At 34.9% G+C, this 115,343-nt stretch carries 112 protein-coding genes and 1 other RNA gene (1 of these 113 running past the window's edge); 54 read left to right on the top strand and 59 right to left on the bottom strand.

From position 1 onward, the window contains the following. Positions 1 to 1,426: 1,426 nt before the first annotated feature. Together ES765_RS04195 and ES765_RS04200 are read left to right on the top strand one after the other, a co-directional pair. Entirely contained in the window at positions 1,427 to 1,960 is a 534-nt protein-coding gene (locus ES765_RS04195) for an SRPBCC family protein (protein WP_138111408.1), read from the top strand. Then, positions 1,957 to 2,298 carry a VOC family protein gene (locus ES765_RS04200; RefSeq protein ID WP_249356227.1) on the top strand — a complete coding sequence of 114 codons (342 nt, stop codon included), beginning with the start codon at positions 1,957 to 1,959 and terminating at the stop codon, positions 2,296 to 2,298. The genes ES765_RS04195 and ES765_RS04200 overlap by 4 nt, the downstream gene beginning before the upstream one ends. 653 nt (positions 2,299 to 2,951) lie before the next feature. Here the strand turns inward: ES765_RS04200 and ES765_RS04205 are convergent. The 3 genes from ES765_RS04205 to ES765_RS04215 are packed head-to-tail and all read right to left on the bottom strand — an operon-like array spanning position 2,952 to position 6,320. Then, a complete protein-coding gene (locus ES765_RS04205; protein WP_138111410.1) occupies positions 2,952 to 3,779 on the bottom strand; it encodes a metallophosphoesterase in 828 nt (275 codons plus the stop codon). A gap of 51 nt (positions 3,780 to 3,830) precedes the next feature. Next, a complete protein-coding gene (locus tag ES765_RS04210) occupies positions 3,831 to 5,525 on the bottom strand; it encodes an alpha-amylase family glycosyl hydrolase (RefSeq protein WP_138111412.1) in 1,695 nt (564 codons plus the stop codon). Positions 5,526 to 5,576: 51 nt separating this feature from the next. Continuing rightward, positions 5,577 to 6,320, bottom strand: a complete 744-nt coding sequence (locus ES765_RS04215) for a carboxypeptidase-like regulatory domain-containing protein (RefSeq protein WP_138111414.1) — start codon at positions 6,318 to 6,320, stop codon at positions 5,577 to 5,579. Between the two features lie 115 nt (positions 6,321 to 6,435). Here ES765_RS04215 and ES765_RS04220 point away from each other — a divergent pair, with 115 nt between their 5' ends. Then, positions 6,436 to 7,443 (top strand): IS30 family transposase, encoded by a 1,008-nt coding sequence (locus tag ES765_RS04220; protein WP_138111416.1) that lies wholly within the window; start codon positions 6,436 to 6,438, stop codon positions 7,441 to 7,443. An 87-nt stretch (positions 7,444 to 7,530) separates the two neighbouring features. Here the strand turns inward: ES765_RS04220 and ES765_RS04225 are convergent, their stop codons facing one another. The 3 genes from ES765_RS04225 to ES765_RS04235 all read right to left on the bottom strand — a co-directional run bounded on the left by ES765_RS04225 (position 7,531) and on the right by ES765_RS04235 (position 10,746). Then, entirely contained in the window at positions 7,531 to 9,369 is a 1,839-nt protein-coding gene (locus ES765_RS04225; protein WP_138111418.1) for a DEAD/DEAH box helicase, read from the bottom strand. 157 nt (positions 9,370 to 9,526) lie between these two features. After that, positions 9,527 to 10,171 (bottom strand): DUF4337 domain-containing protein, encoded by a 645-nt coding sequence (locus ES765_RS04230; RefSeq protein WP_138111420.1) that lies wholly within the window; start codon positions 10,169 to 10,171, stop codon positions 9,527 to 9,529. Next, positions 10,171 to 10,746, bottom strand: coding sequence for a non-canonical purine NTP diphosphatase (locus ES765_RS04235; protein WP_138111422.1), 576 nt, complete (start codon positions 10,744 to 10,746; stop codon positions 10,171 to 10,173). The genes ES765_RS04230 and ES765_RS04235 overlap by 1 nt, the downstream gene beginning before the upstream one ends. Positions 10,747 to 10,806: 60 nt before the next feature. Here ES765_RS04235 and ES765_RS04240 point away from each other — a divergent pair, with 60 nt between their 5' ends. From ES765_RS04240 to serA, 5 genes are all read left to right on the top strand, one after another. Further along, complete coding sequence (locus ES765_RS04240) at positions 10,807 to 11,259, top strand: methyltransferase family protein (RefSeq protein ID WP_138111424.1); 453 nt, start codon at positions 10,807 to 10,809, stop codon at positions 11,257 to 11,259. Positions 11,260 to 11,358: 99 nt separating this feature from the next. Next, positions 11,359 to 11,964 (top strand): SatD family protein, encoded by a 606-nt coding sequence (locus ES765_RS04245; RefSeq protein ID WP_138111426.1) that lies wholly within the window; start codon positions 11,359 to 11,361, stop codon positions 11,962 to 11,964. 1 nt (position 11,965) lies between these two features. Then, positions 11,966 to 12,661 (top strand): DUF3307 domain-containing protein, encoded by a 696-nt coding sequence (locus tag ES765_RS04250; RefSeq protein WP_138111428.1) that lies wholly within the window; start codon positions 11,966 to 11,968, stop codon positions 12,659 to 12,661. A 397-nt stretch (positions 12,662 to 13,058) separates the two neighbouring features. Beyond that, the gene (locus ES765_RS04255; protein WP_138111430.1) at positions 13,059 to 13,310 is read left to right on the top strand and encodes a hypothetical protein; all 252 of its coding nucleotides are present in this window, start codon (positions 13,059 to 13,061) and stop codon (positions 13,308 to 13,310) included. 272 nt (positions 13,311 to 13,582) lie between these two features. Continuing rightward, positions 13,583 to 15,475 (top strand): phosphoglycerate dehydrogenase, encoded by a 1,893-nt coding sequence (serA, locus tag ES765_RS04260; protein WP_138111432.1) that lies wholly within the window; start codon positions 13,583 to 13,585, stop codon positions 15,473 to 15,475. Positions 15,476 to 15,532: 57 nt separating this feature from the next. On the opposite strand, the gene rlmH is transcribed toward serA, so the two are convergent. Next, a complete protein-coding gene (gene rlmH, locus ES765_RS04265) occupies positions 15,533 to 16,006 on the bottom strand; it encodes a 23S rRNA (pseudouridine(1915)-N(3))-methyltransferase RlmH (protein ID WP_138111434.1) in 474 nt (157 codons plus the stop codon). A 65-nt stretch (positions 16,007 to 16,071) separates the two neighbouring features. On the opposite strand from rlmH, the gene nadC reads away from it, so the two are divergent. The 4 genes from nadC to priA are packed head-to-tail and all read left to right on the top strand — an operon-like array spanning position 16,072 to position 20,797. Beyond that, a complete protein-coding gene (gene nadC / locus ES765_RS04270) occupies positions 16,072 to 16,929 on the top strand; it encodes a carboxylating nicotinate-nucleotide diphosphorylase (RefSeq protein WP_138111435.1) in 858 nt (285 codons plus the stop codon). After that, entirely contained in the window at positions 16,930 to 17,898 is a 969-nt protein-coding gene (locus ES765_RS04275) for a YihY/virulence factor BrkB family protein (protein ID WP_138111437.1), read from the top strand. It begins immediately after the preceding gene. Then, a complete protein-coding gene (locus ES765_RS04280) occupies positions 17,895 to 18,335 on the top strand; it encodes a DUF2147 domain-containing protein (RefSeq protein WP_138111439.1) in 441 nt (146 codons plus the stop codon). The genes ES765_RS04275 and ES765_RS04280 overlap by 4 nt, the downstream gene beginning before the upstream one ends. A 5-nt stretch (positions 18,336 to 18,340) precedes the next feature. Further along, a complete protein-coding gene (gene priA, locus ES765_RS04285) occupies positions 18,341 to 20,797 on the top strand; it encodes a primosomal protein N' (RefSeq protein WP_138111441.1) in 2,457 nt (818 codons plus the stop codon). A 52-nt stretch (positions 20,798 to 20,849) separates the two neighbouring features. On the opposite strand, the gene ES765_RS04290 is transcribed toward priA, so the two are convergent. Then, complete coding sequence (locus tag ES765_RS04290) at positions 20,850 to 21,542, bottom strand: LytR/AlgR family response regulator transcription factor (protein WP_138111443.1); 693 nt, start codon at positions 21,540 to 21,542, stop codon at positions 20,850 to 20,852. Between the two features lie 228 nt (positions 21,543 to 21,770). Here ES765_RS04290 and rpsF point away from each other — a divergent pair, with 228 nt between their 5' ends. From rpsF to hisS, 5 genes are all read left to right on the top strand, one after another. Beyond that, a complete protein-coding gene (gene rpsF, locus ES765_RS04295; RefSeq protein ID WP_138111445.1) occupies positions 21,771 to 22,112 on the top strand; it encodes a 30S ribosomal protein S6 in 342 nt (113 codons plus the stop codon). 5 nt (positions 22,113 to 22,117) lie between these two features. Next, on the top strand, positions 22,118 to 22,414 hold the full coding sequence (gene rpsR / locus ES765_RS04300; RefSeq protein WP_027067300.1) for a 30S ribosomal protein S18: 297 nt from the start codon (positions 22,118 to 22,120) through the stop codon (positions 22,412 to 22,414). Between the two features lie 13 nt (positions 22,415 to 22,427). Next, complete coding sequence (rplI, locus tag ES765_RS04305; protein WP_138111447.1) at positions 22,428 to 22,880, top strand: 50S ribosomal protein L9; 453 nt, start codon at positions 22,428 to 22,430, stop codon at positions 22,878 to 22,880. 152 nt (positions 22,881 to 23,032) lie between these two features. Further along, a complete protein-coding gene (locus ES765_RS04310) occupies positions 23,033 to 23,509 on the top strand; it encodes a DUF6495 family protein (RefSeq protein WP_138111449.1) in 477 nt (158 codons plus the stop codon). A 142-nt stretch (positions 23,510 to 23,651) separates the two neighbouring features. Continuing rightward, positions 23,652 to 25,031: a histidine--tRNA ligase gene (gene hisS, locus ES765_RS04315; RefSeq protein ID WP_138111451.1), complete on the top strand. Its 1,380-nt coding sequence runs from the start codon at positions 23,652 to 23,654 to the stop codon at positions 25,029 to 25,031. On the opposite strand, the gene ES765_RS04320 is transcribed toward hisS, so the two are convergent. Next, the gene (locus ES765_RS04320) at positions 25,023 to 25,571 is read right to left on the bottom strand and encodes an NUDIX hydrolase (protein WP_138111453.1); all 549 of its coding nucleotides are present in this window, start codon (positions 25,569 to 25,571) and stop codon (positions 25,023 to 25,025) included. The two genes, hisS and ES765_RS04320, sit on opposite strands and share 9 nt — an antisense overlap. Before the next feature lie 44 nt (positions 25,572 to 25,615). Next, a complete protein-coding gene (locus ES765_RS04325; protein WP_138111455.1) occupies positions 25,616 to 26,707 on the bottom strand; it encodes a M42 family metallopeptidase in 1,092 nt (363 codons plus the stop codon). A gap of 104 nt (positions 26,708 to 26,811) precedes the next feature. Between ES765_RS04325 and ES765_RS04330 the strand changes: the two genes are divergently transcribed. After that, positions 26,812 to 27,504, top strand: a complete 693-nt coding sequence (locus ES765_RS04330; RefSeq protein ID WP_138111457.1) for a DUF4294 domain-containing protein — start codon at positions 26,812 to 26,814, stop codon at positions 27,502 to 27,504. On the opposite strand, the gene ES765_RS04335 is transcribed toward ES765_RS04330, so the two are convergent. The 10 genes from ES765_RS04335 to ES765_RS04380 form a co-directional block, all read right to left on the bottom strand. Then, on the bottom strand, positions 27,501 to 27,740 hold the full coding sequence (locus ES765_RS04335; protein WP_138111460.1) for a DUF6095 family protein: 240 nt from the start codon (positions 27,738 to 27,740) through the stop codon (positions 27,501 to 27,503). The two genes, ES765_RS04330 and ES765_RS04335, sit on opposite strands and share 4 nt — an antisense overlap. Next, positions 27,727 to 28,602: a DUF4249 family protein gene (locus ES765_RS04340; RefSeq protein WP_138111462.1), complete on the bottom strand. Its 876-nt coding sequence runs from the start codon at positions 28,600 to 28,602 to the stop codon at positions 27,727 to 27,729. The genes ES765_RS04335 and ES765_RS04340 overlap by 14 nt, the downstream gene beginning before the upstream one ends. A 3-nt stretch (positions 28,603 to 28,605) precedes the next feature. Further along, positions 28,606 to 31,005, bottom strand: coding sequence for a TonB-dependent receptor (locus ES765_RS04345; RefSeq protein ID WP_138111464.1), 2,400 nt, complete (start codon positions 31,003 to 31,005; stop codon positions 28,606 to 28,608). Between the two features lie 114 nt (positions 31,006 to 31,119). Continuing rightward, positions 31,120 to 33,336, bottom strand: a complete 2,217-nt coding sequence (locus ES765_RS04350) for an NADP-dependent isocitrate dehydrogenase (RefSeq protein ID WP_138111466.1) — start codon at positions 33,334 to 33,336, stop codon at positions 31,120 to 31,122. A 657-nt stretch (positions 33,337 to 33,993) separates the two neighbouring features. After that, the gene (gene rplS / locus ES765_RS04355; RefSeq protein ID WP_138111468.1) at positions 33,994 to 34,344 is read right to left on the bottom strand and encodes a 50S ribosomal protein L19; all 351 of its coding nucleotides are present in this window, start codon (positions 34,342 to 34,344) and stop codon (positions 33,994 to 33,996) included. A gap of 139 nt (positions 34,345 to 34,483) precedes the next feature. Then, positions 34,484 to 35,158, bottom strand: coding sequence for a tRNA (guanosine(37)-N1)-methyltransferase TrmD (gene trmD / locus ES765_RS04360; protein ID WP_138111470.1), 675 nt, complete (start codon positions 35,156 to 35,158; stop codon positions 34,484 to 34,486). Positions 35,159 to 35,175: 17 nt separating this feature from the next. Continuing rightward, a complete protein-coding gene (locus ES765_RS04365; protein WP_138111472.1) occupies positions 35,176 to 35,619 on the bottom strand; it encodes a GNAT family N-acetyltransferase in 444 nt (147 codons plus the stop codon). Positions 35,620 to 35,649: 30 nt separating this feature from the next. Further along, on the bottom strand, positions 35,650 to 36,273 hold the full coding sequence (locus ES765_RS04370) for a tRNA (guanine-N1)-methyltransferase (protein WP_138111474.1): 624 nt from the start codon (positions 36,271 to 36,273) through the stop codon (positions 35,650 to 35,652). Positions 36,274 to 36,417: 144 nt separating this feature from the next. Continuing rightward, positions 36,418 to 37,866: a glyceraldehyde-3-phosphate dehydrogenase gene (locus ES765_RS04375; protein WP_138111476.1), complete on the bottom strand. Its 1,449-nt coding sequence runs from the start codon at positions 37,864 to 37,866 to the stop codon at positions 36,418 to 36,420. A 117-nt stretch (positions 37,867 to 37,983) separates the two neighbouring features. Next, positions 37,984 to 39,375: a S1C family serine protease gene (locus ES765_RS04380; protein WP_138111479.1), complete on the bottom strand. Its 1,392-nt coding sequence runs from the start codon at positions 39,373 to 39,375 to the stop codon at positions 37,984 to 37,986. Between the two features lie 127 nt (positions 39,376 to 39,502). Between ES765_RS04380 and dapF the strand changes: the two genes are divergently transcribed. The 4 genes from dapF to ES765_RS04400 all read left to right on the top strand — a co-directional run bounded on the left by dapF (position 39,503) and on the right by ES765_RS04400 (position 42,618). After that, positions 39,503 to 40,279, top strand: coding sequence for a diaminopimelate epimerase (gene dapF / locus ES765_RS04385; RefSeq protein ID WP_138111481.1), 777 nt, complete (start codon positions 39,503 to 39,505; stop codon positions 40,277 to 40,279). Beyond that, positions 40,273 to 40,797 carry a GNAT family N-acetyltransferase gene (locus tag ES765_RS04390; protein WP_138111483.1) on the top strand — a complete coding sequence of 175 codons (525 nt, stop codon included), beginning with the start codon at positions 40,273 to 40,275 and terminating at the stop codon, positions 40,795 to 40,797. Before dapF ends, ES765_RS04390 begins: the two co-directional genes overlap by 7 nt. Then, positions 40,797 to 41,840, top strand: a complete 1,044-nt coding sequence (gene mltG / locus ES765_RS04395) for an endolytic transglycosylase MltG (protein ID WP_138111486.1) — start codon at positions 40,797 to 40,799, stop codon at positions 41,838 to 41,840. The genes ES765_RS04390 and mltG overlap by 1 nt, the downstream gene beginning before the upstream one ends. Before the next feature lie 148 nt (positions 41,841 to 41,988). Further along, the gene (locus tag ES765_RS04400; RefSeq protein WP_138111488.1) at positions 41,989 to 42,618 is read left to right on the top strand and encodes a hypothetical protein; all 630 of its coding nucleotides are present in this window, start codon (positions 41,989 to 41,991) and stop codon (positions 42,616 to 42,618) included. 55 nt (positions 42,619 to 42,673) lie between these two features. Here ES765_RS04400 and ES765_RS04405 read toward each other — a convergent pair whose 3' ends face one another. From ES765_RS04405 to dnaA, 3 genes are read right to left on the bottom strand one after another with little or no spacing between them, the layout of a single operon-like run. Beyond that, positions 42,674 to 43,396, bottom strand: coding sequence for an SAM-dependent methyltransferase (locus tag ES765_RS04405; RefSeq protein ID WP_138111490.1), 723 nt, complete (start codon positions 43,394 to 43,396; stop codon positions 42,674 to 42,676). A 7-nt stretch (positions 43,397 to 43,403) separates the two neighbouring features. Further along, positions 43,404 to 43,847 (bottom strand): low molecular weight protein-tyrosine-phosphatase, encoded by a 444-nt coding sequence (locus ES765_RS04410; RefSeq protein WP_138111492.1) that lies wholly within the window; start codon positions 43,845 to 43,847, stop codon positions 43,404 to 43,406. Between the two features lie 13 nt (positions 43,848 to 43,860). Continuing rightward, the gene (dnaA, locus tag ES765_RS04415; RefSeq protein WP_138111494.1) at positions 43,861 to 45,285 is read right to left on the bottom strand and encodes a chromosomal replication initiator protein DnaA; all 1,425 of its coding nucleotides are present in this window, start codon (positions 45,283 to 45,285) and stop codon (positions 43,861 to 43,863) included. Positions 45,286 to 45,487: 202 nt separating this feature from the next. On the opposite strand from dnaA, the gene ES765_RS04420 reads away from it, so the two are divergent. Next, entirely contained in the window at positions 45,488 to 45,886 is a 399-nt protein-coding gene (locus ES765_RS04420; protein ID WP_138111496.1) for an acyl-CoA thioesterase, read from the top strand. A gap of 18 nt (positions 45,887 to 45,904) precedes the next feature. Here the strand turns inward: ES765_RS04420 and ES765_RS04425 are convergent, their stop codons facing one another. From ES765_RS04425 to ribD, 4 genes are read right to left on the bottom strand one after another with little or no spacing between them, the layout of a single operon-like run. Continuing rightward, positions 45,905 to 46,507, bottom strand: coding sequence for an IMPACT family protein (locus ES765_RS04425; protein ID WP_138111498.1), 603 nt, complete (start codon positions 46,505 to 46,507; stop codon positions 45,905 to 45,907). Positions 46,508 to 46,527: 20 nt separating this feature from the next. Continuing rightward, a complete protein-coding gene (locus ES765_RS04430; RefSeq protein ID WP_138111500.1) occupies positions 46,528 to 47,412 on the bottom strand; it encodes a DMT family transporter in 885 nt (294 codons plus the stop codon). Next, positions 47,413 to 48,015, bottom strand: a complete 603-nt coding sequence (locus ES765_RS04435) for an HAD-IA family hydrolase (protein WP_138111502.1) — start codon at positions 48,013 to 48,015, stop codon at positions 47,413 to 47,415. Beyond that, positions 48,008 to 49,114: a bifunctional diaminohydroxyphosphoribosylaminopyrimidine deaminase/5-amino-6-(5-phosphoribosylamino)uracil reductase RibD gene (gene ribD, locus ES765_RS04440; RefSeq protein ID WP_249356229.1), complete on the bottom strand. Its 1,107-nt coding sequence runs from the start codon at positions 49,112 to 49,114 to the stop codon at positions 48,008 to 48,010. Before ribD ends, ES765_RS04435 begins: the two co-directional genes overlap by 8 nt. A gap of 77 nt (positions 49,115 to 49,191) precedes the next feature. Here ribD and ES765_RS04445 point away from each other — a divergent pair, with 77 nt between their 5' ends. The 6 genes from ES765_RS04445 to ES765_RS04465 are packed head-to-tail and all read left to right on the top strand — an operon-like array spanning position 49,192 to position 54,647. Beyond that, positions 49,192 to 49,677: a GNAT family N-acetyltransferase gene (locus ES765_RS04445; protein WP_138111504.1), complete on the top strand. Its 486-nt coding sequence runs from the start codon at positions 49,192 to 49,194 to the stop codon at positions 49,675 to 49,677. Then, positions 49,647 to 50,528, top strand: a complete 882-nt coding sequence (prmC, locus tag ES765_RS21640; RefSeq protein ID WP_249356231.1) for a peptide chain release factor N(5)-glutamine methyltransferase — start codon at positions 49,647 to 49,649, stop codon at positions 50,526 to 50,528. The genes ES765_RS04445 and prmC overlap by 31 nt, the downstream gene beginning before the upstream one ends. Then, positions 50,525 to 51,106, top strand: a complete 582-nt coding sequence (locus tag ES765_RS21645; protein WP_171017223.1) for a TIGR00730 family Rossman fold protein — start codon at positions 50,525 to 50,527, stop codon at positions 51,104 to 51,106. Before prmC ends, ES765_RS21645 begins: the two co-directional genes overlap by 4 nt. A 5-nt stretch (positions 51,107 to 51,111) precedes the next feature. Then, complete coding sequence (gene ligA, locus ES765_RS04455; protein ID WP_410504332.1) at positions 51,112 to 53,103, top strand: NAD-dependent DNA ligase LigA; 1,992 nt, start codon at positions 51,112 to 51,114, stop codon at positions 53,101 to 53,103. Positions 53,104 to 53,109: 6 nt separating this feature from the next. After that, on the top strand, positions 53,110 to 54,348 hold the full coding sequence (locus tag ES765_RS04460) for a cation:proton antiporter (RefSeq protein ID WP_138111508.1): 1,239 nt from the start codon (positions 53,110 to 53,112) through the stop codon (positions 54,346 to 54,348). After that, positions 54,345 to 54,647 carry a hypothetical protein gene (locus ES765_RS04465; protein WP_138111510.1) on the top strand — a complete coding sequence of 101 codons (303 nt, stop codon included), beginning with the start codon at positions 54,345 to 54,347 and terminating at the stop codon, positions 54,645 to 54,647. The genes ES765_RS04460 and ES765_RS04465 overlap by 4 nt, the downstream gene beginning before the upstream one ends. 525 nt (positions 54,648 to 55,172) lie before the next feature. Here ES765_RS04465 and ES765_RS04470 read toward each other — a convergent pair. From ES765_RS04470 to ES765_RS04485, 4 genes are all read right to left on the bottom strand, one after another. After that, complete coding sequence (locus ES765_RS04470) at positions 55,173 to 55,688, bottom strand: hypothetical protein (RefSeq protein ID WP_138111512.1); 516 nt, start codon at positions 55,686 to 55,688, stop codon at positions 55,173 to 55,175. After that, positions 55,663 to 55,854 (bottom strand): hypothetical protein, encoded by a 192-nt coding sequence (locus tag ES765_RS04475; RefSeq protein WP_171017224.1) that lies wholly within the window; start codon positions 55,852 to 55,854, stop codon positions 55,663 to 55,665. Before ES765_RS04475 ends, ES765_RS04470 begins: the two co-directional genes overlap by 26 nt. Before the next feature lie 308 nt (positions 55,855 to 56,162). After that, positions 56,163 to 56,342 carry a helix-turn-helix domain-containing protein gene (locus ES765_RS04480; protein WP_138111517.1) on the bottom strand — a complete coding sequence of 60 codons (180 nt, stop codon included), beginning with the start codon at positions 56,340 to 56,342 and terminating at the stop codon, positions 56,163 to 56,165. Positions 56,343 to 56,440: 98 nt separating this feature from the next. Next, complete coding sequence (locus ES765_RS04485) at positions 56,441 to 57,544, bottom strand: aminotransferase class V-fold PLP-dependent enzyme (protein ID WP_138111519.1); 1,104 nt, start codon at positions 57,542 to 57,544, stop codon at positions 56,441 to 56,443. Between the two features lie 300 nt (positions 57,545 to 57,844). Between ES765_RS04485 and ES765_RS04490 the strand changes: the two genes are divergently transcribed. Next, positions 57,845 to 59,647, top strand: coding sequence for a hypothetical protein (locus ES765_RS04490; protein WP_138111521.1), 1,803 nt, complete (start codon positions 57,845 to 57,847; stop codon positions 59,645 to 59,647). A 495-nt stretch (positions 59,648 to 60,142) separates the two neighbouring features. Here ES765_RS04490 and ES765_RS04495 read toward each other — a convergent pair whose 3' ends face one another. The 3 genes from ES765_RS04495 to ES765_RS04505 all read right to left on the bottom strand — a co-directional run bounded on the left by ES765_RS04495 (position 60,143) and on the right by ES765_RS04505 (position 63,695). Next, entirely contained in the window at positions 60,143 to 61,705 is a 1,563-nt protein-coding gene (locus ES765_RS04495; RefSeq protein ID WP_138111523.1) for a sulfatase family protein, read from the bottom strand. 294 nt (positions 61,706 to 61,999) lie between these two features. Then, the gene (locus tag ES765_RS04500; RefSeq protein ID WP_138111525.1) at positions 62,000 to 62,908 is read right to left on the bottom strand and encodes a bifunctional metallophosphatase/5'-nucleotidase; all 909 of its coding nucleotides are present in this window, start codon (positions 62,906 to 62,908) and stop codon (positions 62,000 to 62,002) included. A 1-nt stretch (position 62,909) separates the two neighbouring features. Next, positions 62,910 to 63,695 (bottom strand): 5'-nucleotidase C-terminal domain-containing protein, encoded by a 786-nt coding sequence (locus ES765_RS04505; RefSeq protein ID WP_138111527.1) that lies wholly within the window; start codon positions 63,693 to 63,695, stop codon positions 62,910 to 62,912. A 45-nt stretch (positions 63,696 to 63,740) separates the two neighbouring features. Here ES765_RS04505 and ES765_RS04510 point away from each other — a divergent pair, with 45 nt between their 5' ends. The 13 genes from ES765_RS04510 to ES765_RS04570 all read left to right on the top strand — a co-directional run bounded on the left by ES765_RS04510 (position 63,741) and on the right by ES765_RS04570 (position 76,232). After that, positions 63,741 to 64,274 (top strand): DUF6913 domain-containing protein, encoded by a 534-nt coding sequence (locus ES765_RS04510; RefSeq protein WP_138111529.1) that lies wholly within the window; start codon positions 63,741 to 63,743, stop codon positions 64,272 to 64,274. Between the two features lie 2 nt (positions 64,275 to 64,276). Next, a complete protein-coding gene (gene dapA, locus ES765_RS04515; protein WP_138111531.1) occupies positions 64,277 to 65,167 on the top strand; it encodes a 4-hydroxy-tetrahydrodipicolinate synthase in 891 nt (296 codons plus the stop codon). 106 nt (positions 65,168 to 65,273) lie between these two features. Then, positions 65,274 to 66,107, top strand: coding sequence for an outer membrane protein assembly factor BamD (locus ES765_RS04520; protein ID WP_138111533.1), 834 nt, complete (start codon positions 65,274 to 65,276; stop codon positions 66,105 to 66,107). Between the two features lie 12 nt (positions 66,108 to 66,119). Next, positions 66,120 to 66,452 carry a DNA-directed RNA polymerase subunit omega gene (locus tag ES765_RS04525; RefSeq protein ID WP_171017225.1) on the top strand — a complete coding sequence of 111 codons (333 nt, stop codon included), beginning with the start codon at positions 66,120 to 66,122 and terminating at the stop codon, positions 66,450 to 66,452. A gap of 5 nt (positions 66,453 to 66,457) precedes the next feature. After that, positions 66,458 to 67,663, top strand: a complete 1,206-nt coding sequence (gene coaBC, locus ES765_RS04530) for a bifunctional phosphopantothenoylcysteine decarboxylase/phosphopantothenate--cysteine ligase CoaBC (RefSeq protein WP_138111535.1) — start codon at positions 66,458 to 66,460, stop codon at positions 67,661 to 67,663. 43 nt (positions 67,664 to 67,706) lie between these two features. After that, positions 67,707 to 68,549: a DUF4835 family protein gene (locus ES765_RS04535; protein WP_410504336.1), complete on the top strand. Its 843-nt coding sequence runs from the start codon at positions 67,707 to 67,709 to the stop codon at positions 68,547 to 68,549. Positions 68,550 to 68,603: 54 nt separating this feature from the next. Next, positions 68,604 to 70,271, top strand: coding sequence for a DNA repair protein RecN (gene recN, locus ES765_RS04540; RefSeq protein WP_138111537.1), 1,668 nt, complete (start codon positions 68,604 to 68,606; stop codon positions 70,269 to 70,271). 162 nt (positions 70,272 to 70,433) lie between these two features. After that, positions 70,434 to 71,240, top strand: coding sequence for an enoyl-ACP reductase (locus ES765_RS04545; protein WP_138111539.1), 807 nt, complete (start codon positions 70,434 to 70,436; stop codon positions 71,238 to 71,240). A gap of 55 nt (positions 71,241 to 71,295) precedes the next feature. Continuing rightward, a complete protein-coding gene (locus ES765_RS04550) occupies positions 71,296 to 72,303 on the top strand; it encodes a glycosyltransferase (protein ID WP_138111541.1) in 1,008 nt (335 codons plus the stop codon). After that, positions 72,303 to 73,268 (top strand): hypothetical protein, encoded by a 966-nt coding sequence (locus tag ES765_RS04555; protein WP_138111543.1) that lies wholly within the window; start codon positions 72,303 to 72,305, stop codon positions 73,266 to 73,268. The genes ES765_RS04550 and ES765_RS04555 overlap by 1 nt, the downstream gene beginning before the upstream one ends. Next, the gene (gene coaE / locus ES765_RS04560; RefSeq protein ID WP_138111545.1) at positions 73,265 to 73,849 is read left to right on the top strand and encodes a dephospho-CoA kinase; all 585 of its coding nucleotides are present in this window, start codon (positions 73,265 to 73,267) and stop codon (positions 73,847 to 73,849) included. Before ES765_RS04555 ends, coaE begins: the two co-directional genes overlap by 4 nt. 83 nt (positions 73,850 to 73,932) lie before the next feature. Beyond that, positions 73,933 to 75,513, top strand: coding sequence for a sensor histidine kinase (locus ES765_RS04565; protein WP_138111547.1), 1,581 nt, complete (start codon positions 73,933 to 73,935; stop codon positions 75,511 to 75,513). 5 nt (positions 75,514 to 75,518) lie between these two features. Next, a complete protein-coding gene (locus tag ES765_RS04570; RefSeq protein WP_138111549.1) occupies positions 75,519 to 76,232 on the top strand; it encodes a response regulator transcription factor in 714 nt (237 codons plus the stop codon). Between the two features lie 47 nt (positions 76,233 to 76,279). On the opposite strand, the gene ES765_RS04575 is transcribed toward ES765_RS04570, so the two are convergent. From ES765_RS04575 to ES765_RS04605, 7 genes are read right to left on the bottom strand one after another with little or no spacing between them, the layout of a single operon-like run. After that, the gene (locus ES765_RS04575) at positions 76,280 to 76,774 is read right to left on the bottom strand and encodes a gluconokinase (RefSeq protein ID WP_138111551.1); all 495 of its coding nucleotides are present in this window, start codon (positions 76,772 to 76,774) and stop codon (positions 76,280 to 76,282) included. Then, positions 76,767 to 77,687 (bottom strand): tRNA (adenosine(37)-N6)-dimethylallyltransferase MiaA, encoded by a 921-nt coding sequence (miaA, locus tag ES765_RS04580; protein ID WP_138111553.1) that lies wholly within the window; start codon positions 77,685 to 77,687, stop codon positions 76,767 to 76,769. Before miaA ends, ES765_RS04575 begins: the two co-directional genes overlap by 8 nt. Next, on the bottom strand, positions 77,680 to 78,537 hold the full coding sequence (locus ES765_RS04585; protein WP_249356236.1) for an ion transporter: 858 nt from the start codon (positions 78,535 to 78,537) through the stop codon (positions 77,680 to 77,682). The genes miaA and ES765_RS04585 overlap by 8 nt, the downstream gene beginning before the upstream one ends. A gap of 4 nt (positions 78,538 to 78,541) precedes the next feature. Continuing rightward, on the bottom strand, positions 78,542 to 79,906 hold the full coding sequence (locus ES765_RS04590; protein ID WP_138111555.1) for an exonuclease domain-containing protein: 1,365 nt from the start codon (positions 79,904 to 79,906) through the stop codon (positions 78,542 to 78,544). Between the two features lie 41 nt (positions 79,907 to 79,947). Continuing rightward, positions 79,948 to 80,601: a YggS family pyridoxal phosphate-dependent enzyme gene (locus ES765_RS04595; protein ID WP_138111557.1), complete on the bottom strand. Its 654-nt coding sequence runs from the start codon at positions 80,599 to 80,601 to the stop codon at positions 79,948 to 79,950. 24 nt (positions 80,602 to 80,625) lie between these two features. Next, positions 80,626 to 81,516, bottom strand: coding sequence for a 3-hydroxybutyryl-CoA dehydrogenase (locus ES765_RS04600; RefSeq protein WP_138111559.1), 891 nt, complete (start codon positions 81,514 to 81,516; stop codon positions 80,626 to 80,628). Beyond that, complete coding sequence (locus ES765_RS04605; RefSeq protein WP_138111561.1) at positions 81,513 to 82,487, bottom strand: Gfo/Idh/MocA family protein; 975 nt, start codon at positions 82,485 to 82,487, stop codon at positions 81,513 to 81,515. Before ES765_RS04605 ends, ES765_RS04600 begins: the two co-directional genes overlap by 4 nt. A 146-nt stretch (positions 82,488 to 82,633) precedes the next feature. Between ES765_RS04605 and ES765_RS04610 the strand changes: the two genes are divergently transcribed. Next, the gene (locus tag ES765_RS04610; protein ID WP_138111563.1) at positions 82,634 to 83,275 is read left to right on the top strand and encodes a protein-L-isoaspartate(D-aspartate) O-methyltransferase; all 642 of its coding nucleotides are present in this window, start codon (positions 82,634 to 82,636) and stop codon (positions 83,273 to 83,275) included. Here ES765_RS04610 and smpB read toward each other — a convergent pair. After that, positions 83,272 to 83,733: an SsrA-binding protein SmpB gene (smpB, locus tag ES765_RS04615; protein WP_138111565.1), complete on the bottom strand. Its 462-nt coding sequence runs from the start codon at positions 83,731 to 83,733 to the stop codon at positions 83,272 to 83,274. The genes ES765_RS04610 and smpB overlap by 4 nt on opposite strands. A gap of 94 nt (positions 83,734 to 83,827) precedes the next feature. Then, positions 83,828 to 84,370: a histidine phosphatase family protein gene (locus tag ES765_RS04620; protein WP_138111567.1), complete on the bottom strand. Its 543-nt coding sequence runs from the start codon at positions 84,368 to 84,370 to the stop codon at positions 83,828 to 83,830. 84 nt (positions 84,371 to 84,454) lie between these two features. On the opposite strand from ES765_RS04620, the gene ES765_RS04625 reads away from it, so the two are divergent. After that, entirely contained in the window at positions 84,455 to 86,083 is a 1,629-nt protein-coding gene (locus ES765_RS04625) for a PorP/SprF family type IX secretion system membrane protein (protein ID WP_138111569.1), read from the top strand. Between the two features lie 70 nt (positions 86,084 to 86,153). Here the strand turns inward: ES765_RS04625 and ES765_RS04630 are convergent, their stop codons facing one another. Both ES765_RS04630 and clpB read right to left on the bottom strand, forming a co-directional pair. Further along, a complete protein-coding gene (locus tag ES765_RS04630) occupies positions 86,154 to 86,747 on the bottom strand; it encodes a TetR/AcrR family transcriptional regulator (RefSeq protein WP_138111571.1) in 594 nt (197 codons plus the stop codon). Positions 86,748 to 86,857: 110 nt separating this feature from the next. Continuing rightward, positions 86,858 to 89,458, bottom strand: coding sequence for an ATP-dependent chaperone ClpB (gene clpB / locus ES765_RS04635; protein ID WP_138111573.1), 2,601 nt, complete (start codon positions 89,456 to 89,458; stop codon positions 86,858 to 86,860). A 154-nt stretch (positions 89,459 to 89,612) separates the two neighbouring features. On the opposite strand from clpB, the gene ytxJ reads away from it, so the two are divergent. After that, complete coding sequence (ytxJ, locus tag ES765_RS04640; RefSeq protein ID WP_138111575.1) at positions 89,613 to 90,008, top strand: bacillithiol system redox-active protein YtxJ; 396 nt, start codon at positions 89,613 to 89,615, stop codon at positions 90,006 to 90,008. A gap of 29 nt (positions 90,009 to 90,037) precedes the next feature. Here ytxJ and ES765_RS04645 read toward each other — a convergent pair whose 3' ends face one another. Further along, positions 90,038 to 91,222, bottom strand: coding sequence for a hypothetical protein (locus ES765_RS04645; protein WP_138111577.1), 1,185 nt, complete (start codon positions 91,220 to 91,222; stop codon positions 90,038 to 90,040). Positions 91,223 to 91,471: 249 nt separating this feature from the next. Between ES765_RS04645 and glyA the strand changes: the two genes are divergently transcribed. Further along, positions 91,472 to 92,746 (top strand): serine hydroxymethyltransferase, encoded by a 1,275-nt coding sequence (gene glyA, locus ES765_RS04650; RefSeq protein ID WP_138111579.1) that lies wholly within the window; start codon positions 91,472 to 91,474, stop codon positions 92,744 to 92,746. Between the two features lie 17 nt (positions 92,747 to 92,763). Here glyA and ES765_RS04655 read toward each other — a convergent pair whose 3' ends face one another. The 8 genes from ES765_RS04655 to ES765_RS04685 all read right to left on the bottom strand — a co-directional run bounded on the left by ES765_RS04655 (position 92,764) and on the right by ES765_RS04685 (position 100,681). Further along, positions 92,764 to 93,399: a hypothetical protein gene (locus ES765_RS04655; RefSeq protein ID WP_138111581.1), complete on the bottom strand. Its 636-nt coding sequence runs from the start codon at positions 93,397 to 93,399 to the stop codon at positions 92,764 to 92,766. Between the two features lie 158 nt (positions 93,400 to 93,557). Further along, positions 93,558 to 94,226, bottom strand: a complete 669-nt coding sequence (locus tag ES765_RS04660) for a response regulator transcription factor (RefSeq protein ID WP_138111583.1) — start codon at positions 94,224 to 94,226, stop codon at positions 93,558 to 93,560. Between the two features lie 27 nt (positions 94,227 to 94,253). Beyond that, positions 94,254 to 96,350 (bottom strand): tetratricopeptide repeat-containing sensor histidine kinase, encoded by a 2,097-nt coding sequence (locus ES765_RS04665; protein ID WP_138111585.1) that lies wholly within the window; start codon positions 96,348 to 96,350, stop codon positions 94,254 to 94,256. Positions 96,351 to 96,439: 89 nt separating this feature from the next. Continuing rightward, the gene (locus ES765_RS21650; RefSeq protein WP_171017226.1) at positions 96,440 to 96,613 is read right to left on the bottom strand and encodes a hypothetical protein; all 174 of its coding nucleotides are present in this window, start codon (positions 96,611 to 96,613) and stop codon (positions 96,440 to 96,442) included. A 176-nt stretch (positions 96,614 to 96,789) separates the two neighbouring features. Continuing rightward, the gene (locus tag ES765_RS04670) at positions 96,790 to 97,521 is read right to left on the bottom strand and encodes a LytR/AlgR family response regulator transcription factor (RefSeq protein WP_138111587.1); all 732 of its coding nucleotides are present in this window, start codon (positions 97,519 to 97,521) and stop codon (positions 96,790 to 96,792) included. Between the two features lie 148 nt (positions 97,522 to 97,669). Continuing rightward, complete coding sequence (locus tag ES765_RS04675) at positions 97,670 to 99,208, bottom strand: right-handed parallel beta-helix repeat-containing protein (protein ID WP_138111589.1); 1,539 nt, start codon at positions 99,206 to 99,208, stop codon at positions 97,670 to 97,672. Between the two features lie 26 nt (positions 99,209 to 99,234). Then, a complete protein-coding gene (locus ES765_RS04680) occupies positions 99,235 to 99,624 on the bottom strand; it encodes an acyl-CoA thioesterase (protein ID WP_138111591.1) in 390 nt (129 codons plus the stop codon). A 1-nt stretch (position 99,625) separates the two neighbouring features. Beyond that, positions 99,626 to 100,681: a glutaminyl-peptide cyclotransferase gene (locus tag ES765_RS04685; RefSeq protein ID WP_138111593.1), complete on the bottom strand. Its 1,056-nt coding sequence runs from the start codon at positions 100,679 to 100,681 to the stop codon at positions 99,626 to 99,628. Between the two features lie 134 nt (positions 100,682 to 100,815). Here ES765_RS04685 and ffs point away from each other — a divergent pair. Then, positions 100,816 to 100,914: signal recognition particle sRNA small type (ffs, locus tag ES765_RS04690), an RNA gene on the top strand. A 91-nt stretch (positions 100,915 to 101,005) separates the two neighbouring features. Further along, on the top strand, positions 101,006 to 101,815 hold the full coding sequence (locus ES765_RS04695) for an SDR family oxidoreductase (RefSeq protein ID WP_138111595.1): 810 nt from the start codon (positions 101,006 to 101,008) through the stop codon (positions 101,813 to 101,815). A 35-nt stretch (positions 101,816 to 101,850) separates the two neighbouring features. Here the strand turns inward: ES765_RS04695 and ES765_RS04700 are convergent, their stop codons facing one another. After that, entirely contained in the window at positions 101,851 to 103,233 is a 1,383-nt protein-coding gene (locus ES765_RS04700) for a transaldolase (protein WP_138111597.1), read from the bottom strand. Between the two features lie 179 nt (positions 103,234 to 103,412). Between ES765_RS04700 and ES765_RS04705 the strand changes: the two genes are divergently transcribed. Together ES765_RS04705 and ES765_RS04710 are read left to right on the top strand one after the other, a co-directional pair. Beyond that, complete coding sequence (locus ES765_RS04705) at positions 103,413 to 105,041, top strand: ABC-F family ATP-binding cassette domain-containing protein (RefSeq protein ID WP_138111599.1); 1,629 nt, start codon at positions 103,413 to 103,415, stop codon at positions 105,039 to 105,041. A gap of 26 nt (positions 105,042 to 105,067) precedes the next feature. Beyond that, positions 105,068 to 106,192, top strand: a complete 1,125-nt coding sequence (locus ES765_RS04710) for a hypothetical protein (protein ID WP_138111601.1) — start codon at positions 105,068 to 105,070, stop codon at positions 106,190 to 106,192. A 15-nt stretch (positions 106,193 to 106,207) separates the two neighbouring features. Here the strand turns inward: ES765_RS04710 and ES765_RS04715 are convergent, their stop codons facing one another. Further along, complete coding sequence (locus tag ES765_RS04715) at positions 106,208 to 106,927, bottom strand: hypothetical protein (protein WP_138111603.1); 720 nt, start codon at positions 106,925 to 106,927, stop codon at positions 106,208 to 106,210. 207 nt (positions 106,928 to 107,134) lie between these two features. Here ES765_RS04715 and ES765_RS04720 point away from each other — a divergent pair, with 207 nt between their 5' ends. Further along, positions 107,135 to 107,710: a fasciclin domain-containing protein gene (locus ES765_RS04720; protein ID WP_138111605.1), complete on the top strand. Its 576-nt coding sequence runs from the start codon at positions 107,135 to 107,137 to the stop codon at positions 107,708 to 107,710. Here the strand turns inward: ES765_RS04720 and pheT are convergent, their stop codons facing one another. Beyond that, entirely contained in the window at positions 107,711 to 110,140 is a 2,430-nt protein-coding gene (pheT, locus tag ES765_RS04725; RefSeq protein ID WP_138111607.1) for a phenylalanine--tRNA ligase subunit beta, read from the bottom strand. Between the two features lie 126 nt (positions 110,141 to 110,266). On the opposite strand from pheT, the gene ES765_RS04730 reads away from it, so the two are divergent. Further along, positions 110,267 to 111,493 (top strand): peroxiredoxin family protein, encoded by a 1,227-nt coding sequence (locus ES765_RS04730; protein ID WP_138111609.1) that lies wholly within the window; start codon positions 110,267 to 110,269, stop codon positions 111,491 to 111,493. Between the two features lie 8 nt (positions 111,494 to 111,501). On the opposite strand, the gene leuB is transcribed toward ES765_RS04730, so the two are convergent. Together leuB and ES765_RS04740 are read right to left on the bottom strand one after the other, a co-directional pair. Beyond that, a complete protein-coding gene (leuB, locus tag ES765_RS04735; RefSeq protein ID WP_138111611.1) occupies positions 111,502 to 112,620 on the bottom strand; it encodes a 3-isopropylmalate dehydrogenase in 1,119 nt (372 codons plus the stop codon). A gap of 2 nt (positions 112,621 to 112,622) precedes the next feature. Continuing rightward, positions 112,623 to 113,795: a 2-isopropylmalate synthase gene (locus ES765_RS04740; protein WP_138111613.1), complete on the bottom strand. Its 1,173-nt coding sequence runs from the start codon at positions 113,793 to 113,795 to the stop codon at positions 112,623 to 112,625. 145 nt (positions 113,796 to 113,940) lie between these two features. On the opposite strand from ES765_RS04740, the gene ES765_RS04745 reads away from it, so the two are divergent. Then, positions 113,941 to 115,343, top strand: the 5' portion of a protein-coding gene (locus ES765_RS04745; protein WP_138111615.1) for a hypothetical protein. 142 nt of this gene lie beyond the right edge of the window; the window shows 1,403 of its 1,545 coding nt (coding positions 1-1,403); its start codon is at positions 113,941 to 113,943; its stop codon lies beyond the right edge, outside the window.

A 115,343-nucleotide genomic window follows, 5' to 3' on the forward strand; every position in this document is an offset into this window, starting at 1 on the left:
CTTTGGTAATTTCTTGGTGAATATTATCTCAGGCCTTATTGCATATAGCTTCTTGCCCAAGAAACCTAGCATCAAATATCAAACCGTTAAAACAAATCAACTAGTTATGTTTTAATCGAACTCAGGTTAATAGTTATTTCAATTTAGGCAAATACTAATTTCAGCTAGCATTTCTTAACTAGATAGTTTAAGTATACTTCATGAAATTTAATGTGCCGTGTAAAAGGGTATACGCTTTTCTTTTAGGAGCTTATTTCTTCCATATTTAGGATGAAAAAGTGGACTTGGAAACGAATAAATAAGTAATCAGAAACAAGTTGTGCCGCTACGTTTTCATTAACTGTTAGAATATTAGTTTTACAGTCACTTTAAAACCTGAACTAATGTAATTATTTGTGCGGTTTCTTCATGAGAACCAAGTTCATTCGAGATATTTATCCAACTTTATACTAGTTGTTTTTCGCATTCATGGAATACATAAGCTTCATACGTTTGCGCTATAGCCTAATCATTAGAAATATTGTTTCAGACTCAAAGCCAAATACTGAACAGAAGCTTACCATATAAAGTTAGCTGTTTCCATGTCGCTTTTTGTTAATGTTCTAAGTGCCTAAACTTTTATCGAATTAAGTATCAAAAGCATATTCATCGATACATGATAATACGAGTATTAGTTCAAAACATAATACTCTAAAAGGAATTTTGATTGTATCAAGGTGCAATTCATTTCTGAGTCTTAGATGAACTGAGAAATAAAAGATTGCTTGTTTATGATTGTATAAACTTAATTATTTTTAGAATACTTTATTTTGACTGATTTTCAATATTGGAGTTATAAATTAAATATATAAAATGGACGCTTCTGCTTGTGTAAAAAAATGTCTCGGGAGTATGGTAGTTCCGCTACTTTTTGAGGTATGCATTCTTGAATATGTATTGTTGTACCAACCTTTAAATAGTCACCACTTCCTCCTTAAGTCTAAATTTTTAATTCCGATAAAGACAATTTGTATGAACTAAAGGGAGGGGGAGCATGATAAAATAATGTGATGTACCTGAAATTTTAAATGTGCCTGAAAGTATTTGATAATAAGGACCTCAATTGGATTAGAAATAAAAGATAATTTTTAATATAAACCAAGATATACGCATTCGAGGGTATCACTGTTGCTTTCGGAAGGTGTTTTTCAAATGTAGCTTACAGAAAGTCTGAACATTTCTGTTTCTGTCACTATTTTACTCCAAGATCTGAGAACGAAACTTAAAATAGCTGATTTTGAATGGAGGTTGCACCAGCAAAAGAGTTAAAAAAACGGATGAATTAAATAAGAAAACCCATAAAAAGCAGTGATGCTATTCTAATTCAATAGCATGCTAGTAATTATTTTATTCTTATTTTAGTGAGTAACAACTATTTAAAAAACAGATGTATACGTTATTAATTATTGTCGGAGCACTTGTCGTTATACTAATGTTACTTTCCATAATTGCACCGAAAAGCTATCATGTATTTAGAACTATAGAAATTGATGCTGCTGCAGATAAGGTATGGAAACACCTTAACTGTTTAGAAAAACAACATGAATGGTCGCCGTGGGCTAGAAAAGACCCAAACATGGAACAAAAAATTAGTGGTACCGACGGTGAAGTAGGCGCAGTCAGTTATTGGAATGGGAATAAGGAAGTAGGAGAGGGGGAGCAGGAGATTACAAAAATAGTTGACGGGAAACGAATGGAGCAAAATTTACGGTTTTTAAAACCGTTTAAATCTCAGTCCGATTGTTATATAGATCTTGAAGTGCTACATACAAATAAGAGTAAAGTTACTTGGGGCTTCAAAGGAATTAATAAGTACCCTATGCGTATAATGATGCTTTTTATGAGCATGGATAAAATGGTTGGGAAAGATTTTGAACAAGGATTACAAAATTTAAAGTTCACCATAAAAAACAAGATATGATCGGATGGTTTGAGGTGCCTGTAATTAAAATGGAAAGAGCAAAAAAGTTCTATGAAACTATCTTGGATATTTCTATAACACGCAATGAATTTAGAGGATTTAAAATGGGAAGGTTTCCAGATAACAACAATCCTAAAGAAACCTCTGGTTGTTTGGTGCAGCATGAAGACTACAAACCAAGTTTAACCGAGGGTACACTTATTTACTTTTCATGCGAGAATGTTGCTGATGTTTTAACTAAGGTAGCCAAAGCAGGAGGCCAAATTTTACAGCAAAAAACCGAAATAGGCGAAGGTCATGGTTTCATGGGTTTGTTGAAAGGATACGGAAGGCAATAGAATAGCCCTACATTCCAATGCATGATTTTCAATCGACCCAAACGATTGAACTAAATAGTAAAACCGATACTACAGTCATCTTGACAATTTTTAGGGAAATAGGAACAGGTACTCACTACACCGTCGTTTTCAGTTAGGAAGGTGATGTAATTATCATCTTCACTTACTGTTAAAATATCCGAATTACAAGTATTGTATATTTGATCTAGGGTTTATACTGCTGCACCTTCCTCATGAATACCACGTTCGTTTTGGCCTTCTGCCCAGCTTTCGGGAATTTCTTTATCCAAATTATTAAATGTATAAGCTTCATGTGTTCGAGAAACCAGTTTACCGCTGTTGACAGTTATTGTTGTATTTGACCCAAAACCAAAACCAAAAACAGAACCTAAGCTTACCGTGTAGCGGTAGCTATTTCCATTAATTTTTTTACTACTTTTTCATGTATCTAAACTTTTATCGAATTCAGAATTAAAAGCAACTTCATTTGTACATAAAAATAGGAGTAGTGATACAAAAGATAATATTCTAAAAGGAAGTTTTAATTTAATCATGGTGCGGTTCATTTCTTATTGAGAGATGAGTTAAGAAATGAAAGGTTGCGTGCTTAAAAGATTATATGAATACTTTTTTTTTGGTTATGAGATTATAGCTTAGATATAAAAAATCGATGCTTCTGCTCGTGCAAAAAAACGGATGGGAAGTATGGTAGTTCCAATACCTTTTGAGACATACATTTTTGAATGTGTATTGTTGTACCATCCTCTTAAATAGTCACCACTTCCTGCAGGAGTATAAATTTTCTTTCCGAAAAAGGTGATTTGTCCACCATGAGTGTGTCCAGATAGTATCGCTGTAATATTTACGTTTTCCTTTTGATTTAGTAAATCAATTTGATCTTTATAGGCTGGACAGTGATTTAATATTATTGTGCTGAAATCTCTATTTTTTATAGTCTTTATGGAAGCCGTAAAATCAGCATTGCCCTCTATCAAATCATCAATACCAAGAATGTTTATAGTCCTATCGCCTTTTGTATAAACAAGATTCTCGTTGACAAGAACTTGACCATTGTGTTTTTTAAATATTCTTTCAAATTCTAATAACGATATTTTACTAGTATATTCTTTATTGCCTAAAATCGCAATTTTTAATATAGTGTCACTAAAAAGGCTTAAAAGAGGCTCTAATTGATTAAAAAACCGACTTCTAGCTATAGTATCACCTGTAAACAGCAATACATCAGGATGTAGCTTATTGACTTTTTCAGCGATACTTTTAAGGGAGAAATTAATCTCCTTCAGATGAATGTCTGAAAGTTGTATTATTGATATTGGGTCAGGGTTGTTCTCTGACATATCAAATTCTTTCCAATCAATAATGTATTTTTCAAACCAAAAAGCATCTAGTGCAGTTAATGCTATAATACTTGTTAACCCTACCATAAATCTCTTTACGAAGGCCCTTCTTCCTATTGCCATAAAATTTAGTTCACATTAAGAAGTATTCTATTTTTCATACGTGTATTCCATTTAGTATTCTTGCGGTTCTAATAGAGCAATATCAAAATCATTCTCTAAAATAACTTTTCCGTTGGTAACCACTACTTCAGTTTCAGAATAGCTATCATATAATTTTGTACCATCACCAAAAATTCCTTTTACCCTAATTGATTTCTTTCCTTTCGGTAAGTCCAAGCCGATGACCACTTTATCTGTAAAATCATTTCTGTTTAAATACCTGCTAAAAACATAAGGTACCTTGGTCAGTCTTTTGTGTATTCCAGCTCCAATACTTGGATGGTCATTTCTGAACCTTCCAACTTTTTGCCAATGCTTTAAAATTTCCTTTTTCTGTGGAATGCTATCGAGTTCTTCCCAGTTCATAAAAGAGCGTAAGGTAGCATCACCTTCGGTGCCTTCAATCGTAAGATCTCTAGCCGTCTCATCGCCATAATAGATTTGAGAAGCTCCAGGGGTCAATAATAGTACGTTTGCCGCTCGTTTAGGATCAGTGCGTTCTTTATCAAAAGGTTGATCATCATCGTGTGATGTGAGGTAGTTTAAGACACTTTTATCCTTAAAGTTTGCGTACAGTAATTTACTGTATTTAGAAAAAATGGTTTCATACGCCTTTACCGCATCGGTCTTTAATTCAAAATTGATTAGGCTTTTAAAACCGTTAGCGAAATAATCGACCTTCTTATCTCCAAAATCAAATTTTCGCCCATATGAAATACCATAATTATAAACTTCACCAACCATATAGAAGGGGTTCGTATCTAAAACCTTAGCGGTATTTTTCTTTTTCCAAAGCTCGAATGCTGCCGATGATTCCTTGTATAATTCTGCCCAAACATTCTCATTTACATGTTTTACGGTGTCTACCCTAAAGCCATCTATACCATAGGTATGAATATAATCGGTTAACCATTTGATTACATAAAAACGTGGAGATCTAGGGTACCCTGTACGATCAAAGAATAAGTCTAACTCATCTAACTCTTCGCTCAATCTACCCTCAGTTTTCCATTTAGCCAATAATGTATCTGGTAATTTTACAGGGGTGTCAGATTCAGTTATTATATCTGGCAGGTTTGCTACTAAGGTGCAACTGGTGGTATTCTCATAGGTAGTAAATTCACAGGTAGGAGCGGTGCGAACCCATTCTTCTGGCCAAACGGGGTCTTCTTCTGTAATCGGACCTGTATGGTTCAATACAACATCTAACAATACACGAATACCATTTTTATGAGCTGTATTCACTAGCGTTTCCAACTCCTTTTCTGTTCCAAAATTAGGGTCTAAGGCGGTCCAGTCCTTTGCCCAATACCCATGGTATGCGTACGTATTTCCCGTGCCTTCATCAGTAGCTCCATGAACTTGTTCTATAACTGGTGTGAACCAAAGTGCGTTTACGCCGAGTTTTGTGAAATATCCGTCGTTTATCTTTTGGGTAATTCCTTGAATATCACCACCCATAAAACCTCTAAGTTTTCCTGTAGCTTTATCTCGATTGAAGTTCAGGTCGTTAGCTGGATTGCCATTTTTAAAACGATCTGTAAGTAGAAAATATACCGTAGCAGCTTCCCACTGAAAATTTGGATTTATTCTGGAAGTTTCAACCGTATCGGTAATGGAAGCCGTATGCTTAGGTTTCTCTTTTGTACCTGGTTGACACGAACCCAGTATGAGCGTCATAAGTACGATGAAGAATGAGTATTTCATTTCTCTGTTATTTCGTATAAAGCTATACTTTGGAACTGAAACTAAAAAATATTATTTCTTCCTATTTAGAACTTTGTACTCTTCATAACAACTGCTAATTGCATCCAATATTTGAAGATCATTGGCTATAGTTATAAAGGATTTAGAGTAGTTACAGTTATTTAGAATATCTTGAATATCCACTTTTTCTAACTGAAGAAATTCTGTCAAGGTTTCACGGTCAAATTTAGAAGCCAATAGATTGCGAATGTCATCATCTTCTCGCATCTGTCTCAACTTGCGTAACTGTGCCGGTTTTTTTCCAAATAGGTTTCGTAAAAGGTCTGCCGGATTTAAAATGGCCCCTAATACTTTGGTAACCGCGCTAGGGTTTTTGTTTCCGCCTTCATAGCTAACCGATAAACCTGATATGCTATATTGGTATGCGTTGTTTATAGGTAGGTTCTTAACATCTATTTCTAAATAACCGGTAAGTTGATAGGGCCTGACAATTACTTCCTCTAAGGCATAAGCCAGCTCCGTCAGTGCAATTTGAGTATCCTCAAATTTGAACATATCATTGGTAATCCTAATTTTTTGGGACTTGAAACCAAGGAAAGAAATATAAAGGGTGTCATTTACTGTTGCAGTAATCGTGAATTCACCTTTTTCATTAGTAATGGTACCAAAAACCTGGTTAAGGTTGACCACGTGAACACTTTCTAAGGGGGATTCTGTCTGAGCATTAATGACTACCGCCTTTATACGTTGACCATCCTCCGAATCTTGTGAAAAACTAATAAATGATATGAAAATAAATAAGACTGATAAATAATACTTTGTAAGTTCAAGTAATAAGTGCGAAACTAATATTTAAAACTCTTGGGGCTAGCCCCAAGAGTTTTAGGGTCAATTATTATATTAGTCTTGCATGAATAAATACAAACAGTTGACCCCTGACCAAAGGTATCAAATACAAGCTTTATTAAGAGCAGAAATCGGTAAAACTGCAATTGCCGGTATTATAGGAGTGCATCCTGCCACTATATACAGAGAGCTCAAGAGGAACACGGCCAAGCGTGGAAGGACAGCTGGTGATTATGTTGCAGAAAATGCACAGAGGCGTACGGTCTCACGTCATAAATGCAAGTTTAAGCGGGTCTTATTGACCGAAGTGATGAAAGAGCGAATTGCAGGATTGCTCCGTTTTGAGAAGTGGAGTCCGGAACTCATTAGCAAACGTTTAGAACTTGAGGGTGAGAGTTGTGTCAGCCATGAAACAATTTACCAATGGATATGGGATGTCAAGAAAAGCAAGAAGAAGATGGACGCTAAATATTCTAAGATATTCAAGAGTCTCAGGCACGGGAGCAGAAGGCGGAAAAGGGGTAATATAAAAGATAGAAGAGGAGCTATTAAAGGGCGTGTCGGTATAGATGAGCGCCCAGATATCGTAAACCATCGCGAACGCATCGGGGATATCGAGGTCGATCTAATGATGGGAAGTGAGCATAAATCGGCACTTTTGGTAATGACGGATAGAGCTACCTTAATAACAATGATAGAAAAGTTGAAAGGTAAAGAAGCTAGTGAGGTCTATGATAAAATGGAGCGAAGACTTACTAATTTCAATTCTTCCTGGATCAAGACATTGACCTTTGACAACGGAAAAGAATTTGCGCAGCATCAGAAAATAGGCAAACTGTTAAATGCCAGGACATATTTTACAAGACCTTATACTTCACAGGATAAAGGAACGGTAGAAAACAGAATAGGTGTGATAAGAAGATTTTTTCCAAAGAAAACAGACTTAAGAAAAGTAACGGATAAAAGAATAAAAGAAGTTGAAAGATTACTAAATTACAGACCGATCAGAAAATTTAATTATCATAATCCAATTGAAACTCTAAAGAATAAATGTTTCGCACTTATGGGTTGAACTCAGCCTTCATATTGCTAACACCACGTTTAGGATACAAACAAAACAAAAAAATACGCCGAAGCGTATTTTTTAATATACAATTAACTAAAAGAAATCTCCTTTTCTTTTAGTACTGCGTCTTTTTCCAGAATTAGGACTGCTAGACTCACTACGGTCGCGCCCTTTTCCTTTCGATTCACGAGCACCATCTCTTTTTCCTTTAAATCCGCCGCCACTACTGCCGCCGCTTCTTTTTCCTTTGAATCCGCCGCCACTACCGCCGCTTCTTCGGTTACCGCCTCCGCCACCACCTGGGCTTTTGGAAACCTCTACGTTTACGAATCGCCCGTCAACCTTAAACTCGGTAAACTTGTCAAGAATTTGTTGGGTAGATTCAGCTTCAGTATTAAAGAAAGAAAAACTTTCCTTTACATCAACTTTAAAGACATCTTCTTGACCTAGGCCAACCGTATCCCTAATAAAATCTTTTAAGGACATCCAATCATAACCATCCTTTTCACCAACGTTTACAAAGTACCGTACAGCACCACTAGTGGGTGTTTCACCACCTCTTCTGCCATCACTTCTATCTCTATCGCCATCTCTATCCCTACCACCATCAGAAGAATTTAAATCTTTAGACTTGTTGTAGTACGTTGAGAATCTTGTAAATTCTGCGGAGATAAGTTTATTTATAAGTTCTTCACGATCAATACCTTCTAAAATTTCATTGATTGCAGGTAAATAGCTTTCAACGTCTGAATTGGTTTTGGTATCTTTTATTTTATTGGCTAAATGGTGTAACTGAATCTCACAGATTTCCATTCCCGAAGGAACTTTTTTCAATTCAAATTTTTGATTGATTTTGTTCTCAATAGCTCTAATCTTGCGTTGTTCGCTACGGGTGACAAGAACCATTGAAATACCTGACTTTCCAGCCCTACCTGTTCTACCACTACGGTGCGTATAGGTCTCTATTTCATCAGGTAATTGGTAATTGATTACGTGAGTAATATCATCAACATCAATACCACGTGCAGCTACATCTGTAGCAACGAGCATTTGAATTTGTCTCTTACGAAAAGAATTCATTACTAAATCACGTTGATTTTGACTTAAATCACCATGTAAGGCTCCGGCGTTGTAGCCATCTTCAATCAAATTTTCGGCAACTTTTTGTGTATCCCTTTTAGTTCTACAGAAAATAACTGAAAATATATCAGGGTTGGTATCTGCCAATCTCTTTAAAGCGGGATAACGATCTCTACCACCAACCACATAATACTCATGTTGTACAGTTGAAGCACCAGAATTTTTTGCTCCCACCGTAATCTCTTGTGGAGAGTGCATGAATTTCTTTGCAATTACAGAAACTTCTTTAGGCATAGTTGCAGAGAACAACCATGTAGATTTTTCATTAGGCGTGTTAGAAAGAATATCTTTAATATCCTCCATAAAGCCCATATTCAGCATTTCATCTGCTTCATCAAGAACACAATAGTCGAGCTTGGAAATATCCACAAGACGTCTACTGATCATATCTTTCATTCTACCAGGTGTAGCAACAATAATTTGTGCACCCTTTTTAATCTGTCTTGCTTGGTCTGTAATACTAGCACCACCATAAATGGCAACGACATTGATGTTGCGTTCGTATTTTGCATACGCCTGCATTTCTTTGGTAATCTGTAAACATAGTTCACGCGTTGGAGAAAGAATTAATCCCTGCGTGGTTCTACTATTACTGTCTATTTTTTGTATTAACGGAAAACCAAATGCTGCGGTTTTTCCTGTACCGGTCTGCGCTAAGGCGACCAAATCTGTTTCGCTTTCCAATAAGATTGGAATAGCTTTTTCCTGTACTTCAGATGGGGTTTCAAAACCTAAATCAGCAACAGCATCTAATAAGGACTTCTGGAGTCCCAGTGCTTCAAACTTTATCATAATATGTTATTCTAAATCGCAAATATGAATGTTACATAGAGCGATTATCGAACATAACCTATTAGACTCAGCGTAACACACGCTATACCAGCGGCGTTAATTAATTTGCAAAGGTACTGCTAATTATTGGACTGGTGTAATTAATAGGCAATTAATACTATGGGGCCAATAAATAGCCATAAATGGAGAAGATAGTGCCGGTAATACCGAAAACCACCATAAGTACGATTAGGCTTTTTTGAAGTAGGGGATTATCATGGATAATAATGCAGACGGCACCTAGTACAATACATATTTGAAAGAAAAGCATACCGTAATCGAACTTTTTTGTAGCATAGTCATATGTTGCTGCCAATTGCTTCCATTCCTTTACGCCCGTAATTTTACCCATTTCCCCTTCTAGATCTTGCACCCAGTTTTCTTTACCTACATGAGTTGAACCTCTGAGAATTTCAATTTTTTCCGAATTATATTTTTCAATTTTTTTTAGAACCAAAGTCATTTTCTCCTGTATAAGTGGCGTCTTATCTTCTGTAACTATTCCGCTGTTAATAAGTGCGCTTAAATAATCCAGTTCGCTTTCCTTTAAACTTTCTTTGATGCTTTTAGATTGGTACCAATTGGAATAACTGACAACATTATTGTGGGCAATCATCATCTCTTCCTCCAGTTCTCCGTTCACCAATTGTGATATAGCCATTAGGGCAGCAAATAACGCAATGAGAACACCTCCAATGGCTTCTGCTCTTTCTGAGGCAACAGATACTTCTACGGTTTCTCTGTTATTTTTATCCTGTACCATTAAATGTTCTTTAAGTATGCTATCAATTGTTTAAATGCTCTTCCGCGATGGCTTATCTCGTTTTTCACGGATAATGGTAGTTGGGCAAAAGTTTGATCATACCCATTTGGCTTGAAAATGGGATCGTATCCAAAACCATGTTCACCTTTTTGATTCGTTGTAATTACACCCTCAACCTTACCTTCAAATAGATGTGTTTCGTCGTTTATATTTAATGCGATTACAGTTTTAAAATGGGCAGCTCTATCTTCTTTGTCCTTTAAGTTATGCAATAACTTTGTCATGTTGGCTTGCGAATTGTTCTCTATACCAGCATAGCGTGCGGAATATACACCAGGCTCACCATTAAGGGAATGTACTAGAAGGCCTGTGTCATCAGCAAAACAGGGAAGTTGATAGGTCCTTGTTATGAAATCGGCTTTTAATCTAGCATTTCCTTCTAATGTGTTAGCAGTCTCTGGTATGTCTGCTGTACAGCCAAGAGTATCCAAACTAACAAGTTCGATAAATGAGGGGATTAATTGTTGAATTTCTTTTAATTTATTGGCGTTATGAGTGGCGAATACAAGCTGCATACTTATAATTTGGAAACTGATTTAGTTAGTTTTGAATTTCAAATGTAGTAATTTTATAAAATGGAATTAAAGTTACCGCCTGCTTTGGTGTTTTTGTTTTTTGGATTTTTCATGTATGTAGTGGCTACATTTTTACCTTTTGGTTTCTTTGACTTTTTCGGTCGTTTACTGCTTTTTAAAATTTTAGCGGTACTAGCAATCTTAATTGCGATTATCGCTCTTTTTCAATTTTATAAGGCGAAAACTACTGTGGATCCGACCAAACCTGATAAAGTTTCTAATTTGGTAATAGGTGGAGTTTTTAAATTTTCTCGTAACCCGATGTATTTAGCTATGTTACTTATTTTATTGGCGCTAGGGGTTATTTTAGGGAATGCGTTTAATACATTGATTGCCGCTGCTTTTGTGGGGTATATGAATCGGTTTCAAATAATCCCCGAAGAACGCATACTCTTAGATAAATTTGGTCGCTGCTATAAAGAGTATTGCGCACTAACTAGGCGATGGTTTTGAGGTAGTTAGCTATTTTTAATTATTACTTAAATGACTAATATTTGAATATATTATCTAATTAGCTTATTATTTAATATATTAGCGTTTTAATTAATAACCATGATAGCAATAATTACAGGGGATATTATAAATTCTGAAAATCATCCTAGTTCTGAATGGATAGATTTATTAAAGAAATATTTTAATCAATTTGGTGCATCGCCAATGAATTGGGAGATTTATCGTGGTGATGAATTCCAATTAAAGGTTACAAAGAAGAACGCCTTATTTACCGCTATACGAATCAAGGCAATGTTGAAAGCTATAAAGGGGTTAGATGTAAGAATGGGTATCGGTATAGGTTTGGAGACCTATGTTGGTAAAGGGGTAACAGAATCAAATGGACCAGCATACCAAAGATCAGGGCGTAATTTTGAATTACTCAAGGAAAGTAAGGTCAATCTGAGTATAGCAACGGGAATAGAAGAACAAGACCGTACATTGAATTTGATGTTGCAGTTAGCATTAGATTTTATGGATGACTGGAGTGTAGTGTCTGCTGAAATAGTAACCCTAGTCTTGGATTACCCTATAGATTCACAAAAACAAATCGCTCAAAAATTAGGTATAAAGCAGTCGGCTGTAAGTCAACGATTAAAACGGGCCAGATTGGATCTCGTTTTAGATGTATTGTCCTATTATGAAAAGGTGATAACAGAAATTTAATATGTTGATATTCATAAAATTGATTTTGGCTCATTTAATTGGTGATTTTATTCTTCAGCCAAGTAAATGGGTGCTTCACAAGCAGTCTAATAAAATTACATCAAGGTATTTGTACCTGCATGTATTGCTGCATTTGCTGCTGTACTTGCTTTTGTTGTGGGATTTGTCGTTATGGAAAATAGCAGTAGCGATTTCAGTTGGTCATTTCTGTATAGACCTACTCAAATTATATGCAGATTCTATATTTAAAAATAAAAGCATCCCGTTTTTTATAGACCAGGGCTTACATATAGTACTCATTTATTGCTGTGTTTTTTATACCGATTTATATGAATATACGCTCGCTCTTTTTCAGAATTTAGATTGGTATCTTATAACGGCAGTTGTTTTTGTTACCTATCCTGCGGCTATAATCATGGGGAAAATCCTTGAAAGAATGTCTAGCCAAATAGAAACGGATCACAAATCGCTACCCAATGCAGGTAAGTATATAGGGATAATAGAAAGATTATTTGTGTTGATTTTTATAGTAATTGGTAGGTGGGAAGTAATAGGGCTGTTGATAGCTGCAAAATCAGTTTTTAGGTTTAATGATCTTAAAGAACGAAACAATAGGAAGCTTACCGAATATATTTTAATAGGTACCTTGGTCAGTTTTGGATTGGCAATTTTGGCCGGTCTTCTATATATCTCCTAAATTAAGGGTAAAATAAAAAAAAAGAATCTTTTAGTATATATACTAATTTTCATTTTCACCAATGTAGGTTTCTCTCAAACCAAAACATTTAAATTCTTTGATGATGTGAAAATTGTTTTCTCAGATGAAGGAGAAGGGGAACCTATATTGTGACTTCATGGTTTTATGAATTCTCGGAAATCATGGGATAACACGCAATTAAAAAAAGATTTATTAGATAAGGGGTAGAAGGTAATTGTGCCATATTTAAAGGGGGAATGGAGATTCTGATAAACCCCAAAATGATCAGAAGTTCGAGATTTTAAATTATTGATGAATCACTTACGCATCAAAAATATAGTGCAATTGGTTATTCTCGAGGAAGCATCGTTTTGGCAAAATTACTAATGAAAGATAAATGAATAAGAATGGTTGTAGGGGTATGGGAATAGACTTTTCCAATATACAGTGGGATAGAAGAATCATGTTTGCCAAAGCATCTGATGGGGAAGTGAACGAAATAACGAAAGGGGCTGTGGAGTATGCGAAATCGATTGATGCAAATTTACGTTCGCTTCACTTGCAGCAGAAGTATCAGCTCGTAACCGCTATAAAAGAGTTGGCAAAGGTTAAGGTTGATATCTTGGTAAAATGTGGTGATGAAGATTAAGATAATGGGAACGCAAAAGCGTTAAGTGATACTTTCAAAAGTAGAATATTGAAAACGGTTTCGGGTGCTCATAATGAAACTTATAAAACAGAAGCATTTTCTAAAGCGATTCTTCAATTCATGAATCGGTAAATGTAGTTTTGAATCATTTTCATCATAACGAATCCTTTTTGTTTTATTTACAGGATATCATTTATTGGGATGAATTAAATTTTTACTTTTGCCACTTATTTTAGTAGCAAGAATTCTTAATCTAAAAACAGAAGTTGGTAATGACCAAAGTGAGCAGAAAATACGTTTTTGATTTTGATAGTACCTTGACAAGGGTTGAGGCTTTAGATGTGCTTGCAGAAATGACCTTAGAAGGAAATTCAAACAAGGATGAGATTATTAAAGAAATACAAAAGATTACCAACCTTGGTATAGATGGAGATATATCATTTACAGAGTCTTTAGAGCGACGTATAAAACTTTTGAATGCTAAAAAGGAAGATTTAGACATTCTAGTCAAGGAGCTTCGGAACAAAATATCAAAATCAATAGCCTCAAACAAAGAATTCTTTGAAAAATACGCAGATGATATCTATGTCATATCTTGTGGTTTTAAAGAATTTATTGATCCCATAGTTAAAGAATATAATATACCTTCAGAGCGGGTGTATGCGAATACATTTAAATTTGACCAAGAAGGAAACATCATCGGTTTTGATGAGAAAAATGTACTATCCCAGCATAATGGAAAAATAGATTGCTTAAAGCAAATGAATCTGGATGGAGAAGTTCAGGTAATAGGGGATGGTTACAGTGATTATGTAATGCGCGAAGCAGGTATAGCAGACAAGTTTTTTGCTTATACTGAAAACGTGCATAGAGAGAAGGCCGCTAATAATGCGGATTATGTTACACCAAGTTTAGATGAATTTTTATTTGTGAACAAGTTGCCAAGAAATATCTCGTACCCGAAAAATAGGATCAAGGTCCTTTTATTAGAAAATGTGCATACCGCTGCATTTGAAAATCTTTCTGAAGATGGGTTTTCAGTTGAACTTATTAAACATAGCTTGTCGGAAGAAGAGCTTATAGAAAAAATTAAGGGCGTTCATGTTCTTGGTATACGTTCCAAAACCCAAGTAACACAGACGGTTTTAGACGCTGCCGATAAACTTTTGGTCGTAGGTGCCTTTTGTATAGGAACGACTCAAATTGATTTGGAAAATGCCAAGAAAAAAGGAGTTGTAGTTTTTAATGCGCCTTACAGCAATACACGATCTGTTGTAGAATTGGCCATTGGTGAAATAATTATGCTCATGCGAAGTGTTTTTGATCGTAGCAGAGAGATTCATGAAGGACAATGGCAAAAAACAGCTGCAGGTTCACGAGAGGTGCGTGGTAAGAACTTGGGTATTATAGGGTATGGTAACATAGGTAAACAATTATCTGTTTTGGCAGAAGCCATGGGTATGCGTGTGTACTATTATGATGTAGATGATAAATTGGCGTTGGGTAATGCTGTTAAATGCAATACCTTAGAAAATTTATTGAATGTTTCAGATGTAGTAACCTTACATATCGATGATAATAAAGTTAATAAGAATTTCATAGGGGAGCGTGAGATAAAGCAAATGAAAAAAGGGGCTATGCTCATCAACCTGTCAAGAGGATTTGTGGTGGATATTGATGCACTTGCAGATGGTTTGAAAGAAGGTTATATAGGTGGTGCGGCAATTGATGTGTATCCAGATGAGCCTGCTAGCAACGGTGATTTCCATACTAAATTACAAGGGTTCCCTAATGTAATATTGACACCACATGTAGGTGGTAGCACAGAAGAAGCTCAACGCGATATTGCAGATTTTGTGCCTAATAAAATTATGGATTACATCAACTCAGGTAATACCGTTGATGCCGTTAATTTCCCTAATATTCGTTTGCCGAAGCAAAACAAATCACATCGTTTTCTTCATATTCATAAAAATGTTCCGGGTATCATGGCAAAAATCAATAAAGTATTGGCCCAGTACGAATTAAACATTTCAAGTCAATATCTTTCTACAGATAATGAAGTAGGGTATGTGATTACCGATTTGGATAAGGAGTATAACAAAGATGTAATTAAGGCATTAAAAAAGGTAGAGAATACGATTAAGTTCAGAGTGCTTTACTAGTTAATTAATACGATATATGTGAAGCTTGAGTTTAATAGTAAACTTGAGCTTCAATTATTATTGATGATGATATGGCTCATTCTTTAAAATGGTAAACGCCCGATAAATCTGTTCGGTGATAAATAAGCGTACCATTTGGTGGGAAAAGGTCATTTTTGAAAGGCTTATTTTTCCTGATGCCCTCGAATAAACTTCATTACTAAACCCGTAAGGGCCTCCAATAAGGAACACCAATTGCTTTATTCCTGCATTCATTTTTTTCTGTAAAAAGGTCGAAAATTCAACAGAAGTATAATGTTTTCCATTTTCATCAAAAAGTATCAGCACATCTGTAGTAGCTAATCTTTTGAGGATAAACTCACCTTCTTTTTCTTTTTGTTGGTTTTCCGATATATTTTTAGTTTTCTTTAAATCAGGAATTAGCTCTATTTCAAAATTGATATAGCGCTGTAATCTTTTTTGATAAACATCAACAAGCTCTTGTAGTTGAGAACTATCGGTTTTGCCAATGGCTAAAAGTTTTATAGTCATATTTCAAAAGTAAATCAATTTCGCAAATGGATTTGTAATTTAGCAAAGCAATAGATTTTAAATATATGATTTCAGAAGAACAATTTAAGGAAGAGATTACATTAATCATAGCAAATGCTATTCGTGAAGATGTTGGTGATGGTGATCATAGTTCATTAGCGTGTATAACAGATACAGCGGTTGGCAAGGCTAAACTATTGGTGAAGGATGAAGGTATCATTGCTGGAGTAGATTTCGCAAAATTGGTATTTTATTTTGTTGACCCCAATCTAACTATAGATATACATATTTCAGATGGTTCTCCTGTAAATCATGGTGATATTGTTTTTTATGTGGAAGGAAGTTCACAAAGTATTTTAAAGGCAGAACGTTTAGTGCTCAACGCAATGCAGCGCATGAGTGCAATTGCTACCAAGACCAATATGTTCGTGAATTTATTGAATGGCACCGAAACAAAAATATTGGATACCCGAAAAACAACACCAGGAATTCGTGCGCTTGAAAAATGGGCTGTAAAAATTGGTGGTGGTGAAAACCATAGGTTTGCGCTTTATGACATGATAATGCTAAAGGATAATCATATTGATTTTGCTGGTGGGATTACTAAAGCCATAGATAAGACCAAGAAATATTTAAAAGAGACAGATAGAGATTTAAAAATCATTGTTGAAGCCAGAAATTTAGATGAGATAAAGGAAATATTAGAATCTGCTGGCGTGTATCGAATTTTAATAGATAACTTTAATTATGAGGATACCCGAAAGGCGGTCAAATTAATAGGCGATACCTGTTTAACGGAATCTTCTGGTGGAATTAATGAGAAAACAATTCGGGAATATGCAGAATGTGGTGTTGATTATATTTCATCAGGTGCTTTGACACATTCGGTCTACAATATGGATTTAAGTTTAAAAGCGGTTTAAATGTCTTTAGAGGTCGAGGAAAAACTAGAAAAGATTCCTATAATAAACTGGGCTGTCCGTCTTTTAAAAAAGGTTAGATTACCTGGTTTTGAGGGACTTTCGGTTTATGACCTTTTAGAAATGTACGTGTTTGGTATTTTAAAAGGAACCTTGTCTACAAGAGCTAGTGCTATTGCGTTTAGCCTATTTATGGCCCTTTTTCCCTTGCTGATATTCATGGTGACCTTGGTGCCCTTTTTGGTATCTTACATCAGTATAGAACATGGCGATTTTGATGTGCAATTTCAATTGTTTCTAGAATCTTTTTTACCTAGTGCTACGGGTGAATATTTTGGTGAAGTATTTCAACAAATCAAAGATCAAAAAAGTGGGGGATTACTTTCATCTGCCTTTATACTTTCGATTTTTTTAATGGCTAATGGCGTGCATTCTATTTTTGGGGGTTTTGAAACGTCCTATCATATTGAATTGACACGTAATTTTTTTAGGCAGTATGTTTATGCTTTGATGGTAGGTCTCATCTTGGCTGTATTAATAATTTTAGGTTTTGTAGCTTTTATATATTTTGAGTTTTATGTGCTAGGCTACCTTTCGGAATTTGCAGCAAGACAAGGCGGATATGTGCTGGGGGAAGAAGAAATGGTTGGTGTTCAGATCGCCAAGGTGCTTTTTTTTATAATTCTTAGCTACTTTACGACTGCAATTTTATACTATTCTGGAACCAAGGAAGGTAAACAGGCCCATTTCTTTTCAATAGGGGCTTTAATGACCACTATTTTATTTTTGGTTACATCGTACCTATTCGGAATTTACGTTGAAAAATTTGCCCGCTATAATGAATTATATGGTGCTCTTGGAGGATTATTGATTTTAATGGTTTACATCTGGCTAAATTCTAATATATTGCTGCTTGGGTTTGAACTAAACGCATCCCTTAATACGTTGCGAAAAATCACCAGGAAAGAATGAGAAACCAAATTATACAGTTATGCCTTTTAGGCTTCTTTTGTTGTACAGTGAGTACTTTTGGTCAGTCCGTTTTCGGAAAATGGAAAACCATTGATGACCGTACTGGTTTGCCTAAAGGAGTTATTGAAATTTATAAAAAAGACGGGTTGATGTATGGTAAGGTTGTTGAAATTTTGGAAGATGGAAAAGAAGGTGTGAAATGCACCAAATGTGATGGTGAAATGAAAGATAAGCCGGTAGAAGGTATGGAAATTATTACGGCAGGCGAGAAACATGATGATGGGGAATGGAAAGGAAAACGACTTTTTGATCCTGAGCAAGCAATGACCTTCCGGTTTAAAATATGGTTGAACCCAGATAATTCCGATGAATTAAAAGTAAGGGGATATTTGGCTTTTATTTACAGAACACAGACTTGGTTACGGCTGGAAGGATAAACTTTATGGCTAATTTTATCAATGTTATATTACCTATACCCTTAGAACGGCTCTTTACCTACAGCATCACCGAAGAAGAGTCTGTATTGCTTCAGCCGGGCATGCGTGTTGCGGTTCCTTTTGGAAAATCAAAAATATATACAGGATTAGTTCATAGTATTCATCAAACTCCACCACAGGCCTATGAAGCTAAGGAAATTCATCAGCTTTTAGATGATTATCCTATCGTTAAAGCAGTTCAGCTTAAGCATTGGGAATGGATTTCTTCATACTACATGTGCACTTTAGGAGAAGTAGTACGTAGCGCATTACCTGGAGCATTTTTGTTGGAAAGCGAAACATTGGTTTTGCGAAATCTGGAATATGAGGTTGAGGAAAAAGAGCTCCTTGATGATGAGTTTTTAGTGTATGAAGCACTTCAGCATCAATCTATACTTAAAGTTCAAGAAGTCTCTGCTATAGTTGAGCGTAAAAATGTTCTACCAATACTCGAGCGGTTATTGAAAAAAAAAGTGATCGTACTTAAAGAGGAAGTTTATTATCAATATAAACCAAAATTAGTTCGCTATGTAAAATTAGGGGTAGCCTATACTTCAGATGAAAAATTAGAAGAACTTTTAAATTCTCTTAGTAGAGCTCCAAAGCAAAGCCAAGTTGTCTTAACGCTATTTCAATTACAGGGAAGCACACGAAAACCCATAAAAGTTACAGATTTAGAGAAATCTAGTAATAGCTCAAAGGCCATTATTAAGTCATTGGTGGATAAGGAAATTTTAGAAGAGTATTTTATTAAGACAGATAGGGTTGTTTATGATGGAACTTCTGATACTTCTGAAAGTAAAGACCTAAATGAGTATCAAGAATCTGCCTTAGTAGATATTAAAGCTGCTTTCGCAAAAAAAAAGGTGACTTTATTAAAAGGAATAACCTCTTCTGGTAAGACAGAAGTGTATGTAAAGTTGATTGAGGAATGTTTGGAAAAAGGGTTGCAAGCCCTGTATTTATTACCCGAAATAGCACTTACTACACAGTTAATCAGTAGATTACAAGAGTACTTTGGGGATAAAATTGCTATTTACCATTCAAAATATAATGTTCAAGAGCGTGTAGAGGTGTGGCAAAATGTATTACTAGCCAAACCAAAAGCTCAGTTGGTGATTGGAGCTCGGTCCGCATTATATCTGCCTTTTAGTAAACTAGGTTTGGTTATTATTGATGAAGAACATGAAAGTTCCTTTAAGCAATTTGATCCAGCACCAAGATATCATGCTAGAGATGCCGCCATAGTTTTAGGTAATTTACATAATGCTGGTGTCCTCTTAGGTTCAGCTACCCCAAGTGTTGAGAGTTATCATAATGCTCAAACTGGTAAATATGGTTATGCCGAGATTACTAGGCGTTATGGTAATGTTATGTTACCTGAGATGGAATTGGTGGACATTAAGGAAGCTGCCCGTAAAAAACGAATGAAAGGGCATTTTTCAGAAAGATTATTATTGGAAATGGAAGAAACCTTATCTGAAGGTGATCAAATTATATTGTTTCAAAACCGAAGAGGCTTTGCGCCTTTATTGGAGTGCTTAACGTGCGGACATACACCGCAATGTCCTAATTGTGATGTAAGTCTTACCTATCATCAATTTCGAAATCAACTACGTTGTCATTACTGTAGTCATCATACGGCATTGCCTAAAATTTGCTTTGCCTGTGGAAGTCCCGATTTGGATACAAAGGGATTCGGCACCGAACAAATAGAAAAAGAAGTTGTAGGATTGTTTCCAGACGCAAAGGTTGGCCGTATGGATTTGGATACAACCCGTGGTAAGCATGGCTATGAAAAGATTATTACAGCCTTTGAGCAACAGGAGCTGGATATTTTAGTTGGAACCCAAATGCTCACAAAAGGACTCGATTTTAGAAATGTAAATTTAGTAGGGGTAATGAATGCAGATTCTTTATTGAATTTTCCTGATTATCGCGCACATGAAAGAACCTATCAATTATTGACTCAAGTATCAGGTAGGGCAGGGCGTACTAAAAAAAGAGGTAAGGTTATTATTCAGACTTATAACCCATTTCATCAGATTTTAAAACAAGTTACGAACAGCGACTATGAAGGTATGTATGCAGAACAGCTATATGAGCGTGAGCAGTTTAAATATCCACCAGTAAGCCGAATTATTAAAGTGACGTTCAAACACAAAAATTATAATGTGCTCAATGAAGCTGCAGATTGGTTTGCGGGAGCATTACGCGCTAATTTTGGTGGTACAGTCTTAGGTCCAGAATATCCTCCAGTGGCAAGAATACGAAACCAGTACTTGAAACATATTATGGTAAAGGTTCAAAAAGTACAATCTCTTGCGCAGACAAAGGCTAATATAAAACGTATCGAGACCTCCTTTAAGGCAATCTCAATGTATAGAAGTGTTAGGGTAATATATAATGTAGATCATGTGTAAAATAAAAAGACCGCACTAAAGCGGTCTTTTTAAATATATATATATCATACTACTATACGTTACTCAGCGCTTCGGCTAATTCTGCTTTTTTGTTTCTGCTTAACGGAATCGATCTACCGCTAACTTCTACATTTTTGCTATTGAATTTTTCAACCTTCTCAAGGTTAATAATATAAGATTTATGAATTCTTAAAAACTTGTCTGCTGGCAATTGCTTTTCAAAAGATTTCATTGTTGATAAGATTACGATATTTGCTTCATCGGTTACCAATTTAATGTAGTCACCAAGTGCTTCAATCCACTTAATATCATTCAAAATAACCTTTCTTTTCTTAAGGTTGCTCTTTACAAAAATATGCTCTTCATCTTCATTAACCCGATGCAATTGCTCGTAATTTGCAACTGCTCTTTTAACCGACGCATCAAAACGTGCCATGGTAATCGGTTTATGTAAATAATCCGTTACATCATAGTCAAATGCTTTAAGGGCGTAATCTGGTTTACCAGTAATTAAAACTACCTGAGGACTGTTTTCTAGGGACTCGAGTAGGTCGAACCCGGTGATAATTGGCATTTCAACATCAAGAAATATAAGGTCTATCTCATGGTTCTTAATTCCGTTTTTGGCTTCGATAGCATTACTGTATTCTGCCACCATAGTTAAATTTGGATGATTGTTCACCAACTTTGCAACGGCCATCCTTTGCATGGATGAATCGTCAACGATGATACTTCGTAATTTCATAAGGGCTGATTTGAGGGGTTAAATCATCGACAAATTACCGAAAAAAGCTGCTTAACTACAACAAAAGATGTAAACAATGCAGTGGTGATCGTGTATTTGGTAATGATCATATTATTAAGATTGGGTTTATTTTTCATGTTGTTACCATTCAATAACGAAGAATATTCGCATTTCTTATAATTATTTTAAAATATTATCTATTTTTGCACTCTTTAAAACAAAATAAATATGAACCATTACGAAACTGTTTTCATTATGAATCCCGTTCTATCAGATGTACAGATAGAGGAAACAGTTAAGAAATTCGAGGATTTCTTAATTAAAAATGGCGCCAAAATGGTTGCCAAAGAAAATTGGGGCCTAAAGAAATTGGCCTATCCTATCCAAAACAAGAAAAGTGGCTTTTACCACTTGTTCGAATTCACGAACACTGGTGAGGTGATTACACCTTACGAACAGGAGTTTAGAAGAGATGAACGTGTTATGCGATTCTTGACCGTTAAGTTGGACAAGCACGCTATTTCATGGGCAGAAAGAAGAAGAACAAGAAACAAAACCGCTAAAGCTTAAGTATTATGGCAACATTACAACAACAGGCAAAAGGAAAGAAGGATGGGGAGATTAGGTATCTAACTCCATTAAATATTGAGACCAACACTAAAAAGAAGTATTGTCGTTTTAAAAAATCCGGTATTAAATACGTGGATTATAAGGATGCAGATTTTTTATTGAAGTTGGTAAACGAGCAAGGTAAATTATTACCAAGAAGGCTTACAGGAACTTCATTGAAGTATCAAAGAAAAGTAGCCCAAGCGGTAAAAAGAGCTCGTCATTTGGCATTAATGCCATATGTTGCTGATTTATTAAAATAATAAGAAAAGAATCATGGAGCTTATATTAAAAGAAGACGTACAGAATTTAGGTTTTAAAGACGATGTGGTTAATGTTAAGAACGGATACGGAAGAAATTTCCTTATTCCTCAAGGCTTGGCTGCAATGGCTACTACATCTGCTAAAAAAGTTTTAGCCGAAAACCTAAAGCAAAGAGCACATAAAGAGAAGAAAGTTGTTGATGCCGCTAAGAAAACCGAAGAGGCATTGAAAGCTTTAGAATTAAAAATCACTGCTAAAACAGGAGCTGCCGATAAATTGTTCGGTTCAGTTACTAACGGTGATTTGGCCGAAGCTTTAGCTAAAGATGGTCATCCAATTGACAAAAAATTCATTAGCATTTTAGGTGGTGCGGTTAAAAGAACCGGACCTTATAATGCTCATATTAGATTACACCGTGAGGTTGTAGTTGATTTTGGATTTGAAGTAATTGCAGATAAGAAATAATTTTTTAAATTATTTAATATATAAGCCTTTCAGTTTACTGGAAGGCTTTTTTTTGATTTGTCATGAAATGAGCCGTTTTAACGCAAAATGTTTAGTGGTAAATTACACCTTCCTGCCGGTAGGTCAGACCATATAGTAAAGAATTGCAACAGATGAAATATACAAGACTTACAAAAGAACAATTAGAAGAACTACAACCCGAGTTTGTCAACTTCTTGGCTACCCAATCTATTACAGGTGATGAATGGCATTCGATTAAAAAGGATAAGCCTAAGGTAGCAGAAGAGGAATTGGATGTGTTTAGTGATTTGGTTTGGGAGGGAGTATTGACTAAAGTCACTTATTTGGAGAATATTTCTAAAGATCAAATGCATTTGTTTTACTTGACCGATAAAGAAATGAAGCTGATTTCTGTAAAAGTTATGAACCCAGATTTAGATTTGACTACTAAAGTGGGTTTTGATTGGTTTAAAAAGAACTGGCAATCTGACTTTGTTGAATATTTAACAGCAGCCAAGGCATATACTAACGATAAAAATATTGATAAATTCTTACTTCTTAAACAAGGAGCGGTCATTACTAAAGGTGAATTGTACAAGTGGTTTGAAAAAGTTATTGAAACCACTTAATCTTACTAAGTAAGCCCAAATATCATGAAATTATGGTAGGGGTTATTGAACAAAAGAGTGAAAATTCTTTGATCAAACAAAACCTTCCCTCTTTTGGAGGGGACTAAGGGGAGTTCTATATTTGTAACACAATACTTAATTAATGGCACAGAAACCATCCATACCTAAAGGAACGCGTGATTTTTCACCTTCTGAAATTGCAAAGCGTAACTATATTTTTGATACGATTAAAAGAAATTTTCAAACCTATGGTTTTCAACCTATAGAGACTCCTTCTTTTGAAAACTCTGATACATTATTGGGTAAGTATGGGGAAGAAGGCGACCGTTTAATATTTAAAATATTGAATTCTGGTGATTTTATCAGTAAGGTTGATGATATAACCTATAGCTCTAAGAAATCTGCAAGCATTGCACCGAAAATTACAGAAAAAGCTTTGAGGTATGACCTAACGGTACCTTTCGCACGTTATGTGGTGATGCATCAGAATGAATTAGATTTCCCTTTTAAACGCTACCAAATTCAACCGGTATGGCGTGCAGACAGGCCACAAAAGGGTCGTTTTAGAGAGTTTTTTCAATGTGATGCAGATGTAGTAGGTTCAGACTCATTACTGCAGGAGGTTGAATTGATACAATTGTATGATGCCGTGTTCGCCGACTTAAAGCTAGAAGGCGTTACCATCAAAATGAACAATAGAAAAATTTTGGCTGGTATCGCAGAAGTCATCGGTGCCAAACATTTATTGATTGATTTTACTGTAGCCCTAGATAAGTTAGATAAAATAGGGGAGGAAGGAGTTAAGAAAGAAATGTTGTCAAAAGGTATTTCTCAGGCTGCCATTGAAAAGGCTGCACCCTTGTTTGAACCACAAGGTAGTAATGTTGATCAATTACAACGTTTAGAAAAGTTGCTTAAAGGTTCTGAAGAGGGGGAAAAAGGGTTAGAGGAACTTCGGTTTATAATGCAGACTATTTCATCTGTAGGGTTGCAAAAGGTTAAACTGGCAATTGATGTTACGTTGGCCCGTGGATTAAATTATTATACAGGAGCTATTTTCGAAGTATCAGCACCTGTTGGGGTAAACATGGGCTCAATCGGTGGAGGTGGTCGATATGATGACCTTACCGCTATCTTTGGATTAAAAGATGTGAGTGGTGTGGGTATTTCATTCGGACTTGACCGTATTTACTTAGTTTTGGAAGAACTAAACCTATTCCCACAGTCGGTTGATAAAACACTTGATGTGCTTTGCCTTAACTTTGGTACGAAAGAGGCTCTGGCGTCTTTAAAATTAGTAACAGTGCTTCGTAAGAAAGGTATTTTTGCAGATTTATATCCTTCGGATGCGAAAATTCAAAAACAGTTTAAATATGCCAATAATAGAAAGGTGCCCAATGTAATTCTTTTAGGTGCCGAAGAATTAAGCAACAATTCTTTTGTAGTAAAACATATGGAGAGTGGTAATCAAACTTCGTACGCATTTTCTGAGGTCGAAGAATTTGTAGCTACTCTAAAGTAGGCTATTGATTTTCTTTAAAATGGTATTGTAATAAGATTGGGAGTGTGGCACGTAAGGTGCAGCAATCTCAGTATTAGTTAATTCTTTTTCAATTAGGTTGATAGACACTAGCTTAAGGTCTTCCACTTCACTTAGTTGTTTGGTCAATTTTTCTAGCGGAACCTTTAATTCAGAAAGAAAGGTATGTTGATATTCGCAATCAATAAGTTGTTCAGAATGTTTTTGAACTGATTTGAATACTCCAATTTTTAGTAATTTATGTTCAGTTATCGCTAAACCAATTTCTTCTCGTGTCTCACGAATGGCAGAACCTACAATAGGTTCTCCAGCACCAACATGTCCGGCAACGGATACATCCCATAGCCTTGGATAGACATCTTTGGTTGTAGCGCGTTTTTGAAACAGGATTTCTCCATCTGTTGTGTAGAACCAAATATGAACTGTAGCATGAAAAAGCCCTATTTGGTGCGCTTCCGATTTCATTGCTGTTACTCCGGTTGGTTCTCCGTTAGCATGTAATATATCTATAAGTTCATCCATAACACAAAAAAAAATCCCTCCAAAAAAAGGAGGGATTCAATAATTTAATCGAAATAACTAAAGGTTTCGCCTTCTTTAATATTTAAAAGCGTTTCATAAATTAATCGAATAACATTTTCAACATCATCTCTATGAACCATTTCTACTGTGGTGTGCATATAGCGCAAAGGCAACGAAATCAATGCAGACGCTACACCACCATTACTATAGGCGAAAGCATCTGTATCTGTCCCGGTTGCTCTTGAAGCTGCCATACGTTGAAACGGAATCTTATTGCCTTCTGCAGTTTCAATAATACGTTCCCGTAGTTTATTTTGTACTGCAGGAGCATAAGAAATTACTGGTCCTGCCCCAATCTCCGTATGTCCTTGAATTTTCTTCTCAATCATTGGCGTAGTGGTATCATGACAAACATCTGTAATAATAGCTACATCAGGCTTAATGGTTTGGGTAATCATTTCTGCACCACGAAGTCCTATTTCCTCTTGCACCGAATTGGTGATATAAAGACCAAAAGGTAATTTCACCTTATTCTCATGCAGTAATCGTGCTACTTCTGCAATCATAAACCCTCCTGCACGATTATCTATGGCCCTACAAACAAATTTGTCACCATTTAAAACTTGAAACGTATCTGGGTAGGTGATAACACAGCCTACATGAACACCCATTTTTTCAACTTCAGCTTTGTCTTTTGCGCCTATGTCGATAGTAATATTATCTAATTTAGGGGCTAGTTCTTCTTTTTCTCCTTTACGAGTGTGAATTGCTGGCCAACCAAATACACCTTTAACAATACCCTTTTTCGTATGGATATTTACCCACTTGGAAGGAGCTATTTGATGGTCGCTACCACCATTACGAATTACGTAGATTAAACCATTGTCAGTAATATAATTGACATACCATGAAATTTCATCAGAATGCCCTTCAATGACCACTTTGTATTTTGCATCAGGATTTATTACACCTACCGCAGTGCCATAGGTATCAGTAATAAAAGTGTCCACATAAGGTTTTAGGTAGTCCATCCATAATTTTTGCCCTTCCAATTCATAACCGGTAGGAGCAGCATTATTTAAGTATTTTTCAAAAAAGTCTAGTGACTTTTTGGTAATTATTTTTTTATCAGCCATCAACATAAATTTAAGCTACAAACTTAACAATATTAGCGTTGTATTAATAATAACCTTCTGTTATTATCGTTAATTTTGGCAAGACTTTTGCTTAAGCTATGTTAATGAAATACAACTATTTGCTCTTTTTTTTATCCTTGGTTACCATTTCTATTTGTTCTGCACAGGTAGAAGAACAGGAGTTAGATTCCGTAACTGAAAAAATGATCATAATAGCGGGTGATTCTCTAGTACAAAGTTCTATAGCTTTAGAAGAAACCTATGTTTTTGGTAAACTGAAATTTTCATCTTATGATGACAAATTGAGGTATTATATTTTGCGTAGAAAAACAGAGAAAGTATACCCATATGCAAAATTGGCTGCAGAACGATTAGTGGAGCTTAATGATAGCCTTTCGGGCATAAAAAACAAAAGGAAGAAAAGGAAGTATACAAGAAAGATTCATAAATACATTGAGGAAGAATTTTCTGAAGAACTTAAAAAATTGACACGTACCGAAGGTCAGATTTTAGTTAAACTGATTTATAGGCAAACAGGAACTACAGCATTTGATTTGGTTAAAGATTTAAGAAACGGTTGGCGTGCATTTTGGTATAATACCACTGCAAAGTTTTTTAAAATTAGTATAAAGGAGGAGTTTCATCCTGATCAAATTGAAGAGGACTATTTGATTGAAGACATTTTGCAACGTGCATTTTCAAAAGGTAAATTAAAACGGCAGGCTACCGTTTTAGATTATAACTATGATAAGTTGTACAATAAGTGGAAGAAGACCACTAGGGTACCCAAAAATTAAGAGGATTTAGTTTTTTTTCCGAAAACGGAATCAACTATAGTTGTGATTCCTTTAAACCCCATAAAAACGGCCCAGCCAGCCAATATAACCCCTAAAATACAAATGGGCCAAAATAAAGGATGTTCTTCATTTTTAAAAGCTTGCCAAAGTACAAATGGAGCCGTGAACATTAGTACTACGGTAGTTCCTAATCTTTTTAGCCCCTTTACAAGTAAATCTTTATCAGTTCTCCTCATTTTCTAATACGATACTTTTTTTATACTCCTGCACAACGGCGAAATAGCCTAATGCAAAATTATCTGAGCTTTCAACATTGTCAAGCACTTCTATATTCTCTATTCCTGTTACATTAAAAACATTTCCCCTCACAGTGGCGGCAGGGGTTTGAAAAGGACCTTGGTCACCACCAGACTGCACAATAATTTGGTTCATATAATTATAGAAAGATTCATCTGCACCTAAAAGACTAATGTTGATTGTTGAATCGGCATCCAATTGCAAATCTATATCATAAAAATAGGAAAATACAAAAGCTTGACCTTGATAAAATTCATCTTCAGTTACTAGGTATTGATTAAAATCAAAATCCAAAATATAAAAATCGTCTCGATTTTCTTTGTCCGTGAAAGTAACGATAACTTCTTTTTCATCCCCTGAAAATAAAGTTTCATTTCCTTGTTCCAGAGAATCGATTGGAACGCTAGATACATACCTTGTATTGGCATAATAGACTTCTTCATCGACTTCAATGTATAACTGAAGTTCGCCTGACGTAAAAAAGCCAGTATTTTTTGTTCCCTCGTAAATACCAGGATCTGTTTCTGAAAATAGAATGAAATTAGCATCAAGAGGACCCAATGGTACATAGTCTGGATTTAGTATCATGACCTGCTCTATTTCTGTAGTTTGGTTTTCATCAAAAAAGGAACTGCTTAAGCCGATTCTTATGCTAGCTGTAGTAAAATTTTGTGTTGTGTCGATTCGAATTATAGCGTCAACTGTTAATCGAGGTGTTTCTGTTGGTAGTTCAATCTCGATAACATCTTCACAAGAAACAAAAAACGCCAGTGTCAATAATAGTAGTAGTATACGTTTCATGAGTTAAAGTGTAAAATTATAGGTTACTGCAGGAATAATTCCAAAAATTGAAGTTCGAATTGCTTCATTGGCGCCGGTATCATCATTTCGTCTAAAGTTTATGGATGCAGCGTTTCGCCTATTGTAAACATTGTATAGGCTAAACACCCATTCGCCTTTAATTTTTTTATACTTATTTTTTTTAGGGGTTAGAGTGGCTGCGATGTCAAGCCTATTGTAAGCTGGTAAACGCTGCTTATTTCGAAGTCCGTAATAGGGAACAACCAATTCTTGAAATTCAAATTGCCCTATGGGATAATTTGTAGGCTGACCTGTCTGATACACAAAATTACTACTGAAACTCCATTTTTTATTTAAGTCATAACTCAAAAATAAAGATATATCGTGTGTTTTATCATAAGGGGTGTTATACCAATTACTATAATTGATTCCTGTCTCCATATTACTTTGGCCATTATCTATATCTAGAGTTCTTCCAGGTGTACGTTGTTCAGATTTAGAAAGTGTATACGCTAACCAGCCTTGTAGTCTACCTTCATTTTTACGCAGCAATAATTCTAAGCCATAAGACCGTGCCTCACCGTTTAAAATCACTTGTTCAATGGCATCATTCGCAATGAGGTTGGCGCCATCTATATAGTCTATTCTATTTTGAATTTCTTTAAAAAACACCTCACTTTCTATAGTGTAATCTCCACCTTTAATATTCTTGAAGTAGCCAAAAGCATATTGATCTAATAACTGAGGCTTTATAAATGGTCCACTTGGTGTCCATACATCTAAAGGAGTAGGAGAGCTGGTATTTGATAATAAATGAAGGTACTGAGCCAACCGGGTATAACTGGCTTTAATAGAACTGCTTTCATTTAAGGTATACGATAGGGAGGCACGTGGTTCAAAATTATTGAATGTGGCCAAATTTACACCTCGCCCAGAATTCACAACGTCAATAGGTTCGGCTTCTTGGTAAACCAATAATAAAGGATCAAAAGCAACCGGATTATTGTTTGTGTATACATTAAGTTCATCTTGCCCTAATCGCGTAAATTGACTAAAGCGAAGCCCGTACCCTAGACTTAGATTAGGGGTAACCTGATGTTCTATATCAACGTATACAGCAAATTCATTGGCATATTTCTGAATAAGTTGTTTTTCAATAATACCAGACTGATCGTTGCTGGGTTCTATTTTTCCAGGGTTGAATTGATAGTAGACATTATTAATACCATAATTCACTTGAAGCTTATCACTTACATAATGTTTTAAATCATATTTAAGGTTGAAGTTACGGATACCCGAATTCCAATTAAAACCTACAAAATCAAGTTTTAGACCGTAGTAGTAATCGGAATAGATGAGGGATAAATTGGAGAATAATTTATCAGAAAACAAATGGTTCCATCTAAAATTACCTACAGCATTGCCATAGGTGTTTACGAAACTATCATTAATTCCAAAAACATCCCTTCCAAAATATCCGGAGAGAAATATGTTATTGTTGTCGTTTAATCTGTAATTGAGTTTTGTGTTTAGGTCGTAGAAATAGGCCTTATTGTCCACATCGAATAAGGGTAGAAACAAATGGGCATATGAAGCTCTTCCGCCTATCAAGAAAGCAGCCTTATCCTTTTTTATAGGTCCTTCTACTAACAACCTACTTGCTACGGCGCCTATACCACCGTTCATTTTAAACTCTTTACTATTTCCTTCTTTTTGAAAAATATCAAGAACAGAGGATACCCTACCACCATACCGCGCAGGAATTCCACCTTTATATAATTTAATGTTTTTTATGGCATCTGGATTGAAAACCGAAAAGAAACCAAATAGGTGAGAGGAGTTAAAAATTATAGCCTCGTCTAAAAGGATTAAATTTTGATCTGCTCCACCACCACGTACATTAAACCCTGAAGCCCCCTCACCAGCATTTGTAACTCCCGGAAGTAATAAAATAGATTTGATAATATCGGCTTCGCCAAGAATTACCGGAATTTTCTTTATCGTTCCAATAGAAAGTGAATTTACGCTCATTTGTGGTTTGCGTATATCCATCTTCTCCACATTTTCAGTAACAACTACCTCCTCTAATTGTTCTGCTTCTTCTTCTAATTGAAAGTCTATTTTTTGATTTTCGGATAACGATATCTCTTGAATAATGTCTTTAAAGCCTAAATAGCTAATTAAAACCTTGTACGTGCCTTCTGGAAGTGTGATGGAATAAAAACCATATTCATTCGTAGTAATACCCGTTTGAAGCTCAGGAAATGCTACGGTAACCCCTATTAAGGTTTCATTACTGCTACTTTCTAATATAGAACCGCTTAAGGTGAATTTTTGTTGACCCCAAGCAAAGGAAGAAAAGAAGAGTAAGTTGATAAGAATAAGGTGATAATATCCTTTCATCAATTTTTATTGTAAAAATAGTTAGAATTGTGAGACACTCCTAAAACTTAATTCTCTTGTAAAAAAAATACCCTCAATGTGAATTGAGGGTATTTTATCCTTATGTGTTTAAAGTTACATGGTTTCCAAAATGCCATTAAAAGTGATACTTGGTCGCATCGCTTTTTCTACTAATACTTGATTTGGTTTATAATATCCGCCAATATCTTGTTTCGAACCTTGAGCGTCAATCAATTCCTTCAAAATTTGCGATTCATGCTCATTGATTTGGCTACTTACCGCAGTAAATATAGTTTTCAGGTCAGCGTTATCATTTTGTTCAGCCAAAGCTTCAGCCCAATATTTTGCAAGATAAAAATGACTACCTCTGGTGTCCAATTTCATAACCTTTCTGGATGGCGATTTGTCGTTTAATAAAAACTTTTCTGTTGCACTATCCAAGGTATCACCAAGAATTTTTGCTTTTACACTGTTATTTTTTTCACCGTAGAATTCCAAAGATACACCTAGGGCCAAAAATTCTCCTAAGGAGTCCCAACGTAAATGTCCTTCTTCTAAAAATTGCTCCACATGTTTTGGAGCTGATCCACCTGCACCAGTTTCAAATAGTCCGCCACCATTCATCAAAGGAACAATAGAGAGCATCTTAGCACTGGTACCTACTTCTAAAATAGGAAAAAGATCCGTTAAGTAATCTCTTAAAACATTACCTGAAACCGAAATAGTATCCTTACCGGCTTTCATTCTTTTCAAGGTAAATTCTGTTGCTGGTGTAGGCGCCATTATTTGAATGTCAAGTCCTGTCGTTTCCTCCTTGGCCAAATAGGTTTTAACTTTTTTAATAAGCTCTGCGTCATGCGCCCTATTTTCATCTAACCAGAATATAGTAGGATCATTGGTTGCCTTTGCCCTAGAAACTGCCAATTTTACCCAGTCTTGAATTGGAGCATCCTTAACTTGGCACATACGCCAAATATCTCCTTTATCTACTGAATGTTCTATTAAAACAGCACCAGTTGTTAAATCTATCACTTGTACTTTACCAGACTCCTTAATCTCAAAAGTTTTATCATGAGATCCATATTCCTCTGCCTTTTGAGCCATAAGCCCAACATTAGGAACTGTACCCATGGTCGTAGGGTCAAATGCACCATGTTTCTTACAGAAATCAATTGTTGCGGAATATATACCAGCATAGCTACTGTCTGGTATAACGGCTTTGGTATCTTGAGCTTTACCTTCAGCATTCCACATTTTACCAGAATTTCGAATCATGGCTGGCATAGAGGCATCTATAATGATGTCACTTGGTACATGAAGATTTGTAATGCCTTTGTCTGAATTTACCATGGCTAAATCGGGCCCATCAGCTAAAGCCTCATCCAAGCTTTTTTGTATATCAGCTTTATCGGAGGCAGGTAGGTGTTCTATTTTTTGATATAAACTGGCTAACCCATCATTTGGGTTAACTCCTAATTTTTCAAAAGTAGCTTCGTATTTTTCAAAAACTGGCTTTAAAAATGTTTCAACAACCTGACCAAATATGATTGGGTCTGAAACCTTCATCATGGTCGCTTTCAAATGCACAGAAAATAACACGCCTTTATCTTTTGCATCTTTAATTTCTTTCTTCAAGAACTCAAGTAGTGCTTTTTTACTCAATACGGTGGCATCAATAATTTCACCAGCCTGTAAGTCAATTTTTTCTTTAAGTATAGATTCTGAGTTTTTAGAAACCAATTTAATCTGCACGGCTGAGGCATTGGTTAGGGTCAACGATTTTTCGTTGGCTTGAAAATCCCCTTGGCCCATTGTTGATACATGGGTCTCTGAATCTGAACTCCATGCTCCCATGGTATGAGGGTTCTGTTTAGCGTAATTTTTAACTGCCCTTGGGGCTCTACGGTCAGAATTACCTTCACGTAATATCGGATTTACAGCGCTACCTTTAATTTTATCGTACTTAGCCTTTATTTCCTTTTCTTCTTCATTTTTAGGCTCAACTGGATAGTTTGGTAATTTATACCCTTTTGCTTGTAATTCTTTAATAGCTTCGTTCAATTGAGGAACAGATGCACTAACATTTGGTAATTTTATAATGTTCGCTTCTGGCTGTTTTGCCATATTGCCCAATTCTTCCAAATCGTTCGATACCCGTTGTTCTGGCATTAAATATTCAGGAAACATAGCTGCAATTCTGCTCGCAAGGGATATATCCTTGGTTTCTATTTTAATTCCAGAAGTTTTAGTAAAAGCTTTTACAATAGGTAAGAAAGACTCCGTAGCCAATGCTGGAGCTTCATCAGTTTTGGTGTAAAAAATTTTGGACATTTGCGATTTTGTTTTTAATTAAAGCGGAACAAATATACGATTTTATATACCCTAAAATGACAGGAATTGTCCGAATATTTCAGGCTCAGGCGAAGAATTGTAAAATAACAAAAGCCATATCATTGTACACGTACAGTGATATGGCTTTTTAGAAAAAGTTTACGGACAGTTTGTTTTAATTTTTCATTAAAACGGCAACCCTTGATTGCACCCGCTTCACTAACTCAACGTTTGAAATAGTATTGAATTTTTGACGAAGTGTCTAAAATCTAGTACAGATTTCTTTCTGTTGTCTTCATCAAAACCTTAAAATTCCCTTGATGTTTGGAATATTAAGTATTTAATTCATTTTAACTATTTAAAGCGAAAGCCTTTAGTAATTAAAAATCACCCGATTAAAAAATGTTCCATAAAATTGAAACAAATGGGTTAAACAACAGTACAAATAACGTAATATTTGTAATGTCTTTAAAAATGAACTTCTTAGCTCATTCAATTTAAAGTCATACCTAAAGATATGAAAAATATTGATTCTACAAGTTTTTGTATGTATTTATTAATCAACATGTTGTGAACTAGTGTTGTTCACAACATGTTCATAAAAAAACCACCGGTTCAAATGAGAAACGGTGGTTAAATATATTTGTTGAGGAAAAATTACCCTCTAATCTCCTTGATTCTAGCTTTTTTGCCAGTTAATTCACGGAAATAGTAAATTCTTGATCTACGAACTTTACCACGTTTGTTAACTTCAATTTTTTGAAGTGCTGGCAAGTTAATTGGGAAAATACGTTCTACACCAATTGTTCCTGACATTTTACGAATGGTAAAAGTTTCTGTTGAACCAGTTCCTCTGCGTTGTATAACAACACCCTTAAAAAACTGAGTTCTTGTTTTTTCACCTTCCCTTATTTCATAGTACACTGTAATAGTGTCACCAGCTGAAAATTTTGGAAATTCTTTCTTAGTTACGAATTCGTCTTGTACAAATTTTATTAATGATTCCATTGAATAGTTAATTGGAATTAAATTAGAGCAACGTTCACGATTATCGTCAGAGGTTATTCTAACAGAGTGCAAAACTAATCCTTAAATTATAACCTACAAGTATTTTTGACGTTTTTTAAGCTAAAAAACGATATAATCCCTATTCTAACAAATCTGGACGTAGACTTTCTGTGCGTTCAAAGGCCTTATTTTCACGCCACTCTTCAATTTTACCGAAATTACCACTCAATAATACATCTGGAACTTTCATTCCTTTATATTCTGCAGGTCTTGTATATATAGGTGGGGCTAAAAGACCGTCTTGGAACGTATCCGTTAGGGCAGAGGTTTCATCATTTAAAACCCCGGGCAAAAGACGAATAATAGAATCACAAAGAACAGCTGCTCCAAGCTCACCACCAGAAAGCACATAATCACCTATAGATATCTCTTTCGTTATAAATGCATCTCTAACCCGTTGGTCAACACCTTTATAGTGACCACAAAGAATAATTATATTTTCAACCATAGAAAGTTGGTTGGCCATTTTTTGATTAAGGGTATTCCCATCAGGAGTCATATAAATGACTTCATCATAGTTACGTTGCAATTTTAGATCCGAAATACATTTATCAATTGGTTCTATCATCAAAACCATGCCAGCTCCACCACCAAATTGGTAGTCGTCAACATTGCGGTATTTGGTCTCGGTATAATCTCTAATATTATGAAAATGTACTTCAACCAATCCTTTCTCTATTGCCCTTTTTAAAATAGAGGCTTCAAACGGGCTAGTAAGTAGTTCAGGTAATACGGTAATAATATCTATTCGCATCTTTAGATTTTGCATAATCAATTAACCACCCAAAAGTAATGAAAACAGTCTGAATCTTTACTCCAGCCTAATTTTTCATACAATTTTTGTGCAGGATTATCGGTAGCCGTTTCTAGTGCAAGACCTTTATAGTTATTCGTTTTACAAAATTCTTGTGCTTTTAGAAGTAAGTCTTGCCCAATGTTTTTATTCCGATATGAAGCGGCAACGAATAAATCGTTTAAAATAAGTGAGCGTTCTAAACTTACAGATGAATAGGTATAATAAAGTTGTACAAAACCAACGGCATTTTCACCATCATAAGCAGCAAATACTAGAGATTCGTCATTGGAGATTCTTTCGTACAGAAATGATGAAGCAGCTTCGATATCCGATACCATTTTATAAAACACCCTATAACCGTCGAAAAGGGAAACGATATCAGGTATTTGGGATTGTGTAACTCTTCGTATAGTATTCATATTAAAAAAGCTCCGAAAAGGAGCTTTCAATTATTTAGTTTTTTTCTGCTTATTAATTTCATCTTGAAGGTGCCTACTGATTTTTTGCTCACGTTCTAGTGCTCTTCTCCTATGATCTTCATATTCAATTTCAAGTTCAGAAAGATTCTGTTTTGCTTCTTGAGTTAAAATATTACTATTTCTAAACCTATAAATGAATAGCCCTAACATTAAAAATAAGCTACCAATTATAGTCCAAAGAATAAAATTATAAGTTCCTTTTGAAACAGGTATACCAATGAACGACATGCTATCTTTTTCATCAGTTACCAAAGAAAGATTCGTAGTCGTCTCATCTAATTTCTTGTTTAACGAAGTTATGGTTGTCTCATGTTCTGAAATGGTCGACTTAAGCTCGCTGGTTTTTTTATTCATAGCAGCAATAGAATCCAATACATTCTTACGAATTTTAAAAAGATTGGTTTCCTTTACAACTTCATATCTAATGCCATCTGCTCTATAATTACCCGAACGTTTAGCCACATAATCAAATTGATTACTGATAGGTCCTTCGTCTAACGATAATTTATCTTCTTCTTCTTTAGCGTCTTGTGCAAATTGTAGGTTAGCCGCTAGAAGAAATGCTAGTAGTAATAGTATTCTATAGAATTTCATGTAATAGGTTCTTGTGTTAAAATGACTGATTTAGAGATGACTAAAGTACTTTATTAAAGTTAAATTATAAAAAAAAAGGAACAAAGGTTATAAGCGTTTATTTATGTACGTACCCTGTTGTAAAATAGATGTTTTTATTACTTATTAGTAGTAAGTGTAGCGACGCACCTTAGCAATATATTTCGCTAATCGAATTACCTGATGTGAATAACCGTATTCGTTATCATACCATATATAGAGTATAATATTTTTACCGGTACTTGAAACAATGGTCGCCCTGCTGTCATATATTGAAGGGGCAGAAGTGCCTATAATGTCAGATGAAACTAACTCCTTATCAAGCGAATATTTAATTTGTTCCACTAAATCGCCCTCCAAGGCATATTTTTTAATCATGGTATTCACACCATCCAAGGAAGTTTTTTGATTCACTTCAAGATTTAGAATTGCCAACGAACCATTAGGTACAGGAACTCTTATCGCATTCGATGTGAGCTTACCCTTTAAAGTAGGTAATGTTTTGGCAACGGCTTCTCCTGCTGCAGTTTCGGTAATAACCATATTGAGGGCAGCGGCACGACCTCTTCTGTATTTGCCATGCATATTGTCCACTAAATTTTGGTCATTGGTATAGGCATGAATCGTTTCTAAATGTCCTTTTTTTATACCTAAAGTTTCTTCAACTGCTTTTAAAACCGGAGTTATGGCATTTGTCGTACATGATGCGGCCGAAAACAAAAGCGTGTCATCTGGATCATATTCTAAATGATTTACACCATGAACAATATTTGCAACTTCCTTTCCAGGTGCTGTTAATAATACCTTTGCTGCACCGTTGGCTGTAAGATGCCGTTCTAATTGTTCTTTGTTGCGAAAAGCACCAGTATTGTCGATAATTAAAGCATCCTTAATGCCGTATTCAGTATAATCAACTTCTTCTGGTACATTTGCGTAAATTACATGTACGGTTGTGCCGTTAATAACAAGTCTTTGATTGTCATGGTCTACATTCACGGTGCCATTAAAAATACCATGAACAGAATCTGATCTCATCAGGCTCGCTCTTTTTTCAAGGTTTTCGCTATTTTCCTTCCCTCTAACAACAATAGCCCTAAGCCGTAATTGATTGCCCTTACCAGTTTTGGACATCAATTCTCTAGCTACCAATCGCCCTATTCTGCCAAAACCATAGAGTACTACGTCTTTAGGCTCTATACTTTTGAAATCTTGTGAAGTTTTCAACTTCTCTAAGACAAATGCTCTTACATTGTTGAAGTTATTGTCATCTGAATGGTATTCATACGTTAATTTACCAATATCAAGCTTAGATGGAGGTAACGAAATATCTCCTATTGAGCGTAGTATTTCAACTGAATCAAAAATTGAAATTGGTTTTTGCACAAATTCACCTGCATATTCATGCAAATTGATAATATCACTTACATTCTTATCGATAACCTGATTCTTAAAAAGTACGATTTCAATGGACTTGTCGTACCAAAAATCACTTACGATTTTGATAAACTCAGTAGTTGCCTTTCTGCGGTCTGCTTGAAATGCCAACTCCTTTTCATAGGTGGTTTTTGGGCCCATAATAATTGATTGAGTTTTAGAATTGTGACAAAACTAGAAAAATTTAAGTCCCTTAAGCACCTATTTCGAATAAAAAAGCCTCCATAATTACGGAGGCTATACATCTAATCGATTTTTTTATTGAAAAATTAGTCGGTCTCTTTCACCATTTGAACCTACCATGGTTATGATAGTCTTCCCGTATTTAGAGATGCTTCCGAATGCATTGTAAGCGTCGTCAATATTGCCAATCTCAACTTCATCTATCTTAATAATCACTTTTCCTGCTAATCCGTACCCCCGGTATCTTTCAGGAACCCCTATAATTTTTACACCGGTTTTAGTCTTATAGACCTTTTTGTCTTGCTCGGTAAGATTTTTTACTTCCAAGCCCATTTCTGGAACAACTAGGGTTAGTCTTTCTTTTAAAGTCAATGGCAGAATCAATAATTCTTTATTTCTGTCAATCACAAATTTTAAGGTGTCTCCAGGTCGTTTTGTGGATAGATACCCTGTTAAATCGGGATATTTATGCACATCAATCTCATCAACTTTCTTAATAATATCCCCTATTTCAATACCAGCTTCCTGTGCGGCAGATTCCTCTTCGATGTACTCAATAAATACACCATCAATGTTATTAATGCCTCTTTCTATAGCATCGCGTGTATTCACTGGTGCCGGACGAATACCCATAAACCCTTTTTGAACATTGCCATATTCCAATATATCTTGAACTACTTTTTTTGCAATATTACTAGGTACTGCAAATGAATAACCGACATAAGATCCAGTTTGTGAGGTAATCGCCGTATTTATACCGACTAAATCTCCATTCGTATTCACAAGTGCTCCACCAGAATTTCCCGGGTTTACAGCTGCATCAGTTTGTATAAACGATTGATTTTTCCCAAGATTACGAGCTTTTGCGCTTACAATACCTGCAGTAACTGTAGAGGTAAGGTTAAAAGGATTTCCAACAGCTAATACCCACTCTCCAATTTTAGTATGGTCAGAATCGGCAAAAGCCAAATAAGGTAACTTTTCTTTAGCGTCAATTTTTATCAAAGCAATATCAGAATTTGGATCGGTCCCAATCAATTCTGCTTTATAGGTTTGATTATTGTTGAGGGTTACTTGTAATTGATTTGCTTTTGTGATGACGTGATTATTGGTGACAATGTAGCCATCAGAAGAAATGATTACTCCAGATCCAGTACCTACTTGTGGTACTGTACTACCTCCTGAACCATAGAAAAAATCAAAAATAGTGGTAGGGCCTTTGCTTAAGGTTATGTTCTTAACGTGTACTACCGCATTTACTGTGTTTTCGGCGGCCATGGTGAAATCGACATCATTTATTCCAGAACCTTTGTAAGAAGTAGGGGTGTGGCTAGTATTGACTATTCCGTTTCCATTATCTTGGGTTATAATTGTAAAGTTGTCTTTTTCTAAAAAAAACTTATATGCACCCAAAGTTATCGCACCTGCGAAAACTGCAACAAGTAGGAGACCTGCTATTCTTTTCATAATCTTTTTATTTTTAGCATATTGCCTGTAAAATTACTCGATTTTATGCTTCTATATAAGCGTTTAACTACTTTTTAACTACTAATAAAAACTTAATTATGTGGTATATTTGAGTCTTAAAAATTACATGAAAGATACTTTTTATAAATTCCAAGGAACAGGAAATGATTTTGTGATGATTGATAATCGTGAAAATCAATTCTCAAAAGATGATACAGCATTAATCGCCCGTATTTGTAACCGTAGATTTGGTGTAGGTGCTGATGGGTTGATTCTCTTGGAAGAAGATGAGCAGACAGATTTTAAAATGGTATACTTTAATGCGGATGGTAAAGTAGGAAGTATGTGCGGTAATGGCGGAAGATGTATTGTAGCTTTTGCCCACCTTTTAGGCCTAATTAAGAATAAGGCTGAATTTAGTGCTGTTGATGGTAAGCATGAAGCAAGTATTGAGGGAGATGTCATAAGTCTGAAAATGCAAGATGTTCATGAAATCAGAAAAAAATCGAATGCAGTTTACATGAATACGGGATCGCCACATCATGTTCAATTAGTTAATGGCTTGAAAACATTCAATGTATTTCAAGAAGGTGCTCGCTTACGATATGGAGTTTATGGTGAAAAAGGGAGTAATATAAATTTTGTAGAAATTAATCAATCGGAAGGATTTGATATACGTACTTACGAACGTGGTGTAGAGGATGAAACTCTATCTTGTGGTACAGGGGTGACAGCAGTAGCATTGGGTATGCATCACATGGGAAAGACTAAAGAGCATGCCATTGCAATTAAAGCTTTAGGCGGTGATCTTGAAGTTTCATTTGAGGAACGGAATGGTGTATACAGTAATATTTACCTTAAAGGAGAAGCAAAACAAGTTTTTAAAGGGGAGATAACATGGTGAAATTAAAAGGAAATCAAGTGTATTTAAGGGCGATAGAACAAAAGGACCTAGATTTTCTATATGAACTTGAAAACAATACTGATGTTTGGGAAGTAAGTGGTACAATAACCCCTTACTCTAAAAATGTACTACAACTCTATTTAGATAATGCTCATCGCGATTTGTTTGATGTGAAACAGTTGAGACTGGTTATTAGCACTAATCAACATGAGACTATTGGTTTAATCGACATTTTTGATTTTGAGCCTAATCATAAACGAGCAGGGTTGGGAATTATTATTCTTGAGACGCAAAATCGAAATAAGGGAATAGGTGCCGAGGCGATAACATTATTGTGTGATTATGTTTTTGATGTATTAGACTTAAATCAAGTCTATGCTAATATTTTAGAAGATAATGAGGCTAGTATGCATTTATTTAAAAAATTAGGATTTGTGCAAGTAGGTGTTAAAAAAGAGTGGGTTCGCATCAACAAAACCTATAAAAATGAAGTTTTACTACAAAAAATAAAAAGCTGATGAATATCAAACGTATTTTATTAGGTGTAGTATTTGTAGGTTTAATTAGTGGCGGAATTTTCGCCTACATGTTATATACCAGCTTCTTTACCCCAAATACAAGTTTCAATGCAGAAGAGGCTTTTGTCTATATACCAACAGATGCATCGTTCGAGGACCTTGAAGAATGCTTGGTGCCATTTGTAGATGACTTTAAATCATTTGAATCTGCGGCGGATAAAAAGGGCTATCTGAAAAATATAAAGGCGGGAAGATATAAGATTGCGAAGGGAATGAATAATAATGAACTCGTCAATTCGTTACGAAGTGGTAATTTACCAGTAAAAGTGTCCTTTAATAATCAAGAAACTATTCAGGATTTAGCGGGTAGAGTCGCAAGCCAAATAGAAGCTGATAGTGTAAGTCTTTTGGCTGCATTTGATGATAGTAAATTTTTAAATGCTGAAGGATTTAATGAAGCGAATAAGTTGTCGCCCTATATTCCTAATAGTTATGAGTTTTTCTGGAATTCCTCAGCTCAAGGTTTTAGGGATAGAATGCTGAAGGAATATAAGCGGTTTTGGACAGATGCACGTATAGAAAAAGCAAAAGAATTAGGTTTGACACCTCATGAAGTAATCGCATTAGCGGCTATAGTGCATAAGGAAACTGCTAAAATTGATGAGCGTCCAAGAGTTGCCGGTCTATATCTTAATAGATTGAAATCGGGAATGTTATTACAGGCAGACCCAACAGTAATATATGCCATCAAAAAAGAATCCGGAAATTTTGACCAGATTATAAAACGCGTGCTTTACAAAGATTTGGAGTTAGATTCCCCATATAATACCTATAAAAAAAGTGGTGTGCCACCAGGACCAATAACGATGCCCGATATCAGTGCTATTGATGCTGTTTTAAATTCGGAAAAGCATAAGTATTATTATATGGTAGCAAATGTAGAAAATTTTGGATATCATATGTTTGCTGAGAATTTGTCGCAACACAACCGAAATAAGGAGCAATATATACGATGGATTAATGCACAAAAAATCAAAAGATAAGCTAATTGTCGGAATTTTAGCACTTCTTAACTAAATCTGAATTCTTTTAACAGATCCTTCTCAAACTACGATTTTTTCCATTCTATCTTTGGCGAAGAAATTTAAGCAAGCAAATAGTAATCGCCTTAAGTCTTAAGAAATAAGAAGTATGAGAAGATGGATATTGATAAGTTGTCCTCTTATTGTGGTGTTTATTTTATCTGGTTTCGGTTTTAAGCCTTTTAAGGTTGAAGTGCCAGAATTACTTAAAATAAAAGAACCTAATTTAGTTTTGTTTCCTCGAAACGAAGCCCTTTTACCTTGCCACCAAATTAACCCTCCGTATTTAGGTAGCCAATTTATAGGATTTAAGGAGGCTTTGGCCTTCAAAGAATCTCAAGGTAATTATTTTATCACCAATACCTATGGGTATTTAGGAAAATACCAATTTGGTTTGGGTACTTTAGAACTAGTTGGAGTATATGACGAAATTCGTTTTTTAAATAATCCCGTGCTTCAAGAGAAAGTTTTTCAGGTGAATATTTCCCGTAACAAATGGATTTTAAGAAAAGATATCAAACGATATATTGGTATGAAAATGCGTGGTATTGAAATTACCGAGTCAGGTATTTTGGCAGCTGCACATCTTGCGGGTCCGGGTAATGTAAAGTTGTATTTAAGGTCTCAAGGCCGAATGGACCTCAAAGATGGTTATGGTACGAGTATCTCCAACTATATGAAAAAGTTTTCAGGGTATGATATTTCAATGATTTTACCGAAAAGAAATCCAAGAATATAAAAGTAGTATTAGATCGAAAAATGAGAAACCTTGGCTATTTATTGTCAAGGTTTTTTTATGCTTGTATAATAAAAATGGCTGGTCTTTTATGAAGGTCCACATTTTCCCTTTTCCAGTTTATGGCAGTTTTCGTTTTTATATATTCGGTAGGTAAGGTAATATCTGCTGCCACACATATTCTAGTACTCGGAGCTAAAGACTTTATAAGTTCCTCTAGCATTTTGTTATTACGATATGGAGTTTCAATGAAAACCTGTGATTGGTTATCTTCCTTAGATTTCCGTTCTAAGTTTTTAATATATTTTTTTCGCTCAGAACTATCTATAGGTAGGTAGCCGTTAAAAGCAAAATTTTGCCCATTCATACCACTAGACATTAACGCTAGCAAAATAGAGGAGGGACCAACCATTGGAATTACCTGAATATTCTTTTCATGTGCTATTTTCACTACTGCCGCTCCAGGGTCAGCTATGCCAGGACAGCCAGCTTCAGAAAGTATGCCTACATCATAGCCCTCTAAACAAGGGTTTAAAAAACCAGGAATTTCTTGTGGCTCGGTAAATTTATTAAGCACAGATAGTTTTAGTGATGGTTGTGATTTTCTTGGGCTTATTTTTTTTATAAAATGACGAGCCGTTTTTTCATTCTCCACGACATAGTAATCTAATTGCTCAATAGTTTGTTTGATTGAAATGGGCAATACCTCTAATGGAGCCATATCACCTAATGTAGAAGGAATCAAATATACACGACCTGTTTTCCCGTTTTGCTTGTTCATTTTAGTTTTATAATCTAGCTGCAATAACATCGCAAGCTTTGTCTATCATTTGAAACACCTTTTCAAAACCATCTTCAGAATCATAATAGGGATCAGGTACTTCCTTGTTCTTCACATTGATTTCACTTAAAAGTAATGTTACTTTTTCTGAATCTTTTTTATTTCTTGCTAGACCTATAATATTACTATAATTGCTTTTGTCCATAGCGTAAATCAAATCAAAAGAATCAAAATCACAAACGGTAAATTTCCTACAACGTTGCTGACTTATATCAATACCATTTTCTTGCGCCACTTTTATGGATCTTGAATCTGGTGGATAGCCAACATGATACCCTGCTGTACCAGCTGAGTCTACATATGTATGTGCTGAATCCACTTTGTGTTTAAGAATACCTTCAGCTAATGGCGACCTACAGATATTACCTAGGCAAACCATCAAAATGTTCATGGTGTAGAAGGTGTTAAGAGAATTTCTTGGTTAGGTCATCAATGTACTTGCGGAACTGCTTGTCAGTCTCCGCTAAGTTGTCAACAGTTTTACACGCATGTAAAACTGTAGCGTGATCTCTTTTGCCAATTTGCGAACCGATACTCGCCAAAGATGCTTTAGTGAATTTCTTTGCAAAGAACATTGCAAGTTGCCTTGCTTGAACGATGTGTCTTTTTCTGGTTTTGGATTGTAATGTTGCTACATCCATTTCAAAATAATCAGACACTACTTTTTGAATATAATCTATAGAAACTTCCCTTTTGGTATTCTTCACGAATTTCTCTACCACTTGTTGGGCAAGATCTATAGTTACTTCTCTTTTATTTAGCGTTGATTGTGCAATCAACGAAATAATAGCACCTTCAAGTTCCCTAATATTGGTTTTGATATGTTTTGCAACATATTCTATAATATCTTCAGGGATTTCAACACCATCCCGGTATAATTTATTCTTTAAAATAGATATTCGAGTTTCGTAATCAGGACTTTGAAGTTCTGCAGACAATCCCCATTTAAAACGAGATAATAAGCGTTGTTCAATATCTTGCATATCTACAGGGGCTTTATCCGAAGTAAGTATTACTTGTTTTCCATTTTGATGTAAATGGTTGAAAATATGAAAGAACACATCTTGTGTACCCGATTTTCCAGATAAGAACTGTACATCATCGATAATTAGAACATCGATTAATTGATAGAAATGAATAAAATCATTTCGAGTATTCTTTTTAACAGATTCAATATACTGCTGTGTGAATTTTTCCGCAGAAATATATAGAACCGTACGCTCTGGGTATTTGTCTTTTATCTCAACCCCAATAGCGTGCGCTAAATGTGTTTTACCTAATCCAACTCCTCCAAATACTAATAAAGGATTGAATGAAGTGCCACCTGGTTTATTCGCAACTGCCATACCGGCAGAACGTGCCAAGCGGTTTGAATCACCTTCCAAAAAATTATCAAAACTATAATTTGGATTTAACTGTGACTCTATTTTTATATTTCGGATTCCTGGTATTACAAATGGATTACGTAATTCAGGGTTTTTCGACTTAATAGGAACATCCATTTCTTGAGCAGCCATTGCGCCTCTGTTAGAACTAGGGATTTTTTCTGTAAACGGTTCTTTGTTTCCGTAGGTGTTTTCCATACGAATAATATATACCAGTTTAGCCGTTTCCCCTAATTCTTTGGTCAGGGCAACTTTTAAAAGCTTTACATAATGCTCTTCTAGCCATTCGTAAAAAAACTTACTAGGTACTTGAATACTTAAGGCGTTTTCAGATAATTTAACCGGTTTAATAGGCTCAAACCAAGTTTTGAATGCCTGCGGTTGGATATTATCCTGTATAAATACTAAACAGTTTTTCCAGACAGAATTTGCAGTAACACTCATAATAAAATCCTCACTTTTAAAGGTTAGTATATAGCTAAAAGTGATTGAAAAATTTTCAATCAACGGTCTCGTTCAGCTTGGCAAATATGTGAACAAATTATTTAAAAAAAAAATCGATTACCATTGATTTTAACCTTTTTTTTTCTCATGTTCGTTTGTCCATAGGGGGAGATTTTAAATATATACTTTTTACTTCAAATAAATGCGTTCAAACGAAATTTCTTTTAGAATAAGATACAGTGAAACGGACCAGATGGGTGTCGTCTATCATGGCAACTATGCCCAATATTTAGAAATGGCTAGGGTCGAATGGCTAAGGGTGTTGGGTATTTCTTACAAGAATATGGAAGAGGGTGGAATAATGCTTCCTGTAATCAGTTTATCTATTAATTATTTAAAACCTGCGTTGTATGATGATTTGATTTCAGTAAAGGTTATTCTAACAAAGAAACCGGTAGTTCGAATCGAATTTGATTACGAAATAACAAATGAAGATGGGGACTTGCTTGCCACCGCAAATACTGTTTTAGTTTTCATGGATATGAAGCGAAAGAGACCTACTAAATGTCCGCAGTTTTTATTGGATAAATTGAATTATTAAAACAGCCGCTACTTTGCTCTAGTCTTCTTGTTTAAGTTCTAATTTATGGTGTGCCTTTAGAAGCTTATAGGTTTTCTTATAATCACTTTTCGGAATAGAGAGCAATATTTTACCCTTAAGATGAAGTTCTTGTGAGATAATTTTAAGTTGATGTTTTTTTACTAATCGCATCACCGTGTCCATTTCTGGATATTCAAATGTGACGGTCAATTGTTGCTGTAAGACTTTTTTAACAATTGGCGCATCTTCTAAAGCTAATTTAGCTGTTTCTTTATACGCACTAATTAAACCGCCAACACCTAATTTGGTTCCACCAAAAATACGCACAACAGCAATAAGGGTGTTTGTAACGTCAAAAGATTGTAACTGTCCGTATATAGGCATACCGGCAGAGTTATTTGGTTCCCCATCGTCGTTGGCGCGATACGATTTAGTTTCTATGCCCATTTGCCAAGCATAACATACATGGTTGGCACTAGGGTACTCTTTTTTTAAGACTTCAATATGTTCCTTAACCTCATCTTCGTTGGTAACAGGAAAGCAGTATCCATAAAATTTGCTTTTACGTTCTTTATATAAGAGCGGTCCATTTGATTTGGAAATAGTTTTATAGCTGTCCATTTGTATACGCTTACTAAGTTTTACACAAAGTTCATTAATTTATGGCCAAAGGCAACTAATACAATACTAATTACGGCCAAGCCAATTCCAAGCCGATTTTTTACGGTAAGTACTTCTTTAAACAATAAGATACCCAACAGGGTGGAGAACATTACGATAGCTACATTGTTTATGGTGAAAACCGAAGCGCTGTTCCAGGTGGGGTGCTGTAAAGCCTTTAGCAAAAAATAGATGGAGAAATAGTTGGGAATACCCAAGCAAATACCACCTATAATATTCTTTGAATTTATCTTGATTGGTTGCTTAAAAGATTTAAAACCTATGAAAATGGCACCGATTATCGCTGCAGATGCAAAAACTGTTGCAGAGAATAAGGCATATTCTTCCTCGTACATATGCTTCTCTTGAAAGTATTTTATGCTCGTGTCAATAATTCCTGAGCCTAAAAAAACGAATATAGGAAGCGTAAAAGTCCATTTTTTAGCTTTTAATTTTTTCTGTTTTAAGGATGTAAAATATACAGCGAACAAAGCCATAATAATACCGATGACTTGTAAAACACCAAGCACTTCTTTGTACAGTAAAACACCGAAAAGTACGAGTATGGTAAGAGACATTTTAGTTGCTACCGATGCTACCGAAACTCCAAGTCTTTGAGAAGTTGCTGCCATTAGATTGAATATTATTATAAATAATAAACCTAAAGCCGTTGCTCCCCAAAACCAACTTTTTTGACTTATTACAATAGGGTCAATGGGTTCATTATAATAGAGTATGCCAACAGTACAGGCCGTAATGTAATTGACTATTATGGCATAAATTGTTTGAACCTGATATTTGGCAAAAAGTTTAAATATTACAAATATTAAACTTGAAAAGAGTATGCTTAACGCCAAATACATCATTTATAAATGTTTTTGAGTATGACGTACATCTTCAATACCTACTTGTAAATTCCAACAGCGAATGCCTAATTGACTAGCACTGTCGGTGTTTTCTTTGGTATCATCAATAAATAAGGTTTCGCTTGCCTTTAGGTTATTTTCGTTGAGTACAAATTGATATATGTTCGAATTTGGTTTACGCATTTTCATTTCATGGGATAGATAGAATTTCTCAAAGCAGTTTTGAAACCTTTTAAATCGTTCTAAACCCATTTTTTCTTTAGCTATTTCCATGTGCAGGTCATTGGTGTTACTTAACAAAAACAATCTATATGTGTTCTCATTTTTAAGTTTTTCAATAAATTTCAAACGTTCTTCAGGAAAATCTAAAATGATAGAATTCCATGTAGATTTAATTTGTTCAATAGATGCATCATTAAAAAAGGATTGTAATGTGTCAAGAAATACAATGGATTCCATCAAGCCCATCTCGTAGTCTTTGAAAATAGTATCAAGTTCTGGTGTAAGATGGTGTAACCCAAATTTTGCCATTTCTCTTAAAGGTGCCTGTTTGTCTAGATTGATGAAAATATCGCCAAAATCAAATATTATATTTTTAGTCATTTCTTATTATGGATAACTGGTCAGTTGAAATTTGTTTTACTTCTTTTGTAGTACCACTAATCTTTGGAGCTTTTAAACCTTTGTTGAATCGTGTTGCCCCTTTAAAGATTCGAGCTTCATCCCACAGGTTATTATCAATAAAACTTGTTAACGTTTGCGAACCGCCTTCTACAATAACACTTTGTATTTGTTCTTTATAAAGTAGGTCACATAGTTGTTTTGGTATCGCTGTCGTAAAATCAAGAACTTTATAGATGATTCCTTTTTTATACTTATCAGCATCACTAACTACTGTACAGATAATTGTATGTTGCTTTCCATCAAGAACGTGGAAATCTGTTGGTATTTTCAAGCTTCGGTCTAACATGATTCGAGTGGGTGGCTTTCCGTGCCAGTCTCGTAGGTTTAGGTTTGGGTTATCGGCTAAAGCCGTATTCGTGCCTACCAATATAGCTTGTTCCTCACTACGCCATTTGTGCACCAGTTGTCTTGATTCAGTGTTGGTAATCCAATATGGCTTTTTAGTAGCACCCCTAAGGGTCTTTTCAGGAGCAATAAATCCATCAGCCGTTTCGGCCCATTTTAAAATAATATAAGGTCGTTTTTTGGTGTGAAAGGTAAGGAATCGTCTATGATGTTCAGCACATACCTTCTTTAAAACGCCAACTTCAACGTAACATCCAGCTTGTTCCAGTTTTTGAATGCCACGTCCGGCAACTTTTTCATGTGGGTCTTTTAAGCCAATGACCACTTTTCTAATTCCGATATTTATAATTAAGTCGGCACAAGGGGGTGTTTTACCGAAATGGGAGCAAGGCTCTAAGGTGACATATAAAGTTGCTGATTTCAAAAGCGTTACATCGGTTACCGAATTTATTGCGTTAACCTCAGCATGGGCACCACCATAGGGACTGGTATAACCCTCACCTATAATCTTACCGTTATAAACTACAACGGCACCTACCATAGGATTCGGAGCTGTAAATCCTAATCCGTTTTTGGCAATTTGAATACACCGCAACATAAATTGTTCATCCATAGAAAGGGATTCTAAATTAGGAAGCATAGTAAATCGGGAATCAAGATTATTATTGGACATCAAACTTTACGTTTATACGCATATCACGTATCTTCACACCTCAAAAATAGTACTTTAAAACCTATTGCATAATTGGTATGGAAAATGTAGTTATTCGCAAAATAAATAGGGAAGATAATCCTCAAGTAGCAGAAGTCATAAGAACCGTTTTGGTCGATTTAGGCGTGCCGAAAGTGGGTACTGCATATGCTGATACTGCCTTAGATTCTATGTTCGAGCATTATGATAAACCTAAAGCTACGTATTTCGTCGTAGAGAAGAATGGTGCGATTTTAGGGTGTGCTGGGATTGCTCAATTAGATAATTATGAAGGCAATATTTGTGAGCTTCAGAAAATGTATTTTTTGGAATCCGCTAGAGGAAAAGGTGTAGGGCGAGAAATGATTGAAGTTTGTTTGAATCGTGCTAAGGAGTATGGTTTTGAGAGTTGCTATTTAGAAACCATGCCGTATATGGAGGCTGCTCAGAAATTATATAAGAAAATGGGTTTTGATTATATAGAGGCTCCAATGGGGAATACAGGTCATTATTCATGTCCTGTTTGGATGTTAAAAATATTGTAGTTGTGCTCTTAAAGGAAATCAAAAATATATTTCACGCAGAATTGGATGTATTATATGGCAAAGAAGAAGTCTCCAGTTTTTTCTATTTGCTCATTGAGCATTATTTTGATTTGGAACGTTTCGTATTGGCGATACAGCCAGAATTAGTGATAGATAAGGAACAAGAGACCTTTATATTCAATGCCTTATCTGAATTGAAGTTAGAGAAACCTATACAGCATATTATGGGTACTACCCACTTTATGGAGTTGGATTTTAAAGTTAATAAGCATGTCTTGATTCCTCGACCGGAAACCGAAGAATTGGTTCGATGGATTTTGGACGATTATGAACATACCGATAAGGCATTGAAAATATTGGACATCGGAACCGGCAGTGGTTGTATTCCCATTTCTTTGGTAAAAAATATGCCTACAACAAAGGTGCAAGCGTTTGATATTTCATTAAATGCTTTAGAAATCGCACATGAAAATGCAGTAACGCATGATATAGCTGTTGACTTTTTTCAAGCCGATATGCTTAAAATGGACCGTGAAATTAAATATGATATAATCGTTTCTAATCCGCCATATGTTAGAGAATTAGAGAAGGCTGAAATACGAAATAATGTAATAGACCACGAACCTGGTATTGCTTTATTTGTGCCAGATGAAGACCCGTTGAAGTTTTATGTTGCTATTGTTAAATTTGCGGCTAAATCTTTACATACAGAGGGTTGTTTATATTTGGAAATTAATCAATATTTAGGAATCGAAATGAAAATGCTCTTAAAGGAATACGGATTTGAAAGTATTGAGTTGAGAAAAGATATATACGGCAATGACCGTATGTTAAAAGGAATAAAAGCATGAGAAGTATTGTTGTTTTTTGTGGTAGTAGTGAAGGCGCAAATTCGGAATATGCTGAGAAGGCATATCAATTGGGAGAAACTTTTGCCAAAAAGGAAATAGTGGTTGTTTACGGTGGTGCCAAAATTGGTATAATGGGTAAAGTTGCAGAAGGCGCTTTGAACAATAGCGGGAAGGTTATTGGTGTAATACCGGAATTTCTGAAATTGAAGGAAGTTTTTCATGAGGGATTGACCGAATTGATTGTTACCCAGAATATGCATGATCGCAAGCTAAAAATGCACGAGCTATCTGATGGGATTCTTATGCTACCTGGTGGATTTGGAACCTTAGAAGAGTTTTTTGAAATGTTGACCTGGTCGCAATTAGGGCTGCATCACTATCCCATCGGTATTTTGAATACCAACGGTTTTTATGATTCCTTGTTAAACATGATGCAGCAAATGGTAGCAGAAGGTTTCGTTAAAAGTGACCAATTGGGGAAAATTTTGGTAGATACGAATATCGAAGCATTAGTAGATAAAATGAATAAATATCAACCGTTACCAACCCCAATATGGATTAAAAAAGAGCAACTTTAATACCTATGGAGGCGAAACTACAAGAACTCAGAAAAGAACTACGCGAGCATAATTACCATTATTATGTGTTAGACAACCCGACGATTTCTGACTTTGATTTTGACATGAAACTTAAAGAGCTGCAGGAATTGGAAACGAAGCACCCAGAGTTTTACGATGCTAGTTCCCCGTCATTACGGGTAGGTGGTATGATTACCAAAAACTTTGTAACGGTCGTTCATGAGCATCGTATGTATTCGTTAGATAATTCGTATTCCAAGAAAGATTTAGAAGACTGGGAAAAGCGAATACAACGTAATTTAGGTGATGTGCCTGTTATGTTTACGTGTGAATTAAAATATGATGGGGCATCTATCAGTATTACCTATGAAGATGGAAAGTTAGTTAAAGCTGTTACTCGTGGTGATGGTATACAGGGTGATGATGTCACCAATAATATCAAAACAATAAAATCAGTGCCGCTTCAATTGAAAGGAGATTACCCTGCAAAATTTGATATACGTGGCGAAATTGTGTTACCGTTTAAAGGGTTTATGAAAATGAATGAAGAACGTGTGGCCAATGGAGAAGAACCGTATATGAATCCTAGAAATACGGCTTCAGGTAGTTTAAAATTACAAGATAGCAGTTTGGTAGCACAACGCCCTTTAGCGTGTTTGTTGTATAGTATCATTGGTAGGGATTTGGGAATCGAAACCCAGTTTCAAATGTTAGATAAAGCACGGGAATGGGGTTTTAAGGTGCCAACAGTTGCCAAACTTTGTACTACAACAGATGAAGTGATGGCCTTTGTAGAAGAATGGGATGTTAAACGTCATGAGCTACCGTATGAAACCGATGGTGTAGTTATTAAAGTTAATAGTCTTCAAAACCAAGATGAACTCGGGTATACCGCAAAATCTCCGCGTTGGGCAATGGCCTTTAAATTTAAGGCAGAGCAGGTTTTTACAACGCTGAACGAGATAACCTATCAAGTGGGTCGTACAGGTGCTATTACGCCTGTAGCAAACTTAGAGCCGGTATTACTGGCAGGTACGACAGTGAAACGAGCTTCATTACATAATGCAGATCAGATTGAAAAATTAGATATTCGGGTCGGGGATACCGTATTTGTAGAAAAGGGAGGTGAAATTATTCCTAAGATTATAGCGGTTGATTTGACCAAAAGACGTGCCGATTCCGTACCAACACAATACATCACCCATTGTCCGGAATGCAATACAGAACTGAACAGGAACGAAGGTGATGTCAAACATTACTGCCCTAATGAATTTGGGTGTCCTCCACAGATAACTGGCCGAATACAACATTTTATTTCAAGAAAGGCAATGGATATTGAAGGTTTGGGTGGTGAGACCGTAGAACTTCTTTTTAAGGAAGGCCTAATTGAAGAGTATGCCGATTTGTATCGATTGACTAAAGAGGATGTTTTGCCCCTGGATCGTATGGCAGAAAAATCTGCTGAAAATTTGGTTAAAGGGGTGTCCGAATCTGTAAACGTTCCATTTGAACGTGTGTTGTTCGCATTGGGTATTCGATATGTTGGGGAAACTGTGGCTAAAAAATTAGCAAAGGCCTATAAAAATATAAACGCACTTAAAGAAGCTTCCTTAGAACATTTAATTACAGTTGATGAAATAGGAGAACGAATTGCCCAGAGTGTAATAGATTTTTTTGCAAACGAAAAGAACATCGAGGCCATTGAACATTTACGTAGTTATGGAGTTCAAATGGAACTATCTGCAGATAAGTTAGAAAACCAGACCGATACCTTGGCTGGTAATACCTTCGTTGTTTCTGGTGTTTTTGAAATATTGAGTAGAGACGAGCTTAAAAAGAACATAGAGGATAATGGGGGCAAAGTAGGCTCTTCAATATCTTCAAAAACCAGTTATTTAGTAGCTGGAGATAAAATGGGGCCGAGCAAACGAACTAAGGCTGAAAGTCTAGGAATTCCCATCATAAGCGAACAGGATTTCTTAACTATGATAGCGTAGAAAAGCATGGATATTTTTACAATTATTTCAGTATTGGTATTTCTTTCTGCCATTTTCGGTTACTTGAATGCCCGATTTTTAAAACTACCTAATAGTATCGGTTTAATGTTAATTACCATTGTGTTTACTATGGTAGTCTTTGGTATCGGCTATGTTGATGATACATTGATTAATGCAGAGCGCTATATTATTAGCCAGATAGATTTCAAATCTGTATTATTAGATGTAATGCTAAGTTTCCTTTTATTTGCTGGGGCTCTACATACCAATTTCGAACAGTTAAAAGTACAGCGATGGCCCATTTTGGCATTTTCTACAATAGGAGTTTTGGTCTCTACTTTTCTAGTAGGGATTAGCATGTTCTACCTCTTACAGTTCTTGGGTATGGAAATTTCATTTATCTATTGCCTGCTTTTTGGTTCGCTGATTTCACCCACAGACCCAATTGCCGTGTTAGGTATTCTGAAAAAGGCTGGTGCACCTAAGCAACTAGAAACTAAGATTGTTGGAGAATCACTCTTTAATGATGGGGTGGGGGTTGTTATATTCCTTACTATTTTTCAATTGGCTTCGGCTAGGGAAGTTGCGATTGAACCATTAGATATACTGCAACTATTTGGTGTTGAGGTTGTTGGTGGCTTAGTATTAGGGCTAGCTTTAGGCTGGGGAACCTATAAACTAATGAAATCTATTGATGATTATGATATTGAAGTCATCATTACATTGGCCACTGTAATGGTAGGTACATTGATAGCGCAAAAGTTCCATTTGTCCGCACCCTTGGCGATGGTAGCTGCAGGTTTAGTAGTGGGGAATGATAAGGTTCGAAATTCAGCCATGTCTGAAACTACGGAAACCTATGTAGATAAATTTTGGGAATTGTTGGATATTCTCTTGAATACCTTATTGTTTGTCTTGATAGGAATGGAAATGCTGGTACTTTCGTTTAAAATGGAATATGTGGTCGCGGGTTTATTGGCGATTCCATTAATATTGGCGTGTCGCTATTTGTCTTTGTTGTTACCCATTAAATTCTTCGAAAAGAAGCTCGATTTCGTCCCCAAAACTAATTTAGTGATGACCTGGGGTGGACTTCGTGGTGGTATATCAATTGCATTGGCTTTGGGATTATCTGATGAAATGTTTAGGGATGTCTTTTTGGTAATCACCTATATCGTGGTCGTATTTTCCATAATAGTGCAGGGGTTAACAGTTGAAAAACTTATAAAACGTGTTGTGTCATGATACCAAAAACCTATCCCGATTTTACAAATAGTTTACAGCTCACCAATGTACCTGAAGATTGGCCAGATGCTTTAAAAGCAATGTGGTTCGATGCCAAAGGAGATTGGGATGCATCACATGATATAGCACAAGAAATGCAAAGTAAATTAGGTAGTTGGATGCATGCCTACTTGCATAGAAAGGAAGGTGACCGATTTAATGCGGGCTATTGGTATCGTTTGGCTGATAAAACATATCCAAAAACTACGCTAGATGAGGAGCTTGAAGAGATTGTAGTGTTTATTATAAAGAGTATGTAATCTATTTAAATAAGTTGAAAATAATGTTCATGTGAACATTATAAGCAATGTAATATCATCGGATTTGCTTTTAGTGCTTAGCCACCTAAACACGATTGCAATTTTTCAATAGCACGAAACTGAATGCTTAAAATATCATTTACTAATCTTTGTTCTATTTTTTTTAATCATCTTTTTAGTATTGAAATCGGAGCAGTAACTTTTAGAGTATCTCCTTCATATACTTTTTGACATCGGCATCTTTATATATTTTCTGAAGCATAGTCGTATATAATGCTGCAAATCGTTTGTTATTCACAAGATTACCAAAAAGAGATTGCTGTTTGATAAAAGCTAAAGGGTCTTCATTAGTTTCTTGGGGGCTTTATGAAGCTCGGCGCTCATAGCATCAATAATTTCAAGAGGCGCTCCATTTTTATCGGTTTGTTTATCACTAATATAGCACTAGCCAGCAAAGACCAAGGTTGCGAATTCAATATTAACTTCACTATCTAAATTTTCTTGAAGGGTGGAGATTAGAAATTTCTAAAATTTGGCAGAACTTTCCGAACAAATTCGACTAACGCTGTCTTTTATGTTTGTATTGATAAAACGTGCATCTAAACTGTCTTTGTATTCGTCTAGATTTATTTCTTTTAATTCATCTAATGTTGGTGTTGCCTCCTTATCCATAAATACCCTCAAATACGAAACGAAAGTAGGGTCTTCCATACAGGTATTAATAGTTTTGTGTCCGTGTAGAAATTCCAATATGCCCAAGACCGAGAGGCCTGCGTTTAATAAACGGAGTTTCATTTTCTCATAAGGCTTCACGTCCGGACCAAATTGTACGCTGACTTTTTCAAATTCTGTTCGTCCGTTTGAAAAATTATCTTCTATGACCCACTGTATAAATGGCTCATAGGTAACAGGCCACTCATCCTTTACCGCGAAGGTTTCCTCCAAATAATCCATATCATATTGTGTGGTAACATGCGTTACGCGATCTACCGTACTATTTGGAAAGAATATCTCTTTAAATCCATTGAGCCATAGAGTCATCTTGGCGTTTGGCAAAAGAGACTACCGTATCACGAGCTACATCGCCGTTGTGCTGAATATTATCGCAAGACATAATGGTGAATACCGGTAGTTTTGTGTCACGACGCTTTTTTAATGAAGGCGTTAAAAAACCATATATGGTTTTTGGGTCGTCAGGATGTTTCAACGCATGTTGAATATCAGGATTTTCAAAATCAAATTCCCCGTAGATGGATTAAAATTATAATCGCCTTAGGTAGTGGTGAGTGAGACAATTTTGGTAGAAGGGTGCCATACGCTCAATAACGAATGTAGGATTGTCTACACTTAACAAAAATTCGCAAACTAAACCTAGTATACTTGTTTCTATCTTTCCATCGGGATGCTTATTATTAGTCATCTTGCTTTTTAAGAATGTAATGTATTTTTCTATTTCCTTCGCGTAAACCTATTCCGAAGATTCCCCATTCTGAAGCACTGAATTCTTCTTGAAGCTTATGTGTATAAAAGACCCAATGTCCGTTCCCTGCTGGGTGTATTACGTTTCAACTCATGGCTTATCATGCTCGTATGGACACCGATGTACTCCGCTATTCTTGTTTGTAATAATCCTACTTTGAATAGGGACTGAATTTGATACCTTAGAGCAAGGCAAAGTGGTTTATAATTTTTCATGCAAGACGAATATAACTATTGAACCTATAACAGATGGGGCTAGCCCCATCTGTATAAATATTCGTGTAGCACTTATTACTTGAACTTAGTATTAAAACTTATATCAAATTTAAGAATAGTCTGATTTCTGATTTTGTCGTGAAAAAATTTGGGCTAACCCTAATATTCTCACCCTGTAAAGTTACCAGAATTTTATTTTCCTTAAGGTTTTCGTATAGTGCTTTAGTAGTTTTAAAAGAACCCATATTAAAATGAACGATTGCTGTTCTTTCTTCTCGTTTTTTTATTGGTGTTCGTATTTGACACCCCTTTTCTTGGAGTCCATCAATCATAAAATCTGTATTTTCTAGCGCTTTCTTATAAATGTTTTCAATACCTATATCTAGAATTAATTGGAGTCCTGCCGACCAAGCACTAAAGAGTGAATAAGCAATTGTACCAGTCTCAAATTTTCTAGAATCATCATAATAAGAAAGTTTATCATGAACTGTCTCTGCTGAAAACATGCCAGGTAATATTGGATTAATCATTTTCACAACTCTTTTGCTGACATATAAAAATCCTGTACCATGCATTCCAAGTAGCCATTTAAAACCACAACCTGACATTACATCAATCTGGTCTTTTTCAACATCAATAGGAACCATACCAGCACCTTGTGCTGCATCGACGATAAATAATGCACCCTTCTCATGAGCAATTTTACCGATTGCAGACAGATTCGGCCTAAAACCACTGTTAAATCTTACGGCAGCAATTGCTACAACGCGAGTTCTATGATCAATAAGTTTTTCGATTGACTCAGGATCAATACTTTTGTCTTCATTGATTTGTACAAACCTAATCTCAACACCTTTCTTTTCAAGATTTAACCAAGGAAAAGTGTTATTCCAATGTTCTAGTTCAGGAAGTATAATATTATCTCCTTTTTTAAACGCTAATCCTTGCGCCACAATTCCTAAGCCAACGCCAGTACTTGTTGTTAAAGCGTATTCTTCTGGTGAACCACCCAATAATTTTGATAATAGAGTACGAATTTTATCACGATTAAATCCCTTTTTATCAATAAGGTTTACTTCTTTTTTCAAATAAGCCTGAAGTTTATTATTTACCAATATATTTAGAGGAGATTGTGAGGCACTGTTAAGATAAACGGCTTTATTCGTGACTGGGAATAGTGATCTAATTTGTTCTATATTCATGTCAATATTGACTTTTTATGTTCTTTGATAAAGGTATTTCTAAAGGTATCATTATTACTTAACTCTAATTATAATGACCTACATCAAATAGAATATGTATCAAATTAAAAAAATAGCTACAACATGTGTACACATTTCTACAATTCTTTAAGGATAATGATCCAATAAAATAGGGAAGTATTCTAAAAGGATACTTCCAAGGCTACTATAATAAAAGACAACGAAGTATGATATATGTTAGCTTTTAGTAAAATAGGAAAAGTCATATTTGTAGCTTATTTAATTTTAAAAGATTACAAGATGGTTTTATCTAAATCAATACACACCTTTCATATTCCAGTAATGGGATTAGCGTATACCATAGACAGTCCAATTCGTGTCGCTCAATATGGAATTTCTTCGGTAATATCCATTATTGACGATGAGCTTATGGAAAAAATGAACGCTTTTTATAGCAAAAAATTTAATCTACCCTATCAAGAGATTTCAAAAAAAGCACAGGATTATCGTGCCGAACGTATTACTTCCTATTTAAATTTAGTGGATAGTATTGTTAAGGAAAAATTTTCAAAATTTAAAACAGAATTAGCTGAAAGTAAATTAGCTTTAGAAAGCTTCATGGCCACATTACCTAATAAATCTAGTATTAAGGAAGGTCTTTTCAATTTAATGAATGAAGGTTCTACACTTAAGGACAATATTGAAAACTATTTGGAAATGCATTTAAAAGCTGGAGACATTGATGTGAATATCATGACTAAAGTTGATAAAGATAATTTTGTTAAAAGTGAGCAATTACCTGTTGAATTTAACGATGCACATGCATCACTTCGAGGTTTCGCCAATAGTAATTTGAATTCTTCGGTTGTGCTATCGGCTGGAATGAACCCAAGATTATACAGTTATTTTGAAAATTTTAAAGATTTCTTTCCAGATAAAAATAATCAGTTAAAAAAGAAGATTATTCTTAAGGTGAGTGATTATCGTTCGGCAACTATCCAGGGTAGATTTTTAGCAAAAAAAGGGCTTTGGGTTTCAGAATACAGAATTGAATCTGGCTTAAATTGTGGTGGACATGCTTTTGCAACAGATGGCTTTTTATTAGGTCCTATTTTAGAAGAGTTTAAAAACAAAAAGGATGAATTAATAAACGAAACGTACGATGTTTTTGCAAAAGGTTTAAATCAGAAAGGATTAGCTGTTCCTGAACAGCCTTTAGATTTGAAATTTACCGTTCAAGGTGGTGTTGGCACAGCAGATGAGCACGAATTTTTACTTGAAAATTTTCAGGTTGATTCTGTAGGTTGGGGAACCCCATTTTTATTGGTTCCAGAAGCCACATCTGTAGATAAACAGACTAGAGCATTATTAGCAAATGCTAAAGAGAAAGATTTGTATTTAAGTAATATTTCGCCTTTAGGAATTCCTTTTAACACGATAAAAGGAACTACAAATGAATACCACAAACAAAAACGAATCGATAGCAATAAAGCAGGAAGTTCTTGTCCGAAAAAATATTTGTCATTGAGCAAAGAATTTGGTCCAGAAGGTATTTGTACCGCTTCAAAAAAATATCAAGAGGTGAAACTACAAGAACTAGAAGCTAAAAGATTTGAAGTAGCTCCGGCCATGTACGAAAACGCCAAAGTTAAAATAACCGAAAAAGCGTGTCTTTGTGTAGGTTTGGCCAATGCGTCTTATTTGGAAAATGGTATTAAAATAAAAGGTCAGGAGCAAGGTGTTGTAATTTGTCCAGGACCAAATATGGCTTATTTTGATAAGGAAGTGTCCCTTTCTAAAATGATGCAGCATATTTACGGAAATGGGTTTGTACTTTCACGTGTAGATCGGCCAAACATGTTTGTCAAAGAATTGAAAATGTATTTGGACTATTTTAAAAATGAAATAGCGACTATTTCAGAAGAAGTTACGACTAAACAAATTAAGAAATGGGAAGCTTTTAAGAGTAATTTGTTTTATGGAATTGCCTATTATCAGAATTTGTTTCAATCGTCTGTGTCTTCTGAAAATACCAATACTCAAAGGGAACTTCAGTTGTATAAGGAAGATCTCATAACAGTTGTTATCCCAGAATTGGAATAATGTACTTGGCATTTTGTTGTTATTTCTATCGGAATAATTTTCTCTTTTTAAGTATTTGAATGAATTCTGGCAACATAGTACTTTCAGAGTTTTCAATTCTCATTGAGTGAGAAATTCCCAAAGATTTTTTTAGCATTCAGTTGGGATGTTATAAACTTGTTTTAAATTAATTTACCAATACGATTTGAAGAATTCCAAATAGTATATTAAAAGCATATCACCACCAGATACACCAATATTTAAGAAAATAAAAGAATCCATTTGTTTAATTCATATTTTACAGATTTAAGAGAGTTTCGGCAATGATTACTAAATGTTTCGTTTATACGTAGTTACATGTGTTAGCAACTAACTTTACAAAGTTAACACCAAGCAATTATTTATAGCTATTGTACCTATTACACAACGCTCTCTAATTGCTATTTCAACAATTTCTTTAATCAATGACGGAAACAGTTATTTTTTACCACAGTACTTTGCTATCATTCGAATATTCTACTGGTTAATAAATTTAATTTGTTTCCATTCAAAATTGATTGAATCATTTTTTTGTGGTACTCCAGGAGTACTGCGACCATCAACTATATATTTTATGAGTAATGATTTTAATTCTTCTACTACTTCAGTATTTGTAGCTTGTAAATTAGTGGTTTCACCCGGATCATTTTTTAAATTATACAATTGAATTGGAGGTAGGCTTTCAATTACTCCTTGATCTTTATTAGGACTAGGAAAACTCCAGCCACCTGAGCCCGGACACATAATAAGTTTCCAATCACCTTTTCTGATTGCAAAATCCCCGTTAATAGAATGATGTACAGTAGCTTCCCTCAATGGTGTATCAGGCTTAGCTTGTTCAAATAATGGTAACAAACTGTAGCTATCTTCTCCCTCATCATCCGACAAGGAATATCCAACAATATCTGCACATGTTGCCATCAAATCTGTTGTACAAATAATTTCATCTGATACCATTCCTTGGTCAATTTTAGCAGGCCATTTAACGATAAATGGCACCTTGTGCCCCCCTTCAAAAATATCAGCTTTATGCCCTCTATAGATATAACTTGGATGATGCCCTTTTTGCTTCATCAGTTCAAAATTTGCTTCTGGAGAGCAACCATTATCACTGGTAAAAATCACAATGGTATTTTTTTCAATTCCAGCTTCTTGTATCACTTTTTCTAGCTGCCCAATATAGTTGTCCACCATCATTATAAAATCACCATAAGGATTCAGGCCACTCTTCCCCTGCCATTCTTTTGTTGGCAATATAGGTGTATGGGGAGATGGCAGTGCTAAGTACATAAAAAATGGATTTTCTTCTTTTGACTTTTCTTTAATATATTCAATTGATTTCCTAAAAAAATTAGGAGTTACATCTTCATGAATAAAATCACTGGATGTAGGACCTTTGCGCCACCAGGAGTATTGGTCTTTATTAACACTAGTAGTATCTGGAATTTCAGTTGGCATACCGTTTTCAACATATACATATGGAGCCATATCCAAAGAGCCAGAATGTCCATAAGAATAATCAAAACCTAAATCTTTTGGTCCATTTTTTACGGGTTTGGAAAAATCGATATTATCAAAATCTGCAGGATTCCAACCTGTACCAAGGTGTTCTTCCGGATTCTTCATAGCCCAATCCCATCCTAAATGCCATTTCCCTATAAATGCAGTTGTGTAATTAAACTGTTTTAATAAAGACGCTACTGTTTTTCTTTTGGTAGCGATTAATGCTTTAGAATTACCTGTAAGCACCCCTGATTTTAATGTGCTTCGCCAATTATAGCGCCCGGTAATAATCCCATACCTTGTTGGAGTGCAAACTGCTGAAGATGTATGGGCATCTGTAAATCTAATACCTTCGGCAGCCATTCTATCAATGTTAGGTGTTTTGATCTTACCATTTTTGTTAAAAATAGATATATCCCCGTATCCTAAATCATCTGCTAAGACATAAATTATGTTTGGTTTTGTTTGTTCTTTTCGTTTTTCTGTACAGCTATTTAAGCTAATGGCTAAAACGATAATTAAAATATATATTCTCATAATTTATCTCCTTAATTTATTTTTGAATGCTGACGGTGTTCTTTGCTTTACCGCACTATTTATATAGTAAGTCCATCATGTATCAAACGGTTTAAAGCCACCACAAGCTACACGTGTATGTTCTAGATAATAGGCAGCACAATGTTTAGGTATACAATACCATTAAATTGGGCTTAGTATGCGTTTTCCTCACCGTTACGTTCGTCTCTGTCATCGTCAAGAAGAGCAACTAAGGCTTTAAAATTGGTATCGGTATTAATCGTTCTTTCGAGGTGTTGCATAGTAGTCCAAATATTAGACTTTTATAGTATATCCAGAAGCGGAGCTGCCCACGCTATCGAAATAGAAATCAATACGACCGAGGTGTACGCCAAAACAACCTACTTGGTTGACTAGTACTTCACGACCAGTTGCATTGGTTATACTAGTAGGCTTTTCTAAGAACGTGTGGGTATGACCGCCAATAATCAAATCAGTATATTTAGTTCTTTGTGCTAGTTTCAAATCATCTGGTTTTTCGGTAACCTCATAGTCATAGCCCAAATGAGAAAGGCAAATAACTAAATCACACTTTTCTTCTTGCTTTAGCTTATGTTCCATATCGGTCGCCAATTCAAATGGGTCAAGATATTCGGTTTCTTTATAGAGTTGTCTGGTAACTAAACCGTCTAGTTTTATCCCTAATCCATATACACCAATTTTAATACCGTCTTGCTCATAAATTTTATAAGGTTGGGTAAAACCATTCAAATCCGTATTTGAAAAGTCATAATTAGAAGTAATAAAGTTGAATTTAGCATGTGGCATTTGCGCTAAGAGGCCGTTAATTCCATTATCAAAATCATGGTTACCAATGGTGGTAGCATCATAATTGAGCATACTCATTAATTTGAATTCCAGTTCACCGCCGTAGAAGTTAAAATATGGGGTGCCTTGAAAAATATCGCCAGCATCAAAGAGTAGGGTATGGGGGTTTTCTTTTCGTATACTAGCTACCAAACCTGCCCTTCTTGCTAGGCCTCCCAATCCTGGGAAATCTGCATGATCATTAGGGAATGTATCTATATGGCTATGCACATCATTGGTGTGTAAAATGGTAATATGTTTTTTGGAAGATTGCGTACAGGAATTCAGTGCAAGACCGCCAAGGGATAAAAAGCTAGCAGATGCAGTGGTATTTCTTATAAATTTTCTTCGTTCCATATTACTGTAGTTGATAGTATCTTAAGTCCACTGTAGGTGCTATGGTATCTTTTTTGGAAAAATAGTCAATCATAGCATTGCGTATTTTATAGTCCGTTTCGGTTTTGGAAAGGGCTTCCTTAAAAAAATTCATATTATCTCCGCCAGTGACTAAATAATCTGAAGTAGCTACAAAATAATTACGGTTCACATCTAAAGGCTTTCCAGCAATTGTAAAGGTATTTAGCGTGTTATCCTTATTTAAAATCAATTGAATACCAGCAACAGGATGTGCCTGTTTCGACTTAATGAGGTAATCGACCATTTTTAAAAGTGTTTCACCTCTTAGTTCGACCACCACCACATCGTTTTCAAAGGGCATTACTTCATAAGCTGTTCTTGCTGTTACATTTCCTTTTGAGATAACAGAACGTATACCACCGTGGTTCAATAATACAAAATCTATATGGTGACCGGTGCGTTTGTTGAAAATAGGGTCGGTCTCAGTTAATACGATATCTGCCATTAAGTTACCTGCAGTGGTATTGAATTTACCATCGCTTTTGGTGATGGTACTAGTTGCATAAGCCAGTGTACTATCTAGAATTTGTTCAACCCGATCGTGGTAGGGATTTATGAAGTTCTGAATTGAATCTATCGAGCTATAACTACTGTCTATAGGTATTTGTTTACCGGTTAGCTCTGTGAGATGCTCTTTCTGATTTTTACAAGACGCCAAAACAGATAAAGCAAAAAATATAACAAAATGTTTTATTTTTAAAATACTAAAGTGTTTTAACTTCGCCATAGAGTTGCAGGGATATTATTTACATTTGTGTAAATGTAAAAATACATGTTTTTAAAAGGAATTAAGGACAAGTTTAAACAGAAATCTGGCCGTAAATTATTAAAAAAATTATTAGCCAAACCTGTGCCTGTACTGCGTGAGAATAAGGGTGTACGTTCATTAGGCTGTATTGTAGATTTGGATAAATTTGAAAAATCTGAGTTGTTTTATCAATTTCAAGAAGAGTTTTCATTACGCCCAAATGCAGTGAAAATTATTGGGTATAAACGTTTTTATGACAAGAACTCGCCCTACGCTACACCTGTTTTTTCAGACAAGGATTTAGGATGGAACGGTAAAATAGAAAATAGTTATGCCCTTGAATTTTTGGGTAGGGAATATGACCTTTTAGTGAATTATTATGATGAAGATAGCTTATTGTTGAATTTAATGACAGTAAAAACAAAAGCGCGTTTAAAAGTAGGTTTTAAAGAAGTAGGTCCATTATATAACGATTTGATTTTTGACACGCCCCTAAAAGAGTTTCAGGCCTTTAAAAAAGAACTGAAAAAGTATTTGGGCATTTTTAAGGAAATTTAACTATGAAAGAATTACAAGGAGTAGGAGTTGCATTAATTACACCGTTTAAGGAAGATGGTTCAGTAGATGTTCTTGCTCTTAAAAAAGTAGTAGCATATAATATCGAAGGCAATATTGATTATTTAGTAGTGCTGGGCACTACAGCAGAGTCAGTAACCCTTAGCAAGACAGAAAAACAATTGGTTATGGATACCGTAGTAGAGGCCAATACGGGCATTTTACCTTTGGTTATCGGCGTAGGTGGTAACAATACCATGGGCTTGGTTGAGGAATTGAAAAGCTTAGACTTATCTGCCTATTGCGCAATCCTATCTGTTTCTCCGTATTATAATAGGCCTACGCAAGAAGGTATTTATGAGCATTTTAAGGCACTTTCAAAAGCATCACCCTTACCAATAATACTATATAACGTACCGGGTCGTACAGGAAGTAATATGTTGCCCGATACTGTAGTACGCTTGGCTAAAAATTTTACAAATATCGTCGCTGTAAAGGAAGCTTGTGGCAACATGACGCAGGTGTTGGAACTAATTGCCAAAAGACCTGAAGGATTCTTTGTGCTGTCTGGTGACGATATCACCGCATTACCGACTATTGTTGCAGGTGGTGATGGTGTGATTTCAGTAATCGGACAAGGATTGCCTACAGAATTCTCAAAAATGGTACATGAAGGTTTGAATGGAAATGTTGATGAAGCCTATATCCATCATAACAGAATGCAAGATGGAATGCATCTTATTTTTGAAGAAGGAAACCCAGCGGGTATTAAAATTATTTTTGAATACTTGGACATATCCAAGCCATATGTACGCTTGCCCTTAATGCGTGCCAGTGATGCATTAAAACACAGAATAATTTCCTTTATGGAATCGGTGGTTCGTATACCTGCATAGTTTTCGTTAAATCTATTATAAAAGGGACTTTTTTGCCGCATAAAGCCTGTATTTTTATTGGTTTAAAATGTTTTTTAAATCCATTGATAATCACTAATTTTGCAGAATGTTTTTTAAAATGAGGAGAGTTTTCCCAATACTATTAATTGCCATTGCGTTACAATCGTGTAGCGAGTACCAAAAAGTGCTCAAGAACGATGATGTAAAAGCGAAGTATGAGTTGGCAGAAAAATTTTATAAAGAAGGTGATTACAAAAGGGCCAACCGATTGTATGAGCAGATTGCACCAAAATATGTGGGTAAACCGCAAGGTGAGCGGGTGATGTTCTTTCTTTCTAATAGTTATTTTAAACGCGGAGATTATAATATGGCGGGCTATCAGTTTGAGCGTTTTATCAAATCCTATCCTAAAAGTGATAAGGTCGTTGAGTCATCATTTTTAGGTGCGAAAAGCTATTATAAATTATCTCCAGAATATTCTTTAGATCAGACAGATACTGATAAAGCATTGTTGAAGCTTCAAAATTTTATTAATGCATATTCTGAATCTGAATATTTTGCAGAAGCTAATAAAATGGCAAAGGAGCTTACCACCAAAAAAGAACGTAAGTCCTATGAAATAGTCCAACAGTATAATAAAATAGGGGAATTTAATTATGACATGCTGAAATCTGCGGTTACGGCAAGTGATAATTTTGTTTCGGATAATCCAGGTTCTATCTACAGGGAAGATGCATTGTTTATAAAAATGGATGCATTGACTCATATGGCTATGAATAGTTTTGAGAGTTTAAAAGAAGAGCGGTTGAAAGATGCCAAAGCAGCGTATACCGTTCTTAAGAAAAGATATCCGGAATCTAAATTTGATATAAAAGCTACCAATCTTTTGGAAAAAATAGATAGGGAATTACAACGGTTGCAAGCTGTTGAATCAAAATAATTAACTTATATTATGAATATGAACGATTTAAAAAACTCTAAGGCAGCAGTATCTACGGTAACTATTAACCGTAACGAGTTCGACAAGCCTACCGAGAATATTTATGAAGCTATTTCAATTACTGCAAAACGTGCTGTTCAGATTAATTCTGAAATAAAAAAAGAGCTCTTAGAGAAGTTGGAAGAATTTGCTACCTATAGTGATAGCCTTGAAGAGGTTTTCGAAAACAAAGAGCAAATTGAAGTTTCAAAGTTCTATGAAAAATTACCTAAGCCTCATGCTATGGCAGTAGAGGAGTGGTTGATGGACAAAATATACCACAGAAATACCGAAAAAGACGCATAAGGAATATGTTGAACGGCAAAAACGTCCTTTTAGGGGTAACCGGAGGCATTGCTGCTTATAAAACAACATTCTTAGTTCGTTTATTCATAAAAGCTGGCGCTAACGTTAAGGTTATACTTACCGATAGTGCCAGTTCTTTTGTTTCTCCACTTACCTTGGCGACATTGTCCAAGAACCCTGTAATATCCAATTTTGTAAAATCTGAGGAGAATACCATAGCGTGGAATAATCATGTGGAATTTGGTCTGTGGGCAGATCTTATACTAATTGCCCCAGCAACAGCAAATACAATGTCTAAAATGGCATCAGGTACATGTGATAATCTTTTATTGGCAACGTACTTATCTGCCAAATGTCCTGTTTTTGTAGCACCTGCAATGGATTTGGATATGTATAAGCATCCGAGCACTAAAAGTTCTTTGGATGCATTAGCTTCTTTTGGAAATAATATTATACCTGCAACAAGTGGGGAACTTGCTAGCGGACTTCACGGTGAAGGAAGAATGGCGGAACCTGAGGATATAATTGAGTTTATAAAAAAACAACTGGTATCAGGTTTGTCCTTGTCAGGCAAAAAGGTGTTAATTACTGCAGGGCCTACGTATGAAGCTATAGATCCAGTACGGTTTATAGGAAATCATTCTTCAGGATTAATGGGTTTTGAGCTCGCTAGAACAGCAGCCAATTTAGGTGCAGAAGTGTATTTGGTTACTGGTCCTACACATTTGATAATTGCACATAATAATGTACATGTAATCAATGTTGTTTCTGCTGATGATATGTATCATAGTACCCAAATGTACTTTGAGAATGCTGATATTGTTATTTGTGCCGCAGCAGTGGCCGATTATAGGCCAAAATCTGTTGCCGAACAGAAAATTAAAAAATCTGATGAGAACCTCACGTTAGAACTTGTTAAGAACAGAGATATTCTAATGACTTTAGGGGAACATAAGAAAAATCAATATCTAGTTGGTTTTGCCTTGGAGACCGAAAATGAGGTTCAAAATGCCATAGGTAAGCTAAAGCGTAAAAATTTAGATGCCATAGTGCTAAATTCTATGCAAGACAAAGGTGCTGGATTTGGTGGTACTACCAATAAAATTTCTTTTATAGATACCAATTCTACCATAACTGCGTTTGAACTTAAGACCAAGGCAGAAGTTGCCGTGGACATCTTTAATGAAATTATCAAAAGACGGTATGCCTAAGTTTGTTTTTTTACTATTTTTCTGCTTCATAAGTTTTACGTCCATGGCGCAGGAATTGACCTGTACCGTTACTGTAAATTCCGACCAGTTATCGCAAGGAGACCTTCAGGTATTTAAAACGTTAGAACGTTCGTTAACTGATTTTATAAATAAGTCTAAATGGACCAACAGGGTCTATAAGGAGAATGAACGCATAAATGCACAAATGTTCATTACCATAACAGAATATGAATCTAATCGGTTTAAGGGTACTATTCAGATACAGTCCTCAAGACCTGTTTATAATACCTCGTATTCTACACCAGTATTTAATTATAAAGACAATCAACTCAATTTTCAGTACATCGAATTTCAGCCGTTAATTTTTAATGATAACCAATTCGAATCTAATTTAGTAAGTGTACTTTCATACTATGCCTATATTATTTTAGGCCTTGATGCCGATACGTTCTCTTTAGAAGGCGGCACTGAATTTTACCGAAAGGCTCAAAATATCGTAACCTTAGCACAGGGTAGTAATTCTTCTGGATGGAGCCAATCTGCAGATTCCAACCGTAGTCGATTCGAATTAGTAGACAACCTGTTATCAAATACATACAGGGAGTATCGTATAGCCATGTACAATTACCATAGAAAGGGTTTAGATATTATGCCAGATAATAATAGTACTGGCAAACAGGTCATTGCAGGAACCATGAATCTTTTTCAGACCATGATTAACAGGAGGCCGAATGCCTTTTTGATTTCTACGTTCTTTGATGCAAAGTCAGAAGAAATTCTGAATATATTTTCAGACGGTCCAAAAGTTGATATCGTAAAATTGAAAGAAACCCTTAATAAAATTGCACCATTGTACGCTAGTACATGGAACGATATTAAATATTGAACCTTTTTTCAACACGTAATATAGATTACCTTTGTTAATCTAAAATTCTGAAACGTGCTTTCAACCCTCTCCATTACAAATTATGCATTAATCGATAGTCTAGTAGTAGGCTTCGATAAAGGTTTTACAGTGATTACAGGTGAAACTGGTGCAGGTAAATCTATTTTGCTTGGCGGTCTATCATTAGTGTTGGGTAAACGGGCAGATTTATCCTCATTGAGAGTAAAGAATGAAAAATGCATTATTGAGGGGCTATTTAAAATTGACACCTACGGACTTCAGCAGTTTTTTGAAGAAAATGACCTAGATTATGATATTAACACGGTCATTAGACGAGAGATATTGCCCAGTGGTAAATCTAGAGCCTTTATCAATGATACCCCCGTTACCTTAGATGTACTGTCTAGATTGGGAGAAAATCTTATCGATATTCATTCGCAGCATCAGACGATACAGCTTACTGAAAATGATTTTCAATTAAAATTGGTAGATGCATTAGCTGAAAATCAGAAGAGATTAGCGGTTTATGTGAAAGGATTAAAAACCTATCGCAAGGCACAAAAAGAATTGGAAGGTCTAATTGAAGTGCAAACTACCGCAAATAAGGAACAAGATTATAATTCTTTTCTGTTGACAGAACTTGAGAAAGCACCTTTAAAAGAGGGGATTGTTGAAGCGTTGGAAGAAGAGTATGAGCAGCTCAATAATGTAGAACTGATAATGGAACAGTTATCAAAAGGAGACCAATTGTTTAATGATGAGCAAATTGGTGTTTTGCCTTTGGTAACCGAAATGCGACAATCCTTATCGAAATTAGTCGAATTTGGATCTAATTATAAAGAGTTATACCAACGGGTTCAATCAGTTCTAATAGAATTAGACGATGTCAATTCAGAATTACAACGTTTACAAGAAGGAGTAGAAGTAAACCCTGATGCCTTAAAAGAGGTAAACGGAAAGTTACAGTTGTTATACAACTTGTTGAAAAAGCATAACGTAAATGAAGTCTCAGAATTGATTTCTATCAAGAATGAACTTTCGAATAAATTATTTGAAACAGCACATTTAGACGAGAAAATAGCTTTGAAAACGAGAGAACTGCAGGATATGGAATCTATTTTAGAGGAACAATCTGTAGTGTTACGAGAAAAGCGAAATACGGTCATACCAGAGTTACAATCGAAACTAAAATCAGATTTGACCCAATTGGGAATGCCTAATGCCTCTTTTGAAATCAGCTTAAGCCCAACTGATACCTTCACCATAACTGGAATGGACGAACTTTTATTTTTATTTACTGCGAATAGAGGAGGTAGTTATGGTGAATTAAAAAAGGTGGCTTCCGGTGGAGAATTATCTAGAATCATGCTGGTTATAAAGGCGATTCTTGCCAAATATGAAAAATTACCTACCATTATGTTCGATGAAATCGATACTGGAGTGTCCGGTGAAATTTCAAATAGAATGGCAGATATTATGAAAGACATGAGCGCTGACTTGCAAGTCTTTTCAATAACTCATTTACCACAGGTCGCATCCAAAGGAAACCATCACTTTAAAGTATTCAAAACAGAAGGAGCTGAGCGTACGATGACTAATATGAAAAAACTAACCAATGATGAGCGTGTAGTTGAACTGGCGCATATGTTGGATGGTAAGGACTTGTCCGATTCCGCATTGGCTCATGCAAAACAACTTTTGAATCCCTCATTAAAAGTTTGATTGTTGGAGGCTTATTTCGAAATTGTAAAATTATTTTCTGAATGCATACTTCGTAAACTTGCCCTGAGGTTTTTGAATTAGGGTTTTTACTATGCGCTACAATTCGGTTTTAACATATTTTAGATATCTTTGAATTATAACTAAACAATAGAATCAACTATCATGGGATATAACTTATTAAAAGGAAAAAGGGGAATTATTTTTGGAGCACTAGACGAAAACTCTATTGCATGGAAAACAGCACAAACTGTACATGATGAAGGTGGTACTTTTGTTTTGTCGAACGCCCCTATTGCCATGAGAATGGGTCAAATTGATCAGTTAGCTGAGAAAACTGGTTCTCAAATAATTCCTGCAGATGCAACAAGTGTTGAAGATTTGGATAATTTAGTTGAGAAAGCAGTTGAAATTTTAGGAGGTAAAATAGATTTTGTATTGCATTCTATAGGGATGTCAGTTAATGTTCGTAAAGGACGTGCTTACACTGATGAAAAATACGATTTCACGGCAAAGGGATGGGATGTTTCTGCACTTTCATTTCATAAAGTTATGCAATCATTATATAAGGCTGATGCCATGAACGAGTGGGGTAGTATTGTTGCTTTAACCTATATGGCTGCACAACGTACCTTCCCTGATTATAATGACATGGCTGATAACAAGGCATACCTAGAATCTGTTGCCCGTAGCTTTGGATATTTCTTCGGAAAAGAGAAAAAAGTTAGAGTAAATACCATTTCACAATCTCCAACAGCGACTACTGCCGGGCAAGGTGTAAAAGGTTTTGATGGTTTTATTAGTTATGCAGAAAAAATGTCTCCATTAGGTAATGCTACAGCTCAAGATTGTGCTGAATATACGGTGACATTGTTCTCAGACTATACAAAAAAGGTAACCATGCAGAATTTGTTTCATGATGGTGGTTTCTCCACTACAGGTGTCAGCCAAGAAGTCATAGAGAAATTTTAATTCGGTTTTTAATCTTTCATTTTTTTTGGAACCTATTCATTAGAGGAAAGTAATAATGACATTATCGTTTTCTTTTATAGTTCCTGTGTACAATAGACCTAACGAAATTAGGGAGTTGTTAGACAGTCTATCCTTACAAACCTTTAATCAGGTTTTTGAGGTTGTTGTCGTTGAAGATGGTTCGACGATTTCGTCGGAAGATATCATAAGGGACTATGTAGATACGCTATCTATTTCATATTATAAGAAGCCTAATTCTGGGCCTGGAGATTCCCGTAATTACGGTATGAAGAGGGCTAAGGGTAATTATTTTATTGTTCTGGATTCTGACTGTATTATTCCGCCAGAATATCTGAAAATTGTATATAAAAGTTTAAAAGAAGATTTTGTGCACTGTTATGGAGGTCCGGATGCAGCGCACAATTCTTTTTCTGTTGTTCAAAAGGCGATTAATTATGCAATGACCTCTTTTTTAACCACGGGCGGAATTCGTGGTGGAAAAAAAGCGGTGGGTAAATTTCAGCCCAGAAGTTTTAATATGGGGATTTCTAAGCAAGCCTTTGAAAATGTCAGAGGATACGGAAATATCCATCCAGGGGAAGATCCAGACTTAACCATACGTATTTGGAACAAAGGATATAAGACCAAGTTAATCTCTGAGGCCTTTGTGTTTCATAAAAGGCGCATAGATTGGAATAAATTTTATATTCAAGTGAATAAGTTTGGGATGGTAAGGCCTATTTTAAACCAATGGCATCCTGAAACAAGCAAGCTAACATACTGGTTCCCCACACTTTTTTGTTTAGGATTGTTGGTGTCAGTGTTAATGGGAGTTATTGGTGTTTTGATACCATTGCTTTGTTATATACTTTATTTTTTTATTTTATTTTTGGATGCCCTTGGTAAAACTAAGAATTTGAGAGTCGCCATTTTGGCCTTATTCGCAACAGGAGTACAATTCATAGGCTACGGTTATGGTTTTTTAAAATCCACGATTTGTATTAAATTGAGTAAAAAGAAACCTGAAGCGCTATTTCCTAAATTATTTTTTAAAACAAATTAATGAAGCCGCTCATAGAATGGATACAAACGGGATTAAAAAAAAGGAAGGTAAAAGTCTTCCTTATATTCTTGTTGTGCGCGTCGCTTGCATGGTTTATTAATAAATTATCTCAAAGCTATACAAGTAACACTACATTTCATGTTACCTATATAAATATACCACCCAAATATTTATTGGCAAATACCCCCAAGAAGGAATTACAGGTTAGGTTAACGGCCGCAGGGTTTCAGTTTTTAGGATATCATCTAAAGCCTAAACAGATGACGCTAGACGTCAGTAAGATGATGCACAAAGATTCAAATTACTATTTAACCTCAGACCAGATAAGAATACAACTAGAAGCCCAAATAAACAATTACAGTACGTTAACAGATTTTGATAGTGACATTATTTATTTCGATTTTACATCGTTAAAATCAAAAAAAGTACCTGTGAAGGCGGTGGTTGATTTTACCTATGCTTCTAATCATATTTTGGAAGGAAAGATAGGCATAGAGCCAGATTCTATTCAATTAACTGGACCTAAAAGTCAAATTGATACGATTCATGTAATTGAAACTGAACTATTTAAACAAGGTGATTTAAATGATTCGTTTTCTAACCAGGTATCATTAAAGTTACCACTAGAATTGAATGGAACTAAATTCTCTGATTATTCTGTAACTATTAGTGGCACTGTGGTAAAGTTTTCAGAACAGGTAATCGAAGTGCCTATAACCGTTATTAACTTACCCAAAGATGTGAAGGTTCGTACGTTTCCAGAAATCGTACAAGTACGCTGTCAGGGCACTTTAAGTAACTTAAAAGAGCTAAAAGTTGGAGATTTTACTGTTGTAGCCGACTATTCAAAGGTTTCTCAAGAAACAGATAATAGGTTATCTATAACCTTAGAACGTTATCCAAGAACGCTGAATAATGCGTTAATTACTACAAATGAAATCGAATTTATACTAAGGCGCGAATGATTGTTGTTGGTTTGACAGGAGGAATAGGTAGTGGAAAATCTACTGTTGGAACCATGTTTCAAAACCTTGGCGTACCCGTATATAATTCAGATGAACGTGCGAAGTGCTTAATGAATACCTCCAAAAAAATAAGAAAAGAGCTGATTAGTCTGTTTGGTGAAAAGGCCTATTTGGAAGAGGAATTAAATAGAGCCTATATCGCTAAAAAGGTATTTAAAGATGCAGATTTGTTGGCAGAATTGAATCGTATAGTTCATCCTCAAGTTAGAAAGGACTTTTTGAAATGGGCAAAAAAACAAAAGACACCTTATGTAATTCAAGAAACTGCTTTGTTATTTGAGAATAAGGCAAAAGAATTATATGATAGAGTAATTCTGGTTACAGCCTCCAAAGAACTACGAATAGAACGGGTTCTGAGGCGTAGTGAAAGTACTAGAGAACAAATTGTGGCCCGAATGAACAATCAATTAGATGATGCTACTAAAATAAAATTAGCAGATTACATCATTGAAAATATTGACCTAGAAAGAACTAGCTTAAAAGTTCTAAACATACATGGGCGCATCCTTACTGATTGTTAGTAGTTTGGCGATTTTAACATTTCTGTTAAGGTTAGGTTAAACGTACTATTGTGTACCTGTTAAATCTTTAATTTTAACAACTAATGAACAAAAAGTTATTTGTGCTCTTAGTAGTTTTAATGAGCCTTTCGCTTATTGGTCTGATTTTCGTTCAAAGTTTCTGGATTAAAAAATCCATAGATAGCACAGAAGAGCAATTTTCTAGTAGTGTTTCTGAAGCATTGAACAGTATCACCAATAAGATTTCAGAGAGAGAAACCAAAAACTATTTCGATAGGTATTTAAATGCAGTAGATAGTATAGGTGAACTTAAGGGAACACAACTAACCAATTTTTTCTTTATTGATAGGGATGTAAATTCTAATGAAATTTTACTGTATGAACACGGTATTTTAGAAGAGGATTATGGTATCTCGTCTACGTTCTTTGACAGCGGTGATGGTGCAGATACCACCATTATTAAAAATTATACCAGTCAACGTAAGACCTCAATTTTTAAGGAGGATGTTGATTTAGAAGGTAATCGGTTCCGACTAAATCCTATTCAGCGTATTGAAAAGATAGGTGGCTTAAATAAAATGGAAAAGGCTGCTATGGAGGAAATGTTTATGGTTCATGCTAAACGTGTGCCCATTCACAAAAGGGTTTCCAAGCAAGAAATTGAATTGTTATTGCAACGTGAACTGGAAAATAGGGGTATAGATATTGCATTGGAATATGGTGTCTATAGCAACGGTTTACCAACAAAAGTTAAATCACCTAAATTCAAATATGCTGAGACCAATATTTACAAAACTCCTATGTTTGTTGATTTTGAAGGAGTTTCAAATTTTGATTTGTTAATCTCTTTTCCTAAGAAGAAACGATTTTTGGTCCAATCAATATTAGGTTTGGCAATGCTTTCATTGCTTTTTACCATAATAATCGTGGTAGCATATGCAGGGGCAATTTATCAGTTAATTCGTCAAAAGCAGATATCTGAGATAAAAACAGATTTCATTAATAATATGACGCATGAGTTTAAGACACCGATAGCAACGATAAACTTGGCAGTAGAAGCAATTAGAAATCCGAAGATTATTGGAGACCAAGAGAAAGTTTTGCGGTATTTACAGATGATTCGTGATGAGAATAAAAGAATGCATGCTCAAGTAGAAAATGTATTACGCATTTCTAAGTTAGAGAAAAATCAGTTGGATATAAGTAAAGATAGGGTAGATACTCATGAGATTATTGAAGATGCTATTACCCATGTACAATTAATCGTTGATGATAGAGGTGGTTATATCCACACGCATTTAGATGCGAAGCGTTCAGAAATATTGGCGAATGAAATGCATTTTACCAATGTAATCGTCAACATGCTTGATAATGCTATTAAATATTCTGAAGAGGCGCCAAAAATAGATGTCTTTACGGAATGCGCAAAGAATTACATTATTATAAAGGTTCAGGATCAAGGAGCTGGTATGAGTAAAGCCGTAGTTAAGAAAGTTTTTGAAAAGTTTTATAGAGAGCACACAGGTGATATTCATAACGTAAAAGGGCATGGTTTAGGTCTATCATACGTCAAAAAAATTGTTGAAGATCATCAAGGCGAAGTTTATGCCGATAGTGAAAAAGGAAAAGGAAGTACATTTTACATCAAACTGCCGTTAATATAAATATTATGGAAACAATAAATAAGAAAATACTTTTAGTTGAAGACGATCCAAATTTTGGGATTGTATTGAAGGATTATTTGTCAATGAATGATTTTGATGTCACATTGGCGAAGAATGGGATGGAAGGTTTTGAGAAGTTCAAAAAGGATAATTTCGATATCTGTATTTTGGATGTGATGATGCCTTATAAGGATGGTTTTACCTTAGCAAAGGAGATTCGTGAAAAGAACGAGAATGTTCCTATTGTTTTCCTAACGGCGAAAACAATGAAAGAAGATGTGCTGAAAGGATATAAAGCTGGTGCAGATGATTATCTAAACAAGCCTTTCGATTCTGAAGTATTATTAGTGAAGTTGAAAGCTATTCTACAACGAAAAGCTTCCAATGGATTAGCAGATAGCAAGAAATTTGAATTTACCATTGGGGGGTTCCATTTGAATTCTAAATTGAGGTTTCTTAAATATAAGGATACTGAATCTATCAAGTTATCACCTAAAGAGAACGAATTACTGCGTCTATTGGCGTTACATGAAAATGATTTGATGCCACGTGAATTAGCATTGACCAAAATTTGGAGAGATGATAATTACTTTACTTCACGTAGTATGGATGTGTATATAGCTAAATTACGTAAGTATCTTAAAGTTGATGATACAGTTGAAATATTGAATATTCACGGAGAAGGTTTCCGTTTGGTTATTAAGACTGAAGGCGAATAAGTTTTTAATAAATTTTATAGTAAAAGCATCCTTTAAAGGATGCTTTTTTAGTTTTGGAGTTGCTCTATAATCTCATCTATTATCTCTGAAGGTGTTTGGTCTATTGAAACAGTAAGTGCATTCTTAGGCACCTCGAGGGAGTTAAATTGAGATTGTAATAGCCCTTTAGGCATGAAATGATTTTTACGCTTATTCAAACGAGCACTGATTAGTTCAAAACTTCCTTTTAAATTAATAATTCTATGTTGACCATTTAATTGATTGCCTAGAACAGTTCTATACCTTTCTTTTAAAGCAGAACAAACGATAATGGCACCTGTTGATTTGTTTTCAATAGCAAGCTCGTTAAGGCGCTCAAGCCAACCTTGTCGATCATCATCATTTAAGGGTTTGCCCTCACTCATTTTAATAACGTTGGCTTCAGGATGAAAACTGTCACCATCAAAGAATGGAACATTCAACTTTTCAGACAAGAGTTTGCCAATAGTAGATTTTCCGCAACCAGAAACACCCATAACAAACAAAAGCTGTGTTTTAATCATGAGTTAGTTTTGGTAGTTCTTTATTAATTTCGAGCAAAAGCGTTTCTTCTTCGTAATCATAGTCGAACCAAATAGTATTTTTATTTCTAAGAAACCAAGTAAGTTGTCTTTTAGCAAATCTTCTGGTGTTTTTCTTAATTTCTGAAAGTGCGAAGTCTAGAGTCCATTCGCCATCAAAATAAGTGAAAAGCTCTTTATAACCCACCGTTTGTAAAGCATTATAACTTCTGAAAGTTAAAAGGTTTTTAGCTTCCTCTATCAGGCCTGTTTCCATCATTAAATCTACCCTTTCGTTTATTCGATTATAAATTAAGGGTCTTTCAGCCTTAAGCCCTACGGTGATTACCTTGAATTCTCGTATTGCTTTTGGTTTGTCAATAAATGAGGAATAAGGTTTTCCGCTACCCATACATACCTCTAGTGCTCTAATTACACGTTGTGGGTTTTGAATATCTACTTTGCTATAGTAAGCCGGGTCTAATTCTTTTAATTTATACTGGAGAGACCGTAAACCACGTTCTTTTAAATCCAAATTCAATCCATCTCTAATTTTAGGAGCAATTGTTGGAAAAGTATTTAATCCGTCTGTAATGGCGTTTACATATAATCCGCTACCACCTACCATAATGACTATATCATTTGATTTAAATAGTAATGATAGTTTTTGAATGGCCTCACGTTCAAAATCCCCTACGGTATATTGTTCTGTGATGCTCTTGTGTTGTATAAAGTGATGGGTTGCCTGGTTTAATTCATCAGTATTTGGTACCGCTGTACCAATACTCATTTCCTTAAAAAATTGCCTAGAATCAGCAGAAATAATTTCTGTCTTATAGTGCTGAGCCAATAAAATAGCGAGTTTGGTCTTGCCAATGGCAGTTGGACCTGTTACGGAAATTAAAGTTTTATTCATTTAATATTGATCCACAATTATAACAATGTGTAGCATCATCTCGATGCCCTTCCTTACTGCACGAAGGGCAAGATTGGGTATTTACATGAATGTATTTACCTGTACTCACATTGCCTGATTTATCTTTGTTTTGTTTGCCAAATTCCGACGTTACAATTCCCGTTGGTACGGCAATAATCCCATACCCTAAGAGCATAATTAATGTCGCAATGAATTGTCCCTGTGGTGTAATAGGGGCAATATCTCCGTAGCCTACCGTGGTTAGAGTTACTATAGTCCAGTATACACTTGTCGGTATACTGGTAAACCCAGCTTCATCACCTTCTACATAATACATTAAGGTGCCCAACATAACAGAAACGATTAATACTGCAAAAAGGAATACAATTATTTTTGCTCTACTCGCTTTCAGTGCACTTTTCAATTGAGAGGCTTCCCCTAAAAATCGAACTAATTTTAAAATACGAAAAATCCTTAGAAGCCTAAATGCACGTACTGCCAGTAAAATTTGAGTACCGGCAAAAATATAGGAAATATATAACGGTATGGTCGACAAGAAATCGATGATACCATAAAAACTAAAAATGTATTTAGTGGGTTTTTTAAGGCAGATTAACCGAGCAATATATTCAACAGTAAAGAAGATGGTTACGACCCATTCGAGAGCCAGTAATAATCTATGGTATTCAATATCAATACTCTTTACACTTTCTAGCATAATAAGGATTATGCTGAAAATAATTATGGCAAAAAGGATGATATCGAACAATTTTCCCATTGGGGTATCCGCTTCATAAATGATTTCATGAAGTTTATTTTTCCAAGGTGATAATTTGTCTTCCTCTTTCAACTTATTAATTTAATTCTACTGTTTTAAGGACTCTTTTTTTTCTCAAATAAGATTCTATAAGAAAATTAGCGTCTCTTGTTCCGTTCATTGGGGTAATTAAAGTTTCCAAGATATGAATATTATTTATTTGATAGTTAAGGTCACAAAAACCAAAACCAACTAAGGAACCATTTTTAATTAAAATAGCACTCTGTTCACCAATCTCACGTCCTTTATCCAATAATACTACATTTTTACTGTTTAAGTTGTATTTGGTAGTCGCGGCAAGAACACGATTGTTATAGGTCTCATGCGATTCTTTCTTAATACATGCACCTTTACAGGTACCTTCATCAAAGGCAGAACAATTCGTGCGGGCTTCACTAATACCGTTTACCTTTTCACAAAGTTCGAACTCCTTTGTGATTTTATAGAGATGATTTTTTGCACTAAAAATTCCATTAAATAATCCTAACGGTTCTTTACACTCGCGATATGTTTTAATCTCTAATGAATAATAACCATTATCATTTTTAGTTTTACATAATGCGTGCGAATACATTCTTTTTTTAGGGATACTATTATATTTAGGTCTAAGCTTTAATAGTTCTTCGTGTTCTTTAAGAATGGCAATAAGTTCATTTCCTGTTTCTTCGAAAGTTACCTTTTTAGTGTCTTTGGCTAACTTTCTAGACTTATCGCCACTTTTAGTAAATAGTTGATTTACTTTTTTCTTTATGTCAGTGCTTTTGCTGACATATATAATATCAGCATCTTTACCATGCATATAAAAGACACCTGTTTTGTTGGGTAGTTCTCGTACAATGTCTAATTGTTTTTCTGAGAGCTCACCTTGACTTTCTTTACGAATGGTTTCTTTAACAATTATTTTTTCGGAATCTTTAACCAGTAATAGTTTAAATAATTTTATTGTTGCTAGTGCATCACCATTTGCTCGATGTCGGTCAGTTACAGGTATACCTAGTGATCTTACTAGTTTTCCTAAACTATATGATTCAGCGTCTGGTAATAATAATTTGGATAGGTCTACTGTGCACAATGTTTTTCGTTCAAAATTATAACCCAATCGTCTAAATTCTGTTCGCAATATTCTATAATCGAATTGTGCATTATGGGCTACCAATACGGTATCTTCCGTAATCTCAATAATTCTTTTAGCAACCTCATAAAATTTAGGAGCTGTCTGCAACATTTTATTGTTAATTCCGGTAAGTTTCACAACAAAAGGTTGAATATCCTTTTCAGGATTTATCAAACTAATGAATTTGTCAACCACTTTTTGGCCGTCAAACTTGTGAATAGCGATTTCGGTAATACCTTCTTCATTAAATTTTCCGCCTGTAGTTTCAATATCTAAAATCGCGTACATCTAGTAAAATCTGATTATTTAAGTGCAGTGTATATTTGGTGTTAATTTCTTGATCCAAAGATACTACTTCCAATACGCACCATAGTACTGCCTTCTTCTATAGCAATCGTATAATCTCCACTCATACCCATAGAGAGTATGGAAAAATCTTTATACTTATTTTTTAATTTATCAAACAAGGATTTAAGACTTTTAAACTCTCGACGAACTTGATTCATATCATCGGTAAATGTAGCCATGCCCATTAAACCTTTAATTTTTACATGCGTATAGCCCTTAAATTGCTCATTCTCGACTAAGTCTACTAATTCCTTTTCATCAAAGCCAAATTTGGTGTCTTCTTCTGCAATATGAACCTGTAAAAGGCAGGAAATAGTTCGATCACATTTTTCAGCCTGTTTATTGATCTCCTTCAATAATCTCGGACTATCAACACCATGTACTAAAGAGACATATTCTGCCATGTATTTTACTTTATTTCGTTGTAGGTGACCAATCATATGCCATTCGATATCCTTCGGCATTTTCTCCCATTTCTCCGTCATTTCTTGAACCCTATTTTCTCCAAAAATACGTTGGCCTTCATCATAGGCTTGTTGAAGGTCTGAAATTGGTTTTGTTTTTGAGACAGCAACTAAGGTGACCGTTTTTGGTAGGGTATCTAAAATGGACGTAAGATCTTCCTTTATGGACATATTATGTATTGTTTTAGAATAATATTAATTTTCAAATTGTTGAGATACTTTTTCGGCTTTTCTCGTATTGGTATAGTCATAGAATCCTTCTCCAGATTTTACGCCACTTTTACCTGCCATAACCATATTTACCAATAGGGGAGAGGGCGCGTATTTCGGATTTTTAAATCCGTCATGCATCACATTCATTATAGAAAGGCAAACATCCAAGCCAATAAAATCTGCTAACTGCAGTGGTCCCATGGGGTGCGCCATCCCCAGTTTCATAACCGTATCTATTTCTTGAACACCAGCAACACCGTGGTGTAATGTTTCTATTGCCTCATTGATCATGGGCATTAATACTCTATTGGCTACAAAACCAGGGTAATCGTTAACTTCGGTAGGCGTTTTTCCTAATTTTTTAGAAAGTTCCATTATTGCCTTTGTTGTCGTATCAGAAGTACTATAACCGCGAATGATTTCAACCAAGGTCATAATCGGAACAGGATTCATAAAATGCATTCCAATAACCATATCAGGCCTATTCGTAACTGCAGCAATTTGTGTAATTGAGATGGAGGATGTATTTGTCGCCAAAATTGTTTTAGCATCACAAACAGCGTCTAATTCCTTAAAAATACGCATCTTGATATCTAAATTTTCAGTTGCAGCTTCAATAGCAAGGTCAGTGCCGAGAATACCTTTCTTAAGTTCTGTAAACTGACTAATATTTGAAAGCGTTTTCTCTTTATCAGCATTAGCTATTTTTTCTTTTGCCAGCATACGGTCCAAATTTCTAAAAATTGTAGCAACACCTTTATCTAAAGCTTCTTGAGATACATCGATTAAATGTACTTGAAATCCATTTTGGGCAAATACATGGGCAATACCGTTGCCCATTGTGCCTGCACCTATTACAGCGATTTTTTTCATAAGGTGGTAGTATTAAATGATGCGATAATTTGTAAAGCCACCTCAAGGGCCTGAGTGCCTTGTTTTAAGCTTACCACTGGTATTGTGTCATTGTTAATTGCATCTGCAAAAGATTCGAGCTCGTCTAGAATGGCATTATTTGTTTCTATAGACGGATTTTCAAAATAAATCTGCTTTTTGATTCCTTCCGCATTCTGTAAAATCATATCAAATTCTCCAGCCTCTTTAGGGGCTTCCTTCATTTTGACTACTTCCGCTTTTTTCTCTAAAAAATCGACCGATATGTAGGCATCTTTTTGAAAGAAACGAGATTTTCTCATGTTTTTCATGGAAATTCTACTGGCAGTTAAATTTGCAACACATCCATTTACAAATTCAATTCTAGCATTCGCAATATCTGGAGATTGGCTAATTACAGATACGCCACTGGCATTTATCTGTTTAACCTCAGAGTTAACCACACTTAATATGGCATCGATATCATGAATCATTAAATCGAGAACCACAGGTACATCTGTACCTCTAGGATTAAATTCAGCCAAGCGATGGCTTTCAATGAACATGGGTTGCTTTATAGCGTTCTTCACTGCGGTAAAAGCAGGATTAAAACGTTCTACATGACCAACTTGACCTTTTACACCATACTTATTTTCTAAGGCCAGTAAAGATTTTGCCTCTTCTAACGTGTGGGTAATCGGCTTTTCTATAAAAACATGCTTGCCTTTTTCAATTGATTTTTTAGCACATTCATAATGTGAAAGAGTAGGAGTTACAATATCTATAACATCTACAGCATTAATTAGGTCATCTAAGTTTTTAAAATAAGTATACCCAAATTCGGCACTGACCTTTTCTCCATTAGTACTATCCGCATCATGAAACCCTATCAGTTCATATTTTTTAGATTCGTTTAGAAGTCTAAGGTGGATTTTACCAAGATGTCCAGCTCCTAAAACACCAACTTTTAGCATTTGTTTCTTTTTTATCAAAAATACACATAGTTAGGTAGTTTTATCCTATGTGTAATTTCAATTTTTGAATTAAAGGATTAAGTTTTGAGTAGGTTCTTCCGTGGTTGAAAGATCTTTGCTAACTTTGATAGTCAAACCAATTACCATTGAAAGATACCTTTAAGCACAGGGGAATGCGCAACCATTTAGCGCAACTACTAATAGATAAGGGAATTGCAGATAAAAAGGTGCTAGACGCCGTACGTGTGATACCCAGACATTTGTTTATGGATAGTAGTTTTGAAGGACATGCCTATCAAAATAAAGCTTTCCCAATAGGTGCTGACCAAACCATTTCACACCCATATACAGTTGCTTTTCAAACAGAATTATTGCAGTTAGAGCCAAATCAAAATGTTTTGGAAATAGGTACAGGTAGTGGGTACCAGACTGCTATTCTTTTATTTATAAAGGTTAAAGTTTTTACAATTGAACGTCAATTAGAACTTTTTAAAAAAACCAATCTTTTTTTTAAGAAAATGGGCTATCGTCCAAAGAAATTCATTTTTGGAGATGGATATAAGGGGTTGCCAGAAAATGCACCTTTTGATCGTATAATAGTGACTGCTGGGGCTCCTGAAGTTCCAAAAGCATTGCTTTCACAATTGAAAGTAGGGGGTAGGTTGGTAATCCCAATAGGATTTGAAGAACAAATAATGACCTTGTACGTAAGAACTACAGAAAAGAATTTCACAAAGACCGAATATGGTTCTTTTCGTTTTGTACCCTTACTTGAAAATAAAAATTAATTATTGAAATTCTTTTTTACGCGATCCAAGTCACGCTTATTGTCGCGATCTTTAATAGAGTCCCTTTTGTCATAAAGCTTTTTACCTTTTGCTAAAGCAATTTGCATTTTTGCAAGTCCTCTTTCGTTTATAAATAGCCTAAGAGGAACTATTGTAAAACCAGAAGTTTTGACCTCTTTACTCAATTTTTTAAGCTCTCTTCTTTGTAATAATAATTTACGTTCGGCTTTAGGTTTGTGATTAAAGTGAGATGCATGCGAATATTCATCAATTTGCATATTAATAATAAAGAGTTCATCTCTATCATTGAATTCACAGAAACTTTCTGAAATAGAGGCACGACCTTCTCTAATAGATTTAATTTCTGTACCAGCTAAAACAATACCGGTAGTGAACTTATCCATTAACTCGTATTCGAAACGAGCCTTTTTATTTTTAATATTGATATTCTTTTGCATCAATAGCAAAAATAAGAACAAATGAATGAATGTCTTACACTTTTAGAACTATTTACAAATGGTAGCTGAAGGTAATTAGAATAAAAGGTGAGAATTATCCTGGGCAGTTGCAGTTAAAAATCAGTTTATCAACCGTAGAAACTCCATTTACAATTTGTACAATAAATAAAGTCCCGTTTTCACTATCATCGATATCGGAATATTTTTCTTCATCAATCAATTTATTCACAAATTCTGGAGTAGTATTGCTGTGTCCGACTACCAAAACTTTCTTGTTTAAATTATCGGCTTTAAATTGAGAAATGTCAATGATTCTTGGGTCATAATACTGAACATCGATATTCTTCTTTACCGATGTAGGTGTTACAGTCATAGATGTCCGATTAAAATTTGTTGAGTAGATGGCATCCAATTCAACCGCATCAAGTATTTCCGCCCAATGCATTGCCCTTCCTAGGCCTTTTTGATTTAATTCTGGATCTGTATCGTCAGGATTAGTTCTAATTTTTTCTGCATGTCTTATCAAATAAAAAGTTGAAACTAATTTGTCATTTTGAGGTATATCTTTTGCATGCTCTTCTTTGCAAGAAAGACTAAATGTGAGCATTACGAAAAGAACAAATTTTATAGCATTCATAAAATTAAGTTTGAAATATTAAAATAATAACTAAAATTACTTCAAAAAAGTACTATAAATAGTCTATTTTTTGTTTTTTTGCATATGAATAAACTTTGTGGGACACTTCTCATTGTTTTTGTAGTTCTAGGCTTAAAGGCTCAGGAGGTTGTACTTCCTAGTGATTTCAGGCAACACAACCTTACTGAATATAATAGTAGTCTGTTAAACCCAGCCTATAGTTTAAATCGTAATAACCCATCTTCTGTTGCAATGTGGGCTAGATGGCAATGGCAAACGTATGATGGGGACCCAACTTCTTTGTTTTTAAATTATACGACAAGGTTAAATAACGTTTCTGCGGCTGGAGTTGGTTTTTTTCAAAACAATACTGGTATTTTTTTAAATACAGGTGCAGCCTTGAACTATGCTTATAATATTGAATTAAGTGAAAATGTTTTCTTGGGTGTTGGCCTTAATCTTTTTGGTTATCAACAAAAACTAGCTGATCAACGCTTTTTTATTCCTAATCCTATTCAAACTTCGATTAATAATAATTTTATTGTTCAATTGGCAACAGGGATTAATTTGAATATAGACAGGTTAAATATAGGTTTAGTATCTGAAAATTTACTGGATTATAATTTTAGTACTAATGAGCGCAATTCAGGCCCGGGTGAGCGTATGTTTTTAGCACTGACTAGTTATGATTTTCCAATTACTATCTTGAAAACTGATAAAAATTCTATTTTGAGGCCATCTATTTATTATAAATCTATTCCTGGATTTGATTCCCAATTCGGAATACAATCTTTACTTACCACAAATAAATATTGGGTACAGGGAGGATATAATAGCTTTTATGGATTTTCTGGAGGAATAGGAGGGCGATTCTTTAAGCGCTTTTCTGTAGGTGCTTTAATTGAAGTAGGTACAAGTTCAGACTTAAAAGGTCAGAATCCGTCCTTTGAATTGGTTACATCTTATAAGCTAGGAAAATTGGAGTCTGCTGAAGAAAAGTTGAAAGAGGAATTAATTGCCGAACAGGAAGAAAAAGAAGACTTGGTTAAGGAAGAATTATCAAATGTAGAAAAATTAGCATTAAAAAGAGAAGCTAAGAAACAAGTACGTTTAAATCAGATAGCGATTCAAAGACAGAAAGATTCTGTACAAGAGTCAACAAGGCTTGCGGAGTTTGCAGTGAAGGAATCTAAAAGGGACTTAAGTAGAAAGAGAGATTCTATTGCCAATGCAAAAGCCGAACAAGCACTGGCAGCTTCTAAAGCAATAGAAACGCAAAGAAAGCAAGATTCGATAGCTTCTGTTATTAAGAAAGAAGCCGAGGCAGTTGCCTTAAATCAAAAACATAGACAAGATTCTATTGCCCTAAGTGAAGCTGCACTGGTCGAAGCTGAAAAATTAGCGGCTCGTAATGAAGTGGTAAAACCTAAGGCTGGAGAAAAATATGAGGAAGTGGATAAACAAGGTTCATTATCACCGGGCTACTATTTAATTGCGAACGTTTTTGGAACCAAAAAATACTTTGATGTCTTTATGGCAGAAACGAAGAAAAAAGGATTAAATCCAAAATCATTCTATCGGTCCTTGAACAAATACAATTATGTATATCTTGCTAAATACAATACAATTAATGAGGCAAGAGAAGCTAGAGATTCTAAACTCGATGGTACATACAGTAAAAAGACGTGGATATTTAGAGTTACCGGAGAATAATCTAATGGCACAACATTTATATGCCAATGGATAATTTACTTTTATGTTTGTTGAATAGGTAGTTAAAAAATTACCTAAGTTCTTTTTTGATGAGAACTTCTAGATAAGTAACGGTATTTACTAAATATTTTCGGTCTTTGGTTAAGGTAGCCATGGCAATGGAACCCTGTATTATTGTAAATAATTGCTTAGCAAATTGTAATGGAGTAACGGGGATTTTGAACTCACCGCTATTTACGCCACTTTCTAAGACCAAGGCAATTTTACCCTCAATGTCAGTTATTGTTTCTTTTGTGGCTGCGGCCAATAAGCGGTTATTATGTTGCGCATCAATACCGACATTTAATATCGGACAACCTCCCATTGACATTGTGAATACATCGTATTTCTTATAAAAATCAATTAGATTATCAATTTTTTCCATCGCCTTACCTTCAATGGCTAAATGTTCATCTATAGCAACTAAAAGAAGATTACGGTTATATTCAAATGCAGACAACGCAAGTGCTTCTTTATTTTCAAAATTACCATATAGTGCACCTTTTGTAAGGTTGGTGGCATCGGTTAAATCACTCATGCTGGTGCCAACGTATCCATGCTTGTTGAAAACAGGAGCAACAGTCTCAATAATATACGCAGTTGTTCTTTCGGCTTTAGTTGACATGTCAGACTGTTTTATGCTAATATAAAAAAAACTATACTGCATGGTATATATTGTTGATAAAAAAAGCGTCCTTATTAATTTTAAGGACGCTTTTCTGCAGTTTGAAAAGATTAAACCTTGAGGCCTTCTTGATTTCTAAAAACTAAACCCTTATCAAAGGCATCTAGCAAAACAACACTATCAGATTTTATCTCACCGCTTAACAAAGCTTTAGACATATTGTTTAATACTTCTTTTTGTATAGTTCGTTTTACAGGTCTTGCACCAAATTGCGGATCATACCCTTTTTCGGCCAAGTAATCAATAGCTTCTTCGGTTGCATCTAGGGTAATCTGTTGTTTATCCAACATTTTCTTTAAATACTCTAATTGAAGTCTTACGATTTCCTTTATATTGTTTTTTGTTAAAGGAGTGAACATCACAATATCATCAATTCTATTGATAAATTCTGGGCGAACGGTATTCTTCAATAGGCCTAGAACTTCTACCCTTGCAGTTTCAGTTGCACTATGAATATCAGTTGAATTTTCAAACGTATCTTGGATAATCTGGCTACCCATGTTACTGGTCATAATAATGATTGTATTTTTGAAATCGGCTACCCTTCCTTTATTATCTGTTAATCGACCTTCGTCCAAAACCTGTAACAAAATATTGAATGTATCTGGATGGGCCTTTTCAATTTCATCTAACAGCACTACTGAATAGGGTCGTCTTCTTACAGCTTCTGTTAATTGACCACCTTCATCATAGCCAACATATCCTGGAGGTGCACCAACCAATCTACTAACCGAATGCCGCTCTTGGTATTCGCTCATATCTATTCGTGTCATAGCATTTTCGTCGTCGAATAGATAAGCAGCCAATGTTTTTGCCAATTCTGTCTTACCGACCCCGGTAGTACCTAAAAACAGGAAGGAACCAATTGGTTTCTTTTCATCCTGTAAACCAGCTCTGCTTCTGCGAATAGCATCGGAAACTGCTTCAATGGCTTCTTCTTGACCAACCACACGCTTGTGCAGTACTTCCTCTAATTTCAATAATTTTTCACGTTCGCTTTGTAGCATTTTTGTTACTGGAATACCAGTCCATTTTGCTACCACTTCTGCAATATCGTCCCTTGTAACTTCCTCTTTTATTAAGGTTCCTGAATGCTGTTGTTCGCTTAAATCATCCTGTAATTTTGTTAATTTTTCCTGCGCTTCCTTAATTTTTCCATACCTGATTTCTGCAACCTTGCCGTAGTCACCATTACGCTCTGCGCGTTCCGCTTCAGTCTTGAAATTTTCAATATCTAATTTAGTTTTTTGAATATTGTCAACGACCGTTTTTTCACTTTCCCACTGGGCATAAATTTCATTGCGTTCCTCTTTTACATTGGCGAGGTCTAAATTTAAGATTTTGAGTTTTTGCTTATCATCTTCTCTTTTTATCGCTTCAATCTCTATTTCCAATTGCATGATCTTACGGTCAAGAACATCTAATTCTTCGGGTTTTGAATTGATTTCCATTCTAAGTTTAGAGGCAGCTTCATCCATTAGGTCAATAGCCTTATCTGGTAAAAACCTATTGGTTATATACCGTTGTGATAATTCTACAGCTGCGATGACCGCCTCATCTTTGATACGCACCTTGTGATGCGCTTCATATTTTTCTTTAATGCCTCTAAGAATTGATATGGCACTTTCTGTATCTGGTTGGTCTACCACGACCTTTTGGAATCTTCTTTCCAATGCTTTATCCTTCTCAAAATACTTCTGATATTCATCTAGGGTGGTAGCACCTATTGCTCTAAGCTCACCTCTGGCCAATGCAGGTTTAAGAATATTAGCGGCATCCATGGCGCCTTGGCCACCACCCGCACCAACTAGTGTGTGTATCTCGTCAATAAATAGGATGATATTTCCATCGGCACTTACGACCTCTTTAATGACTGATTTTAATCGTTCTTCAAATTCACCCTTGTACTTAGCACCGGCAATCAATGCGCCCATGTCCAAAGAGTAGATAACCTTATCTTTAAGATTTTCTGGGATATCGCCTTGAATAATTCTGTGAGCAAGACCTTCGACAATAGCAGTTTTACCTACACCGGGTTCACCTACCAAAATTGGATTGTTTTTAGTTCTTCTAGATAATATTTGAAGTATTCTTCTTATTTCTTCATCTCTTCCTATTACGGGGTCTAACTTACCGCTATCAGCAAGTTCATTGAGATTTTTGGCATATTTCTGTAAAGAATTATAGGTTTCTTCAGCACTTTGGGAAGTAACCTTCTCTCCTTTTCGTAACTCGTCTATAGCTGCTTTAAGCTGTTTTTCTGTAACCCCTTGGTCTTTTAATATTTGGGCAATTTTGCTTTTAGATTTTAATACGGCCAAGAACAAATGCTCTAAGGAGACAAACTCATCGTCCATATTTTTGGCAATTATGCTTGCTTCGTTAAGGGTTTTGGCAGCCTCTCTTGAAAACTGCAAATCACCTCCCTGCACTTTTGGAAAGCTTTGTAATTCTTTATCCAAAATTTGCTGCACCAGGTTAAAATTCACCCCAAGTTTTTTAAGCAAAAAAGGCATGACATTTTCTTCAACCTCGGTAAGTGCTTTAAAAATATGTTCATTCTCTATTTGCTGATGACCCATATTTTGACCAATCTGCTGGGCCTGTTGAATGGCCTCCTGAGATTTTATAGTGAAATTATTTATATTCATTTTCGTTGTTTTTAGATTAATATGATACTTTTGAAAAATGTTATTCAACAATCTTACCAAATGGTTAGGTAAGACAAAATGGCTTGAAAATACGCAATTAAACAGACAAAAAGTCAGGTTGTGTTATTGTTTTATTTGATAAAGAAAATTTTATATGGGATTATTTAGTGGATTATTTGGAGGGACTAAAGAAGATGGAAAAAGGGATGTTTCTGAAATTCCTTGGATCTCATTGAGTTCAATAGAACAATTGGAAGAAATTAAGGAAGAATCTGGCAAAAGACCGCAGGTTATTTTTAAACATTCAACTACATGTGGTATTAGTAGAATGGCTTTAAATATGTTTAAAAGTGGTTATGGTCTAGAAGAAGGACAAATGAATTTTTACTTTTTAGATCTCCGTGCCCATAGAGATGTTTCAAATGCGGTAGCTTCTGAATTTGGTATTCAACATCAATCCCCCCAACTTTTAATACTCAAGAATGGATTAGTGGTTATGCAGGAGTCTCATGGAGCAATTGCAGATATAAAATTGGAACAATATATATAAAAAAAGCCCCGTAGTTACGGGGCTTTTTGTTAATTGAAACTTTGTTTACTAAGAATATTCTTGAGGTTATTTTTTAAATCTTCACCGGCATCATATACCATTTGCTCATTGCTTGGGAAAGGAACCCTAGCTAGTTGTAATAACGAGATCAAGTCATTATCCAAAGCTCTCTTATCTCCGTCGTAGTTTGCATACCTATGCTCAAAAACAAACTGACTGGATAATGGGTACTGATTTATTTTTTGTTTCTTTCTTAAATCCATAAAGTTTACTACTCCTGTAACTTGTGCACTTTTGAATTGAGTAAACTGATAAAAATCACATCGTACCGTCTTGAATTTATCTACTTTAATACTATTACCCAAACTATCAGATACTACATTTCCATTTCGGTCTTCAACAAAGGAGTAGCCGTCCTTTATTTGTCTTTCCTTACTTATTTGTTTTTCATTAATTTGTTCTGGAGAAATATTGATATTCTGAAAGGACACTTCCATTTGATAGTCGTATATCTGATTTTGAATTCTATTGGTATGGTATTCAGTCCAATGGGTGTTTAGTCCGTATGTATTTAAATTCAATAGTTCATCTTCCAACCTTTTAGGAATCACCTTATCAGTGTTATTGGTCATTTCTACTATGACATAATCCAAACCTTTTTGATAGGCTTCCTCTTTTTTGGTTACAACATTTTTATAGTTGGGGTTTAATTCTTCTAAATAATTAAGGTCACTATAGGCGGTTCTGTAGTCAGATTTATAATTAGCAGTTTCCAGTAAGGTCGTAGCTTTATTGTAAAGAAATTCAGAAAATTTCAATTTTGCCGAAATTAAATGGTCGTTATAATTCTTAAAGTTGAATTGGGCCTTTCTATTTTGATCCTGTATATATAAAGGCAACAAGGGGCGAATACGTTCCTGTATTGTTTTTAAGTTACTATACGTATTGTATATTTCTTCAAAATTAGCAGTATTGCCATCTTTTTTCAGAAATTTAATATGCTGAAGTTCTCTTTCTGTATTCTTTCTATACCCTTCTTCAAGAAGAACAATATACGTTTGATTACTTTTTTTAGTTTTATTTTCTGCAATATTTAGAACTGCCTTGTTTATTGCGCCCATGTAATTACCAGAATTCAGCGCTTCCTGTGTTTTTTTGACACCACTACAAGATAGTAGGAGACCAATAAAACTGAATAGTAGAAATTTTTTCATGACTAATTATTTTAGATGTTACTATAGCTATTTCAACAGCCGTGCCATAAAAGGCTTTTAACATAACGGTTGGGGATAAAGAATAGTATATTTTCAATACGTAGTATTCTATATATTAATTTTCAGCATAACCTATAATGCATAGTTATCAACTTCTATTTGATAAATAAGTCAAGTGTTTCTTCTTTTTTTAATCCGATTAGATCGGCTATTTGTATTTTTGTATCTTATTTTAAAAGATATAGAAACATGCAACGTGACACTACGATTTTTAATCTAATTGAAGAAGAGAAACAACGTCAGATTAATGGTTTAGAACTAATAGCCTCTGAAAATTTCACAAGTCCACAAGTGATGGAAGCACAGGGGTCGGTTCTGACTAATAAATATGCTGAAGGGTATCCAGGTAAGCGATATTATGGTGGTTGTGAAGTGGTAGATAAAGTGGAGCAGTTGGCAATTGATAGAGCAAAAGAGCTTTTTGGTGCCGCTTATGCCAATGTTCAACCGCACTCAGGGTCGCAGGCAAATGCTGCTGTTTATCATGCATGTTTAAAGCCTGGTGATAAGATTTTAGGATTTGATTTATCTCATGGTGGTCACTTGACTCACGGGTCTCCGGTTAATTTTTCTGGGAGATTGTATAACCCGGTATTTTATGGAGTCGACCAGGCAACTGGTATGTTAGATTATGATAAAATTCAAGAAATAGCAACAAAAGAACAACCTAAGTTGATTATTGCTGGTGCATCTGCATATTCTAGAGATATGGATTTTGAACGTTTTCGTAAAATTGCAGATAGTGTAAATGCTATTTTGCTAGCTGATATTTCGCACCCGGCAGGATTAATAGCAAAAGGGTTTTTAAATAATCCGATACCACATTGTCATATTGTATCTACGACCACACATAAAACATTAAGAGGCCCTAGGGGAGGACTAATATTGATGGGTGCCGATTTTGAAAATCCATTTGGCATTACCTTGAAAAACGGAAATTTGAGAAAGATGTCTGCATTATTAGACCTTGCTGTTTTTCCAGGTAACCAAGGAGGTCCTTTAGAGCATGTTATAGCAGGTAAAGCAATAGCATTTGGCGAAGCATTAACCGACGAGTACGGTTCTTATATTCTGCAGGTAAAGAAAAATGCTGATGCGATGGCAAAAGCTTTTGTTAAAAGAGGTTACGATATTATTTCTGGTGGGACCGACAATCACATGATGCTAATTGATTTAAGAAATAAAGATATTTCTGGTAAAGATGCAGAGAAGGCCTTGGTAGCAGCTGATATTACGGCGAATAAGAATATGGTACCTTTTGATGATAAATCACCTTTTGTAACTTCTGGTATTCGTTTTGGAACGGCAGCTATTACAACCAGAGGCTTAATTGAAACTGATATGGAAATTGTGGTTGATTTAATTGATCAAGTAATCATTAATCCAGAAAATCAGACTCTAGTGAAAGAGGTTAAGGCAAAAGTGAATAAGATGATGAATACACGGCCTATTTTTAATGCTTAGGTATTATATAAATAGACTTAGTCGGTAAGAAATTCTAAATTACCACTTACGTAGGTATTTCTATTTACATCATAAATTGAAGCTTCGTCATCTTTGTCTAGGTATATGCCCCAATATTCAGAATAAGACTTTGGGGCTATGTAAATTTGGTCGTACTCTATGTCTAAGTTATCTTCAAATATAGGTACGAATATCTCATAAGGTTTTTGTGTAAGCCCCCGAGTTAAAAACACAAAGTTACATGCTATTTGTTTTAAGATGTTATTGAATTGGGTTGGGATACTTTTATTGTAAATGCGTTTAATTACGATGCTGGTATCATGTAATGAGATGGTAAGTTCTTCAATATCAATCGAATATTTGTTTTTTAAATTAATAATTTCTAGACAATGTTGTAGTGGTGACTCATTATAGCCATTGTTACCCCATCTACCAGTATAAAAATGGTTGAATAATTCCATCAAATCGGAATTACAATGAATTTCTAAAACTAAATTGAAGGAATCTAAGGTATAGCCCTTACTTTTTAGTGTTAAAGTAGAAAAATAATGGTATTCAAGAGCGTTGAGAAATTCGTCAATACCAATTATCTCTTTAGTATATTCCAAGTTTAGTGACGAATTTTTGATGAAATTATCAAAATCGAAAGACATATAGGCGTATGTTAGAAGTATTCTCTTCTATAAATATACCTTTATCACCTTGTTTTTAAACTTAGGAAGACCATATAATTATGGAGGACATTAGTATAAAATAACACAATATCCTATAACATGTTGATAGTCAATAAATTATGCGTGGTAAGTTAATTTTAAAGAAATCCTCGGTTTTTGGCCTCATTTATTAGGGCAAGGTCATTCCCGTTCTTAATTTCAAATAAAGCTTTTAATTGTCTTTTTCTTCCTTCAACAGTAGTGTTTGCTGATCCAATTAATGGCGCAATATCTCTAGTGTGAATACCTTGAGAAAGATGATATAGAATTTTTTGGTCCTGTTCATCAATAACTATATCGCTAGACATTCTACGTCGAATCGCAGCTAAGGCAATAGCGGTATAATAGGCTGAATTATTCATTATGGTTTCTACCATAGCCTTGAGAGACATTTCATCTATCTCTGATTTTACCATATAACCATCAGGATTCACGGTCTTGAAAATATTATTAATTCTATAATTATCACTATATGATGACATGAAGACTATTTTAGAATTAGGAACTTCTTGTCGAGCAATAATACCTAAATCGATACCTGTTCTCTGGTCTTTGGATTCGGGAGAGAATAATTGGATATCCAATAAAATGATATCGTAAGGAATGGAGCGCTTGGAAAATTCTATCTTATTTTTTCCTGAATCAAAACTTTTTGCTATTTCAACTTTTACATTAAAATCTGTAAAATCAGAATCCTCAAGAATATACTTATATCCTAAAGTGGTCATTTCATGATCATCTACCGCTAAGATTCGTACTGTGTCCATTTAAATTTTTAAAATCATTGTAATTTACTAAACGTTTTTATAGTAGGAATTATTATCCGTAGAATTATTGGATTTTTTTATAATTGGAATTTTTAGTGTAATTGTAGTCCCTTGTCCTTCAATAGAATCAATATTGCACGTGCCTTTTAGTTTGTTTACCCTTGATGTAATATTTCTGATACCAATACCCTTTTTTCCTTTATTATCATTAAAACCAATGCCATTATCGTTCATAATAACGTCAAACTGTTCATCTGTTCTATGAAAAGTGATATCAAAAATAGTACAGTTGGCATGTTTAATGGCATTTTGAAAAGATTCTTGTATAATTCTATACGTATTTATCTTTATATCGCCCGCTAAAGAATCCCAACTTTCGTCCTCATTAAAATTGAAAATAGTATGGATATTGGCATTTTTATTTGCACTTAATAAAAGGGATTCAATGGAATCGGTAAAATTATTGATTTTTTGATATGCTGAATGACTCAACTCATGTGAAATGGAACGTATTTCTTTTTCAATTTCTTGAAGAGAACCGAGCGCTTTTGCTTTCTCTTGTATAGCTTCTTCGGTAGCACGTTTATTTAACCCAGTCAAAACCATACGTGCTCCCAATATCTTGCCCAAAATTCCATCATGAAGTTCTTCTGATATTCGCTTTTGCTCCATTCGTTTTACTTCATCAACCTTTTGTTTTTGCATCAACATTAAATTGAATATTTCTTGATTATTGGCCTGTTGTTGTTGGTCAAAACGAAGTTTTTGATTTTTAGCACGTTGATTGATTATGGTGTAGATAAATAGACCCAACAAGAATAAACCTGTGGCAATACCGGTCCATATAGTTTTCTGTTTAGAAAGCGATTCTTTTTCGCTTTCTAACTCCACATTTTCGGCAATAAATTCGTCCGTTTCAAAACGGATACGGGCAAATTTGTTTTGCTGTTTACGTTCTTCTTTTTGAAGACTGTCATCAAGTTTGATGTATTTTTTAAAGTAATTAGAGGCATCATTCTTTTTTAATTCAGATAAAAACCCCCAAACCTCTAATAGTCTTTCATTATTCTCGCTTTCAATGGATAAATCTTCTGCTTTTTGAATAAAAGAAATTGCCATCAATGTATCATTGGCATATGCTTTGTACTTTGCATAATTAAAATAAGATGATGCTAAACTGGCAATTTGGTTTTCTTTATCCTTTATTTCAATTGCTTTAATGAAAAGATTATTAACATCTAATGTGTCTTTTAGGTATAATTTACTAGAGGCTAAATTGCTTAGCGCTAAAGCATAAAGCACTGGGTTTTTTTCAATTAAATTATCGATATTTAAGACTTTATCGTAATTATCTATGGCTTTTTCATACAAATTATTTTGTTGGTAAACAACGCCTATATTATTAACAATTTTGGCCTCTTTAATGTAATTGTAGGGTTCTTCTTGTTTTAAATAATAGAGGGCTTCGTTATAATAGGATAATGATTTTTCAACTTCTCCCAATATACCTGAAGCAATGCCTAAATTATTATAACTTTCTGATAGGTAACGATTATCATTTAATAGCTTAAAATTTTCAATAGCCCTAGTCGTAGTGGCTTGACTACCAACATTGTCTTTAATACTTATTTGAATTCTCGCCATTTGCAAAAACATTCTACCTGAAAGTTGTTTTTCCTCAATAGTTTCAAATACTTTTTGTGCTTCTGAATACGAATAATAGACACTATCTTTTACTGAATATTTTTCAAAAAATAAGGCTAAATCCCAGTAAGCAAACCCTATAGGTAATGAATCGTTACGTTTTTGATTTAAAGAAATAGCTTGTTTATTAATTTCACGAAATAATGTACTGTCTGTGGTGAAATTTAGATTTTCAGAAAGGACAGAAAAATAGTTAGCTTGTAGGGAGTCGGAGGATGTGTTTAATGCAAATTGATGAGCCTTCTTTAAAAGCGTTAAATTTTGTTGCTCAGTAGATTCCGGATTTTTACTTTCTTCTATCCAGAAACTAATACTATCGGTTTCTATTGCTTTTAGAGGTGCTTCTTGGGTAAGTTCGGTCTCTGAACAGCTACTGAGTAATTTTAATAGAATTAGTAAAACTAAATATCTTTTAATCAAATTTATTTTTTAGAACTTCATAAATCCAAGATATAAAAAAGCCCTTAACATTTATGTTAAAGGCTTTTTTTATACCGTATTATTTTGTTCTAGCTAAGTTGTTTTGGGTTTCTTGGGTCTTTATTTGTAGCACAATCATCACAAGCTAATGCTTTAGATATATCATTCATGAAATTGAATTCATTGGCAGTGTTTTCTAAAACGTACGTTGCCATTCCTAATGCCATTACTGTTACTGCTAAAATACTTGTTACTTTTTTCATTTTAAGTGTGTTTTAGGGGTTTTTGGTTTATTCTATTACCAAATTATCACCCTTTTGCGAGTAGTTGATGTTAATTTGTTAATCTTAAGTGAATGACCTAGTTCTGCTAGTAAACAGCCTAGTTTTGAGAGAATTCTCTAATTTAGGGTAGAAAGGGTATTTTTTGAGAGAATTCTCTAATTTAGGGTAGAAAGGGTATTTTTTGAGAGTATGGTCTTAAGGTTATCCATATTCTCTCGGTAAGTTTTTGAAAAAGGTAATTGTTCGTTTACCCTTTTTAAAGCACAAACTGATTTTCCGAAATTAATTCTAGATACGTAATCTGTGTTAACGATATAACTTTGATGTATACGCATGAAATTTTCAGGTAGTGTATTTTCAAACGTTTTAAGGGTCTTGTATGCATTGGTAATCGTACCATCTTTCATAATAAACTCGGTAGTATTATTATCTGCTTTCAAGTAAAGAATATCATTTGTGTTCAGGTATTGAAAATCGTTGTACGACTTTATACATAATGTAGCCGGTGCTTTTTCTTTTGGCATTCTTTTTTTAAGCTTTAACAATGACTTACGAATGTCGAATTCATTATAGGGTTGTAACCAATAATCGGAAAAGCCGTTTTTGATTGCGTCGTAGGCATAATCTTTTGTAGACGCCAAACCAATTAATATAGGAAGTTGGGTAACATATTGATGAATCTCCGTCACCATTAGAAAAATTGAAGAATAATCAGTATTGAGATTAATGAAAACGATATCTGGAGAATATTTTATAATATCATTTAACCCATCAGAAGGGTTTTTCGTAGTATTTATACATTCAAAGTCGCCATATTCATCCAAAAATGCATGCAATTGCAAATTTGAAACAGCATCTGAATCTATTATGGTGTATGAGTAATCCAAAAAAATATAATGTCTAACACGAAATTAACCATAGGCTAAATAATTACAGCAAAGGATGTCTTTATAAAAACGGAGGACTTTCTGTTAAAATGTTTTTTTATAGAAGGTATAAGAGAAAAACCTTTCCATTGAAAATTCTATAATAGAATTATTCTCTTTCTTTTGCTTGGAAAGCACCTAAATCAGGAGCTGATGATCTTTGTGTACCAATGATATCAAAAGGCACTGAGTTTGCGGTATTTAAATCACCTTTACCAATTACTTCAGATGCTAAACCAATTTTAAAATTATTTTCCGAAGAATGAAAGTAATCAACCGAGCCGTTTATGATAACATCAAAATAGAATTCTGAATTAACAAAGTTATACAAGTCATTTAATTCAGTAGAAGGTTGGCTTAGAGAAAATTTAATGAAGCTATTTTTAAAATTGAAATTAAAGATGTTTTCCCCATTGGGAATTAAAGATACTTCAGATAGATTGTTACCATCGATAATACAATTTTTGAAATCTGCTTGTATCAAATCAAAACCCGTTCCTAGGTTATTTGATGCGCTATTTTTAATTTCTAAGGCAGCATTTGTTCTGAACCCTTTGTTCCAATAATTGGCAATTGTGCAATGTGTAAAAGAATAACTACCGCCATTTTCACAAAGTAGGGCAGAGGATCCAGCACCACCTAATATTAAGTTTTCGGCAACTATTTTGGCATTATTTGACCATATATTATGTCTACTGTTATTATATATCTGACTATTTTTAATGGTTAAGGTTTTAGCAGAAAGATTAGATTCACCTTCTGCAAATAATCCGATTTCGGCATTTCTAATGGTCAGGTGGTTTAAGCTATTATTTGTACTGCCTTTACGTATCCATAAAGCTCCCCATTGTCCTGGAATTTCAGAATATTCTGGTTCAAGTCGGTCTCCTTCAAAAACCACTTCCCCTTCTAATAATTCCTCATTCTCGCTTAAAGTACCATTAACGGTAATTACAGCGCCATTTTCGACTATTATCCCTGAATTTTTATGGAAATATACCCTTGCACCTGCATCAATTATTAATTCCTTTTCCTCTGGTACGATACCATATCCATAGATAACATATGCTTTGTTGTTCGTGAAATTTAATTCTTCATCTTTGAATTTGAATCCTGTTACTTCTATTTGGTTTCCGGCATCATCTGTATATAGGGCCACTGTTTCTGGTTCACGACCAGTTTCATCCATCGGAAAAAGAAAAATTGCATCTCTAGCCAACGTTATCAATTCTACTGACTGTTGGTGTGGTTCGTTGTCAAATAGAATGACGTCGGTATATAATAGTTCGTTGGATTCATCAGTAATAGCTATGGTTGTTTCAATTAAGATAAATAAACTATCCTGGGCATAAATAGTTATACGAGTAAATTTTTTACCAGCAACCCCATCTACATTCAACCTATAAAAACTTTCAGATCCATTTTTAAGAGATATGCTAGGGATGATTACATCATCCCTAGTGTTGTTGTAGACTTTTAAAATAAATGTACTACTACCGATTTCGGCGAAAACCGTATCTAAGAAGACTGTATCCTTGGAAAAAGATAGATTACCTGCACTGGGTGCATAATCAAAATCCTTTCTACATGAGGCACTCCATATTAGAGCAAATAATAATGAGAAAGTTATAAGGATTCTAATACGCACGCTTAGAAAGTTTTTGAATAAATTATTTAAAGAAAAATGTCTTTAATCTCGTCAGGAATTCGAACAGGTCTATAGGTTTTACTGTTTAGGAGACACCATTCGGTACTTGAGCGAACTAATATTTTTTTTGTTTTTCTATTTCTCATTTCAACTACCCTAGTTGATTTAGCGCCGGAGCTAGACGCTATAAAAGTGGTCATGGTTATGGGGTCATTTAATACAGCAGCAGTCTTATATTCGATATGATGACTAAGTACCACCCATATGGTCTCTTCTTGCATTTGTTCTGTGGCCTTTGCTTGCCAATGCTCTTTTGATATATCTTGAATCCACTGCACATAGCGCACATTATTCACATGGTTTAGGTCATCTAAATCATCTACAGAAACAATAAGGTCTTTTTTGAATATTGCCATCTTATTTCTTCTGAATTTTAACTTCAAACATTTTATCCCAAAATTTACCCGTAACAAAGAAAGTTTCACGGTCTGGATGATAGGCAATACCGTTTAAAACATTATTCGCCTTATCCCAATTTTCAATTTCAGTAATTTTGTCACTTAAACCACTAAAATTTATAACCCCTTCAATTGCGCCAGTTTTGCCGTCAATAATCATTACACTAGGTTTTTGATATACATTGGCATATATTTTTCCCTTTACAAATTCAAGTTCATTTGCAGAATTAACTATTGAAGAATTGGTAACGGTTTCTATATAACCTTCTTCCGTCATCGTATCAGGGTTTAAAAACCATATTTTTTCAGTTCCATCGCTCTTAAACAATTTCTTACCATCATTAGTAAGTCCCCAACCTTCACGACTTTTGCCATAATGAAAGTTGTCTAATTTTCTAAATGTTTTTAGGTCATAAATAAAGCCTAATCCACTTTGCCACGTAAGTTGATAAATTTTGTCATTTAGAATAGTTATACCTTCCCCGAAATAACTTTTATCCAAATCTATCTGTTCGTAAATCTTACCAGATTTGTAATCTAATTTTCTTAGAAAAGATTCGCCTTTTTTACCTGTACTTTCATATAAAGTGTCGTTGTGAAATTCTAAACCTTGTGTATAAGCTCTTGTATCGTGTGGATACTCATTAATGATGGTATACGTATATATTTCGGGAGCTTTTGCGGAAAAAACCTTGATATTCTTATTGATTTCAATCGTTTCACCATCAAACATTATTTTTGCCGTCAAGACCTTATGACCAAGCGTTGGAAGATTAATTGTCAGTTTGTTGTTGTTTAATGGAATTTCGATACCATCAATACTATACACTATGCGTTCAATACTCTTCTCTTTTTTGTTGTTTATACTGATACCAATTTCATCATTTTGACGTACCTGTTTCGCATTTTCAGCTAAATTAATTTCAAATAAAGAGGATGCTTTTTGATTACCGCTTCCACAGGCCATGAAAAGGCTGGGAATAAGAATTATACAAATAATTTTAACTAGACTCATTAATAAAAAAATTATTTAGGATTATGTAGTGCTTACAAGCAAGATTGACTCTTTGCTTAAGAGGAGCAATTTAATTCATAAAATTTAGAAACTAAAAGGATTGTGAAAGATTTAAAAGATTGTATATTTGCAGCTGGCAAGTCCTACACGACCAGCTCCTGTAGAATCCCCCAGGGTGGGAACACAGCAAGGGTATATAGTCGTAGCGGTGCGATGTAGGTAGCTTGCCTTTTTTTGTGCCTTATATTCAAATAATCTTAAAAAAGGTAACACATTCAAAACTAGTTTTATGTACAGTTTTAGCACCACTTATTTTTCTGAAATATGAAATCAAAGGTAATTCTAATTACAGGTGGGTCTTCCGGAATTGGAAAAGCAATAGGCTTACATTTAAAAGAAAAGGGATATACGATTTACGGTACTACCCGAGATAAAAAAAAATATCCTTCATTTTCTGAGTTTCCACTTTTAGAAATGGACGTTAGAAATATCGAAACGATAAAGAAGGCAGTTGCAGTAGTGCTAGAAAGAGAATCGAGAATAGATGTTTTGGTGAATAATGCAGGCATTGGCATAACCGGACCAATGGAAGAAACTCCTCAAGAAGAGATTATAAAGGCTTTTGCTACTAATTTTAACGGACCGTTGAGTGTAATTAATGAAGTACTTCCGGCAATGCGTAACCAGAAAAATGGGCTTATTGTAAATATTACTTCCATAGCAGGATATATGGGACTGCCCTACAGAGGAATATACTCTGCAAGCAAGGCTGCACTTGAGCTGGTAACCGAAAGTTATAGATTAGAAACTAAATCTTTTGGTATAAAGTTTACAACATTAGCTCCAGGAGATTTTGCTACAAATATCGCTTCAGGCAGGTATCACACTCCGGTATATGAGAATTCTCCTTATAGGAGTATGTATAAGACTACTTTAGAGGCTATTGATGCTGATGTGGATAGTGGAGGCGATCCAATTGAAGTTGGTAAGAAAATTGCCAAGATTATTGAAACTAAAAATCCTAAGCCTCATTACATGGTGGGATCTTTTATCCAAAAATTTTCTCTCACTCTCAAAAGTATTTTACCTGGACTTTGGTTTGAGAAACTATTAGAAAAACACAACGGAAATTAAAATCTACTTTCGTTGAAGAAGAGTACTTTAAATTACTAATTGTAATAGATATTAGAAAAACCATCGACAATTATAGCATTATCAGTAATTATCGCTTTATTCATGGGGTATAGAACTAATGTCTCAGTAAGTTCTTTGAAATTTTCTGTATGGTATTGTAATTTTGGGTCCACATCGAGGTTTTTTAAAATTACTTTCCAATCATTATAATCGGTTTTAATATTAATTCCAACAAGTTCGTGATCTGGTCTTTTGTCTTTTAATACTTCTATTCTTTTGAAAATTTCTTGATATTGCTTTTTATTCGTTCCCGACCAGAAATAGAAAAGTACTTTTTTATCTTTCCCTATTTCGGTTAAAGTTTTAATTTCCTTATCAAAGGATATAACACTTAAATTAGGAATTACTTTAGAAGGTTGGAGGTTGAGTATGCCTTGGTAAAGATTTTTAATTTCTTCGATATGCATATTGTTTTTAGAGACATTCTTGAACTCTTTTAAGAATATTTCAGTGTTTTCAGGTTCATCTTTCTTTTTTAGAAGATAATCAAATGCCACATTTCTAAATAGATTGTCTCTTAATTCTTTTTCAACTACCAAACTATCGATTAAATGAAGTTTGTGCTTATTAAAATGCAATTGCTTGCCTGTTCCTGAATTTCCATTCGGACAACCTTTAGCACAAGCCATGTAAGATAAATTTCCGAAATGAGCCTTCATGAAGTCATAATACGGCCTTAGGTATGTTAAATTAGGATTATTATAGTTTATGTTGTCACGATATGCATAAAAATTTTTAGGTAAATCATGCATAATTTCTTCCGAAGTCTTTCGCTTATGTTGAAAAGGATAGATTTCTTTATACCTATTGTAAGAGTACTCAATATTACTCATTAATAACTCATACCCACCTTGTGACATAGCAGATTCTGTCTTTAGTTCATTAAGACGGTCTAATTTTTCATTTTTGAGGGATGCAATTTTTTTAAGAAAATCTTCAGGCTCTAATTCGTAATATTGAGAATACATCGCCCCATCTTCCTCTTCTGCAGATAGAAATAATTCTAATTGAAAATTATTTAATTCCTCATTACTGCCCGAAAAAACTAATGATTCATCGAAGTATATCGTGTTAAGACGAACCATAAGGCTATCGCCTTTCTCCAAGTAAACATATTGATATTCGGGTGAAAGATTAAAATGGTATAACCCATTTTCAATAGCCGGTAAGTTGAATTTGAACCGGTTTTTATAGTCAAGTTGGGCTGAATCTATTTTTTTACCACCCTTGAACAATACAACTTGGTTGCTGGTAGGGTTCACAATTTCACCTGCGAAAAGAATTCTGTCCGAATCTTTTTTGGATGAGGAACAACCTACTAACAAAACAATAACTATAAAAAGTAGAATTCTATTCATATAGTACAGGGAACTGATACATCTCAAAAATAAGGAACCTAGGTTTTGGTTGTTGTTAACGGCTCGTTAAATGTTAAGGATGTCAATCTTATCCCCTGTTAATTGAAATTGATGGTTAACTAGTTAGTATGAGCCTATAATTTCAGTATTTTTGCACGGATTTTTAAAATAATATTATTATGCTTTCTGTTTCTAATCTTTCTGTTCAATTTGGTAAAAGAGTTTTGTTCGATGAAGTAAATGTGGCTTTTACTCAGGGCAATTGTTATGGTATCATTGGTGCCAATGGGGCGGGAAAATCTACATTTTTAAAAATTCTTGCGGGTCAAATGGATCCAACTTCTGGTCATGTACACTTAGAGCCAGGTAAAAGAATGTCAATTCTAGAGCAGAATCATAACTCGGCAGATACCTATACCGTACTTGAGACTGTAGTTATGGGTAACAAGCCGCTATATGAGATAAAAAAGGAAATAGATGCTTTGTATGCCGACTATGATGATAAGAATGCTGATCGAATAGGAGAGTTGCAAGTGAATTTCGAGGAAATGAATGGATGGAATGCAGATAGTAATGCTGCTGCTTTGCTTTCCAATTTAGGAATTAATGAGGAATATCATCAAACCCTAATGTCAGTGCTTGATTCAAAACTTAAGGTACGTGTTCTTTTAGCACAAGCATTATTCGGTAATCCTGATGTTTTGATAATGGATGAACCTACCAACGATTTGGATTATGAAACAATTAGTTGGTTAGAACACTTCTTGGCAGATTATGAAAATACGGTAATCGTTGTTTCGCATGACCGTCACTTTTTAGATACCGTATGTACCGATATAGGTGATATCGATTTTGGTAAGTTGAACTTGTATTCCGGTAATTATACATTTTGGTATGAAAGTAGTCAGCTAGCTGCCCGTCAACGTGCACAACAAAATAAAAAGTCAGAAGAGAAAGCTAAAGAACTACAAGAGTTTATTGCGCGATTTAGCGCTAACGTTGCGAAAAGTAAGCAGGCAACCTCGCGTAAAAAAATGCTGTCAAAATTAAAGGTTGAAGATATTAAACCATCTAGCCGTAGGTATCCTGCAATTATTTTTGATAGGGAACGTGAAGCGGGTGATCAAATATTACAAGTCGAAGGACTTTCTGCTTCTACGGATGAAGGGGAGGTTCTTTTTGAAAATATCAATATCAATTTGGCAAAAGGAGATAAAATTGCCATAATTTCTAGGGATTCTAGGGCAACTTCAGCTTTCTACGAAATTATCAACGGTAATAAAAAGGCAGATAAAGGTACGTTTCAATGGGGCATAACAACTACACAGTCATATTTACCGGCAGATAATGCTAGTTTTTTTACGGATGATATCAACCTAGTAGATTGGTTGCGTCAATATGCAAAAACAGAAGAAGAGCGCGAAGAAGTATACATCCGTGGATTTTTAGGTAAAATGCTATTTAGCGGCGAAGAAGCACTTAAGAAATGTACCGTACTTTCTGGTGGTGAAAAGGTTCGTAATATGTTAAGTAGAATGATGTTAATGCGTGCTAATGTATTAATGCTAGATGAACCAACAAACCATTTGGACCTTGAAAGCATTACGGCATTCAATAATTCCTTAAAGAATTTTAAAGGAACTGTGCTATTTACAACTCATGATCATGAGTTCGCACATACGGTGGCAAATAGAATCATAGAATTGACGCCTAAAGGCAACATTGATAGGTATTCTACGTTTGATGAATATATGTCTGACAAGGCATTAAAAGAGCAGCGTAATAAGATGTACGTTGTTACGGCATAGCGTAGATTAATCCAAATCGATGTCTTATGAAAACCTACAACCTTGTGGCCTGCATTATTATGGCCTTCAGTTTCGCTGCGTGCGATAAATCTACAGAGGAAAGTTCTGAAGAACTTTCAATGGCCTTAAATGCAAATTACACTGTATTTTTAAAAAGTAACAACCAACTAACTGCAACCATCCTAGGTTCTGCCAAAGCAGGTTTAGTTGTTCAAAATGCGGCAACCAATTTTAAGGATATCCCCTTAAGCTCCTTTAAATTTCGCACAGTAAAAGAGGTTAGTTACTATTATACCAGTAACTGTAGGGCTACTGTTCAAATCTATAATGCTGTTAGTGATACTTCAACAATGTTAAGTGTTTTTGAAGATATTGATTCTTGCTCTATAGAGGTGACAGCAATTGCGCATACCAAAGATGAACTATTTGTTTCTTATGAACAAGCGATAGAGGGAAAGGATAAGCAATATATAGTGCGGTCTATTTCATTGTCTTCTGATGGTTCTACATTTATAGATATTGTTTTAGATAAAAAACCAGTTGATTTAATGCCATCTTCAAATAGGTTGTTTGTGATGACTTCAAATGAATATGTTACCGATGAATTTCATCTATCTATCATTGATTTAAAGACCAAAGAAAACCTGATGGAGTTAGATTTAGGTAATGATGCAACCAAGTTGTTGAAAAATATCTCAGACCAAATAATTATTAGCTATCCAGAATTGCATACAACGTTAAACCCAATTACTCTAGATAAAAAATATACGATGTATGGAGAAGGTACAGCCCCAGGATTTTTATCTACGATTGATTCGTTTATGGATGGTGCCGGAAGAATCTATTTTCAAAAGACAATACCATCGGCTATCATAGCAACGGTACCCGCTATATATGATTTTGACAAAAATAGTACCGTCGTATATCTTTTTGAAAATTTCTTAAGTGAATCTGAATTGAATGTCAAATATAGTATAGCTGCAACAACTTCAATCAGCTATGACGAGGAAAACGGTTATGTGCTTATTGGTTATCAAAAGAAAGGTCAAGTAGGTAATGGTGGTATTTTAAGAATTAGTCCGACACCCGATTTTAAGATAATTGACAATATCGATTTAGAAGGTGTTCCGCAAAGCATATTTGTAAATTGAAAACGCAGTATCCACTTAACTATTAAAATATTTACTATTCCAAATAGCGGGGCTGAAGTTTTTGCCGAGAGCAAAACCATAAAATATAACTACTGCTGCTATGCATTTGAACATAAAAAAATTGATAATCCAAAATTCTACATTTGAACTTGATTTGGAAAAAAGTCCTTCAGGCACTAGTAGTGTGACCAAGAAACTTAGTAGTAGCACTAAAATAGATAAGTTCACCATGCCTTTAAATGGCCACATTAGCATTTTTCGTAAAGGATGTAAATCACTCCCCCATTGATGTATTAAATAATGGTAGCCGTTGCCTATGGGGGCAAATAACAATGGGTCATCCCTATCTTCTAGTTTAAAAAGCTTAGAGGGCGCGATTATTTTAAACCCCTTAATTTCTAAACCGTGTTCTTGCTCTAGCGCTTTAATTTTTGATAACGCCTCAACAGGTAATTCTCCTTTAAAATACTTAGAGTCTAAAAAACGAAGGCGATAGTCTATACAGATATTTTTAATCTCTTCAATATGATATATTCGTGAACTTTCCAAAAAATCGATTTTGAAACGATTCTGGATTATTCCATCATTAGTGGCTACGTTTTTCTCTATTCGGCCTAATTCAGAATCTAAATTTGAGAATATAGCATATACCTCTTTAAGTCTATTTTCTTCTGATGTTGAGCGTTTTAATTTAGCTTTATGTAGCTTATTTTCAATATTCGTTTTAGGTAGCATCTTGTCCTTATTATTAACAATACACTCAAATTTAGCTAATTATTGAATCTAGCGTAAATATGTTTATCACAATCAAAAGTTAAATAAATGTTAAATTATATTAATAGCTGGTTTGTCTTCTGAAACTATGAGTTGAAATTGTATCTTGACGTTGAAATTGTGTAGTTTATCGATTTTAAGAATATTTACCCTAACCGAACTCAAACTATGAAAAAGTGGACATACCTAGTGTCCTTGTGCACCTTATTGATAGGCTACCAGACTAAGGCACAAGATAAGGTTGCTGAATTACCAGTGGAACAAATTCTGCCGTATTTCACAAAATCTAAGAAGTCTATTATAGAGCGTACGGCTTCTTTTGAAAGTTACTCGACCTTATTAAGCGTATTAAAAGCAACCAATTTAGACCAAGTGTTAGGATATAATGGAGAGTTTACCATTTTCGCTCCATCAAATCTAGCGTTCGAGAAATTATCAAAAATCACAACAGATAAACTTTTAGACCCAAAGAATAAAAAGGTTCTAAAGACCATTCTGTCTCATCATATTATAGCCGGTAAATTATCGGCATCTTCTATTTTAAGAGCCATGTGTCGTGGCAATGGTTCGGCAAATTTCACGACTATACAAGGTGAAAAGATTATAGCTACCATGAAAGGCATAGAAATAATACTGACCGACAAATCTGGAAATCAAGCTATTATTGTCAGAGCAGATTCAAATCAATCTAACGGTGTCATCCACGAAATAGACACTGTATTTCTACCAATAAATATATTCTAATTACCGAAGTGCTGCTCCAAGTTTTTGTTCAAACGTTGCTTGTAGCTTAGACATAATCTTTTCTATTTGCTTCTCTGTCAGAGTGCTTTTATCATCCTGTAGTGTAAAGCTTACGGCGTATGATTTTTTGCCTTCGGGTATTTTTTTTCCTTCGTATACATCAAAGAGAGTTATATCCTTTAAATACTTACGTTCAGCTTCATACGATAAATCGAAAAGTTCTTCGTAGGTAGATTTTTGGTCCAGTAGTAGAGCGAAATCTCTCTTTACCTCTGGATATTTAGAAATATCCTTAAATAAAATTGGAGTTCTTTTTAGTTGTTTCAAAATTAAATCCCAATTGAAATCCGCATATAAAATATCTTGTTTAATATCAAAATGCTTGAGAATAGATTTTTTTATCAGTCCGAAAGAAACTAAATTATTTTCATTATAAACTAAGGATAAACCTTCTGAAAATATAGTTGACTTGGTTGGTTCACTGTTCAGATTACCTAGGCCTAGTCGTAATAATGTCGTCTCAACGATTGATTTCAATTCAAAGAAATTCGTAGATAAAGCTTTTTCTGTCCAGCTATCTTGAATAGAATCACCAGATATAAGAATACTTAAATATTTATTTTCTATTCTCTCACCTGCTTTAGATAGATATGTTTTGCCGAATTCAAATAATTTAAGGTTGGACTTTCTTCTATTTATATTATAGCTAGCTGTTTCTAATGCAGAAAATAGTGAGGCTCTTCTTAACACAGATAAATCACCACTTAACGGATTAATTATTTCAATCGATTTATGTTCGCTTTCCTCATTATCTAAAAGAGCGGTATAATTAGGATTGGTTAGGCTATTGGTGAGAATTTCATAGTACCCTTTTGAAGCTAAGATATTTCCAATAGTGGTTTGTATAGTGTGATCTTCGGTAGGTGTTGTTGTCGCTATCGATGCGTTCAGTTTTTCACTAAAATCAATATTGTTATACCCATAAACGCGTAAAATTTCTTCTATTACATCTACTTGCCGTTGTACGTCTACTCGATAAGAAGGCACTTCAAGTCCCATACCTGATTCAGTTACATTTTTAACTTTTATATCAAGTGAAGCCAATATAGATTTGATAGTATCTTGGGGTATCTCTTGGCCAATTAATTTATTTATTTTTTCAAAAGCTAAGAAAACTTCAAAATTAGAGACTTTGTTGGGGTACAGGTCTATTACTTCAGATGTTATTTCACCACCTGCTATTTCTTTTATTAGCAAAGCAGCTCGTTTAAGACTGTACTCTATATTTTCAATGTCAATACCACGTTCAAATCTAAAGGAGGCATCGGTATTCAGCCCATGTCTTTTAGCTGATTTACGTATGGCTATTGGATTGAAATAAGCGCATTCTAAAAATATCGAAGTAGTCTCTTCTGTTACTCCTGATCCAAGACCACCAAAAATGCCTGCCAAACACAAAGGTTTTTCCGTATCGCAAATCATTAGATCATCTTCATGTAATGTTCTTTCAACACCGTCAAGAGTAATAAACTTGGTCCCTTTTGCCACTGTTTGGACTACAATTTTATTCCCTTTTATTTTAGCCGCATCAAAGGCATGTAGAGGCTGCCCTAATTCATGTAATACATAATTAGTAGCATCTACTATATTATTTTTAGGTGTGATACCAATTGATTTAAGTCTGTTTTGAAGCCAAGTAGGGGAGGGCTGTACTATTAAATCACTTAATGTCACCCCACAATATCTTGGTGCCAAAGACGTATTTTTAACATCAACATCAATTTTTAATGAACGATCATTGATGTTAAAATGACTGGTAGATGGAGTTATAAGTTCTTTTGAGATTTCTATTTGCTTTAAGCCTGCTTTAAAATCTCGAGCAACCCCAAAATGACTCATGGCATCTGCACGGTTAGGGGTAAGGCCTATTTCAAAAATCTCGTCCTCTTCAATTTCAAAGATTTCTGCACACGGCGTTCCCGCTTCTAAATCTTCATCCAATACCATAATTCCATCATGGCTGACTCCAAGACCTAATTCGTCTTCTGCGCAAATCATACCATGACTTTCCTCACCACGTATTTTTCCTTTCTTTATTGTCCAACCTTCCCCATCTGCAGTATAAAGGGTGGTTCCTATTGTAGCAACGGGAACTTTCTGACCCTTAGCTACATTGCGTGCACCACAAACAATTTGAAGTGGTTTTTCCAGACCCACATCAACCATTGTGACGTTCAACTTATCTGCATTTGTGTGTTTCTCACAACTTAATACATGCCCAACAACGACACCTTTCAATCCGCCTTTTACAGATTCAAATTTTTCGACACCTTCTACCTCTAACCCTAAATCAGTTAAAAGTTCAGCTGTTTTTTGGGATTCCCAATCTATTTGTATGAACTGTTTTAACCAGTTATATGATATTTTCATTCAAATCATTTATAGGGGGCAAAGATAAAACAATGCCGGTACACATTCAATAAGCTATTAAGTGTTTCTTTTAATTTTTAATTCTGCCATTTAAATCGTTATTTTGTTCGTTAAACCTAAATGAATATGAGATTATGTAGTGGTATACTTGCCATTTTTATGCTTTTGGTTTCTTGCAATGAGAAAGGGCAAGAGCACAATCTAGCGGAAGGTATTTGGAGGGTAGAACTTAAGGTGATGGATAGTCAAGTTCTGCCTTTTAATCTTAACGTCAGCAAGAATGTAGCAGGAAAATATACGATGCAAATCATTAATGCAGCAGAAACTATTGAAGTAGATGAAATTGAAATTATTGGTGATTCAATTGTTATACAAACCCCGGTTTTTGAAGGGTATTTAGTAGGAAAATTTTCTGAGAGAGAAATTACAGGCCAGTTTGTCAAAGAGAGTTTAGACAGAATTGTTCCTTTTAAGGCGGTATATGGTGTTGAAGAAAGATTTACCACTAATAATCCAAGCGCAAAAAACATATCGGGATTATGGGAAGCCTATTTTAGTCCCGATACGGATGATGCATATATTGGAAAGGGAATTTTTCTTCAGGATGATAATCAAGTGACTGGCACATTTAGAACTACGACAGGCGACTATCGATATCTGGAAGGAGTTATGGATGGTGATTCGCTCAAATTATCAGCATTCGATGGTGCTCATGCATTTTTGTTTACAGCAAAAGTTACCGATTCAAGTATGAATGGCGTCTTTTATTCGGGTAATCACTTTAAAGAACCATTTACTGCCTCAAGAAATGATGGGTTTGAATTGCCTAATCCAGACTCATTGACATATATCAACGAAGGGTATGAGAAATTGGCCTTTGCATTTCCTGATACCGATGGTAATTTAATTTCTCTAGAGGATGAAGTATTTAGAAATAAGGTGGTGATAGTGCAGTTAATGGGAACTTGGTGCCCTAATTGTTTAGATGAAACCAAATTTTTGGTTGACTATTTGAAAGAAAACGATAACAAGGATCTTAAAGTGATAGGATTAGCTTTTGAATCTGCTAAAACGAAAGAAAAGTCAATCAAAGGTATGGAGCGTCTAAAGGAAAGAATAGGAATTTCATATCCAATGTTATTAGCACAATTCGGAACATATGATAAATCGGAAGCACAGAAAAAATTACCCATGTTAAACCATGTTCTTTCCTACCCAACGACGATCTTTATGGATAAAAAAGGAGAAGTACGAAAAATTCATACGGGATTTAATGGTCCGGCAACTGGAAATAAATTCATTGAATTTAAAAGAGATTTCGACCAGTTGGTAACTGAACTAATTAATGAATAATTTAATTGTTAGATAATAGTTGATTTTCCCAATCCGATATTTTCATCATTCATAGTAAAAGTACCATCTAGTTCCAAGATGTTATCTGCGATAAAATCACCCACATAATTCGTTCCATATTTAGAACTTCCTAAAATATCTGGAGTTACAATTTTTTTCGAGAATGATTTTAATACTGCTGCAACAACAGCATCAGATTCTTCATTCATTTTAAAATGTTGCAACAACATGGCCATACTTAGAATAGATGCTACAGGATTAGCTATATTTTTTCCTTCTGCATCTGGATAGGAACCGTGAATAGGTTCAAACATAGCATGTTCAAGACCAACAGAAGCAGATGGAAGTAGCCCTATAGAACCTGCAATAACACTGCCTTGATCAGAAAGAATATCACCGAACATAATATCGGTTAAAATCACATCGAATTGTGATGGATTCAAAATCATTTGCACAGCTGCATTATCTATAAATAGACAGTCTAGTGTCACATCTGGATAGCTTTCGGAAATAGAACGTACTACGCGCCTCCAAAGGCGAGAGGTTACCATAACATTAGCTTTATCGACTAAGGTCACTTTCTTTTTTCTAGACCTAGCAGATTTGAAGGCAAGGTGTGCGATTCTACTTATTTCCCCTTCGGTATACGTACAAGTATCTGTTGCAGAATTTTGTTCTTCATTAATAGATTTATTACCATAATAAATACCACCGGAAAGTTCTCTAAATATTACTAAGTCTGTATTTTGAACACTTTTTTTAGGTAATGGTGATTGCTTCACAAATGAAGGAAAAACCTTTACAGGTCTAATATTCGCAAAAAGACCTAGTTCTTTACGTAATTTAAGTAATCCCTGTTCTGGCCAAACTTTAGCCTTGGGATTGTCATCATATTCTGGCAACCCTAATGCTCCAAATAATGTGGCATCAGCGTTTTTACACATTTGTAAAGTTTCCTTAGGAAGTGGGTTCCCGGTTTTCTTTATGGCAGACGCCCCAATTAAGCCTTTTTTGAACGTAAAACTATGGCCAAAAGTTTCCTCTACAGAGCGAAGACACTTTATAGATTGTGCGACTACTTCTGGTCCGATTCCGTCTCCTTCTAAAATAGCGATGTTTAAATGCATAATTAGCTAATACGTTGTAAGTCTATTTTGGCAGTCTCAACAATTTGATGAATATCTTCATCCTTCACTTCTTTTTTGGTATCCGCAAATACTAAAAATGCTTCGTATACCATATCTAATTGAATTTTGGTTAGTTCGTAACCTACAATTTTGGCTCTGTATGCTAAGGCAGCTCTACCGCTACGCGCTGTTAATACAATTGATGATTCGGTAACTCCGACATCGGCAGGATCCATAATTTCGTATGTTTCCCTATTCTTAATAACACCATCTTGATGTATGCCAGAACTATGCGCAAATGCATTTGCACCTACAATAGCTTTGTTAGGCTGCACCATCATGCCCATTTTACGCGATACCATTTGACTCGTGTCAAAAAGTAATTTACTATTAATGGTCGTATCCAAATTAAGGTCTGGGTGTTGACGCATAATCATTACCACTTCTTCTAATGAAGTATTTCCGGCGCGTTCACCTATACCATTAATGGTACATTCAATTTGTCTGGCTCCATTTAATACACCGGCAATTGAATTGGCTGTTGCCAACCCTAAGTCGTTATGACAATGACATGAAAGTATGGCTTTATCAATTCCTTTTACATTTTCAAGTAAATATTTTATTTTAGCACCATATTCGTCCGGCAAGCAATATCCTGTTGTATCAGGTATATTTAAAACTGTTGCGCCTGCTTTAACTACTTCCTCACATACGCGTGCTAAAAATTCATTATCCGTTCGTCCGGCATCCTCAGCATAAAATTCTACATCTTCTACAAAAGTCTTCGCATAACTTACTGCAGCTACTGCTCGTTCAATTATTGCATCACGATTAGAATTGAATTTATATTTTATATGAGAGTCAGATGTACCTATACCTGTATGAATTCTAGGCATTTTAGCATATTTTAATGCTTCAGCTGCAACTTCAATGTCTTTTCGAACAGCACGTGTCAGTCCACAAACTGTAGCGTTTTTAACGAGTTTTGCTATGGCTTCGACAGATTTAAAATCACCAGGACTAGAAACCGGAAAGCCGGCCTCGATAATATTAACACCTAATAAATCTAGGCGCTCAGCGATTACCAATTTTTGTTCCATGTCTAACTTGCAGCCAGGAACTTGTTCTCCATCTCTTAATGTTGTGTCAAATATTTGTACGATATCTTTACTCATTATATTTACGTAATTTTACTAGTCAAACGAATATATAACCTAATACACAAAACACACAAATTTTGTCACGTTGTTTACAATGTTAAGACAGATTTTTAGGTATATAAAACACTGAATTACAATTATTTAAACTCTTTTTTTTACGATGACAAATGCACATAAAGATGGTTTGTTCGTTTTAGTTAAATCTCTTTCAAAATCTGAGAAGCGACAGTTTAAACTCTATGTAGGCAGATTAGGGGTGAATACCGATGCTAAGTTTTTGGCGCTTTTCAATTTATTGGATAAAATTAAGCAATATCATGAGAAAATAATACTAGAAAGCGGTATTGTTAAAAAAGCGCAACTCTCCAACTTAAAAGCACATCTCTACAAACAGATTTTAGTAAGCTTACGGTTGAACCCCGTTAACCAAAATATTAGGGTACAAATAAGGGAGCAACTAGATTTTGCAACCATACTTTATCAAAAAGGCCTTTACAAGCAAAGTCTAAAGATTCTTGATAAGGTGAAAACCATTGCCATAGAAAATGAGGAGAAGAATATTGCTTATGAGATAGTCGAGCTTGAGAAAATTATAGAAACACAATATATTACCCGAAGTATTCCAGATCGTGCAAATGAACTTGCTGTGCAGGCAAAAGAACTTTCTGGTCAGAATGTAATGACCAGTAAACTTTCGAATCTATCGTTACAATTATATGGTATGATGTTGAAAGTTGGTTATGTAAGGAGTGATGAAGACTATCAAAAAGTAAAAACGTACTTCAACGACCACTTGCCATTATATAATATAGAAGACTTAGGTTTTCGTGAAAAACTTTGGTTATATAAGGCATACCTCTGGTATAGTTTTCTTACTCAAGATTTCTTATCCTGTTATAAATATTCCAGTAAGTGGGTAGATTTATTCTATGAACATAAGGATATGATTTACCTTAATCCGGTATTTTTTTTAAAGGGAAATCATTATCTATTAGAATCCTTATTCTATGTTCAATATAGCTCTCAATTTAAAGAAGTGCTTGAGCGACTAGAGAGGACAATAAAGGAAAAGGAATTTCCAGATAATGACAATATTAATTCATTGGTATTTATTTATATAAACGCCAATAAATTAAATCTACATTTCTTGGAAGGTACCTTCGAAAAGGGATTGTATCTGGTGAAAATTGTAGAGTATGGTATTAATAAACATCGAGATAGAATTGATATTCACCATGTAATGGTGCTGTACTATAAAATCGCCTGTCTATATTTTGGTGTAGGAGATAACAAAACATGTATTCACTATCTTAAAAAGATTATTGAGAACAAGAACCTGAAAATGCGTGAAGATTTAATGTGTTTTGCCAGAGTATTAAGTCTTGTAGCGCATTATGAAGCAGGAATGGACTATCATTTAGAAATACAACTAAAAAGCACGTATAAATTTCTTTTAAAGATGAATGATATGCATGCCGTTCAAAAAGAGATGATTAAGTTTTTGAGAAGTCTAGGAGGTATTTATCCAAACCAATTAAAGGCTGAATTTCAAAAATTGTATAC

This window comes from Maribacter sp. ACAM166 (genome assembly GCF_005771495.1).
Classification (GTDB): Bacteria; Bacteroidota; Bacteroidia; order Flavobacteriales; family Flavobacteriaceae; genus Maribacter.

Coding starts and splice junctions, on each gene's coding strand:
- ES765_RS04445 (WP_138111504.1), top strand. CDS start 49,192: ATGGAAAATGTAGTTATTCGCAAAATAAATAGGGAAGATAATCCTCAA.
- clpB (WP_138111573.1), bottom strand. CDS start 89,458: ATGAATATAAATAATTTCACTATAAAATCTCAGGAGGCCATTCAACAG.
- ES765_RS04410 (WP_138111492.1), bottom strand. CDS start 43,847: ATGAACATTTTGATGGTTTGCCTAGGTAATATCTGTAGGTCGCCATTA.
- nadC (WP_138111435.1), top strand. CDS start 16,072: ATGATTTCAGAAGAACAATTTAAGGAAGAGATTACATTAATCATAGCA.
- ES765_RS04605 (WP_138111561.1), bottom strand. CDS start 82,487: ATGCTAAAAGTTGGTGTTTTAGGAGCTGGACATCTTGGTAAAATCCAC.
- rpsR (WP_027067300.1), top strand. CDS start 22,118: ATGGCAACATTACAACAACAGGCAAAAGGAAAGAAGGATGGGGAGATT.
- ES765_RS04740 (WP_138111613.1), bottom strand. CDS start 113,795: ATGAGTAAAGATATCGTACAAATATTTGACACAACATTAAGAGATGGA.
- ES765_RS04400 (WP_138111488.1), top strand. CDS start 41,989: ATGAGAAGATGGATATTGATAAGTTGTCCTCTTATTGTGGTGTTTATT.
- ligA (WP_410504332.1), top strand. CDS start 51,112: ATGGAGGCGAAACTACAAGAACTCAGAAAAGAACTACGCGAGCATAAT.
- ES765_RS04435 (WP_138111502.1), bottom strand. CDS start 48,015: ATGACTAAAAATATAATATTTGATTTTGGCGATATTTTCATCAATCTA.
- ES765_RS04375 (WP_138111476.1), bottom strand. CDS start 37,866: ATGGGCCCAAAAACCACCTATGAAAAGGAGTTGGCATTTCAAGCAGAC.
- ES765_RS04380 (WP_138111479.1), bottom strand. CDS start 39,375: ATGAAAAGAATAGCAGGTCTCCTACTTGTTGCAGTTTTCGCAGGTGCG.
- ES765_RS04210 (WP_138111412.1), bottom strand. CDS start 5,525: ATGAAATACTCATTCTTCATCGTACTTATGACGCTCATACTGGGTTCG.
- ES765_RS04425 (WP_138111498.1), bottom strand. CDS start 46,507: ATGGACAGCTATAAAACTATTTCCAAATCAAATGGACCGCTCTTATAT.
- ES765_RS04365 (WP_138111472.1), bottom strand. CDS start 35,619: ATGAATACTATACGAAGAGTTACACAATCCCAAATACCTGATATCGTT.
- ES765_RS04645 (WP_138111577.1), bottom strand. CDS start 91,222: ATGAAAAAATTTCTACTATTCAGTTTTATTGGTCTCCTACTATCTTGT.
- ES765_RS04730 (WP_138111609.1), top strand. CDS start 110,267: ATGAGATTATGTAGTGGTATACTTGCCATTTTTATGCTTTTGGTTTCT.
- pheT (WP_138111607.1), bottom strand. CDS start 110,140: ATGAAAATATCATATAACTGGTTAAAACAGTTCATACAAATAGATTGG.
- ES765_RS04685 (WP_138111593.1), bottom strand. CDS start 100,681: ATGAGTCTAGTTAAAATTATTTGTATAATTCTTATTCCCAGCCTTTTC.
- ES765_RS04695 (WP_138111595.1), top strand. CDS start 101,006: ATGAAATCAAAGGTAATTCTAATTACAGGTGGGTCTTCCGGAATTGGA.
- ES765_RS04200 (WP_249356227.1), top strand. CDS start 1,957: ATGATCGGATGGTTTGAGGTGCCTGTAATTAAAATGGAAAGAGCAAAA.
- ES765_RS04520 (WP_138111533.1), top strand. CDS start 65,274: ATGTTTTTTAAAATGAGGAGAGTTTTCCCAATACTATTAATTGCCATT.
- ES765_RS04620 (WP_138111567.1), bottom strand. CDS start 84,370: ATGAATGCTATAAAATTTGTTCTTTTCGTAATGCTCACATTTAGTCTT.
- ES765_RS04310 (WP_138111449.1), top strand. CDS start 23,033: ATGAAATATACAAGACTTACAAAAGAACAATTAGAAGAACTACAACCC.
- ES765_RS04245 (WP_138111426.1), top strand. CDS start 11,359: ATGATAGCAATAATTACAGGGGATATTATAAATTCTGAAAATCATCCT.
- ES765_RS04660 (WP_138111583.1), bottom strand. CDS start 94,226: ATGGACACAGTACGAATCTTAGCGGTAGATGATCATGAAATGACCACT.
- ES765_RS04590 (WP_138111555.1), bottom strand. CDS start 79,906: ATGTACGCGATTTTAGATATTGAAACTACAGGCGGAAAATTTAATGAA.
- ES765_RS04330 (WP_138111457.1), top strand. CDS start 26,812: ATGAAATACAACTATTTGCTCTTTTTTTTATCCTTGGTTACCATTTCT.
- ES765_RS04465 (WP_138111510.1), top strand. CDS start 54,345: ATGATACCAAAAACCTATCCCGATTTTACAAATAGTTTACAGCTCACC.
- coaE (WP_138111545.1), top strand. CDS start 73,265: ATGATTGTTGTTGGTTTGACAGGAGGAATAGGTAGTGGAAAATCTACT.
- ES765_RS04535 (WP_410504336.1), top strand. CDS start 67,707: ATGGCGCAGGAATTGACCTGTACCGTTACTGTAAATTCCGACCAGTTA.
- mltG (WP_138111486.1), top strand. CDS start 40,797: ATGAATATCAAACGTATTTTATTAGGTGTAGTATTTGTAGGTTTAATT.
- rplI (WP_138111447.1), top strand. CDS start 22,428: ATGGAGCTTATATTAAAAGAAGACGTACAGAATTTAGGTTTTAAAGAC.
- glyA (WP_138111579.1), top strand. CDS start 91,472: ATGCAACGTGACACTACGATTTTTAATCTAATTGAAGAAGAGAAACAA.
- ES765_RS04370 (WP_138111474.1), bottom strand. CDS start 36,273: ATGAAATTCTATAGAATACTATTACTACTAGCATTTCTTCTAGCGGCT.
- ES765_RS04460 (WP_138111508.1), top strand. CDS start 53,110: ATGGATATTTTTACAATTATTTCAGTATTGGTATTTCTTTCTGCCATT.
- ES765_RS04575 (WP_138111551.1), bottom strand. CDS start 76,774: ATGATTAAAACACAGCTTTTGTTTGTTATGGGTGTTTCTGGTTGCGGA.
- ES765_RS04220 (WP_138111416.1), top strand. CDS start 6,436: ATGAATAAATACAAACAGTTGACCCCTGACCAAAGGTATCAAATACAA.
- rpsF (WP_138111445.1), top strand. CDS start 21,771: ATGAACCATTACGAAACTGTTTTCATTATGAATCCCGTTCTATCAGAT.
- ES765_RS04290 (WP_138111443.1), bottom strand. CDS start 21,542: ATGAAATTACGAAGTATCATCGTTGACGATTCATCCATGCAAAGGATG.
- ES765_RS04480 (WP_138111517.1), bottom strand. CDS start 56,342: ATGAAAAATTATAAACCACTTTGCCTTGCTCTAAGGTATCAAATTCAG.
- ES765_RS04705 (WP_138111599.1), top strand. CDS start 103,413: ATGCTTTCTGTTTCTAATCTTTCTGTTCAATTTGGTAAAAGAGTTTTG.
- serA (WP_138111432.1), top strand. CDS start 13,583: ATGACCAAAGTGAGCAGAAAATACGTTTTTGATTTTGATAGTACCTTG.
- dapA (WP_138111531.1), top strand. CDS start 64,277: ATGAAAGAATTACAAGGAGTAGGAGTTGCATTAATTACACCGTTTAAG.
- hisS (WP_138111451.1), top strand. CDS start 23,652: ATGGCACAGAAACCATCCATACCTAAAGGAACGCGTGATTTTTCACCT.
- ytxJ (WP_138111575.1), top strand. CDS start 89,613: ATGGGATTATTTAGTGGATTATTTGGAGGGACTAAAGAAGATGGAAAA.
- leuB (WP_138111611.1), bottom strand. CDS start 112,620: ATGCATTTAAACATCGCTATTTTAGAAGGAGACGGAATCGGACCAGAA.
- ES765_RS04495 (WP_138111523.1), bottom strand. CDS start 61,705: ATGAGAATATATATTTTAATTATCGTTTTAGCCATTAGCTTAAATAGC.
- ES765_RS04320 (WP_138111453.1), bottom strand. CDS start 25,571: ATGGATGAACTTATAGATATATTACATGCTAACGGAGAACCAACCGGA.
- coaBC (WP_138111535.1), top strand. CDS start 66,458: ATGTTGAACGGCAAAAACGTCCTTTTAGGGGTAACCGGAGGCATTGCT.
- ES765_RS04255 (WP_138111430.1), top strand. CDS start 13,059: ATGAATAAGAATGGTTGTAGGGGTATGGGAATAGACTTTTCCAATATA.
- ES765_RS04345 (WP_138111464.1), bottom strand. CDS start 31,005: ATGAAAGGATATTATCACCTTATTCTTATCAACTTACTCTTCTTTTCT.
- ES765_RS04555 (WP_138111543.1), top strand. CDS start 72,303: ATGAAGCCGCTCATAGAATGGATACAAACGGGATTAAAAAAAAGGAAG.
- trmD (WP_138111470.1), bottom strand. CDS start 35,158: ATGCGAATAGATATTATTACCGTATTACCTGAACTACTTACTAGCCCG.
- ES765_RS04700 (WP_138111597.1), bottom strand. CDS start 103,233: ATGAATAGAATTCTACTTTTTATAGTTATTGTTTTGTTAGTAGGTTGT.
- priA (WP_138111441.1), top strand. CDS start 18,341: ATGGCTAATTTTATCAATGTTATATTACCTATACCCTTAGAACGGCTC.
- ES765_RS04525 (WP_171017225.1), top strand. CDS start 66,120: ATGAATATGAACGATTTAAAAAACTCTAAGGCAGCAGTATCTACGGTA.
- ES765_RS04420 (WP_138111496.1), top strand. CDS start 45,488: ATGCGTTCAAACGAAATTTCTTTTAGAATAAGATACAGTGAAACGGAC.
- ES765_RS04550 (WP_138111541.1), top strand. CDS start 71,296: ATGACATTATCGTTTTCTTTTATAGTTCCTGTGTACAATAGACCTAAC.
- ES765_RS04720 (WP_138111605.1), top strand. CDS start 107,135: ATGAAAAAGTGGACATACCTAGTGTCCTTGTGCACCTTATTGATAGGC.
- smpB (WP_138111565.1), bottom strand. CDS start 83,733: ATGCAAAAGAATATCAATATTAAAAATAAAAAGGCTCGTTTCGAATAC.
- ES765_RS04335 (WP_138111460.1), bottom strand. CDS start 27,740: ATGAGGAGAACTGATAAAGATTTACTTGTAAAGGGGCTAAAAAGATTA.
- ES765_RS04470 (WP_138111512.1), bottom strand. CDS start 55,688: ATGACTCTATGGCTCAATGGATTTAAAGAGATATTCTTTCCAAATAGT.
- dapF (WP_138111481.1), top strand. CDS start 39,503: ATGAAAGATACTTTTTATAAATTCCAAGGAACAGGAAATGATTTTGTG.
- prmC (WP_249356231.1), top strand. CDS start 49,647: ATGTCCTGTTTGGATGTTAAAAATATTGTAGTTGTGCTCTTAAAGGAA.
- ES765_RS04600 (WP_138111559.1), bottom strand. CDS start 81,516: ATGAAAAAAATCGCTGTAATAGGTGCAGGCACAATGGGCAACGGTATT.
- ES765_RS04630 (WP_138111571.1), bottom strand. CDS start 86,747: ATGTCAACTAAAGCCGAAAGAACAACTGCGTATATTATTGAGACTGTT.
- miaA (WP_138111553.1), bottom strand. CDS start 77,687: ATGAATAAAACTTTAATTTCCGTAACAGGTCCAACTGCCATTGGCAAG.
- ES765_RS04500 (WP_138111525.1), bottom strand. CDS start 62,908: ATGGAACGAAGAAAATTTATAAGAAATACCACTGCATCTGCTAGCTTT.
- ES765_RS04625 (WP_138111569.1), top strand. CDS start 84,455: ATGAATAAACTTTGTGGGACACTTCTCATTGTTTTTGTAGTTCTAGGC.
- ES765_RS04505 (WP_138111527.1), bottom strand. CDS start 63,695: ATGGCGAAGTTAAAACACTTTAGTATTTTAAAAATAAAACATTTTGTT.
- ES765_RS04230 (WP_138111420.1), bottom strand. CDS start 10,171: ATGGTACAGGATAAAAATAACAGAGAAACCGTAGAAGTATCTGTTGCC.
- ES765_RS04340 (WP_138111462.1), bottom strand. CDS start 28,602: ATGAAACGTATACTACTACTATTATTGACACTGGCGTTTTTTGTTTCT.
- ES765_RS04715 (WP_138111603.1), bottom strand. CDS start 106,927: ATGCTACCTAAAACGAATATTGAAAATAAGCTACATAAAGCTAAATTA.
- dnaA (WP_138111494.1), bottom strand. CDS start 45,285: ATGAGTGTTACTGCAAATTCTGTCTGGAAAAACTGTTTAGTATTTATA.
- ES765_RS21650 (WP_171017226.1), bottom strand. CDS start 96,613: ATGAAAAAAGTAACAAGTATTTTAGCAGTAACAGTAATGGCATTAGGA.
- ES765_RS04405 (WP_138111490.1), bottom strand. CDS start 43,396: ATGAACAAGCAAAACGGGAAAACAGGTCGTGTATATTTGATTCCTTCT.
- ES765_RS04595 (WP_138111557.1), bottom strand. CDS start 80,601: ATGTCCATAAAGGAAGATCTTACGTCCATTTTAGATACCCTACCAAAA.
- ribD (WP_249356229.1), bottom strand. CDS start 49,114: ATGTCCAATAATAATCTTGATTCCCGATTTACTATGCTTCCTAATTTA.
- ES765_RS04280 (WP_138111439.1), top strand. CDS start 17,895: ATGAGAAACCAAATTATACAGTTATGCCTTTTAGGCTTCTTTTGTTGT.
- ES765_RS04325 (WP_138111455.1), bottom strand. CDS start 26,707: ATGGCTGATAAAAAAATAATTACCAAAAAGTCACTAGACTTTTTTGAA.
- ES765_RS04710 (WP_138111601.1), top strand. CDS start 105,068: ATGAAAACCTACAACCTTGTGGCCTGCATTATTATGGCCTTCAGTTTC.
- rlmH (WP_138111434.1), bottom strand. CDS start 16,006: ATGACTATAAAACTTTTAGCCATTGGCAAAACCGATAGTTCTCAACTA.
- ES765_RS04490 (WP_138111521.1), top strand. CDS start 57,845: ATGGTTTTATCTAAATCAATACACACCTTTCATATTCCAGTAATGGGA.
- rplS (WP_138111468.1), bottom strand. CDS start 34,344: ATGGAATCATTAATAAAATTTGTACAAGACGAATTCGTAACTAAGAAA.
- ES765_RS04545 (WP_138111539.1), top strand. CDS start 70,434: ATGGGATATAACTTATTAAAAGGAAAAAGGGGAATTATTTTTGGAGCA.
- ES765_RS04235 (WP_138111422.1), bottom strand. CDS start 10,746: ATGCAGCTTGTATTCGCCACTCATAACGCCAATAAATTAAAAGAAATT.
- ES765_RS04570 (WP_138111549.1), top strand. CDS start 75,519: ATGGAAACAATAAATAAGAAAATACTTTTAGTTGAAGACGATCCAAAT.
- ES765_RS04195 (WP_138111408.1), top strand. CDS start 1,427: ATGTATACGTTATTAATTATTGTCGGAGCACTTGTCGTTATACTAATG.
- ES765_RS04225 (WP_138111418.1), bottom strand. CDS start 9,369: ATGATAAAGTTTGAAGCACTGGGACTCCAGAAGTCCTTATTAGATGCT.
- ES765_RS04350 (WP_138111466.1), bottom strand. CDS start 33,336: ATGTCCAAAATTTTTTACACCAAAACTGATGAAGCTCCAGCATTGGCT.
- ES765_RS04430 (WP_138111500.1), bottom strand. CDS start 47,412: ATGATGTATTTGGCGTTAAGCATACTCTTTTCAAGTTTAATATTTGTA.
- ES765_RS04240 (WP_138111424.1), top strand. CDS start 10,807: ATGGAATTAAAGTTACCGCCTGCTTTGGTGTTTTTGTTTTTTGGATTT.
- ES765_RS04565 (WP_138111547.1), top strand. CDS start 73,933: ATGAACAAAAAGTTATTTGTGCTCTTAGTAGTTTTAATGAGCCTTTCG.
- ES765_RS04250 (WP_138111428.1), top strand. CDS start 11,966: ATGTTGATATTCATAAAATTGATTTTGGCTCATTTAATTGGTGATTTT.
- ES765_RS04390 (WP_138111483.1), top strand. CDS start 40,273: ATGGTGAAATTAAAAGGAAATCAAGTGTATTTAAGGGCGATAGAACAA.
- ES765_RS21645 (WP_171017223.1), top strand. CDS start 50,525: ATGAGAAGTATTGTTGTTTTTTGTGGTAGTAGTGAAGGCGCAAATTCG.
- ES765_RS04680 (WP_138111591.1), bottom strand. CDS start 99,624: ATGGCAATATTCAAAAAAGACCTTATTGTTTCTGTAGATGATTTAGAT.
- ES765_RS04205 (WP_138111410.1), bottom strand. CDS start 3,779: ATGGCAATAGGAAGAAGGGCCTTCGTAAAGAGATTTATGGTAGGGTTA.
- ES765_RS04485 (WP_138111519.1), bottom strand. CDS start 57,544: ATGAATATAGAACAAATTAGATCACTATTCCCAGTCACGAATAAAGCC.
- ES765_RS04655 (WP_138111581.1), bottom strand. CDS start 93,399: ATGTCTTTCGATTTTGATAATTTCATCAAAAATTCGTCACTAAACTTG.
- ES765_RS04275 (WP_138111437.1), top strand. CDS start 16,930: ATGTCTTTAGAGGTCGAGGAAAAACTAGAAAAGATTCCTATAATAAAC.
- ES765_RS04510 (WP_138111529.1), top strand. CDS start 63,741: ATGTTTTTAAAAGGAATTAAGGACAAGTTTAAACAGAAATCTGGCCGT.